This is a genomic window from Pigmentiphaga sp. NML080357 (assembly GCF_002188465.1).
Lineage (GTDB): Bacteria > Pseudomonadota > Gammaproteobacteria > Burkholderiales > Burkholderiaceae_B > Pigmentiphaga.
The window spans coordinates 109,025-204,789 of sequence record NZ_NINW01000008.1; the positions used below are offsets into that span (position 1 = coordinate 109,025).

100 protein-coding genes, 1 other RNA gene and 1 pseudogene (1 of these 102 cut by a window edge) are annotated in these 95,765 nt (G+C 66.3%); 47 read left to right on the forward strand and 55 right to left on the reverse strand.

The genetic code is table 11. The annotated features are described in order from the left end of the window. Positions 1 to 86, reverse strand: partial view of a DMT family protein gene (locus CDO44_RS02470; protein ID WP_087778606.1) — the start only. 259 nt of this gene lie to the left of the window's left edge; 86 of the gene's 345 nt are visible here — the first part of the coding sequence; its start codon is at positions 84 to 86; its stop codon lies beyond the left edge, outside the window. Between the two features lie 144 nt (positions 87 to 230). Here CDO44_RS02470 and CDO44_RS02475 point away from each other — a divergent pair, with 144 nt between their 5' ends. Further along, positions 231 to 899 carry a TetR family transcriptional regulator gene (locus CDO44_RS02475; protein WP_087778607.1) on the forward strand — a complete coding sequence of 223 codons (669 nt, stop codon included), beginning with the start codon at positions 231 to 233 and terminating at the stop codon, positions 897 to 899. A gap of 143 nt (positions 900 to 1,042) precedes the next feature. On the opposite strand, the gene CDO44_RS02480 is transcribed toward CDO44_RS02475, so the two are convergent. Beyond that, entirely contained in the window at positions 1,043 to 1,684 is a 642-nt protein-coding gene (locus tag CDO44_RS02480) for a DUF4136 domain-containing protein (RefSeq protein ID WP_233146009.1), read from the reverse strand. A gap of 190 nt (positions 1,685 to 1,874) precedes the next feature. On the opposite strand from CDO44_RS02480, the gene pepN reads away from it, so the two are divergent. Continuing rightward, positions 1,875 to 4,574, forward strand: coding sequence for an aminopeptidase N (pepN, locus tag CDO44_RS02485; protein WP_087778764.1), 2,700 nt, complete (start codon positions 1,875 to 1,877; stop codon positions 4,572 to 4,574). Next, on the forward strand, positions 4,571 to 5,593 hold the full coding sequence (locus CDO44_RS02490; protein ID WP_087778609.1) for a class 1 fructose-bisphosphatase: 1,023 nt from the start codon (positions 4,571 to 4,573) through the stop codon (positions 5,591 to 5,593). The genes pepN and CDO44_RS02490 overlap by 4 nt, the downstream gene beginning before the upstream one ends. Before the next feature lie 73 nt (positions 5,594 to 5,666). Here CDO44_RS02490 and CDO44_RS02495 read toward each other — a convergent pair whose 3' ends face one another. Further along, a complete protein-coding gene (locus tag CDO44_RS02495; RefSeq protein WP_087778610.1) occupies positions 5,667 to 7,112 on the reverse strand; it encodes a glutamine synthetase family protein in 1,446 nt (481 codons plus the stop codon). Between the two features lie 207 nt (positions 7,113 to 7,319). Continuing rightward, on the reverse strand, positions 7,320 to 8,624 hold the full coding sequence (locus CDO44_RS02500; RefSeq protein ID WP_087778611.1) for an aromatic ring-hydroxylating dioxygenase subunit alpha: 1,305 nt from the start codon (positions 8,622 to 8,624) through the stop codon (positions 7,320 to 7,322). A 363-nt stretch (positions 8,625 to 8,987) separates the two neighbouring features. Here CDO44_RS02500 and CDO44_RS02505 point away from each other — a divergent pair, with 363 nt between their 5' ends. Together CDO44_RS02505 and CDO44_RS02510 are read left to right on the forward strand one after the other, a co-directional pair. Continuing rightward, positions 8,988 to 9,716 carry a GntR family transcriptional regulator gene (locus CDO44_RS02505; RefSeq protein ID WP_087778612.1) on the forward strand — a complete coding sequence of 243 codons (729 nt, stop codon included), beginning with the start codon at positions 8,988 to 8,990 and terminating at the stop codon, positions 9,714 to 9,716. Between the two features lie 82 nt (positions 9,717 to 9,798). Next, complete coding sequence (locus tag CDO44_RS02510; protein WP_087778613.1) at positions 9,799 to 11,013, forward strand: CynX/NimT family MFS transporter; 1,215 nt, start codon at positions 9,799 to 9,801, stop codon at positions 11,011 to 11,013. Positions 11,014 to 11,047: 34 nt separating this feature from the next. Here CDO44_RS02510 and lpxO read toward each other — a convergent pair whose 3' ends face one another. Beyond that, a complete protein-coding gene (gene lpxO / locus CDO44_RS02515) occupies positions 11,048 to 11,947 on the reverse strand; it encodes a lipid A hydroxylase LpxO (RefSeq protein WP_087778614.1) in 900 nt (299 codons plus the stop codon). A gap of 143 nt (positions 11,948 to 12,090) precedes the next feature. Continuing rightward, positions 12,091 to 13,071, reverse strand: coding sequence for a quinone oxidoreductase (locus CDO44_RS02520; protein WP_087778766.1), 981 nt, complete (start codon positions 13,069 to 13,071; stop codon positions 12,091 to 12,093). Between the two features lie 116 nt (positions 13,072 to 13,187). Between CDO44_RS02520 and upp the strand changes: the two genes are divergently transcribed. Next, complete coding sequence (upp, locus tag CDO44_RS02525; protein WP_087778615.1) at positions 13,188 to 13,838, forward strand: uracil phosphoribosyltransferase; 651 nt, start codon at positions 13,188 to 13,190, stop codon at positions 13,836 to 13,838. 16 nt (positions 13,839 to 13,854) lie between these two features. Here the strand turns inward: upp and CDO44_RS02530 are convergent, their stop codons facing one another. Then, positions 13,855 to 14,706, reverse strand: a complete 852-nt coding sequence (locus tag CDO44_RS02530; RefSeq protein ID WP_087778768.1) for an N-acetylmuramoyl-L-alanine amidase — start codon at positions 14,704 to 14,706, stop codon at positions 13,855 to 13,857. Between the two features lie 2 nt (positions 14,707 to 14,708). After that, positions 14,709 to 15,614, reverse strand: a complete 906-nt coding sequence (locus CDO44_RS02535) for a LysR substrate-binding domain-containing protein (protein WP_087778616.1) — start codon at positions 15,612 to 15,614, stop codon at positions 14,709 to 14,711. A gap of 121 nt (positions 15,615 to 15,735) precedes the next feature. Here CDO44_RS02535 and CDO44_RS02540 point away from each other — a divergent pair, with 121 nt between their 5' ends. Beyond that, the gene (locus CDO44_RS02540; protein WP_087778617.1) at positions 15,736 to 16,707 is read left to right on the forward strand and encodes a tripartite tricarboxylate transporter substrate binding protein; all 972 of its coding nucleotides are present in this window, start codon (positions 15,736 to 15,738) and stop codon (positions 16,705 to 16,707) included. A 2-nt stretch (positions 16,708 to 16,709) separates the two neighbouring features. Beyond that, positions 16,710 to 17,573, forward strand: a complete 864-nt coding sequence (locus tag CDO44_RS02545) for an N-formylglutamate amidohydrolase (protein WP_087778618.1) — start codon at positions 16,710 to 16,712, stop codon at positions 17,571 to 17,573. Between the two features lie 25 nt (positions 17,574 to 17,598). Here CDO44_RS02545 and CDO44_RS02550 read toward each other — a convergent pair whose 3' ends face one another. The 5 genes from CDO44_RS02550 to CDO44_RS02570 all read right to left on the reverse strand — a co-directional run bounded on the left by CDO44_RS02550 (position 17,599) and on the right by CDO44_RS02570 (position 24,233). Continuing rightward, positions 17,599 to 19,206, reverse strand: coding sequence for a DHA2 family efflux MFS transporter permease subunit (locus CDO44_RS02550; protein ID WP_087778619.1), 1,608 nt, complete (start codon positions 19,204 to 19,206; stop codon positions 17,599 to 17,601). Positions 19,207 to 19,231: 25 nt separating this feature from the next. After that, the gene (locus CDO44_RS02555) at positions 19,232 to 20,542 is read right to left on the reverse strand and encodes an efflux RND transporter periplasmic adaptor subunit (protein ID WP_087778620.1); all 1,311 of its coding nucleotides are present in this window, start codon (positions 20,540 to 20,542) and stop codon (positions 19,232 to 19,234) included. 52 nt (positions 20,543 to 20,594) lie between these two features. After that, on the reverse strand, positions 20,595 to 22,022 hold the full coding sequence (locus CDO44_RS02560; protein WP_087778621.1) for an efflux transporter outer membrane subunit: 1,428 nt from the start codon (positions 22,020 to 22,022) through the stop codon (positions 20,595 to 20,597). Positions 22,023 to 22,113: 91 nt separating this feature from the next. Further along, positions 22,114 to 22,599 carry a MarR family winged helix-turn-helix transcriptional regulator gene (locus CDO44_RS02565; RefSeq protein ID WP_087778622.1) on the reverse strand — a complete coding sequence of 162 codons (486 nt, stop codon included), beginning with the start codon at positions 22,597 to 22,599 and terminating at the stop codon, positions 22,114 to 22,116. 116 nt (positions 22,600 to 22,715) lie between these two features. Further along, positions 22,716 to 24,233 (reverse strand): helicase HerA-like C-terminal domain-containing protein, encoded by a 1,518-nt coding sequence (locus tag CDO44_RS02570; RefSeq protein WP_087778623.1) that lies wholly within the window; start codon positions 24,231 to 24,233, stop codon positions 22,716 to 22,718. A gap of 211 nt (positions 24,234 to 24,444) precedes the next feature. Here CDO44_RS02570 and CDO44_RS02575 point away from each other — a divergent pair, with 211 nt between their 5' ends. The 9 genes from CDO44_RS02575 (at position 24,445) to CDO44_RS02620 (ending at position 32,276) form a co-directional block, all read left to right on the forward strand. Further along, positions 24,445 to 25,170: a YebC/PmpR family DNA-binding transcriptional regulator gene (locus tag CDO44_RS02575; RefSeq protein ID WP_087778624.1), complete on the forward strand. Its 726-nt coding sequence runs from the start codon at positions 24,445 to 24,447 to the stop codon at positions 25,168 to 25,170. Positions 25,171 to 25,176: 6 nt separating this feature from the next. Further along, a complete protein-coding gene (gene purD, locus CDO44_RS02580; RefSeq protein WP_087778625.1) occupies positions 25,177 to 26,472 on the forward strand; it encodes a phosphoribosylamine--glycine ligase in 1,296 nt (431 codons plus the stop codon). Beyond that, positions 26,469 to 27,377 carry an oxygen-dependent coproporphyrinogen oxidase gene (gene hemF / locus CDO44_RS02585; RefSeq protein WP_087778626.1) on the forward strand — a complete coding sequence of 303 codons (909 nt, stop codon included), beginning with the start codon at positions 26,469 to 26,471 and terminating at the stop codon, positions 27,375 to 27,377. The genes purD and hemF overlap by 4 nt, the downstream gene beginning before the upstream one ends. After that, positions 27,374 to 28,006 (forward strand): nicotinate (nicotinamide) nucleotide adenylyltransferase, encoded by a 633-nt coding sequence (gene nadD, locus CDO44_RS02590; RefSeq protein ID WP_233146010.1) that lies wholly within the window; start codon positions 27,374 to 27,376, stop codon positions 28,004 to 28,006. The genes hemF and nadD overlap by 4 nt, the downstream gene beginning before the upstream one ends. A gap of 2 nt (positions 28,007 to 28,008) precedes the next feature. Then, entirely contained in the window at positions 28,009 to 28,368 is a 360-nt protein-coding gene (gene rsfS / locus CDO44_RS02595) for a ribosome silencing factor (protein ID WP_087778630.1), read from the forward strand. Positions 28,369 to 28,695: 327 nt separating this feature from the next. Beyond that, positions 28,696 to 29,169 (forward strand): 23S rRNA (pseudouridine(1915)-N(3))-methyltransferase RlmH, encoded by a 474-nt coding sequence (gene rlmH / locus CDO44_RS02600; RefSeq protein WP_087778632.1) that lies wholly within the window; start codon positions 28,696 to 28,698, stop codon positions 29,167 to 29,169. 52 nt (positions 29,170 to 29,221) lie between these two features. Continuing rightward, positions 29,222 to 29,818: a nucleoside triphosphate pyrophosphatase gene (locus CDO44_RS02605; protein WP_144389453.1), complete on the forward strand. Its 597-nt coding sequence runs from the start codon at positions 29,222 to 29,224 to the stop codon at positions 29,816 to 29,818. A 91-nt stretch (positions 29,819 to 29,909) separates the two neighbouring features. After that, the gene (rng, locus tag CDO44_RS02610; RefSeq protein WP_087778636.1) at positions 29,910 to 31,376 is read left to right on the forward strand and encodes a ribonuclease G; all 1,467 of its coding nucleotides are present in this window, start codon (positions 29,910 to 29,912) and stop codon (positions 31,374 to 31,376) included. Between the two features lie 690 nt (positions 31,377 to 32,066). Beyond that, complete coding sequence (locus CDO44_RS02620; protein ID WP_087778638.1) at positions 32,067 to 32,276, forward strand: cold-shock protein; 210 nt, start codon at positions 32,067 to 32,069, stop codon at positions 32,274 to 32,276. A 90-nt stretch (positions 32,277 to 32,366) separates the two neighbouring features. Here the strand turns inward: CDO44_RS02620 and CDO44_RS02625 are convergent, their stop codons facing one another. Continuing rightward, the gene (locus tag CDO44_RS02625; RefSeq protein WP_087778640.1) at positions 32,367 to 32,636 is read right to left on the reverse strand and encodes a hypothetical protein; all 270 of its coding nucleotides are present in this window, start codon (positions 32,634 to 32,636) and stop codon (positions 32,367 to 32,369) included. A gap of 178 nt (positions 32,637 to 32,814) precedes the next feature. Between CDO44_RS02625 and CDO44_RS02630 the strand changes: the two genes are divergently transcribed. Both CDO44_RS02630 and CDO44_RS02635 read left to right on the forward strand, forming a co-directional pair. Then, positions 32,815 to 33,297 (forward strand): GNAT family N-acetyltransferase, encoded by a 483-nt coding sequence (locus tag CDO44_RS02630; RefSeq protein ID WP_087778642.1) that lies wholly within the window; start codon positions 32,815 to 32,817, stop codon positions 33,295 to 33,297. Between the two features lie 77 nt (positions 33,298 to 33,374). Further along, positions 33,375 to 33,593: a hypothetical protein gene (locus CDO44_RS02635; RefSeq protein ID WP_087778644.1), complete on the forward strand. Its 219-nt coding sequence runs from the start codon at positions 33,375 to 33,377 to the stop codon at positions 33,591 to 33,593. A gap of 23 nt (positions 33,594 to 33,616) precedes the next feature. Here CDO44_RS02635 and CDO44_RS02640 read toward each other — a convergent pair whose 3' ends face one another. The 3 genes from CDO44_RS02640 to CDO44_RS02645 are packed head-to-tail and all read right to left on the reverse strand — an operon-like array spanning position 33,617 to position 35,251. Continuing rightward, positions 33,617 to 34,141 (reverse strand): hypothetical protein, encoded by a 525-nt coding sequence (locus CDO44_RS02640; protein WP_087778646.1) that lies wholly within the window; start codon positions 34,139 to 34,141, stop codon positions 33,617 to 33,619. Then, positions 34,134 to 34,310, reverse strand: coding sequence for a hypothetical protein (locus CDO44_RS27555; protein WP_158213190.1), 177 nt, complete (start codon positions 34,308 to 34,310; stop codon positions 34,134 to 34,136). Before CDO44_RS27555 ends, CDO44_RS02640 begins: the two co-directional genes overlap by 8 nt. A gap of 41 nt (positions 34,311 to 34,351) precedes the next feature. Then, a complete protein-coding gene (locus CDO44_RS02645; RefSeq protein ID WP_087778648.1) occupies positions 34,352 to 35,251 on the reverse strand; it encodes a LysR family transcriptional regulator in 900 nt (299 codons plus the stop codon). A 100-nt stretch (positions 35,252 to 35,351) separates the two neighbouring features. Here CDO44_RS02645 and CDO44_RS02650 point away from each other — a divergent pair, with 100 nt between their 5' ends. From CDO44_RS02650 to CDO44_RS02665, 4 genes are all read left to right on the forward strand, one after another. Next, positions 35,352 to 35,777: a heme-binding protein gene (locus tag CDO44_RS02650; protein ID WP_087778650.1), complete on the forward strand. Its 426-nt coding sequence runs from the start codon at positions 35,352 to 35,354 to the stop codon at positions 35,775 to 35,777. A 30-nt stretch (positions 35,778 to 35,807) separates the two neighbouring features. Next, complete coding sequence (locus CDO44_RS02655) at positions 35,808 to 36,710, forward strand: VOC family protein (protein ID WP_087778652.1); 903 nt, start codon at positions 35,808 to 35,810, stop codon at positions 36,708 to 36,710. 159 nt (positions 36,711 to 36,869) lie between these two features. Further along, positions 36,870 to 38,420, forward strand: coding sequence for a bifunctional 3-(3-hydroxy-phenyl)propionate/3-hydroxycinnamic acid hydroxylase (locus CDO44_RS02660; protein WP_087778654.1), 1,551 nt, complete (start codon positions 36,870 to 36,872; stop codon positions 38,418 to 38,420). A gap of 24 nt (positions 38,421 to 38,444) precedes the next feature. Next, a complete protein-coding gene (locus tag CDO44_RS02665; protein WP_087778656.1) occupies positions 38,445 to 39,431 on the forward strand; it encodes a tripartite tricarboxylate transporter substrate binding protein in 987 nt (328 codons plus the stop codon). Positions 39,432 to 39,486: 55 nt separating this feature from the next. Here CDO44_RS02665 and CDO44_RS02670 read toward each other — a convergent pair whose 3' ends face one another. From CDO44_RS02670 to rpsP, 8 genes are all read right to left on the reverse strand, one after another. Then, complete coding sequence (locus CDO44_RS02670; RefSeq protein ID WP_087778658.1) at positions 39,487 to 39,873, reverse strand: DUF3597 domain-containing protein; 387 nt, start codon at positions 39,871 to 39,873, stop codon at positions 39,487 to 39,489. 124 nt (positions 39,874 to 39,997) lie between these two features. Next, positions 39,998 to 40,249 (reverse strand): hypothetical protein, encoded by a 252-nt coding sequence (locus tag CDO44_RS27335; protein WP_144389454.1) that lies wholly within the window; start codon positions 40,247 to 40,249, stop codon positions 39,998 to 40,000. 112 nt (positions 40,250 to 40,361) lie between these two features. Beyond that, complete coding sequence (locus CDO44_RS02675; RefSeq protein WP_087778659.1) at positions 40,362 to 41,360, reverse strand: CobD/CbiB family protein; 999 nt, start codon at positions 41,358 to 41,360, stop codon at positions 40,362 to 40,364. Between the two features lie 64 nt (positions 41,361 to 41,424). After that, positions 41,425 to 42,207: a CoA pyrophosphatase gene (locus tag CDO44_RS02680; RefSeq protein ID WP_087778660.1), complete on the reverse strand. Its 783-nt coding sequence runs from the start codon at positions 42,205 to 42,207 to the stop codon at positions 41,425 to 41,427. Positions 42,208 to 42,267: 60 nt separating this feature from the next. Beyond that, entirely contained in the window at positions 42,268 to 42,651 is a 384-nt protein-coding gene (gene rplS, locus CDO44_RS02685) for a 50S ribosomal protein L19 (protein ID WP_087778662.1), read from the reverse strand. Between the two features lie 123 nt (positions 42,652 to 42,774). Then, positions 42,775 to 43,548, reverse strand: coding sequence for a tRNA (guanosine(37)-N1)-methyltransferase TrmD (trmD, locus tag CDO44_RS02690; protein WP_087778772.1), 774 nt, complete (start codon positions 43,546 to 43,548; stop codon positions 42,775 to 42,777). A gap of 22 nt (positions 43,549 to 43,570) precedes the next feature. Then, positions 43,571 to 44,179, reverse strand: a complete 609-nt coding sequence (gene rimM, locus CDO44_RS02695; protein ID WP_087778664.1) for a ribosome maturation factor RimM — start codon at positions 44,177 to 44,179, stop codon at positions 43,571 to 43,573. 6 nt (positions 44,180 to 44,185) lie between these two features. Then, positions 44,186 to 44,446, reverse strand: coding sequence for a 30S ribosomal protein S16 (rpsP, locus tag CDO44_RS02700; RefSeq protein WP_087778666.1), 261 nt, complete (start codon positions 44,444 to 44,446; stop codon positions 44,186 to 44,188). Between the two features lie 111 nt (positions 44,447 to 44,557). Here rpsP and CDO44_RS02705 point away from each other — a divergent pair, with 111 nt between their 5' ends. Continuing rightward, positions 44,558 to 45,013, forward strand: a complete 456-nt coding sequence (locus CDO44_RS02705) for an NINE protein (RefSeq protein WP_087778668.1) — start codon at positions 44,558 to 44,560, stop codon at positions 45,011 to 45,013. A 23-nt stretch (positions 45,014 to 45,036) separates the two neighbouring features. Here CDO44_RS02705 and CDO44_RS02710 read toward each other — a convergent pair whose 3' ends face one another. Continuing rightward, positions 45,037 to 46,173: a PA0069 family radical SAM protein gene (locus CDO44_RS02710; RefSeq protein WP_087778670.1), complete on the reverse strand. Its 1,137-nt coding sequence runs from the start codon at positions 46,171 to 46,173 to the stop codon at positions 45,037 to 45,039. Between the two features lie 118 nt (positions 46,174 to 46,291). On the opposite strand from CDO44_RS02710, the gene CDO44_RS02715 reads away from it, so the two are divergent. Beyond that, positions 46,292 to 47,158 carry an alpha/beta hydrolase gene (locus tag CDO44_RS02715; protein WP_087778672.1) on the forward strand — a complete coding sequence of 289 codons (867 nt, stop codon included), beginning with the start codon at positions 46,292 to 46,294 and terminating at the stop codon, positions 47,156 to 47,158. Positions 47,159 to 47,180: 22 nt separating this feature from the next. Here CDO44_RS02715 and CDO44_RS02720 read toward each other — a convergent pair whose 3' ends face one another. Then, a complete protein-coding gene (locus CDO44_RS02720; RefSeq protein ID WP_087778674.1) occupies positions 47,181 to 47,900 on the reverse strand; it encodes an FCD domain-containing protein in 720 nt (239 codons plus the stop codon). Positions 47,901 to 48,087: 187 nt separating this feature from the next. On the opposite strand from CDO44_RS02720, the pseudogene CDO44_RS02725 reads away from it, so the two are divergent. The 4 genes and pseudogenes from CDO44_RS02725 (at position 48,088) to CDO44_RS02740 (ending at position 52,105) form a co-directional block, all read left to right on the forward strand. Beyond that, positions 48,088 to 48,727, forward strand: a pseudogene (locus CDO44_RS02725) (Bug family tripartite tricarboxylate transporter substrate binding protein). A 37-nt stretch (positions 48,728 to 48,764) separates the two neighbouring features. Further along, positions 48,765 to 49,511, forward strand: a complete 747-nt coding sequence (locus CDO44_RS02730) for an SDR family NAD(P)-dependent oxidoreductase (RefSeq protein WP_087778676.1) — start codon at positions 48,765 to 48,767, stop codon at positions 49,509 to 49,511. 32 nt (positions 49,512 to 49,543) lie between these two features. Continuing rightward, on the forward strand, positions 49,544 to 51,676 hold the full coding sequence (locus CDO44_RS02735) for an ATP-dependent helicase (RefSeq protein WP_087778678.1): 2,133 nt from the start codon (positions 49,544 to 49,546) through the stop codon (positions 51,674 to 51,676). A 36-nt stretch (positions 51,677 to 51,712) separates the two neighbouring features. Then, positions 51,713 to 52,105: a YbaN family protein gene (locus CDO44_RS02740; protein WP_198951276.1), complete on the forward strand. Its 393-nt coding sequence runs from the start codon at positions 51,713 to 51,715 to the stop codon at positions 52,103 to 52,105. A gap of 52 nt (positions 52,106 to 52,157) precedes the next feature. Here CDO44_RS02740 and CDO44_RS02745 read toward each other — a convergent pair whose 3' ends face one another. From CDO44_RS02745 to CDO44_RS02770, 7 genes are all read right to left on the reverse strand, one after another. Beyond that, positions 52,158 to 53,459, reverse strand: coding sequence for a sulfate adenylyltransferase subunit 1 (locus CDO44_RS02745; protein WP_087778681.1), 1,302 nt, complete (start codon positions 53,457 to 53,459; stop codon positions 52,158 to 52,160). Further along, positions 53,459 to 54,373 (reverse strand): sulfate adenylyltransferase subunit CysD, encoded by a 915-nt coding sequence (gene cysD, locus CDO44_RS27955; protein WP_233146011.1) that lies wholly within the window; start codon positions 54,371 to 54,373, stop codon positions 53,459 to 53,461. The genes CDO44_RS02745 and cysD overlap by 1 nt, the downstream gene beginning before the upstream one ends. Positions 54,374 to 54,376: 3 nt before the next feature. Further along, positions 54,377 to 55,114 carry a phosphoadenylyl-sulfate reductase gene (locus CDO44_RS27960; protein ID WP_233146012.1) on the reverse strand — a complete coding sequence of 246 codons (738 nt, stop codon included), beginning with the start codon at positions 55,112 to 55,114 and terminating at the stop codon, positions 54,377 to 54,379. A gap of 121 nt (positions 55,115 to 55,235) precedes the next feature. Beyond that, positions 55,236 to 56,294, reverse strand: coding sequence for a sulfate/molybdate ABC transporter ATP-binding protein (locus CDO44_RS02755; RefSeq protein WP_087778683.1), 1,059 nt, complete (start codon positions 56,292 to 56,294; stop codon positions 55,236 to 55,238). A gap of 21 nt (positions 56,295 to 56,315) precedes the next feature. Further along, positions 56,316 to 57,317, reverse strand: a complete 1,002-nt coding sequence (cysW, locus tag CDO44_RS02760) for a sulfate ABC transporter permease subunit CysW (protein WP_087778685.1) — start codon at positions 57,315 to 57,317, stop codon at positions 56,316 to 56,318. Continuing rightward, positions 57,314 to 58,201: a sulfate ABC transporter permease subunit CysT gene (gene cysT, locus CDO44_RS02765; RefSeq protein ID WP_087778687.1), complete on the reverse strand. Its 888-nt coding sequence runs from the start codon at positions 58,199 to 58,201 to the stop codon at positions 57,314 to 57,316. The genes cysW and cysT overlap by 4 nt, the downstream gene beginning before the upstream one ends. Positions 58,202 to 58,290: 89 nt before the next feature. Then, complete coding sequence (locus CDO44_RS02770; protein WP_087778689.1) at positions 58,291 to 59,316, reverse strand: sulfate ABC transporter substrate-binding protein; 1,026 nt, start codon at positions 59,314 to 59,316, stop codon at positions 58,291 to 58,293. 237 nt (positions 59,317 to 59,553) lie between these two features. Here CDO44_RS02770 and CDO44_RS02775 point away from each other — a divergent pair, with 237 nt between their 5' ends. Then, on the forward strand, positions 59,554 to 60,513 hold the full coding sequence (locus CDO44_RS02775; RefSeq protein WP_087778690.1) for a CysB family HTH-type transcriptional regulator: 960 nt from the start codon (positions 59,554 to 59,556) through the stop codon (positions 60,511 to 60,513). 47 nt (positions 60,514 to 60,560) lie between these two features. Here CDO44_RS02775 and CDO44_RS02780 read toward each other — a convergent pair whose 3' ends face one another. Beyond that, positions 60,561 to 60,968, reverse strand: coding sequence for a DoxX family protein (locus CDO44_RS02780; protein ID WP_087778693.1), 408 nt, complete (start codon positions 60,966 to 60,968; stop codon positions 60,561 to 60,563). Between the two features lie 85 nt (positions 60,969 to 61,053). Continuing rightward, on the reverse strand, positions 61,054 to 61,698 hold the full coding sequence (locus CDO44_RS02785; protein WP_087778695.1) for a peroxiredoxin: 645 nt from the start codon (positions 61,696 to 61,698) through the stop codon (positions 61,054 to 61,056). 216 nt (positions 61,699 to 61,914) lie between these two features. Here CDO44_RS02785 and CDO44_RS02790 point away from each other — a divergent pair, with 216 nt between their 5' ends. Further along, positions 61,915 to 62,535 carry an alpha/beta hydrolase gene (locus CDO44_RS02790; RefSeq protein ID WP_087778697.1) on the forward strand — a complete coding sequence of 207 codons (621 nt, stop codon included), beginning with the start codon at positions 61,915 to 61,917 and terminating at the stop codon, positions 62,533 to 62,535. Between the two features lie 36 nt (positions 62,536 to 62,571). Here the strand turns inward: CDO44_RS02790 and CDO44_RS02795 are convergent, their stop codons facing one another. From CDO44_RS02795 to CDO44_RS02810, 4 genes are all read right to left on the reverse strand, one after another. Then, complete coding sequence (locus tag CDO44_RS02795) at positions 62,572 to 64,368, reverse strand: acyl-CoA dehydrogenase (RefSeq protein WP_087778699.1); 1,797 nt, start codon at positions 64,366 to 64,368, stop codon at positions 62,572 to 62,574. Between the two features lie 107 nt (positions 64,369 to 64,475). Then, positions 64,476 to 65,405: an electron transfer flavoprotein subunit alpha/FixB family protein gene (locus CDO44_RS02800; RefSeq protein WP_087778701.1), complete on the reverse strand. Its 930-nt coding sequence runs from the start codon at positions 65,403 to 65,405 to the stop codon at positions 64,476 to 64,478. A gap of 2 nt (positions 65,406 to 65,407) precedes the next feature. Continuing rightward, positions 65,408 to 66,157 carry an electron transfer flavoprotein subunit beta/FixA family protein gene (locus CDO44_RS02805; protein ID WP_087778703.1) on the reverse strand — a complete coding sequence of 250 codons (750 nt, stop codon included), beginning with the start codon at positions 66,155 to 66,157 and terminating at the stop codon, positions 65,408 to 65,410. Between the two features lie 189 nt (positions 66,158 to 66,346). Then, positions 66,347 to 67,267, reverse strand: a complete 921-nt coding sequence (locus CDO44_RS02810; protein ID WP_087778774.1) for a histone deacetylase family protein — start codon at positions 67,265 to 67,267, stop codon at positions 66,347 to 66,349. A gap of 85 nt (positions 67,268 to 67,352) precedes the next feature. Here CDO44_RS02810 and mltB point away from each other — a divergent pair, with 85 nt between their 5' ends. After that, positions 67,353 to 68,612, forward strand: a complete 1,260-nt coding sequence (gene mltB, locus CDO44_RS02815) for a lytic murein transglycosylase B (RefSeq protein WP_233146013.1) — start codon at positions 67,353 to 67,355, stop codon at positions 68,610 to 68,612. On the opposite strand, the gene cysM is transcribed toward mltB, so the two are convergent. The 9 genes from cysM to cmk all read right to left on the reverse strand — a co-directional run bounded on the left by cysM (position 68,585) and on the right by cmk (position 77,249). Continuing rightward, positions 68,585 to 69,490 carry a cysteine synthase CysM gene (cysM, locus tag CDO44_RS02820; RefSeq protein WP_087778777.1) on the reverse strand — a complete coding sequence of 302 codons (906 nt, stop codon included), beginning with the start codon at positions 69,488 to 69,490 and terminating at the stop codon, positions 68,585 to 68,587. The genes mltB and cysM overlap by 28 nt on opposite strands. Before the next feature lie 28 nt (positions 69,491 to 69,518). After that, complete coding sequence (locus CDO44_RS02825; RefSeq protein WP_087778707.1) at positions 69,519 to 69,914, reverse strand: helix-hairpin-helix domain-containing protein; 396 nt, start codon at positions 69,912 to 69,914, stop codon at positions 69,519 to 69,521. Positions 69,915 to 70,075: 161 nt separating this feature from the next. Continuing rightward, complete coding sequence (gene rfaD, locus CDO44_RS02830; protein ID WP_087778709.1) at positions 70,076 to 71,065, reverse strand: ADP-glyceromanno-heptose 6-epimerase; 990 nt, start codon at positions 71,063 to 71,065, stop codon at positions 70,076 to 70,078. 14 nt (positions 71,066 to 71,079) lie between these two features. Then, positions 71,080 to 72,042 carry a D-glycero-beta-D-manno-heptose-7-phosphate kinase gene (gene rfaE1, locus CDO44_RS02835; protein WP_198951277.1) on the reverse strand — a complete coding sequence of 321 codons (963 nt, stop codon included), beginning with the start codon at positions 72,040 to 72,042 and terminating at the stop codon, positions 71,080 to 71,082. Positions 72,043 to 72,195: 153 nt separating this feature from the next. Beyond that, positions 72,196 to 73,473 carry a lipopolysaccharide assembly protein LapB gene (gene lapB / locus CDO44_RS02840; RefSeq protein ID WP_087778711.1) on the reverse strand — a complete coding sequence of 426 codons (1,278 nt, stop codon included), beginning with the start codon at positions 73,471 to 73,473 and terminating at the stop codon, positions 72,196 to 72,198. A 12-nt stretch (positions 73,474 to 73,485) separates the two neighbouring features. After that, complete coding sequence (locus CDO44_RS02845) at positions 73,486 to 73,809, reverse strand: lipopolysaccharide assembly LapA domain-containing protein (RefSeq protein ID WP_087778713.1); 324 nt, start codon at positions 73,807 to 73,809, stop codon at positions 73,486 to 73,488. A gap of 429 nt (positions 73,810 to 74,238) precedes the next feature. Further along, on the reverse strand, positions 74,239 to 74,541 hold the full coding sequence (locus CDO44_RS02850; RefSeq protein ID WP_087778781.1) for an integration host factor subunit beta: 303 nt from the start codon (positions 74,539 to 74,541) through the stop codon (positions 74,239 to 74,241). Positions 74,542 to 74,736: 195 nt separating this feature from the next. Beyond that, positions 74,737 to 76,446 (reverse strand): 30S ribosomal protein S1, encoded by a 1,710-nt coding sequence (rpsA, locus tag CDO44_RS02855; RefSeq protein WP_087778715.1) that lies wholly within the window; start codon positions 76,444 to 76,446, stop codon positions 74,737 to 74,739. A gap of 122 nt (positions 76,447 to 76,568) precedes the next feature. Further along, entirely contained in the window at positions 76,569 to 77,249 is a 681-nt protein-coding gene (gene cmk, locus CDO44_RS02860; RefSeq protein ID WP_087778716.1) for a (d)CMP kinase, read from the reverse strand. A gap of 101 nt (positions 77,250 to 77,350) precedes the next feature. On the opposite strand from cmk, the gene CDO44_RS02865 reads away from it, so the two are divergent. Next, the gene (locus CDO44_RS02865; protein ID WP_087778718.1) at positions 77,351 to 77,569 is read left to right on the forward strand and encodes a DUF2061 domain-containing protein; all 219 of its coding nucleotides are present in this window, start codon (positions 77,351 to 77,353) and stop codon (positions 77,567 to 77,569) included. Here the strand turns inward: CDO44_RS02865 and aroA are convergent. From aroA to gyrA, 5 genes are read right to left on the reverse strand one after another with little or no spacing between them, the layout of a single operon-like run. After that, positions 77,545 to 78,876: a 3-phosphoshikimate 1-carboxyvinyltransferase gene (gene aroA / locus CDO44_RS02870; protein WP_087778720.1), complete on the reverse strand. Its 1,332-nt coding sequence runs from the start codon at positions 78,874 to 78,876 to the stop codon at positions 77,545 to 77,547. The two genes, CDO44_RS02865 and aroA, sit on opposite strands and share 25 nt — an antisense overlap. A gap of 5 nt (positions 78,877 to 78,881) precedes the next feature. Continuing rightward, entirely contained in the window at positions 78,882 to 79,811 is a 930-nt protein-coding gene (locus CDO44_RS02875; protein WP_087778722.1) for a prephenate dehydrogenase/arogenate dehydrogenase family protein, read from the reverse strand. 14 nt (positions 79,812 to 79,825) lie between these two features. Beyond that, the gene (pheA, locus tag CDO44_RS02880; RefSeq protein ID WP_087778724.1) at positions 79,826 to 80,908 is read right to left on the reverse strand and encodes a prephenate dehydratase; all 1,083 of its coding nucleotides are present in this window, start codon (positions 80,906 to 80,908) and stop codon (positions 79,826 to 79,828) included. Then, positions 80,901 to 82,031, reverse strand: coding sequence for a 3-phosphoserine/phosphohydroxythreonine transaminase (gene serC / locus CDO44_RS02885; RefSeq protein ID WP_087778725.1), 1,131 nt, complete (start codon positions 82,029 to 82,031; stop codon positions 80,901 to 80,903). The genes pheA and serC overlap by 8 nt, the downstream gene beginning before the upstream one ends. Before the next feature lie 10 nt (positions 82,032 to 82,041). Further along, complete coding sequence (gene gyrA / locus CDO44_RS02890; protein WP_087778727.1) at positions 82,042 to 84,675, reverse strand: DNA gyrase subunit A; 2,634 nt, start codon at positions 84,673 to 84,675, stop codon at positions 82,042 to 82,044. A gap of 202 nt (positions 84,676 to 84,877) precedes the next feature. On the opposite strand from gyrA, the gene CDO44_RS02895 reads away from it, so the two are divergent. From CDO44_RS02895 to CDO44_RS02925, 7 genes are all read left to right on the forward strand, one after another. Continuing rightward, entirely contained in the window at positions 84,878 to 86,230 is a 1,353-nt protein-coding gene (locus tag CDO44_RS02895; RefSeq protein ID WP_087778729.1) for a TRZ/ATZ family hydrolase, read from the forward strand. A gap of 98 nt (positions 86,231 to 86,328) precedes the next feature. Further along, entirely contained in the window at positions 86,329 to 86,970 is a 642-nt protein-coding gene (gene ompA / locus CDO44_RS02900) for an outer membrane protein OmpA (RefSeq protein WP_087778730.1), read from the forward strand. 109 nt (positions 86,971 to 87,079) lie between these two features. Next, positions 87,080 to 87,805 carry a bifunctional 2-polyprenyl-6-hydroxyphenol methylase/3-demethylubiquinol 3-O-methyltransferase UbiG gene (gene ubiG, locus CDO44_RS02905; protein WP_087778732.1) on the forward strand — a complete coding sequence of 242 codons (726 nt, stop codon included), beginning with the start codon at positions 87,080 to 87,082 and terminating at the stop codon, positions 87,803 to 87,805. Next, positions 87,802 to 88,467: a phosphoglycolate phosphatase gene (gene gph / locus CDO44_RS02910; RefSeq protein WP_087778734.1), complete on the forward strand. Its 666-nt coding sequence runs from the start codon at positions 87,802 to 87,804 to the stop codon at positions 88,465 to 88,467. The genes ubiG and gph overlap by 4 nt, the downstream gene beginning before the upstream one ends. 100 nt (positions 88,468 to 88,567) lie before the next feature. Further along, positions 88,568 to 88,989, forward strand: a transfer-messenger RNA (tmRNA) gene (ssrA, locus tag CDO44_RS02915). A 440-nt stretch (positions 88,990 to 89,429) separates the two neighbouring features. Then, the gene (locus CDO44_RS02920) at positions 89,430 to 89,708 is read left to right on the forward strand and encodes a DUF1778 domain-containing protein (protein ID WP_029577227.1); all 279 of its coding nucleotides are present in this window, start codon (positions 89,430 to 89,432) and stop codon (positions 89,706 to 89,708) included. Then, a complete protein-coding gene (locus CDO44_RS02925; protein WP_087778736.1) occupies positions 89,705 to 90,208 on the forward strand; it encodes a GNAT family N-acetyltransferase in 504 nt (167 codons plus the stop codon). Before CDO44_RS02920 ends, CDO44_RS02925 begins: the two co-directional genes overlap by 4 nt. A gap of 15 nt (positions 90,209 to 90,223) precedes the next feature. On the opposite strand, the gene CDO44_RS02930 is transcribed toward CDO44_RS02925, so the two are convergent. Beyond that, positions 90,224 to 90,652, reverse strand: coding sequence for a LacI family transcriptional regulator (locus CDO44_RS02930; protein WP_087778783.1), 429 nt, complete (start codon positions 90,650 to 90,652; stop codon positions 90,224 to 90,226). Here CDO44_RS02930 and CDO44_RS02935 point away from each other — a divergent pair. From CDO44_RS02935 to CDO44_RS02965, 7 genes are all read left to right on the forward strand, one after another. Next, a complete protein-coding gene (locus CDO44_RS02935; protein WP_198951280.1) occupies positions 90,647 to 91,420 on the forward strand; it encodes a hypothetical protein in 774 nt (257 codons plus the stop codon). The two genes, CDO44_RS02930 and CDO44_RS02935, sit on opposite strands and share 6 nt — an antisense overlap. A gap of 21 nt (positions 91,421 to 91,441) precedes the next feature. Then, a complete protein-coding gene (locus CDO44_RS02940; RefSeq protein WP_087778739.1) occupies positions 91,442 to 92,584 on the forward strand; it encodes a hypothetical protein in 1,143 nt (380 codons plus the stop codon). Next, the gene (locus CDO44_RS02945) at positions 92,585 to 94,267 is read left to right on the forward strand and encodes a hypothetical protein (RefSeq protein ID WP_087778741.1); all 1,683 of its coding nucleotides are present in this window, start codon (positions 92,585 to 92,587) and stop codon (positions 94,265 to 94,267) included. Next, complete coding sequence (locus tag CDO44_RS02950) at positions 94,264 to 95,067, forward strand: phage BR0599 family protein (RefSeq protein WP_087778743.1); 804 nt, start codon at positions 94,264 to 94,266, stop codon at positions 95,065 to 95,067. Before CDO44_RS02945 ends, CDO44_RS02950 begins: the two co-directional genes overlap by 4 nt. Positions 95,068 to 95,076: 9 nt before the next feature. Next, on the forward strand, positions 95,077 to 95,307 hold the full coding sequence (locus CDO44_RS02955) for a hypothetical protein (RefSeq protein WP_087778745.1): 231 nt from the start codon (positions 95,077 to 95,079) through the stop codon (positions 95,305 to 95,307). Further along, a complete protein-coding gene (locus CDO44_RS02960) occupies positions 95,304 to 95,543 on the forward strand; it encodes a hypothetical protein (RefSeq protein ID WP_087778747.1) in 240 nt (79 codons plus the stop codon). Before CDO44_RS02955 ends, CDO44_RS02960 begins: the two co-directional genes overlap by 4 nt. Further along, the coding region (locus tag CDO44_RS02965) for a hypothetical protein (protein WP_144389456.1) at positions 95,540 to 95,765 on the forward strand (226 nt) is incomplete at its 3' end. The genes CDO44_RS02960 and CDO44_RS02965, both read left to right, overlap by 4 nt.

The following is a 95,765-nucleotide window of genomic DNA, read 5'->3' on the forward strand; positions in this document are numbered from 1 at the left end:
TAGCGCAGGTGACCGTACCAGGCAAACGTCATGAAGGTATTGGACAAAGCCAGGAGCCCTACGAACCCCAATATCTGGGCCGCCATGCGCCCTCCCCGAAAAAATCCCAAGTCCTAAAACGTGGTATGCTTACATACATCCATGCATGTATATAAGCATTGCGCAGTGGCATATCTATTGCGGATCCCACTGATCATTCACACACCTCTGTCCGACAGCAGCCCAGGCTGATGCCGGGCAACCACCGGCTGGGCATGGCCATGGTACGCAAAACGAAAGAGGAAGCGCTCGAAACCCGCACTCGCATTCTCGAAACCGCCGAACAGATCTTCAGCGAACAAGGGGTGTCCCACACCTCGCTGCAGGATATCGCGGCGGCCGCCAATGTAACCCGCGGCGCGATCTATTGGCACTTCAAGAACAAGACCGATCTGCTCGACGCCATGCTCCAGCGGGTCAAGATGCCCATCGAGGACGCGCTCGAACGCAGTTGCGACGTCAGCTCTTCCGATCCGCTCGGTCAATTGCGCCGCAGCGCGGTGGGCGCCCTGCAACTGGTCTCCGAGGGCGCCAGCGCGCAACGCGTCTGTGAGATCCTGCTTTTCAAGTGCGAGTACGTGGCCGAAACCGCCGACATGCGCCGCCGCCACGTCGAAAGCCGCAAGATCGCGCTCGCACGCTACGAAGAAGGCTTTGGCCGGGCCATCGAGCTTGGCCAGCTTCCGCCCCACACCGATCCCAAGATCGCCGCGCTCGGCCTGCATGCCATCATGCACGGGCTCTTCATGGACTGGATGCTCGAACCCGGCGAGTTCGACATCAAGGAGGTGGGCGGCCACGCCATCGACGCCTTCTTCATGGGGCTGAAAACCAGTCGGCCGGGCAACTTGCCGGGCTGAAATCCGGCTGGAACCTACGTCACGCTCGCCTCCCGCCAGGCCTTCGGCAATCGCTGCCGTCACGTTGCGCCTTTTGCGCTTGGGGCGGCCAGAGCAAAAAAAACCGTCGCATGGCGACGGTTTTTTCAGGCTGGCTGCGGAGGCTAGCGGCGCTTCTCGACTTCGTAGCTCACCTCTCTCACTTGTCCGTTGGTGTCGGGGAATCGATCGAAAATCGCGCGCACCAGATACGGCATCACCTCCGGCAACGCATCTCCCGAACCGGTACTCACCGCGGTGGATTCGTAGACCTTCTGGCCGTTCTGCTTCGCATCGCGGATCTCCACCTTCAGCGTGGCCCGCGAGGCATCGACCGTGGTAGACGTCCAGGTGGGCGGATACGGCGGTCCCCAGGCAAAGCCCAGGCCACCGCGGCCGCGGTAGCCGAAGCCGCCCCAGCCGTAGCCCCAGGGCCCCCACGGTCCCCATGGTCCGTAGAAAGGATCGTAGGCCGGCCGCTCGATGCGCACCTGCACGGGTTCGACGCCATAGGAAAAGCTGACGGTGAAACGCGCCGGCTGGCCGGGCTTGGCCTCGACCATGCCGGTGGGGCCGATGCCCGAACGAATCATGTCCGCGTATTGGCGGTACTCCAGGCTATCGCGCTGCGCCGCCTGCGAATCGAACGTCCACGCCGCGCCCACGGCGTCGGCGGGCCACTGCTGGAAGGTCGTGACCCGGGCGGGCACCGTAGTGGCGCACCCCGCGAGCAGGGCCACCGCTGCGACCTTGGCCGTGCGGGCCATCCAGGCCAACCTGTCCCGGCCGAAGAGAAAATTACATTTGGATATCCACATGGCGCTTTCGCATCCGCAGCAAGAATCGTAATTTAACCGTTATGGGTCTTGGACCGGAATGGCGCGCATCGGTTCTGCACCGGCGCGCCGCCTCCCTCCCCGCTACAATCCCAGCCGCCGCTACTCGTATCTGCCTATCATGCGAACCGATACTCCCGTCACGATCAGACGCCAGAATTACCTTCCGTTTCCGTACGACATCGCATCGGTGAAGCTGGAGTTCGACCTGGATCCCGACGATACGCTGGTGCGCTCGCGCCTGGAGGTCCGGCGCAAGGGCGACGGCCCGCTCGTACTGAACGGCGAAGACCTCGAACTGGTGTCGGTGAAAGTGGACGGCCGGCCCTGGGACGCCGGCCGCTACCAGCTCGACGAGCATACGCTCACGCTGGACGGCCTGGGCGCCGAGGCCGTGGTCGAGATCGCCTCGCGCTGCCGTCCCCAGGCCAATTCCGCGCTGATGGGCCTGTACGTCTCCAATGGCGTGTTCTTCACCCAGTGCGAAGCGGAAGGATTCCGGCGCATCACCTGGTTCCCCGACCGGCCGGACGTCATGTCGCGCTATTCGGTCGTGCTGCGCGCTGACAAGAAGCGCTTTCCACAACTGCTTTCCAATGGCAACCTCGTCGCCCAGTCCGACCTGCCCGACGGCCGGCACGAGGCTCGCTGGGAAGATCCCTTCCCCAAGCCCTGCTACCTGTTCGCGCTGGTGGGCGGCGCCCTGACCTGGCGCGAGTCGCGCATGCGGACCCGGTCCGGCCGCGAGGTGCTGCTCCAGGTCTACAGCGATCCCGGCAGCGAAGGCAAGACCCAGTATGCGCTCGAATCGCTGGAACGCGCGGTGCGCTGGGACGAGCAGCGCTTCTCGCTGGAGCTCGACCTGGACCGATTCATGATCGTGGCCGCGCGCGACTTCAACATGGGCGCAATGGAGAACAAGGGCCTGAACATCTTCAATGCCGCCTATGTGCTGGCCGACCCCGAAAGCGCCACCGATGCCAACTACAGCGCGATCGAAGCCGTCATCGGCCACGAGTACTTCCACAACTGGACAGGCAACCGGGTCACCTGCCGCGACTGGTTCCAGCTGAGCCTGAAAGAAGGGCTGACGGTCTTCCGCGACCAGGAATTCACGGCCGACATGATGGCCGAGGGGCTCGATGCCGAGGCCGCCGCGAGCGCCCGCACCGTCAAGCGCATCGACGACGTCGTGACCTTGCGCGCCGCCCAGTTCCCCGAGGACGCGGGCCCCATGGCCCATCCCATCCGCCCGGAAAGCTACCAGGAAATCGGCAACTTCTACACCGCCACCGTCTACGAGAAAGGCGCGGAAGTCATACGGATGCAGCAGACCCTGCTGACGCCGGCCGGCTTCAAGCGCGGATTGGACGAATACTTCCGCCGGCACGACGGCCAGGCGGTCACCTGCGACGATTTCGTGGACGCGATGGAGTCGGTCTATGTGCAGGACCATCCTGGCCGCGACCTGTCCGTTTTCAAGCGCTGGTACAGCCAGGCCGGCACGCCGCGGGTCAAGGTCACCCTCGAACACGATCCCGTCAAGCGGCAATGCACCGTCACGCTGGCGCAGCGCTGCGAACCGGTGGGCGTGGAACGCCTGCCCGGCGCCCCGGCCAAGCTGCCCTTCCATATCCCATTCGCCATTGGCCTGCTCGACGCCGAAGGCCGGGCCCTGCCGCTCAGGCAGCCCGGCGACGCCACGGTGCGCGACACCGCGCTGCTCGAACTGACCACCGAACGCGCCCAGTGGACCTTCGAAAACATCGACGCCAAGCCGGTGCCTTCGCTGCTGCGCGATTTCTCCGCGCCGGTCATCGTCGAATACGACTACGCCGATCGCGAACTGGCGCTGCTGATGAAACACGACGGCAACGCCTTCGCCCGCTGGGAGGCGGGCCAGCAACTGGCCACCCGCGTCATCCTGGCAGCGACGCGCGAGCGGCAGGAAGGCAAGCCTTTCGTGCTGGGGCACGACTTCATCGAGGCCTGGCGCGCCGTCCTCGCCGCCCCCGGGCTCGATGCCGCCTACCGCGCCCGCGCCTTGACCCTGCCTTCGGAAAAAACGCTGGCCGAACATATGGCCAAGGTCGACCCCGTCGCCCTCTCGGCGGTGCGCGACGAAGTCCTGGGAGCGCTCGGCCGCGCGCTGGCGACGCAATGGCAGGCCGCGGTCGAAGCCAACCAGACGCCGGGCGCCTACTCGCCGGACCCGATCAGCGCCGGCAAGCGCGCGCTGAAGAACCTCGCGCTGACCTTCATGATGGCAGGAAACGTGTCCGGCGCGGCGGAACAGGCCTCGCGCCAGTACGCCTCGGCCCGGAACATGACCGACCGGATGGCCGCCCTGTCGGCGCTGGTCAATTTTGGCGCCCCGTCGGCGGCAGCCGATGCGCTGACCGATTTCTACGAGCGCTGGCAGGACGACCCGCTGGTGGTGGACAAGTGGTTCGCCTTGCAGGCGACGGCCCGCGGCACCACTGTCGAAACGGTGGAGGGGTTGATGGTCCATCCCGCCTTCTCGTTGCGCAACCCCAACCGGGCGCGCTCGCTGGTCTTCCAGTTCTGCCTCAATAATCCATACGGTTTCCATCGCGCCGACGGCAGCGGCTACCGCTACTGGGCCAAGCAGGTCCTCGCGCTGGACGCCCTCAATCCCGAAATCGCCGCCCGTCTCGCCCGAGCCCTGGACCGCTGGGTCCGCTACGTACCCGAGCTGAGCGAGCCCATGCGACAAGCCTTGCAACAGGTACGCAACCATCCGGCCCTGTCGCGCAACGTTACCGAAATCGTTTCTAAAGCCTTGGAGATCGCCGCATGAAGCGCAAGACGCTTACGCAATTCCTGATCGAGCAGCAGCGCGGCCCGGCCGCCCTGCCCGCCGAAGTCCGCCTGCTCGTCGAAATCGTCGCCCGCGCCTGCAAGGCCATCGGCCATGCCGTCGGCAAGGGTGCGTTGGGCGGCGTGCTGGGCAGCCTCGAGACCGAGAACGTACAGGGCGAGGTACAGAAGAAGCTGGATGTTCTCTCCAACGAGATCCTGCTCGAAGCCAACGAGTGGGGCGGCCAGCTGGCGGCGATGGCTTCGGAAGAGATGGAAACCGTCCACCTCATTCCCACCCACTATCCCAAGGGCGAATACCTGCTGCTGTTCGATCCGCTGGACGGCTCCAGCAACATCGACGTGAACGTGTCCATCGGCACGATTTTCTCGGTGCTGCGCGCCCCGGACTCGGCCAAGGGCCGCCAGATCACCGAGCAGGACTTCCTGCAGCCGGGCGTCCGGCAGGTGGTGGCCGGCTATGCGGTGTACGGCCCCCAGACCATGCTGGTCCTGACCGTGGGCACCGGCGTCTTCGGCTTCACGCTGGACCGCGAAGTGGGCTCGTGGGTGCTGACGCAGGAGAACATCCGCATTCCCGCCGACACCAAGGAATTCGCCATCAACATGTCGAACATGCGCCACTGGGCGCCGCCGGTGCGACGCTACGTCGAGGAGTGCCTGGCTGGCAAGGCCGGGCCGCGCGGCAAGGATTTCAACATGCGCTGGGTCGCCTCCATGGTGGCGGACGTGCACCGCATCCTGAACCGGGGCGGCATCTTCATGTATCCCTGGGATGCGCGCGAACCGACCAAACCGGGCAAGCTGCGGCTGATGTACGAGGCCAACCCGATGAGCATGATCGTGGAGCAGGCCGGCGGCGCGTCGACCAACGGCTTGCAGCGCATCCTCGATATCGAGCCGGCGGCGCTGCATGAGCGGGTAAGCGTGATACTGGGCTCGAAGAACGAGGTCGACCTGGTGACGCGCTATCACCAGGATGCGGGAAGCCAGGCCTAGGACCGTTCATGCCGCGTTCGGCCGCGACCCCGGCATCGGGGCCGCGGCAAGATGCCGTGCCTGGCGGCCGGCATCAGAACATGTCGAAATACTCGCGCTGCTCCCATTCGCTCACTTCGAGATTGAAGCGGGCGATCTCTGCCTCCTTGATGTGGCAGAAATAATCGACGAATCCCGCGCCCAGTCCCTCGCGCAGGCAGGCGTCGTCGCGCAGGCACCGCAGGGCCTCGGTAAGCGTGTGCGGCAGGCTGGCCGCCTCGGTTTCGTAGGGCACGTCGGCCGACGGGCCGGGATCGAGGCGCCTGTCCATGCCATCCATTCCCGATAGCACCTGTGAGGCGAAGTACAGATAGGGATTGGCCGCCGGCTCGCCCACGCGGTTCTCGATGCGGGTGGCATTGTCGCCCGCGCCGCCCAGCACCCGCAGCATGACGCCCCGGTTGTCGCGCCCCCAGATGGCGCGGTCGGGCGCGAGGGAATAGGGTCGATAACGCTTGTAGCCGTTCAGCGTAGGAGTGGAGAGCGCCGTGGCGCCGCAGGCATGCGCCAGCAGGCCGCCCAGGTAGTGGCGGCCGGTTTCCGACAGATCCATGCCCGCCTCGGCGGGAACGAAGGCATTACTGCCATCGGCAAGCCGGCGCAGCGATTGATGCAAGTGCCAGCCACTCGACACCACATTGGGAATGCGCGGGCGGCACATGAACGTGGCATGGAAGCCGTTGCGGCGGCACACCTGCTTGACCGCGCTGCGGAACAGGATCATGTCGTCCGCCGTCTTCAGCGCGTTGCCGGGCGCGAACGTGAATTCGAACTGGCTGGGACCGAATTCCACTTCGAGCGAGCGCAGCGGCAGCGACAATTGCTGGGCCGTCGTACGTACCAGCTCCATGACCGCGTCCACCGAGTCGTAGCGCAACTCGGTCAGGTATTGGTAGCCGTGCGACATCAGCTCGACATCGGGCGGTACCCCGGGCTGGCCGGGCTGACCCGCGTCTTCCGGACGCATGTGATGCTGCGCCACCTTGAACACGTGGCATTCGACCTCCAGGCCGGTGATGAGGTCGAACCCCGCGCCATTGAGCTTGCCCAGCGTCTTGCGGAACAACTGGCGCGTGTCGAACGGCACGGGAACCCCGCTCTGGAAATAGGTGTCGCACAGCAGCCATCCGGTATTCGGCGCCCAGGGCAGCACCTTGAAGGTGAGCGGATCGGCCACCATCAGCACGTCCGCGGCGCCCTGCATCTCGGGGCGGCTGAAACCGCCGCCCGACGTGAACACCGGAAAGACCGTGCGGTGCGACGTGTCCTTGGCGAACATGGTGGTGGTAATGGTGACGCCGCTCTTGAGCGCGCGCACGGCCTCTTCCGCCACCAGCGTCTTGCCGCGCAATATGCCGTGCTGGTCGGGAAACGAAAACCTGACCACATCGAGCGTGCCGCGCTCGAGGGCTGCGACGACATCGCGTGCGGCATGCTGCTGAGCTTCGGACCACAAACCGAACCGATCCACGAAAGACATGAAAGAACTCCAATGAGGAGGTCACCCCTTCCACGCTTCGCGCGTCCACCTCGCGGGGGCGGCACTGGCGGACCGGCGGCGCCGGATCCGCTGTGCCCCAGGGGGGGTAGTACCAGGCCGGCGGGAAGAACGGCGTTCTTGCCCGCTGTTCGTTTTATTGCGCGACTGCGTCAGCCACGAATGGCATGCAGGCGCGCCAGGGAGGGCTTACGCCGCCCACTTGGAGCTCTTGCGGCGCTTTTCATCCGCGATCCTCCAGTAGTCGCTCCAGGTATCGCCCGGCCCGATGCCGTCGATGGAAGGCGGGCCGGTAAGCGCGCAGGCTTGTGCATCGTCGATCATCATCAAGGCCTTCTCGCCCTTGGCGGCCTGGTCGATGGCCTCGAGCAGCAGGCGGCGGTAGGCGACGATGCCCTTGTCGGTGGACCCCAGGTGCTCGCGCGTGCGGTCCTGGATCTTGCCTTGCGATTCGACGGCCCATTGATCGTGCACGTTGATGTCGTGCCCCATGCCGGTGTAGGTTTGCGTGGCCTGCTCCCTGGCGTTGTAGCCATAGTTGTTGAAGCGGCCGACGCGCGGCATGTAATCGGGCAGTTCGTACAGGGCCAGGCGCTGATCGCGCATCTGCTTCTTGTCGACCGGCTGCCCGAAACTGGTGAAGATGGCATACCAATAGCAGCTCGTATCGTCCACCGGAACATGCCATTGCGCGATGGTCATTTCCGAACTCATCGGAATGATGAAGGCCTGCGGAAACACCAGGTTGGTCACGCGCACGTGGGTCTGCTCGCCGTCGAGCTTGCGCAGCGCGGTCAGGCGCAGGCCGTAGTCGGCCGCGTCGACCTTGATTTCCGGGCGATCGTACTCGCGCAGCACCTTGGTGATGGGCAGGTTGGAGTCGGCGGAAGCGCCGCGGAATTGCTTGCCGTAGCTGGCCTCGGTGTCGCCGTCCTCGAAGAACCGGTGCAGATACGAAGCGTGGGCCGGATCGATGCCGACCTCCAGCGCCTGCAGCCAATTGCAGTCGAGATAGCCCTTGAACGCGAACGTATATTCGTCGGGCGCGACGAAACAATCGAAATGCGGAAACGCCGGCGGCTGGCCTTCGCCGATGTAGGCGAACAGGATGCCGCCTTTCTCCACGACGGGATAGGACTTCTGCTTGATCCGCTGGGGCAGCTTGCTGCCTTCAGGCTCGGCCGGGGTTTCCAGACAGGCGCCGTTCACGTCGAACAACCAGCCGTGGAACAGGCAGCGCAGCCCGCCGTCCTCGAGCCGGCCGAAGGCGAGGTCCGCACCGCGGTGCGGACAGTCGCGATCGAGCATGCCGTAGCGGCCCTGCTCGTCCCGGAACAGTACGAAATCCTGGCCCATCAGCTTTACGGCTCGGATGGGACGCTCGCCCTCGAGCTCATCGACAAGAGCGACAGGCTGCCAATACTGGCGCAGCAGCGTGCCGGCCGGCGTACCCGGCCCGACGCGAGTGATGCGTTCATTCTGTTCGGGGGACATCGTGGACTCCTTGGATGGAATGCGGCACGGGCTACGCCGAAAAAGATAACGACCGCACAGCCCGCGGCGCAACGGTGTATGCAGAATGCTAGTCTATGGATCCAATCATGTAAACCATGCCCTATCAAAAACAGATCCAAGCAGATCTCCAGATTTGCAAATCTCCAATAACCCCCTTTATTTTCAATGAGTTATATCGACATATCGATTTCCCTAGCATTATGACGAACACAAGCCACGTGGCGCTTTTGCACACCAGAAATAGAAAACTGGATCCATTCATGCACATGGATACAATAGCACTGCGATGGGGCAGCACCCGGCTACGGCAGGTGCCGCGGGACATCGCCGAGGAGAACAACATTGGAATCGCAACAGACGCGCGTGCTGGTGCAATTGCGTGACCTGATCCTAAAGGGGGAATTCGCGCCCGGTGAGCGGCTGGCGGAGATCCCGCTCGCCGAAAAGCTGGGCGTATCGCGCACGCCGATCCGGCTCGCCCTGGCCGCGCTCGAGCAGGAAGGATTGATCGAGCCCTCGCCCACCAATGGCTACATGATGCGGCGCTTCACGCCGCGCGAGATCAACGACGCAATCGCGGTACGGGGCCACCTGGAGGGCATGGCGGCGCGCCTGGTGGCCGAGCATGGCGTTTCGCGCCAGCTGTCGCTGGATCTGCGTGCCTGCCTGCGCGATGGCGATCGCGCCGTGAACAAGGCCGAGATGACCTACGACGACTATGCCTTGTACGGAGAAATGAACGACCGCTTCCACAAGCTGATCGTCGACGCCGCCGGCAATTTCGCGTTGGCGCGGGCCATCGAGATGAACAACCGGCTGCCCTTCGCGTCGCCCAGCACCATGCTGCCCATGCAGAACACCGGCGACGAGCGGCAGAAATGGATGGTCTATGCCCACCTGCAACACCATCGCCTGGTCCAGGCCATGGAAAAAGGCGAAGGCGCACGCGCGCAAGCCCTGGCGGAGGAACACGTGGACGTCGCCCAGATGAACCTGGAATACGCGCTCGAGCGCCCCGAGACCGCGGCCCAGCTCCTGCCCGCCATGAAGATCATGTTCGGCAAGAGTTGATCCAGGTCTCGACGCCACCGATTTTCCCCACGCCGCCACAGCATAGGGCACGCGGATCGCGCGCCCCGAGGAACCGCCGTCCATGACATCCGATTCGAAACCGCCCTCTCAGCGGAGCACTACCGACTGGCCCGGCGTCGCCCTTGGCGTGGCATGCGGCATATTGGTGGCGCTATGCGTGGGCAAGATGCCGCCGGCCCTGCCCCTGCTGCAGCAGGATCTGGGATTAAGCCTGCGGGAGGTCGGATGGGTGGTTTCGCTTTTCAGCACCATCGCGACCCTGTGCGCCGCCGCCATGGGTCTGGCGTCGGGGCGCGTGGGCGCATGGCGCTTCACGGTGGCGGGCCTGGGCGCGCTGGTCGGCGGCGGCCTGCTCGGTGCCGTCTCCGACAGCTATGCCATGCTGCTGGCGAGCCGCATCCTCGAGGGAACGGGGCAGATCGCCATTGTCGTCTCGGTACCGGCCTTGCTGGCGGGACGCAGCGCGCCGCACCAGACCCGCCTGGTGCTGGCCCTGTGGTCCGCGTACATGCCGCTGGGCATCAGCCTGGCGCTGCTGACCGCGCCGCTGCTGCTGGAAGGCGGCCATTGGCGCCTCCTGTGGACGTTGATCGCCGCGCTGACGGCGGCGTGCGCCCTCTGGATGATGCTGTGGCGGTCGCGCTATGCGACGCCGGCCCCGGCGGCGCGCGCGCTCGATTGGCGCAAGCTGACCGGCGGACTGCGCCAGATCGTGCCCTGGGTGCTCGCGCTATCGTTCACCTTCTACGCGATCCAGTTCTTCACCGTCATGACGTTCCTGCCCACCTGGGCCATCCAGGAGCGCGGCCTGACACTGCGGACCGCATCGATCCTGACGGCGATCGTCATCTTCTTCAACGCGGGCGGATCGGTGCTGGGAGCGTCGCTGCTCCAGCGCGGCATACGGGGCAGCGTGCTGGTCATGGCGGCTCACGTCGTCGTGGGCGTGTCCGCATGCGCGATCTTTTCGGAATGGCTGCCGGACGTCGCCCGCTTCGCGGCTTGCATCAGCCTCAACCTCATCGGCGGCATCCTGCCTGCCGCGACGCTGTCGGCCGCGGTGCGCCTGGCCAAGACGCCCGACCAGATCGCCAGCCTGCAAGGGCTTTTCCTGCAAGGATCCAACCTCGGCCAGTTCGCCGCCGCGCCGCTGGTGACGTGGGCGGTTACCGTATCGGGCTCGGTACCGGAATGGTCGCACGCCCTGCCCCTGATGGCGGCCTGCGCCGTCATCGGGCTGAGCCTGGGGCTGTTCGCCCGCTCGCGAGGGCTGTGATGTTGCTCGATGCGGGTCGCGCGCGGCGCAAGGCTCAGATGTAGATGATCAGCGCGACGACGCCGACCACGAGCGCGGCCTTCGTCAGGCGATAGACCGTGCGGTTCCAGTTCTTGAGCTTGCGCCGGTACTGGCCGCCCACCCAGACGATGTAGAACAGCTTGTTGATCAGCCCGGTCTTGTCGCCCTCTTCGTTGGGCGAACTGGCCGCGGTCATGACCTTGCGGCCCATCCACTTGTTGAAGGCCTGCGCCCAGCCATAGCGCAGCGGCCGTTCGACGTCGCAGAACAGGATGATGCGGTCCCGATCGGTGCCGTTCTCGGCCCAGTGGATGAACGTCTCGTCGAATACCACGCTCTGTCCGTCGCGCCAGCTGTAGCGCTGCCCGTCCACTTCGATGAAGCAGCGGTCGTCGTTGGGAGTCTCCAGCCCCAGGTGATAGCGCAGCGAACCCGCGAACGGATCGCGGTGGGGATTGAGCTTGGCGCCGGGGGGCAGCTCGGCGAACATGGCCGCCTTGACTTCCGGGATGCCGCGCAGGATCTCGACCGTGCGCGGGCAGTATTCATGCGCGGAAGGATGCTGGGCTTCATACCATTTCAGGTAAAAACGCTTCCATCCCGACTTGAAGAACGAATTGAAGCCCGCGTCGTTATTCTTCTCCGCCGCACGGATGCGCTGGGCATCGCGCAGCCTCACGGCCTCGTCGCGGATGACTTCCCAGTTGTCGTCCAGGGCCTGCAGGCCCGGCAGTTGCTGCACCGGGATGTACGGCACCGCCGGCACCTTGGAAAACAGATACATGAACGCGTTGACGGGCGCCACGATGGAAGAATGGTCGAACAGCTGCCTGAAAAAACGCAGCCGGACCTTCCCCCGGAAGTGCACATAACCGATGGCGCCCAGATACAGCGCAACGATGATCCATTTCATCCCAATTTCCCGTAAACCCAGCAGCAATCAGCCCGTAGCCGGATAGCCCGCCCCCAGGCAATGCCCTCAGGGCACAGCGGATCCGGCTCCGCCGGTCCGGAAGTAGAGCCCCCTGGAGGGCGCGCGTAAACGCGTAGGGGCATCTACCCGCCTAGCGTCAACACCGTCGACCCCGTCGTCTTGCGCGCGGCCAGCGACTCATGCGCCCGGCCGACCTCCTCGAGCGTAAAACGCTGGTCGATGCGCGGCTTGATCTTGCCGGCCACGACCAGTTCGAACAGTTCGGATGCGGCTTCCTGCATTTTCTCGAGCGTATCGACGTGGTGCGCCACCGTGGGCCGCGTCACGAACAGCGATCCCTTTTGCGCCAGGATGCCGAGATTGACGCCGGTAACCGGTCCCGAGGCATTGCCGAAACTCACCATCAGGCCCCGCTGCTGCAGGCAGTCCAGCGAGGTTTCCCAGGTATCCTTGCCCACGCCGTCGTAGACCACCGGCACCTTCTTGCCCTTGGTCAGCTCCAGCACGCGCTCGGCCACGTTCTCCTTCGAGTAATCGATGACTTCCCACGCGCCGTTGGCCTTGGCCAGAGCGGCCTTTTCGGGGGAGGAAGCCGTACCGATCAATTTTACGCCCAAAGCCTTGGCCCACTGGCACGCGATCAGCCCCACCCCGCCGGCCGCCGCATGGAAGAGTATGGTCTCGTGCCCCTGCAGACGATAGGTCTGGCGGAACAGGTATTGCACGGTCAACCCCTTGAGCATGATGGCGGCGGCATCCTCGAAGCTGACGCCGTCGGGAATCCTGACCACCTGGAAAGCGGGCATGTTGCGCAGCTCGGCATAGGCGCCCAGCGGACTCTGGCCGTAGGCGACCCGGTCGCCTACCTTGAGGTGCCTGACCTTGGGGCCGACCGCATCGACCACGCCCGCCGCCTCGAACCCCAGCACCGCGGGCAGGCGCGTCGGATACAGCCCGGTCCGGTAGTAGATGTCGATGAAGTTCAGGCCCACCGCATGCTGCCGGATCCGCACTTCCCCGGGACCGGGCTTGGGCACGTCGACATCCACCAATTTGAGCACTTCGGGACCGCCGTACTGGTCGATGCGAATCGCCTTGGACATCTGGATCTCCTTCATGGGGCAATGTTCATGCCGCATTCTAATCGCGCATACAATCGCGGAAAATATCGGCCGCACCGCACTATGCGGCGCCGTCCGCCCATCCGCAAGGTACGCATGTGAAGACCGATCCGCGCTTTCCCAACCTGTTCATCCTCGACCATCCGCTGATCCAGCACAAGCTGACCCACATGCGCGACAAGAACACGTCCACCCGGACGTTTCGCCAGTTGCTGCGGGAAATCTCCCAGCTCATGGGCTATGAGGTCACGCGCAACCTGCCGCTCGAGCTGCGGCCGATCGACACCCCCATGACGCGCATGGACGCGCCCGTCATCGCCGGCAAGAAACTCACGGTGGTCCCGGTGCTGCGCGCCGGCAGCGGCATGGCCGACGGATTGCTCGACCTGGTGCCGTCGGCACGGGTGGGCCACATCGGCCTCTATCGAGACGACCAGCACCGCCCGGTCGAATACCTGGTGCGACTGCCGGAAACCGAGGGCCGCACCTTCATCCTGTGCGATCCCATGATAGGCACCGGCTATTCGGCGGCGCACGCGGTGGAAGTGCTGAAGAAACGGGGCGTACCCGCCTCCAGCATCATCTTCGTCGCGCTGGTGGCGTCGCCCGAGGGCATGCGCGTCTACTGCGACCACCATCCCGACGTACCGATGTTCCTGGCCGCGCTGGACGACTACCTGGATGACCAGGCCTACATCGTCCCGGGATTGGGCGACGCCGGCGACCGGTTGTTCGGCACCAAGAACTGACGCCGGGAACGCCGCGCTACCAGGCGCCGGCTGCGGCAGCCTCCCCTCCCCCGCCTGTCGCGGCCACCAGCGCGGCCAGTACGCCGGCCGTCTCGGCGTCGAACACGCCGTCATGGCGGCTGGGCCGGTAATGCATCTGGAAGGCCGCCAGCACGGCCTGGGTTTCCCGGTCCGCCACGCCGGTGCGGGGCACGGCATATCCCAGCCTGGCGAGCTGCTGCTGGACCCATGCCGCGTCGGGCAAGCCCTGGGATTCGAAGCGCGCGCGCAGCGCCTGCGCCACGGTCTCGTCGTACCAGCGCCCCAGCCCCGCCCGCGCCAGTTCCCGCCATGGAAACAGCGGCCCGGGATCCTGCTTGCGCAGCGGTGCGACGTCGCTGTGGCCGACGATGTTCTCCGGCGCGATGCCATGGCGGTCGGCAATATCGCGCACCAGCGCCTTGACCACCCGGATCTGCGAGGGCGTATAGGGCTGCCAGCGTGTCGTGCCGTCCGGTGCCGTGCCGACCGGCCCCCGGTTGACGATCTCGATGCCGATGGAACTGCGATTGAGCCAGGTATAGCCCTGCCACTCGCTTTGGCCGGCATGCCAGGCGGCGCGGTCTTCGTCGACCAGCCGGTAGACGCGCGGCGGTTCGTCGTCGGTCACGAGATAATGGCTGCTGACCTCGCCGCGGCTGAGGATATCCAGCGCCCGCGGCGACTCCGAGACCGTGTAGTGCAGCACGATGAAGCGGACCCGGCTTCCCTGGCTGCGCGCGGTGATGGAAGTATCGATATCCAGCCCGCCCGGTGCGGGACCGACGGACGCGCACCCCTGCACCAGCAACAGGGATGCCAGGCTGAACGCGGCAAGGCGGCAAGACATCATCAGGCAGGCTCCTTGGCGGCGGTCTCGAGCAACCAGTCGCGGAACGCGACCAGGGCCGGATGGTCGCGCCGCTGCATGGGCGCGCACAGGACATAGCCGCGCGGCAATGCAACCGGCCTGTCGAAGGGGGCCGCCACCCGCCCGGACTCTACCTCGTCGCGAACCAGGCAGCGCTGCAGCACGGCCAATCCCATGTCGGCCATGACCGCCCGCACCAGGATGGACACCTGGTCGAAGCCATTGGCCAGGCGCGGACTGGCCTCGACCCCCACGGCCTGGAACCAGTACGGCCAGTTGCCGCGGGCGTTGGTATGAAAGAGCAAGGGTTCCTCGAGCAGTTCGGCGGGATCGTTCCAGCGCCCCTCGCCGCGGCGCGCGGCCAGCCTGTCGGGATGGCAGATCACCACGATCTCCTTGCCGATCACGTAATCGCATTGCCATTGCGGCCATTGCTCCGGCGTACCGCTGAGGATGGCGGCATCGGGCGTCGCGCCGGAGAAGTCCTCGTCCCGCCTGTAGGCGGAAAACGTCAGCTCGACATGCGGATGCCGCCGATGGAACTCCGGCAGGCGCGGCACCAGCCAGACGCTCGCCAGCGTGGGAATGACGGCCAGGTTCAACTGGTGGCGGCGGGTGGCGGCCCGCAGTTCCGCGCTGACCGATTCGATCGCCTGCAGCGGGCCGGCGGCGGCTTCGGCCAGGCGGCGGCCGGCTTCGGTAAGCGCCAGGCCGTGCGCGCTGCGCGCCATCAAGGGTTGGCCGAAATGGGTTTCCAGGCGGGCAATGGCGCGGCTGATCGCGCCCTGCGTGACGCACAGCGCCTGGGCGGCCTTGGTGAAGCTTCCCAACTGCGCCGCCGTGACGAATGCGTGCAGTTCGGACATGGACGGAGAATGAAGGCGCATGCGGTACCGGCCTGCATTACCAAAAGTAATGCGACGGTGAAATATAGTCGTTTGTGGCCGGTTCGTAAATTTCTGACACTGCGCAGACTCGTCACATCCACCTTCGCCAACGGAGCCAAGCATGTCACCCCTGCGCCTCGTTCTGACCGCCATCGGCGCCGCCTTGCTGGGCAGTGCCGCCCACGCCGCGGATGCCTATCCCTCGCGTCCGATCCGCCTGATCGTTCCCTTCGCCCCTGGCGGCTCCACCGACATCGTGGCCCGCCTCATCGCCGAGTACACCGGCCGCGAGCTCAGGCAACCGGTCGTGGTGGAAAACAAGGGTGGCGCCGGCGGCGCGCTGGGCATGGAGATGGTGGCCCGCGCACCGGCTGACGGCTACACCATAGGCATGGCCACGGTCAGCACCCATGGCTCGAACCCTGCCATCTATCCCAACCTCAAGTACGACGCCCGCAAGGACTTCGCCCCTATCGCCAACGTGCTGGCCATTCCCAGCGTCTTCGCGGTGCATCCGTCCGTTCCGGCCAGGAACATGAAAGAGTTCATTGCGCTCGCCAAGGCACATCCGCAGAAGTACTCCTTCGCGTCGCCCGGCGTCGGCTCGCTCGGCCACGCCAATATCGAGAACTTCATGATGCTGTCCGGCATCAAGCTGCTGCACGTCCCCTACCGCGGCGCCGGGCCGGCCCTGAACGATGCGCTGGCCGGGCAGGTCGACGCGATCACGGACAACCTGTCGTCCACCCTGCCTCACCTCCAGGGCGGGCGACTGCGGCCGCTGGCCGTCCTGGCCGCCCAGCGTTCGCCGCTCTTGCCCGAGGTGCCGACCTATGCCGAACTGGGCTTTCCCGAAATGGGCACCGGCGGATGGTTCGGCCTGGTGGCGCCCGCGGGAACGCCCGCCGACGTCGTGACGCGCCTGAACCAGGCCGTGCGCAAAGCCATGCAGAACGCGGACTTCCAGAAAAAGGCCGAGGACGTCGGCGGCACGCTCGTACCCACCACGCCCGAGGAATTCGCCAGGCAGATCGACCAGGCGCTCGACCGCTACGCCAAAGTGGCCAAGGCCGCCAACATCCAGGCGCAATAAGCATGGCCGGCTTCACCCCGCAGCCGGTCGTGCGGCGCGATCCATCCGGTCCGGTCCTGCCGCTGGTGTGCGATTCGCCGCACAGCGGCACGCATTATCCGGTCGACTTCGGGGCCGCCCTGCCCCTGGCGCGCCTGCGCCAGGGCGAAGACACGCATGTGGACGCCCTGTGGTCGGCAGCGCCCGATCATGGCGCCACCCTGATCGCGGCCACCTTCCCCCGGGTCTACATCGATCCCAATCGGACCCTGGCGGACCTGGATCCGGAGCTGCTGGCCTCCCCATGGCCCGAACCGCTCGCCCCCAGCGAGAAGACCCGGCTCGGCAAGGGACTGGTCTGGAGCCGCATGGACGCGGCCACGCCGATCTACGACCGCAAGCTGACGGTGCGGGAGGTACAGCGGCGTATCGATACCTGCTATTTGCCGTATCACGCCACACTCGACAGCGCAGTCGAGGAGCGCTATGCACGCTTCGGCGCACTATGGCACCTGAATCTGCACTCCATGCCCAACGACGTCTATGAGCGGCTGGGAATTCGCTGCGATCGCCCGCTGGCCGACTTCGTCCTGGGCGATCGCGACGGCACAACCTGCGAGCCGGATTTCGTCGCGCTCATCGAAGCGGAGCTGCGGGACAAGGGCTATACGGTCGCGCGCAACGACCCCTACAAGGGCGTGCAGCTCATCGCGCGCATGGGACGTCCGGCCGAACGCCGCCATAGTCTTCAGATCGAGATCCGGCGCCCGGTGTACATGGACGAAGCCAGCCGCGAACGCAACGCCCGATTCGATCGCGTGCAGGCCGACCTGACCGCGGTGCTCGCCCGCGTGGCGGCCTACATACGCGACCGGCTGCCGCGCTGAAGGGGGCCGCCTCGAGGCGGCCCCGTCAGTGCGCGCCGCCGGCGTCCACCGGCGCGCCCGCGCCGCGCTTGCCGGGCCGCGCGAACCAGACCATCGCGATCAGCACCAGGAACACGACGGCCGAACCGTAGAAGATGTCGACCGCCGACATCGTCAACGCCTGGCCGGTGATGAGGTTGTTGACCGAGGCCATGGCCTGCTCGGGAGACATGCCCGCGCCCTGCATGCTGGACAGCGCCTGCGAAGCCGCCGAACTGCCTGGAGAAATATGCTCGACCAGGTGGGCGTGGTGCATGGCGGCCCGGTCTTCCCACATCGTCGTGGAAATGGAGGTGCCGAACGCGCCCGCGGTGATGCGCAGGAAGTTCGACAGGCCCGAGGCGCTGGCGATCTTGTCGGGCGGCAGGCCCGCCAGCGTCAGCGATACCAGCGGCACGAAGAAGGCCGCCATTCCCGCGCCCTGCAGCAAGGTGGGCTCGAGCAGCGTCAACATGTCGGCCTGCGGCGTGAAGCCGGCGCGCATGAAGCTGACCGCGGCGAACACGCCGAAGGCCACCGTGACGAGGACGCGCGGATCGGTGCGGCCCAGCATGCGGCCGATGATGGGCGTCAGCACGATCGCCAACAGGCCGATGGGCGCGGTCACCATCCCCGCATCGGTGGCGGTGTAGCCCATCTGCGTCTGCAGCCACAACGGCAACAGCACCACGTTGCCGAAGAAAACCGCATAGGCCACCGACAGCGTCAATGCGCCCACGGTGAAATTGCGTCCGGCGAACAGCCGCAGGTCCACCACCGGATGCTTGTCGGTCAGCTCCCAGATGACGAAGAAGACGAACCCGACCACGGCGATCACCGCCAGCGTGACGATGGTGCCGTTGGCGAACCAATCGAGCTCCTTGCCCTTGTCGAGCATGATCTGCAAGGCGGCGATCCAGACCACGAGCAGTACCAGCCCCACTGTGTCGATCGGCAGCTTGCGGATCGGCGACTCGCGCTTGTGGTAGATCGCCCAGCTCACCCAGGCCGCCGCCAGCCCCACCGGAATGTTGATGTAGAAGATCCAGGGCCAGGAATAGTTGTCCGAAATCCATCCGCCCAACAGCGGGCCGGCCACCGGCGCCACCAGCGTGGTCATGGACCACAGCGCCAGCGCAATACCCGATTTCTCCCGGGGATAGCTGCCCAGCATCAAGGTCTGCGAAAGCGGAATCATGGGTCCGGCCACCAGCCCCTGCAGGACGCGGAACGCAATCAGCGATTCGAGATTGGGCGCCAGGCCGCACAGCCAGGATGCGATGATGAACAGCAGCACCGAGGCGACGAACAGGCGCACCTGGCCGAAACGCAAGGTGAGCCAGCCTGTCAGCGGCAGCGCGATGGCGTTGGCCACGGCGAACGAGGTAATGACCCAGGTTCCCTGGCTGGTGCTGACGCCCAGGTCGCCCGATATCGCCGGCAGCGACACGTTGGCGATCGAAGTGTCGAGCACGTTCATGAACACGGCCGCCGAGAGCGCGATGGTGCCCAGCAGGCGCTGGCCGCCCTGCAGCGGCGGATGCGTCGCCTGGGCGGCCGGCGGCGCGGGCCGCTCGGCCGGCGCGTCGGCGGGGGAAGAAGCGGAAGTCGTCATGAAGATACCCGTTGGGGGGACGGCCTTACAGCGCGCCGGCGCCGTGGCGGGCGACGGTTACCGAGCCGCCCTTGTCGGCGCGCGCGGGCGTGGAAATGTGCAGCGGCGCCGCCTTGGCCACGGCGGGCTTGGCTTCGGCCGCGCGGCCACCGAGGTTCTGGGCGATGGTGGCGGCGACGAGCGCATCGGCATCCTCGCGCGCGTGGTCCATGACCGTGGTGGAATAGGCCGGCGCGGTACGGCTGACCTCGGCCAGCGCAGGACCGTCGGTGGAGGAAACGTCCACCGACACGTTCATCGACAGGCCGACGCGCAGCGGATGGGTTTCGATCTCCTTGGGATCGAGCGCGATGCGCACCGGCACGCGCTGCACCACCTTGATCCAGTTGCCCGTGGCGTTCTGCGCGGGCAGCAGCGCGAACGCGCTTCCCGTGCCCGCGCCCAGGCCGGCCACCTTGCCGTGGTATTCGACCTTGGAGCCATAGACGTCGGCCTCCAGCGTCACCGGCTGGCCGATGCGCATGCGGCCCAGCTGCACTTCCTTGAAGTTCGCATCCACCCATACCTGGTCCAGCGGCACGATGGTCATCAGCGAGGCGCCGGGCGCGACGCGCTGGCCGACCTGGGCGCTGCGCTTGGCCACATAGCCCGTGACGGGCGCGGGCAGCGAGGTGCGGGACAGATTGATATAGGCCTCGCGTACCTTGGCCGCGGCGCCCAGGACGTTGGGATGCTGCTCCACGCTGGTGCCATCGGTGAGCGCGGTGTTGGTGGCGAGCTGTTCGCGCGCGGCCACCAGGGCGGCCTGGGCGGAGGCCAGCGCCGACTTCGCGTTGCTGACGGCGGTCTGCGCATGCAGCATTTCCTCGCCGCTGACCGCGCCCGACTCGGCCAGCTCCTGCCGCCGCTTGGCGTCGCTCTGGGCCTTGGCCAGGTCGGCCCGCGCGCGCTCGACCTCGGCCTGGCGCACGGCGATGTTGGCGCTCAGGGCGCCATTGTTGGCGTAGAGCGTACGGACCTGCCGCACGGTCTGCGCGAGCGCGGCCTGGGCCTGGTCCAGCGCGACCTGCGCGTCGGCCTTGTCCAGCAGCACCAGCGGATCGCCGGCCTTGACGTAATCGGTATCGTCGGCCTGGATGGCGACCACCGTGCTGGCGATCTGGGGCGTGATCTGCACCAGGTTGCCTTGCACGTAAGCGTCATCGGTATGTTCATAGTGGCGGGCCACCAGCGCCCACCACGCGCCGTAGGCCACGGCGATGACGGCGAAGGCGCCGGCTGCGCCCAGCAGCAGTTTCTTGCGGGAATTGTTGGGTGCGGATTGTGCGGTTTCCATATCAGAACCTTGGCGTAAATATCTAGCGATTCGCGTATCGTTTTCTCAAGCGCTACCGGGTGGCCGCGGCCACCGGCTCGCCCGGGCCGGCGGGCAGCTCCGCGCCGCCTCCCAGGGCCTTGGCCAGCGCCACGTCCAGCGTCAGCGCGCGGGCCTTCAGGTCGGTATCGAGCCGTGCCTGCGTCAACACCGCGCTCTGCGCGGTCAGTACGCTCAGGTAGTTGCCCAGGCCGGCGCGATAGCGCTTGACCGCGAGTTCGTAGGCCTGGTCGATGGCTTCCCTGGCCTTGCGCTGCTCGCTGCTCTCGCGGTCGAGCGCGCGTATCGAGGCGAGCGTATCGGCCACCTCGTTGACGGCATGCAGCACGGTCTGGTTGTAAGAGGCCACGGCGAGGTCGGCGTCCGCGGCCCTGCCCTTCAGGTTGGCATTGAGCCGGCCGCCTTCGAAGATGGGTAGAGTGACAGCGGGCCCGACGCCGACGATCTGGCTACCCGACTCGAAAAGCTTGGAAAGCCCTAGCGCCGAGGTGCCGATGAAGCCAGCCAGGTTGATGTTGGGGTAGAACATGGCCTTGGCGGCATCGACGTTGCGCTGTGCGGACTCCACGCGCCAGCGGGCGGCGACGATGTCGGCGCGCCGGCCCAGCAGCGACAGCGGCACGTTGGCCGGCACCGACGTGCCCGGCGGCACCAGCGGCACGGGCTGGATGGCGGCGCCCCGATCCGGGCCCGCCCCCACCAGCGCGGCGATCTCGTTGCGCTGCAGGGCGATGCTCTCGTCCACCTGCGCCAATTGGGTGCGCGCCTCGGCCAGCGCCGACTCGGCCTGCTTGACCTCCACCTGGGTATCGAGGCCGGAGGAATAGCGCTGCCGGGTCAGCGCGGCGACGCCGTCGCGCTGGGCGATGGCGGCCTGCAGCACCTCGCGCTGGGCGAAAAGGCGCTGGAGGTTGAAGTACGCCGTACCGATGGAGCTGGCCAGGATGCCCACCGCGGCCTGGTTCTCGGCCTGCGCCGCACGGCTTTCCGACAACGCGGCTTTCAGCAGGGAACCGTTCTTGTTCCAGAAATCGAGCTCGTAGCTGACGTTCAGCGCCAGCTTGGCGTCGGTACGCACGCCGCCGGCCAGCGGCGCCGGGATGGCGCCGTTCTCGGTATAGCGCTGCCGGGTCGCGTTGAAGGTCGCGTCGACCTCGGGCAGGCGGTTGGCCCGCGCGGTGCCGACGGCAGCCTCGGCCCGCGCCAGGCGCGCCTGGGCAATGACGATGGACGGACTGCCCACGATGGCTTCGTCGATCAGGCCATTCAACTGCGCATCGCCATAGCGGCGCCACCATTGCTGCACCGGCCATTGGACGTCGGCCTGAGCGGCGCCCAGCGTGGACGCCTCGACCAGTTGCGCCCGGGGGGAGGCGTCCTGATCCACACTGGCGCACGCGGCAAGCGCGGCGACCAGGGCCACTAGCAAGAATCTTTTCATGGAAGCTTACGATCTGCTGAATTTAATTGCCTTGCCTGTTACTGCTTAGGCAGTCATATGGGTGAAACAAAGGGCCCGTCCGCTCATGGACTCAGCCCAGACTGGCGCCGTTGGCGATCATGCGGCGCAATAGCGACTTCAACTGCCGGAGCTCCTCGTCGGAAAAACCACGCGTATGCAGGTCGACCGCATGATGCAGCCGCTGTGGAATCTGCTCCGTGGCGCGCACGCCTTCCTCCGTCAGCTCCAGCTTGATGACCCGGCGGTCCTCCGCGCTGCGCACGCGCCGGATCAGGCCCTTGGATTCGAGCCGGTCGAGCATGCGCGTCATGGCGCCGGTGTCCGTACAGGTGCTGCGCGCCAGTTCGGCGGCCGTCTCCCCCCTTCCCATCGCCAGCAGCATTAGTGGGCCCCACTGCATGGCGGTCAGGTCGAGCGCCATCATTTCAGCGTCGACCGCGCGCTGCAGCGACCCATGGGCCAGCTTGATCAGGTAACCCACGCTTTCGCTGGGGTCGTAGCTTCGGATCGCGGCGGAAGGGCTCGGACGAGCGTCGGGGGAAGAAGAATCAGCCATGGCGCCATTATTACTGCATAGGCAATGGTTGTCAATGCAGTAATAGATGGGCTTATTAGCCCTGGGCGGAGCAGGGTTTTATGCCGCCGCCCCAGGCGATGAGGGAAGAAAGCGCGTCAGCGTCGCTTGCCCAGCAGGGATCCCAGCAGGCCGCGGGTCAGGTCCCGCGCGAGCTGTGTACCCATGGAACGGACCGCACTGCGGGCGGCCGACTCCAGCACGCCCTCGCGGCGCCCGCCCCGGGGGCCGGTGGACCCGAACAGCACGTCGCGCAGGCCGCCTATGAGGCCGTCATCCTCGGCCTGGCCTGCCTTGGGGGCCGGTGTTGCGGCCCCGGTCCCGGCGGCCGCTCCACCCGCCGTCCGGGCGGTCAGCATTTCATAGGCCGACTCGCGGTCCACCGCTTTTTCGTAGACTCCCGCCACGATCGAAGACTGGCGCAGGGCCTGCCGTTCGGGCTCGGTGGCCGGGCCGATCCGGCTGCCCGGCGCCACCACGTAGACGCGCTCCGTCATGCCGGGCCGGCCCTTTTCGTCCAGCAGCGATACCAGCGCCTCGCCCACGCCGAGCTCGGTGATCGCCGCGGCCAGGTCCAGGCCGGGATTGGGCCGCATCGTCTCGGCCGCCGATTTCACGGCTTTCTGGTCGCGCGGCGTGAAGGCCCGCAGCGCGTGCTGCACCCTGTTGCCGAGCTGGCCCAGCACGGTCTCCGGGATATCCAGCGGATTCTGGGTGCAGAAATACACGCCTACCGCCTTGGAGCGAATCAGCCTGACCACCTGTTCGATCTTGTCGAGCAGCGCCTTGGGCGCGTCGTTGAACAGCAGGTGGGCTTCGTCGAAGAAGAAGACGAACTTCGGCTTGTCGGTATCGCCCGCTTCGGGCAGGTGCTCGAACAGCGTGGACAGCATCCACAAGAGGAAGGTGGCGTACAGCGTCGGCGATTGCATCAGCTTGTCGGCCGCCAGGATGTTGACCACGCCGTGCCCCCGGGCATCGGTCTGCATGAGATCGTCGATGTTCAGCATGGGTTCGCCGAAGAAGCGGTCGCCCCCCTGCTCCTCCAGCGCCAGCAATCCGCGCTGGATCGCGCCCACGGACGCGGCGGAGACGTTGCCGTAGCGGGTCTTGAACTGGGCGGCATTGTCGCCGACGTACTGCAGCATGGCCCGCAGGTCTTTCAGATCGAGCAGCAACAGGCCGTTGTCGTCGGCGATGCGGAACACCATGGTCAGCACGCCGGCCTGGGTGTCGTTCAGATTCAGCATGCGTCCCAGCAGCAGCGGCCCCATGTCCGACACGGTCGCACGCACGGGATGGCCCTGCTCGCCGAATACGTCCCACAGCGTGACCGGGCAGGCTCCCCACTCCGGCTGGTCCAGGCCCAGCGACTTGAGCCGCGCCTCCAGCTTGGGCGTGGCGGCGCCGGCTTGCGAAATTCCCGTCAGGTCGCCTTTGACGTCGGCCATGAAGACCGGCACGCCCAGCCGGGAGAAGGATTCGGCCATCACCTGCAGCGTGACCGTCTTGCCGGTGCCGGTCGCCCCGGTGATGCAGCCATGCCGGTTGGCCATGGCCGGCAGCAGGAAGAGCTCGGTATTCGCGTTCTTGGCGAGAAGGATGGGAGCGACCATGATGGTTCCGTTATGCAAACTAACCGACAACCCCCGGGAGGGATAGGCGACGATTCTGTGCGCAAGGCGCCGGTCTTGTCAAAACGCCGTCCGCGGGCATCGGATGATGCGCAGGCTGTGGTATTGGCAGCAAGAGGATATTCCAACGGGAGCCTGCACCTGCCGGTCAAGCTAAAATGGACCTCTCACCGTTACGACACAAGCGATTTCCATGGCCGGACATAGCAAATGGGCCAATATCCAGCACCGCAAAGGGCGTCAGGACGCCAAGCGCGGCAAGCTGTGGACCAAACTGATACGTGAAGTCACCGTGGCGGCCCGCGCGGGCGGGCCCGACCCCGACACCAACCCCCGCCTGCGGCTGGCCTGGGACAAGGCGACCGACGCCAACATGCCCAAGGACACCATCCAGCGCGCGATCGCGCGGGGCGCCGGGGGTGCCGACGGCGACAACTACGAGGAAGTCCGCTACGAAGGCTACGGCGTGGGCGGGGCGGCCGTCATCGTCGACTGCATGACCGACAACCGCACGCGCACGGTGGCCGAAGTGCGCCATGCCTTCGCCAAGAACGGCGGCAACCTCGGCCAGGAAGGCTCGGTGGCCTTCATGTTCAAGCATTGCGGCCAGTTCCTGTTCGCCCCCGGCACGCCGGAAGACAAGGTCATGGAGCTCGCCCTCGACGCTGGCGCCGAAGACGTCATCACCGACGACGAAGGCGTGATCGAGGTCATCTGCGCCCCCGCCGACTACGCCGCCGTCAAGCAGGCTTTCGACGGCGCCGGCCTGAAGGCCGAGATGGACGGCATCGTGATGAAGGCGCTCAATGAAACACCCCTCACCGGCGAGGACGCCGAGAAAATGCAGAAACTGCTGGACGCGCTGGAATCCCTGGACGACGTCCAGGAGGTCTACACCACCGCCGTCATGGACGAGTAATCCCCTATGAAACTTCTCGTCATCGGTTCCGGCGGCCGCGAACACGCCCTGGCCTGGCAACTGGCCAAATCGGCCAAGACCCAGAAAGTGTTCGTCGCTCCCGGCAACGGCGGTACCGCGCTCACACCCCACCTGCAGAACGTTCCCATCACCGATCCCGCGCAGCTGGCCGACTTCGTCGAAAAGGAAGGCATCGCGCTGACGGTGGTCGGCCCCGAGGCGCCCCTGGCCGCCGGCGTGGTGGACCTTTTCCGCGCCCGCGGCCTGAAGATCTTCGGTCCCACGAAGGCCGCCGCGCAGCTCGAGAGCTCGAAGGACTTCGCCAAGGCCTTCATGATCCGCCACGGCATTCCCACGGCCAAGTACCAGACCTTCACCGATCCGGCGCAGGCGCATGCCTACATCGACGCCCAGGGCGCGCCGATCGTGATCAAGGCCGACGGCCTGGCCGCCGGCAAGGGGGTGGTGGTCGCCGCCACGCTCGAGGAAGCCCACGCCGCGGTCGACGCCATGCTGGGCGACGGCAAGCTCGGCCAGGCCGGCGCGCGGGTGGTGATCGAGGAATTCCTCGAGGGCGAGGAAGCCAGCTTCATCGTGCTTTGCGACGGCAAGCATGTGCTGCCCCTGGCCACGAGCCAGGACCACAAGCGGCTCAAGGACAACGACGAAGGCCCCAATACCGGCGGCATGGGCGCGTATTCGCCGGCGCCGGTGGTCACGCCCGAGCTGCACGGCCGCATCATGCGCGAGGTGATCTGGCCCACCATCCAGGGCATGTCCAAGGACGGCATCCCGTTCACCGGCTTCCTGTATGCCGGGCTGATGATAGGCCCGAATGGCGTGCGGGTGCTGGAGTTCAACTGCCGCATGGGCGACCCGGAAACGCAGCCCATCATGATGCGGGTCAAGAGCGACCTGCTCGAAGTCTTCGAGCACGCCGTGGCCGGCACGCTCGACCAGGCCAACATCGACTGGGACCGCCGCACCGCGCTGGGCGTGGTCATGGCCGCGCACAACTATCCCGACACGCCGCGCACCGGTGACGTCATCAGCGGCCTGCCGGCCGAAACCGCCGACAGCATGGTCTTCCATGCAGGCACCACCGAAAGCGGCGGCGTGGTCAAGACCAGCGGCGGCCGCGTGCTGTGCGTGACGGCGCTGGGCGATTCGGCCAAGCTCGCCCAGCAGCGCGCCTACGACGTGCTGCAATCCATCCACTTCGACGGCGCGCAATACCGCCGCGACATCGGCTGGCGGGCCATCGGGCGCCGCACCTCCCCGGCCGACCCGGGTACGGCATGAACATCGACACCGCGCTGACCCGCAGCTACTTCACCGGTCTGCAATCGCGCATCGTCGCCAGCCTCGAGGAACTCGAAGGCCAGCCTTTCCGCTCCGATGCCTGGCAACGGGCGGAAGGCGGCGGCGGCCTCTCGCGGCTGGTGGAAGGCGGCAAGGTCTTCGAACGCGGCGGCGTGCTGTTCAGCCACGTCACCGGCGCGACGCTGCCGCCTTCGGCCAGCGCGCACCGGCCCGAGCTGGCCGGCCGCCCCTGGGAAGCCATGGGCGTGTCGCTGGTGCTGCATCCGCGCAATCCCTACGTGCCGACCGTGCACATGAACGTGCGGGTGTTCATTGCCAAATCCATCCACGTCTCCGATGCCGACGACGTATTCTGGTTCGGCGGCGGCATGGACCTGACGCCTTACTATCCGTTCGAGGAAGACGCGGTCCACTTCCATCGCACCTGCAAGGCGGCGCTGGACCCGAGCGGTCCCGACCTCTATCCCCGCTTCAAGAAATGGTGCGACGAGTATTTCTACCTCAAGCACCGCAAGGAAGCCCGCGGACTGGGCGGCATCTTCTTCGACGATTTCAACGAAGGCGGCTTCGACCATGCCTTCGCCGCCGCCCGTTCGGTGGGCGACGGCTTCCTCGAGGCCTACCTGCCCATCGTCCGGCGCCGCCTCTCCCTGCCCTACGGAGAGCGCGAACGCGACTTCCAGGCATACCGGCGCGGACGCTACGTCGAATTCAACCTGGTGTTCGACCGCGGCACGCTGTTCGGACTGCAGTCGGGCGGACGGACGGAATCCATCCTGATGTCGATGCCGCCGCAGGCTCAATGGCGCTACGACTGGCATCCCGACCCCGGTTCGCCCGAGGCTCGCCTCTACGAACTGCTTCCCCCGCGGGACTGGATTTGAATCCGCCTGCCGCCGTCCCGCGCACAGGATTGCTGGGAGGGAGCTTCGATCCCATCCACGAAGCCCACCTGGCCCTGGCCCGCGCCGCCCGCGATCACCTGGACGTGGAATCGGTCCAGTTCATCCCGGCGGCCGCGCCCTGGCAACGCCAGCCCCTGACCGCCACCGCGGAACAACGCGCCGACATGGTGGCGCTGGCCATCGCCGGCGACCCGGGCCTGGTCCTGAACCGCATCGAAATCGAGCGCGGCGGCCCCAGCTACACCATCGATACCCTGCGCTCGCTCACGGGTCGCATGGGCACGCAGCTTGCTGGAACGGTCCAGTACGTCTGGATCCTCGGGGCCGATCAATTGGCGAACTTCTGTACCTGGAAAGACTGGCAGGACATCGTTGCGCTGGTCGATCTCGCGGTGGCCAGCCGACCGGGCACCCGCCCCGAACCTCCCACTGCCTTGCGCGACGCGTTGGCGAAGCTGGGACGCACGCTGCACTGGCTGCCCATGCCAGAAATGGCGATATCCAGCTCCACCATCCGGCAGCGGCTCGCCCGCGGCGAATCGGTCGACGGTCTCGTCCCCCCCGCGGTGCTGCGCTACATCGAACAGCACCGCCTGTATCAGGTCTAAACATGGACATACGCAAACTACAACGTGCCGTCGTCGACGCCCTGGAAGACGTCAAGGCCCAGAACATCACGGTGCTCAATACCACTCACCTGACCAGCCTCTTCGACCGCGTCGTCATCGCCAGCGGCACCTCGAACCGGCAGACCCGCGCGCTGGCCTCCAGCGTGGTCGAAAAGGTCAAGGCCCTGGGCGGTGACGTCGTCGCCACCGAAGGCGAGGAAACCGGCGAATGGGTCCTGGTGGACCTGGGCGACATCGTCGTCCACATCATGCAGCCCGCCATCCGCGAGTATTACAACCTGGAGGAAGTCTGGGGCGGCAAGCCTGTGCGCATGAAGTTGAGTCCCCCCCCTACGCGCTAACGCGCGCCCAGAATGGTGGGCCCCCAGCCGCTACGCGGCAGCCCCAAGGGGGTCGGGACCCGCCTTGGGGCGGCCCGGAGGGGATGCCCACCCCCTACGCCCTTCGGGCGCCCCCTCAAGGGGGCGATGCGGGTGGACCGGCGGAGCCGGATCCATCGCATCCTGGGTCTAGGGCCGTTGTCTTGGGTTGGGGCACGGGTGCTTCGCTGGCTGCCGGCGGCGGCAGCGGTGTGATACCCCTGGGGGCTTCGCTGGGTGCTGGTCGCTGCTTAAATTTTGCCGTCCACCGGAACCACACACAATGAACCGGACAAAGACTCGCCGCTCATGAAACTCGTCATCGTCGCCGTCGGCCACCGCATGCCCGGATGGGTGGACGAGGCTTTCTCGGACTACGCCAAGCGCATGCCGCCCGACTGCCCCATCGAGCTGCGCGAAGTCCGGCCCGAGCCGCGCACCACCGGCAAGACGCCCGCCCAGATGCAGGCCCTCGAAGCCAGGCGCATCGAAGCGGCGCTGCCTCCCGCGGGACGCTGGATCGCGCTGGACGAACGCGGCCGCGACCTCACCACCGTCGACCTGTCCAGACAGATGCAGCAATGGCGCAACGACGGACAGGACGTGGCGCTGATCATAGGCGGCCCGGACGGGCTCGATCCCGACCTCAAGCGCCGCTGCGCCGGCATGCTTCGCCTTTCCAGCCTGACCCTGCCCCACGGCATGGTGCGCGTCCTGCTTGCCGAGCAGCTATATCGAAGCTGGTCCATCCTCGCCAACCATCCCTACCATAGAGGGGGATGATTCCGACAACTCCGCGGGCGCCGCCATGCGCCCGCGCCTCACGGACAACGACATGACGGCCATCTACCTCGCCTCGCGCAGCCCGCGCCGCCGGGAACTGCTCACCCAGCTGGGAGTCGAGCACGAACTGCTGCTCCCGCCGCCCGCGGCCGGCCCCGATGAGCCGCAATTGCCCGGCGAGGCCGCCGCCGACTACGTTCGCCGCACCGCGCGCGAGAAGGCGCTTCTCGGCGCCGAGACCATGCGTCTGCGCCGACTGCCCGAGCGGCCCGTCCTGGCCGCCGACACCACCGTCATCCTCGATGCGGAAGTACTGGGCAAGCCGGTCGACCGCGCCGATGCGATACGCATCCTGCAGCGGCTGTCCGGCTCCGAACACGAGGTCCATACCGCGCTCGCGATGGTGTGCCGCGGCCAATTGCACGAAGACGTCTCCATTACGCGCGTGCGTTTCCGCACCCTGGCCCCGCGCGACATCGAGCGCTACTGCGATACGGGGGAGCCCTACGACAAGGCCGGCGCCTACGGCATACAGGGGCTGGGCGGCGTGTTCGTGCAGCACATCAGCGGCAGCTTCACCGGCGTCATGGGGCTGCCCCTCTACGAAACCGCGCGGATCCTCGCGCTGGCCGGCATCGTGCTGCCCTGACCGGCTCCGCGGCGCCCCGTCGTCGCCTCGCCGGCGATTCCCGACTCGCGGTAAGCTCCCGGATAGTTGCGCAAGCTCACCGGCAGACTCCATGACCGAAGACATCCTCATCAACGTTTCTCCTTATGAAACCCGGGTCGCCGTCGTCCAGCAGGGCGCGGTCCAGGAACTCCACATCGAGCGCACCTCCCAGAAGGGCTACGTCGGCAACATCTATCTCGGACGGGTGGCGCGCGTGCTGCCCGGCATGCAGAGCGCCTTCATCGACATCGGCCTGGGGCGCGCCGCCTTCCTGCACATCGCCGACATCCGCGAAAGCCGCCAGGAGCGTGCCCATGGCGGCCATCCCGTCACGCCCATCGAGAAGCTGCTGTTCGAAGGCCAGACCTTGATGGTCCAGGTCATCAAAGATCCCATCGGCACCAAGGGCGCACGGCTGTCCACCCAGATCAGCGTGGCCGGACGCATGCTGGTCTACCTGCCCTACGATCCGCACATCGGCATCTCGCAGCGCATCGAATCGGAAGCCGAGCGCATCCAGCTGCGCGACCGCGTCCAGCGGCTGGTGCCGCAGGACGAGAAAGGCGGCTACATCGTCCGCACCCAGGCCGAAGACGCCACCGACGAAGAACTCGCGGCCGACATCGCCTACCTGGGCAAGCTCTGGTCCATCATGCAGCAGCAGGCCCGCACCAAGGGCGCGCCATGGCTGCTGCACGAAGACCTGAACCTGGCGCAACGCGTATTGCGCGACGTCGTCAGCACCGAAACGGCCTCCATCCAGATCGACTCGCGCAGCAGCTTCACCCGGCTGCTGGCCTGGGCCAGGGAGTTCACGCCATCGGTCATCGACAAACTAGTGCACTACACGGGCGAGCGTCCGCTCTTCGACCTCTACAACGTCGACGAGGAAATCAATCGCGCGCTGTCGCGGCGCGTGGAGCTCAAGTCCGGCGGCTATCTCATCATCGACCAGACCGAGGCGCTCACCACCATCGACGTCAACACCGGCGGCTTCGTCGGCGGGCGCAATTTCGACGACACCATCTTCAAGACCAACCTGGAAGCGGCCCAGGCCATCGCCCGGCAATTGCGCCTGCGCAATCTCGGCGGCATCGTCATCCTGGACTTCATCGACATGGAGAACCTGGAGCACCGCGAATCGGTGCTGGGCGAGCTGCGCAAGGCGCTGGCGCGCGACCGTACGCGCATCACGCTCAACGGCTTCACGCAGCTCGGCCTGGTCGAGATGACCCGCAAGCGCACCCGCGAATCGCTCAGCCACGTGCTGTGCGAGTCCTGCCCCACCTGCCAGGGCCGCGGCCAGGTCAAGACCGCCCGCACCCTGTGCTACGAGATCCTGCGCGAGATCCTGCGCGAGGCGCGGCAGTTCAATCCCAAGGAATTCCGCATCCTGGCCTCGCAAGCGGTGGTGGATCTCTTCCTGGAGGAAGAAAGCCAGAACCTGGCCTCGCTCGGGGACTTCATCGGTAAACCGATTTCGCTGCAGGTGGAGGGGATATACAGCCAGGAGCAGTACGACATCATCCTGATGTGAGGCTTGTCCCGCACTACGGCGAGCGGAGGCGCTGCGGTCGAGCTGGAATCGCCGCGCTTACGGCGCGCAATGCCGCCGCGCCCGGGTAGTGGAGGCATTGCACAGAGTTTCATTGACTTTCCCGCCCGCAAGGGGGACAATGCCTGATCGGTCCTTGCTGCGAACACTACAACAACTCACATTCGCCGCTACAAGCTTCGATCAGCCTTGCCTGATCCCTCTTGCACCGTCCCCCTCTTAACCGAGTTCATTACCTTTTGCACAGTGCCTTCCCTGGCACGGAAAACTAGAGACTGTTCCCGTCGCTCCGACGCCGAGTGACAGCCTCTTTGGACACCTTTGATAGAAATTTTCCCAGACCAGCTCATTCCTCGCCCCGCGCACCAGATGCTGCATGGCGAGGCCATCGAGGTTGGCGACGTCGTATATCTCCAACCCGTTCACGGCCCGCTCGTCGCCAGTACCGTGATCTTCGCTGCACCGCTATTCGGATGCACGACTTACACCGCTGACGCTTTGGTACCCGCACCGGGCACTACGTCCGCTCAACGTCTACGCCTGCGATTCCGCGGGCGGGACGTCCACCGGGTCCAATCGCAGCGGCGCTCCCCCGCATCGGCTGCCAGAAAGGGCACTCAGTAACACAGGCGCGCCCCAGGCAAGCCTCCATCCAATCAATCAAGGATACACATGGAACAGACAGGAATCGTCAAATGGTTCAACGATGAGAAGGGCTTCGGCTTCATCATGCCGGAAACGGGCGGCAAGGACTTGTTCGCCCACTTCTCCGAGATCCAGGGCGACGGACGCAAGACGCTGATGGAAAACCAGCGCGTCACGTTCGTGGCCGCCAATGGTCTCAAAGGCCCCCAGGCCACGAAGATCCGGGTCGTCGCCTGAACGCGGGCTGATACCCAGACGCAAGACAGCTCCCCGGCATCGCAAGGTGCCGGGGAGTTTTTTTGCCCGGGCCGCCAAGGTGCCCGGGTTTCAGAGGCTCGCGCGTAGCAGGATGCCGTCGAGTTCCGCGCTGGCCGACATGCCGCCTTGCTCGTATCCCAGTGCGGCGCATGCCATGGACAGCGTCTGCCGCCACTCCCGTTCCGCGCTCTTGTGAATGAAGAAGTCCCGCGCGCATTGGTCGCCGCGGATGAGCTCCTTGCGCAGCCACTCCGCCATGCGCGCCTCCTCCCGCCGGTCCAGCACGCGCGACGATACCGAAATCGAAACGAACGCGTACGATCTGATGTTCTTCAGCATCCGCCCGCGTAGCGGCCCCACCGGAAATTCCAATGATTGAGCATCCATGGGTACCTCGCCGAAAACACTATCGTATGGGGCGCGGCCAAGCGCCGGAGACAGCTGTTTGCTATCGTTTATCCTGCTAGAACCCGGGCCTCGCGGGTATCGGCCCGCTCCCGACAGGATCCTCTCGCTCATGCCGACTCCGCGCCCGCTCTCCCCTTCCGACTACAAGCCCGTCATCGCCCGCGTCGACCACTGGTGGGGTGGCCGCCCCATGCAGGCACTGCTGCCGCGGCTCTTCTTCGAGCATTTCCGGCGTACGAGCTTTGCCGTCGGCGCCTCGGACGCGATAGAGGCGTTTCTGATCGGCTTCGTCTCCCAGACCGATTCCCGCATCGCCTACATCCATTTCGTCGGGGTGGATCCCGCTCGCCGAGGCGGCGGCCTCGGGCGCATGCTGTATGAGCACTTCTTCGATGTCGTCCGTGCGCTGGGCTGCGAGGAAGCGCACAGCATCACGTCGCCGGCCAATAGCGGGTCGATCGCTTTCCACCGCAAGATGGGATTCGAGCTGGAGCCGGGTACGGGACAGGTGGACGGAGTGCCGGTCCAACTGCACCATGCGGGCCCGGGCCAACATCGCGTGCGGTTCAGGAAGATGATCGTGGCGGCCTGATCCGGGCGAGGGTTCCGTCCTCCCCGTAGGGGAATGCGGCATGCGACTTGCTGCGTCGGTCGTCTCTGGAGACGACCATGGCAGCCAACTCACCTTCCCGTTCCCCTGGCCAACCGATCGACGACAAGCTCGAGGACACGAACAGTTCGACGCCCACGCCCGCGGCCCCGCGCCGCGAACCGGACATGCACAAGACCGACCGCGACCACACGGACGAGGAATATCATCGGCAACTGGGCCACGGCAGGAAGTCCCGCGCGGAGGACGATCCGAATGCCGGCGGCGGGCAACCCTAGCCGAGCGCGGCGGCACGGCCGCCTCAGACGCGGCGCCCCGTGCGGTGCAGCACAGGACCCGACCGGGCGGTATCGATGGCGGCATCCAGATCCTGGATATCGCTATATCTTCCAAACATGTATTCGTAGCGCCGCACCACGATTGGCGCTCCCCGGCCCCGGCCGTTCTGGCTCCTGAGCCAGCGATAGCGTTCGGCGTCGAGGACCAGCTCGGACACGGCCGCCGCCAGGCGCTTGCTCAACGGCGACCGCCAGGAACGCGGCTCCCAGGTGCCCGACTCGAGCATGGCAACCGCTTGCCCGACCTCCTCCAAGGTCGCGTTACGCGGAGCCAGGCGGACGGCAAGATCCAGCGCTCCGGCGTGGCGCGACAATCCCGAGGAGGCGACGCGCAGCCGCCGCACCAGGTCCCGGCTGGAGGGCCTGGATGCCCATCCGTCGTCCCAGTGCCGGGTCTGCTGTCCCGCGGGTTCCAGAGCGGACAACCCGCCGGCGTATTGCTCGAGGGCATCCGCCGCGTCGAGAAGCAGAGCGCTCAAATCATGCATGATCGACCTCGTGTTTCGCGCAGGGAGGACGTGCAGCAAGAAGCGAGCCGGCAACGCGAATCATTGTCGATATCGTCAAAAACAGGAAATTCTCCTTGAAAAGAAAATCATAATTATCGAACCATTCCCGCCGCCGGACAGCGATGCGGGCGCCGAAAAGTTCGAGCATCCGATCCGCCGGCGATGGGCAGCCGGGCGTGTATCGACGGATCAGGCCCGGAAGAGCTCGTGCACCAGCCCGCGCAGCCACATGTTGCCGGCATCCCTGTGGAAGCGGCGCGGCCAGAACTGGTGGACCTCGATGGTGGGCGCCTTGAGCGGCACGTCCACCATCCTGATGTCGGCATGCTGCACGCACACGTTGGCCATGTCGCGCGGAACGGTGGCGATGAGGTCGGAGCTTTCGATAATGGGCAGCAGGCTCGTGAAGTGGGACGTTTCGAGCAGCACGCGCCGCCTCAAGCCCTTGCGCTGGAGGAACTCTTCGAACAGATGCTCCCGCCCCGGCCGGACGGCGGCATGCGGCAAGGCGAGGTACTGCTTGAGCGTGAGGACGTCCCCCACCTCGGGATGGCCGCTGCGGACGATGCAGACGAAGGTATTGCGAAACAGCAGTTGCTGAAACATGCCCGCCTTGTGCAGGTCGGGAAAATAGCCGATCGCCAGTTCCGCCTCGCCTGACTCCAGCGCTTCGGCGGCCGCATGGCGCGGCATGGCGAGCGTGCGCAGGTTCAGGCCCGGTCCGGCCTGGACGAACCGCGCCAGCAGCTTGGGGACGAAATTGATCTCGCCGATGTCGGGAGTGATCAGCGTGAAGGTGCGCTCGCTGGATGCCGGATCGAATGTGTGCGCCTGGAGGATTTCGCCCTTGATGGTATCCATTACGCGCCGCACCGCAGGCGCGAGCGAGACGGCCCGCGGGGTCGGCTGCATCTGCGAGCCGGTGCGCACGAACAAGGCGTCGCCGAACAGCGTGCGCAGGCGCGCCACGGCCGCGCTCATTGCCGGCTGGCTCAGGCCGATGGCCTCGGCCGCGCGCGACACGCTGCGGTGCTCCAGCATCGCATCGAACACGCGCAACAAGTTGAGGTCGATATGGCGAATATCCATGGGATGGATTTTAACTATTCGCCGAATCGTCTGGATAGATAATCCACCGGCGCTTAGACTGCCTCCGTGGATATTGCTTGACACTCGAACGGAGACACACATGACCGGCCTCACCCTGGAACAGGCGAACGCCATCATCGCCGCGGCGCTGCGCCGCTCCGCCCAGAAAGGCTACAAGCCCATGGCGGTGGTCGTGCTCGACGCGGCCGGGCACTTGAAGGCCGCGCAACGCCAGGACGGCGCCAGCATGTTCCGGGTAGACATCGCCACCGGCAAGGCCTGGGCCGCGGTGGGCATGGATGCCTCGAGCCGGACGCTGGCGCAACGCGCCAAGGACAACCCGAATTTCTTCGTCACGCTGGCCGCCACCGCCCAGGGCCGCTTTCTTCCCCAGACAGGCGCGGTGCTGATCAAGGACGCCGCCGGCGCCGTGCTCGGAGCCGTCGGCGCGAGCGGCGGCACGGGCGACGAGGACGAGGAAATCTGCATCGCCGGCGTGACCGAGACCGGCCTGCAAGCGGGCTGACGGCTGGCGCGGACGACGGAACACGACACTATGGCATCTTCCACCATACAGGGACTTCGCAGCGTGGCCCTGGAGGTTCCCGACCTGGCAAAGGCGGAACATTTCTATACCGAAACCTGGCACCTGGACGTGGCCGCGCGCGAAGGAGACGCGCTCTATTTCCGCGGCACCGGTGCCGATCATCATCTGCTGGCGCTGCATCGCGGGCCGCGCACCGCCATTCGTCATGTGACGCTGCGCGCCCGGAGCGAGGAGGCGCTCCACACCATCGCGCGCGCGTGCATCGACGCGGGCGGGACGGTAGAGATCCCCGTCGGCGCGGTGGCGGACCCCGCCGGCGGACAAGGTCTATTGATACGCGATCGCGACGGGCGGCGGATCCAGGTGGTGGCCGGCGACGCCCGGCATGCCGACGCCCGCGAGGTCGCCGACCGCCCCGTCAGGCTCGCGCACGCCGTGCTCAACAGCGACGACGTCGCCGCCACGCAGCGCTTCTTCGAGCAGGCGCTGGACTTCCGGCTGGCCGACCGCACGCGCATCATGGCCTTCCTGAACTGCAACGCCGACCACCACACGATCGCGCTGGGCGACACGGACAACAATGCGCTGAACCATATCGCCTTCGTCATGCCGGACCTGGAATCCGTCATGCGCGGCGGCGGCCGGATGAAAGACGCGGGCTACGCCATCGAATGGGGGCCCGGCCGGCACGGCCCGGGGGACAACGCCTTCAACTATTTCATCGGCCCCTTCGGCGAGGTGATCGAGTACACGGCGGAAGTGGAACAGATCGACGACAGCTATGTGGCCGGCGCGCCCGAAGACTGGACATGGCCGCCGGGCCGCGTGGACCAGTGGGGCATATCGCCGCCCCCGTCGTCCCGCCTGAAAGCGGCGCAAAGCGACGTGTTCTTCGTGGCCCCGCCGGCCTGATCCGCCTCAACCGGACCACAACCGACCATTCACGCGATCTGCCGATGCCCGCAGGCCGGGCGCGGCCCGTCTCGTCCCGAAAAAACGCTCCCGTAGGCGATGCGTCCATCCCTCGGAGCACCTTATGGAGAATCCTGAACCCATGCGGAGATACTGCGCATGACCTCGGCTACCCATCCCATGGCGTACGACGTCGCCATCGTAGGCTTCGGCCCTGCCGGCGCGGTGGCCGCCGGGCTGCTGGCCAACCAGGGGTTCCGCGTCCACGTCTGCGACCGGCAACGCGATGTCTACGACAAACCGCGCGCAATCGCGGTCGACCACGAAATCATGCGTGTCTTCCAGCAACTGGGGCTGGTGGATCGCATCGCTGAACATGTCGAGCCGTTCACGCCCTCCGAGTACTACGGCGTGGATGGCCGCCTCATCAAGCGGCTGACGATGGTCGAGCCGCCCTACCCGCTCGGCTACGTTCCATCCAATGTCTTCACCCAGCCTCCGGTGGAGCGCATCCTGCGGGCTCATGTGGAGCGATCGCCCAACGCCCGCGTGGAACTGGGCGCGACGGCATGCGCGCTGGAACAGGATGCGGACGGCGTTACGCTGGAACTGGCGCACGATGACGGCCGCCGGGACAGCATCCGTGCCCGCTACGTGATCGGCTGCGACGGCGCCTCCAGCACCGTGCGCGACCTCGTCGGCATCGCGCTGGAGGACCTGGAGTTCGACGAACCGTGGCTGGTGGTGGACGTGCTGGCCAATGAGCGCGGACTCGCCAAACTGCCCCGGACCAGCGTGCAGTACTGTGAGCCGGATCGGCCATGCACGCTGGTCATTGGTCCCGGCAATCATCGCCGGTGGGAGATATCGCTCAAGCCGGGCGAGGACCCTCAGGCCGTCACGCGTCCCGAGGAAACGTGGAAACTGCTGGCGCGCTGGCTCGGTCCGGACGACGGCCAGCTATGGCGCCAGGCCAGCTACCGTTTCCATGCCCTGGTGGCGGACGAATGGCGCAAGGGGCGCGTGTTCATTGCCGGCGACGCTGCCCACCAGCAGCCGCCCTTCCTGGGCCAGGGCATGTGCCAGGGCATACGCGACGTCGCCAACCTGAGCTGGAAACTCGCCGCGGTGCTGCGGCGGACGGTGGCGGGCGACCGGGCCGAGGCGCTGCTCGACAGCTACGGCGTGGAGCGCAAGCAGCACGTCCGCAACCTGACCGGGCGCATCAAGGCCATCGGCGCGGTGATCTGCGAACGCGACGAAGCCCGCGCCCGCGCGCGGGACACGCGCCTGCTCGATGAATGCGGCGGCATCGTGCGCGACGTACCCCGCCAGGAAGTCATCCCCCCCTTGGAGCAAGGACTGTTGTCGCGCCGTCCCGCGCCCGCTCGCGGCACGCTCTTCCCGCAACCGTGGGTGCGGCAGGCCGATGCGGCAGTCCGCCTGGACCACTTCGCCGGCGACGGCTGGTGGCTGGCGCTGGCCCCGGCCTATCCAGGCACCGCGCCGGTCCTTCCTGCGCAATGGGGCGTGGCGACGCTGCACTTCGGCCGCGTCCTGGCCGAGACGGAAGGCGTATGCGCCGCATGGTTCGAGCGCAATGCGTGCGTCGCCGCCCTGGTGCGCCCCGACCGCTATGTCTATGGCGTCGCCGCCGATGCGCGGGAATTGGACGCCTTGCTCGACGAACTGCGCACCGCGCTGCATTGACCACCATACCGAGAGGAGACAACGATGAACCGAAGACACGCCATCCAGACCATCGCGGCCGTGGCAGCCGCCGTTTCCGGCTTCGCGCCCTTGCCCGCGGCGCTGGCGCAGGCCTGGCCGGACAAGCCGGTACGGCTGCTGCTGTCGCAGCCGCCAGGCTCCGGGCCCGACAACATCGCCCGCCTGTTGTCCGAGCGGCTCTACCCGCGCTGGGGCCAGGCAGTGGTGATCGAGAACAAGCCGGGCGGCCAGAATACGGTGGGCGCCCAGGCCGCGGCGCGTTCGCCCGCCGACGGCTACAACTTCTATTTCGCGACCACGGCGGCGCTGGTCACCAATACCTTCCTGTTCAAGCAGCTACCCTACGACCCGGCCAAGGACTTCGTGCCGGTGGCCTTCGTCGCCCGCAGTCCATTCGGCATCCTGGTCAAGGCCGACTCGCCGGTGCGGACCGTGGAGGAACTCATCGCCAAGTCCAAGGCAGCGCCCGGCACGTTCACGCTTGGCAACGAAGGCCCGCGCACTTTCGGCGGCATGATCGCCCGCCTGTTCAACGCCCGATCCGGCGCGCAGGCCAACCTGGTTCCCTACGTGTCGGTCGGCGTATCGGCGCAGAACCTGATGGGCGGGCACGTGGACGCGATCGTGGCCGACGTGGCCTCGACCGCGCAACTGGCCAAGCAGGGCCGCCTGCGGCTGCTGGCGGTGACCTCGGAGAAGCGACTGCCCGACTGGCCGCAGGTGCCCGCGCTCTCGGAACTATTGCGGGACTTCGACATGGTGGGCTGGTTCGCCATCGTCGCGCCCGCCGGAACCCCCGCCGCCGCGATCGACCGGGTCAACCGCGACATCAACGCCTTGCTGGCGGACGAGGAAGTGGCGGGGCGCATCGCGGCCATCGGCCCCATTGCCGCGCCGGGCTACAGCCCGGCGCAGACGGGCGAATTCCTCAAGCGGGAGCATGCCCGCTGGGCGCAGATCACCAAGGAAATAGACATCCTGCCGGAATGAGCCGGCCCGCCGGCGGCCGGCTCACCGCCGTGGGCGGCGAAGCCGGTGCATGGCATTACTTCTTGAGGTCGTCGGGAACCTTGCCGCCATTTTCGGCCAGTTTCTGCATCACCTGCTTGTGCAGCCAGATGTTCATGGCGGCCGAATCGTTGGTGTCGCCGCTGTAGTGCAGTTCGGTAGCCAGCTGCTTGCGGGCCGCGAGGCTGCTGTCCAGGCCCAGCAGCTTCATCAGGTCGACGATCGACGTTTTCCAGTTCAGTTTTTCCGGATGCTTGGCGGCCAGTCCATTAAGGATGGCTTCCACATCCACGGCCGGCATCGCAGCCGGAGCGCCGGCCGGAGCCGGGGCGGCGGTGGGCGTCGCCGCGGGCGGGGCCGCTTCGGCAACCGCGGGATGACTGGACGGAAAAATCTTGTCGAGAATGGCTTTGAAAATACTCATACCTTCCCCCTCTTCGTCACGGTTCCAGGCACATGCCTGGGCCGATTGTAAAGGGGGACCGCCAGCCTGGCAGCCCTCGTGTGTAACGGGATGCGGCGTCTACGTAACCCGCCGCCCCCTGTGGCTACAGCTTGAACCAGCGGTCGTGCTCGATGTCGTCCGCGATGCGGATCTCGGCCTCGTCCAGGCATTCTTCCTCGGAGGCCGCGGCTATCCCGCGCAGCGACAGCGCCGGACCGAGCAGCAGGCGCTTGCCGTCGCTTTGCTCGTAGATCTTGCAATTGGCGTCCCACATGCCAGGACCGCGCTGGCGGGGATCGATTTCCACCTCGAGTACACGGGAAGTGCGATTCGGGCAGTATTGGAAAGAGAACATGGCAGGCCCCCGCTCCGGTCCGTTCGACGGGCCCACTATAGCGCCGGACCGGCCGGGTGACCTCATGCAGTGCAGCAATGCGGCGTGTTCGTTGCGCGCCGCGCACGCCGCCTCAGGATGCCCAGGAAACCAGCGACAACAGCAGCAGCAAGGCCATCCACAGCACCACTGCCCGCCACAGCAGCCCCACCGCCGCATGCAGCGTCGCGGGATCGGGCAATCGGGCCGGCTCGTCGGGGGCCTCGGCGGCGGCGGTGAACTCGCTGGCAGCCGAGGCGGGCTGGACCGGTCCGACCAGCCCGGGGTCCTCGACCGGCACCGCGGGCGGCTGCCATTTGCCGGACACCGGCGCCAGGCGCACGCCCAGCGCGCCGGCCGCGCTTTCGACCACCACGCCGCGTTGCGGATCTTCCCAGCTCGCGGCGCGCTGCCGCCAGCCATACAGGGCATCCTCGAAATTGCCGACGATGGCAAAACCGATGGCGGTCATGCGGGCGGGAATCCAGTCGAGCAGGCGGAACGCGCCGCGGGCCACGTCGCCGAAGGCGTCGGCACGTCCGGCCCACTCCTGCCGGACGATGCCGGCCAGCTTGTACAACGCCGCCCCCGAGGCGCCCGGCAGCACAGCATACCAGAACAGCACCCCATAGACGTTGCGGTGCGAGGCCACCACGCCTTCCTCGATCGCGGTGCGGCAGATTTCCGGCACCGTCATGGTCTCGGCCGCGACATCGCCTTCGGAGACCTGCAGCCAGGCCTGCAGGTGACTGCGCGCCAGAGTGACGTCGCCCCGGGCCAGCGCGAACTGGATCTCGGTGAAATGATGGCTGAACTGGCGAAAGCCGAGCGTGAACCACAGCACCACGACGTGGAACACCAGCGCGAGGACCGGATGCACCGCCCACGCCAGCGAACCGATCAGCCATACGGCCAGGCTGGGAACCAGCACCACGAGCAGCCATCCGAGTACCGCATAGCCCCGGCTGCCCGCATCGAGCGCATGACCTGCCCATCGGCACGCGGCGCGCGCGGCTTCGTGGACGGCATTCGAGCGCGGCAGGGGTCTGACCTGTTCGGCGAGGAAGGCAAGGAGGAGTGCGAAGAAGCTCATGAGCGCATTCTAGAGTGCATAGCCGCGGATGTGCATTATCGGATGGCCACGGAGGGGACAGTCGTCAAGCGCGCAGGAACTGGTAGAGATTGCGCAGCATCCCCGCGGTCGCCCCCCATATGAAAAACTGCTTCCACGGCATCGAATAGTAGGTTCGCACTTCGCCGGACGGCAATGCGGCGCTGTGCAAGCGATGATTGGCCGGATCCATCAGGAACGGCAACGGTACTTCGAATACTTCGGCCACCTCGAACGGATCCGGCCGCGGCGAGAAATCCGGCCGGACCAGCCCGACCAGGGGCACCACGCGAAAGCCGGTGCCCGTGAAATAGTCCGGCAGCTGGCCGATGATCTCCACCAGGTCTCGCGGCAGGCCGGTTTCCTCCTCGGTTTCGCGCAGGGCGGCGTCGGCGACCGACGAATCGCTCGGCTCCACCCGCCCGCCCGGGAAACTCACCTGGCCGGCATGATCGTGCAAGTGCGCGGTGCGCTGCGTCAGCATGACGTGGATGCCGTCGGGCCTCAGCATCATCGGGACCAGCACCGATGCCAACCGCAACGTCAGGTCCGAGGCCCGTGCGGGATTGATGTCCTGCGCGTCGGGCGTCCACGGAGGCGGCGAGGCGAAGCGCCGGCGCAGCGCGGACGGCGTCAGGCGCTCCGCAGGCACGGGCGCCAGCCCGTCGGGGTTGGCGACCCAGGGCTGGGTGACGGGATCGAAGGCGGGCCGCCGCTGGGGCTGGCCAGGACGCGGCGCGAGGGTCTCGGGTTGGATCTCCTCGGGCGTATCGTCGATGTCCCCTGCCGGGGCGACGTTGCGGTTGTCAGGCGGAATGGGCGATGACATCGGGGCTGGGAAAAAAAAGGCGCCCGTACGAGGCGCCTTTGTATTGCAGTACCGCGGGAATCAAGCCTTGGCAGCCGGCGTATTGCGTACGAGCTTTTCCTTGATCCGGGCCGATTTGCCCGAACGGGAACGCAAATAGTACAGCTTGGCGCGGCGAACGTCGCCACGGCGCTTGACTTCGATCGAAGCGATCGTCGGGGCATACAGCTGGAACGTACGCTCCACCCCTTCGCCGGACGAAATCTTGCGAACGATGAACGACGAGTTCAGGCCACGATTGCGCTTGGCGATGACCACGCCTTCGTATGCCTGCACGCGCTTGCGGTTGCCTTCAACCACGTTGACGTTGACCACCACGGTATCGCCGGGAGCGAATTCGGGAATGGTCTTGTTGGCCGTCAAGCGGGCCAGCTCTTCTTGCTCGAGGACTTGGATCAGGTCCATTTCTATCTCCGATAACCATCATGCGTGGCGGTTCTGCTTTTCATGGCACCGCCACCAGAGGATGGGGGTTCCCCGCCGGACTCATGCCCGGCAGGCTTGCTGCAACGCCGGCCGCCGTGGCGGTCAGCGCTTGCCCTCCCTTTGCAGGTCGGACAGAAACTTCTCGTCGTCGCGGCTCAACCAGCCGCGCTCGCGTGCCGCCTCGATCAGGTCGGGGCGCTTTCTGAGCGTCGCTTCCAGCGACTGCCTGCGCCGCCAACGCACGATGTTGGCATGATGCCCGGACAGCAGGACCTCGGGCACAGGCTCGCCCGCATAGACCTCGGGCCGCGTATAGTGCGGGCAATCCAGCAGCCCGGACAACTGTTCGTTGAACGAGTCCTGCACGGCGGACTCGTCGTCGTTCAATACGCCGGGCAGCAACCTGACCGCGGCGTCCATCATCGCCATCGCGGCGATTTCGCCGCCGGACAGGACGAAATCGCCCAGCGACATTTCCTGCGTCACCCAGCGGTCGATGAACCGCTGGTCGATTCCTTCATAGCGGCCGCACACCAGGATGGCACCCGGGCCGCCCGCCAGCGATTGCGCCGCGGCCTGGTCGAAGCGCCGGCCCTGCGGCGACAACAGGATCACCTCGGATTCCGGCAACCCCGCTTGCGCCCGCTGTTCCCGCGCGGCGCAGACCGCCTTCTCGAGCGGCTCGACCCGCATCACCATGCCGGGACCGCCGCCATACGGCCGGTCGTCGACCGTGCGATGCACGTCCATCGTGAAATCCCGCGGATTCCACCGATGCAACTGCCACCGACCCTGCGCATGCGCCCGGCCGGTCACGCCCTGCTCGCTGACGGCGTCGAACATCGGGCCGAACAGCGTCACCACGTCGAACCGCAACATCCCGCTCATGGCGCGATCCTCAAAACCCTTCCGGCCAATCGCTGTCGATGCGCCGGGCGTCCAGGTCCACGCCGCGAATATAGGCCTCGACGAACGGCACCAGGGTTTCGCGCTGCCGGCCCCGGTCATCCATCATGGGCTGCGTGGGCTGGCCGGGAGCGACCGGCACGACGAGGGCCACATGCAGGATGGCATGGGCGCCATTGTCGCTGACCTCGGACACCGAGCCCAGCAGCCGTTCCTCGCCGTGTTCTCCCTTGCCGATCAACTGGCAGCCGATCAGGTCCACCCAGTAGAACTCGCCTTCGGCAAGCCGGGGAAACTGGCTGCGGGGTACCAGCACGACCCACCCCTTCCAGGCCTGGGCCTGGTCGCGGTCGGACACGCCTGACCACGTCGCGGTGACCGAGGCACCATGCCGCCTGGCATTGACGACCTCGACGCGCCGCACTTCCTTGCCCTTGCGCAGCCACCACGTACGGGTGCCGAGCAAGGCTTCGGACTGCGCCGAATACGGCTGGATCTTGAGTCCGCCGCGCACTCCGTAGGCTTCCGTCACGTGCCCGACTTCGATCAGGTCGGCGGGCGCGGCGGGGTCCTCCCGGGGGGCCGTGGACGCAGTCGACACGGGTAATCAGGCAGCCGAAGCGACCTTGCTGCTGTATTCCTTGACGAGGCGGGCCACGGCCGGCGACAGTTGCGCGCCGTTCTTGGTCCAGTGCTCGACGCGGTCCAGCGCGATGCGCAGGCCTTCCTCACCCTCCGAGGCGACCGGGTTGTAGAAACCCACGCGCTCGATGAAGCGGCCATCGCGGCGGTTGCGCGAATCGGCAGCAACGAGGTTGTAGAAGGGGCGCTTCTTCGAACCGCCGCGAGACATACGAATCACCACCATAGGTAATCCTTGGAAAAAGGTTGAACAACAAAAGCCAGAAAGTATAGCCCGCCACGCTGTGCCTAGCAAGCCAGCATGCGGTAAAGTCCTTCAAAATCAAGGCGTTCGACGATGACTTCCCAACACATCCCTACCTCTTCCGATGACCATGCCTCCCCGAACCCCGCCGCCCCGTTCCGGCACAAGGCCCTGGCCGGCCTGCTGGCCTTCCTGCTGGGCTGGGCGGGCGCCCATTGGTGGTACCTGGGGCGCCGCTACGCTTGGGTGCCGCTGCTGTTCTCGCTGCTGATGCTGGGGACGGCGCTGCGCGCCGAGGCCTGGTATTTCCACCCGGCCTTCTTCCTGTTCCTCGTACCGGCCGTGGCGGGATTCATCGAGGCGCTGGTCATCTGCCTGACGCCGGACGCGAAGTTCGACGCCAGGTACAACGCCGGCCATACGCGCCGCTCCCAGACCGGATGGGCGCCCATCCTGGTGGCCATCGCCACGCTGGCGATCGGCACGGCCATCCTGATGCTGGGCATCGTGCTGCTGTTCCAGAGCCTCTTCGAGGGCGTTCCCGCCTAGGCCGTGCCGCGAGCCGTGTTCGGCTAGCCGAACAGCGACATCTGGCGCGCATCGGCAGGCGGCGCCGGACCCCGGCCATCGCGCGCCGGCGGCCGGAACAGGCCGGTCTCGAGATCGATGCGGTTGCCTGACAAGCCGAACCGCCGGGCAGCCCGCTTGAAGCGCTGGTCGATCAGGTCGGCCCAGATGCCCTGCCCCCGCATGCGGTTGCCGAAGCGGGGATCGTTGAGCTTGCCGCCCCGCAGGTCCTCGATGCAATGCAGGACCTTCGCCTTGCGGTCGGGGAAATGGGCCTCCAGCCAGTCCAGGAACACCGCCTTGACCTCCCAGGGCAGCCTGAGCATGGTGTAGAAGGCCACCCGGGCCCCGGCCCCGGCGGCGGCCTCCAGCACGTGCTCGATCTGCTCATCGGTGATGAACGGGATGACAGGCGCCAGCGACACGCCTACCGGCACGCCGGCGGCGGTCAGTTCGCGCACGGCTTCCAGCCGGCGCCATGGCGCCGCCGCCCGGGGTTCCAGCGTGCGGGCCACCTCCCCATCCAACGTGGTGATCGTGACGTACACCGCCACCAGATTCAGCTCGGCCAGCCTGGCAAGAAGGTCGATGTCGCGAGCCACCAGCCCCCCCTTGGTGACCAGCGACACGGGATGCCGGGTTTCCAGCAGCAGTTCCAGCAGCCCCCGCGTCAGCTTCCATTGGCGCTCGATCGGCTGGTAGGCATCGGTGGCCGATCCAATGTTGACGACGTCCACCTTGTAACCCGGCCGGGCGAGTTCGGCGCGCAAGGCCTCGACCGCGTTGGACTTGGCGACGAGCCTGGTCTCGAAATCCAGCCCCGGCGACCATCCCAGATAGGCGTGCGTGGGACGGGCGAAACAATAGACGCAACCGTGCTCGCAGCCCCGATAGGGATTGATGGCGCGGTCGAAGGGAATATCCGGGGAGTCGTTGCGGGACAGGATCTTGCGCGCGCGCTCGACGGCGACCTGGGTCCTGAGCGCAGGAAGGGCCTCTTCAGGAGCGACCCAGCCGTCATCCACCGCGTCGCGCTGGTCGGCCTCGAAGCGATGCTTGACGTTGACGACGGCGCCCCGTCCGCGCCGCGGGACGAGGGGAGCCTGGAGGTAGCCGTTTTCGGGCAGATCATCGTTTTCCACCCTGGATACTGTATATCCATACAGTATTTTTCACAATCTCTTCGCCTTCGTGCTGCAAAAAATATTTTCTTGTAAATATATAATTTCTATAATTAATTAGAAATTTACGAGACATCCAATGGAACATGCCTTGCTGCCCGCACAACCTCCCCTGCCGTTCCCCGCGGCGCAACGCTATGAAGAAACGGTGCTGGAATGGGCTCGCGGCGTGGATCCTGGAAACCTGCAGGCCCGGGACCTGGCCTATGGCCCCGATCCCCAGCACCGCTACGACGTGTTCGCCCCCGATGGCATGCGCGACGCGCCGGTGCTGGTGTTCTGGCATGGCGGAGGCTGGACCAACGGCTACAAGGAATATGCGCATTTCATGGCCGAGGCGGTCATGCGGCGAGGAATGGTGTTCGTCACGCCTACCTACCGGCTGGCGCCCCGCCACCGGCTGCCCGCCGCGTTCGACGATGCGACCCTGCTGCTGGCCGAGTTGCGGCGGAACGTGGGCAAATGGGGCGGCGACGCCCGGAATCTCTATCTGGCCGGACATTCCGCGGGCGGCGGGATCGCCGCGATGGCGGCCTTGCGCCAGTCAGCCCTGGAGAAAGCGGGCGTACCGCCCGGCGACATCCGGGGTTGCCTGCCCATCAGCGGCGTCATGGACCTGCACCACCCCTGCCCCGGGCCCGGGAGCCTGGAAGAACGCGTGTACTCCACCTTGCTGGAACAGCCGGCCGAGGACGCACTGATGAGCGCCATCAGCTGGACCGCCGGCAACCGGGTTCCGATGATGGCGAGCTATGGGGAACGGGACAGCGCACGCGTGATCAGCGGCAATACGCGCATGCACGAACTATTGAAGCGCCAGCCCGCCGAGGCCAGCCTGCGCGCGTGGGAGGATCTCGATCACTTCGATACCCACCTGATGCTGGCCGATCCGGCCCATGAGTGGTACGGACAGCTTGAAGCGCTGGTGGCGCGTACCTGTCGCTAGCGCGCCGAGAGCCGCCTCCGGGCTACTCGGCGAAACGCTCGCCCAGCACCTGCGCGGTCCGCATCAGGTGGCTGCGCAGCAACTCGCAGGCCAGGCCGGCGTTGCGGTCCAGGGCGGCCTCCATCAGTTGCGCATGTTCACTCATCACGTCATCCTCGAGCTGCTGCGTCGAGGCCGTATAGGCGAGCCGGATCCGGCGGTAGCGTTCGGAATGGTCGATCAATTGTTCGTCGATGCGCATCAGCCACTTCGATCGCGCGGCGGCCAGAAGCGCGGCGTGGAACCCCCGGTGGGCCGCTTCCCACAGTTCCACCGCCACCAGGTCGTTCGGATCCTGAGGCAGACGCGCCCGCGTCAGCTTGTAGTAGGCAGCCGTGATGCTTGCCCCCCAGTCGTCGTCGCCATGTTCGATGGCGTCCTGGAGCAGCAGAGTCTCGATGGCGGTGCGGGCATGCATCAGGTCGATCATGTCCTCCTTGGACAAGGGCGAGACGCTGAAGCCGCGCTGGCCGTCGTTGCTGACCAGGCCTTCGCCGGACAACTGCATGAGGGCTTCGCGTATCGGGCTGATACCCAGCTCGTAGCGCTGCTGCAAGGCCTGCAGCCGGAGCTTCTGGCCGGGCGCCAGCGCGCCGGCGATCACGTCGGCGCGCAGGTGTTGGTACGCCCGTTCGGACATGGTCTCCGAAGGCGCCTTGGCGGCAGGCACCCGGACCTTGGCGGGCGTTTCGTCTGATCGCATGGGATATACCGCTCCGGCGACGATTGAATATATACAAAACCTGTTTCTCATAAATTTTAGCGCATGCCCTGTTTCACCGGTGGCGAGCTCAACGGAGAGGGTTTCTCCCTAAATCCGCACGGCGCCAAGTAATTTATATTTTTAATAAGTTCATATAAATTAATTTCAAAGGCTTCCAGGGATGGCCATGATCGATCTCGCCAGACGCACCATGCTCGCCGCTGTCGCCGCGGCAGTCTCCTTCGCCACGCTGTCCGCCGCGGCAACGGCTGCCGGCTATCCCGACAAGCCGGTCAGGATCATCGTCGCCTATCCCGCGGGCGGCGACACCGACGTGCTGGCCCGTTGGATAGGCGAAAAACTCAGCGCCAAATGGGGCCAACCTGTCGTGGTGGAGAACCGCAGCGGCGCGGCCGGTTCGATAGGCAGCGCCTACGTGGCCCGGGCCGCCGCAGATGGCTATACCCTGCTGTTGGCGCCCAACACGCTGGCCATCGTGCCCCACGTACTCAAGCCTGGCACCGGCGCCGACTACAACGCCCAGACCGACTTCACGCCCATCGCCGAAATCGGCACACAGTCGCTGTTCCTGGCCAGTTCCCAACAGGCAAGCCCTGCTCGGGCCGCGCGGGCTGCCGGCCGATGTCGTGCAGAAACTGAATGCGGCAGTGAACGAGATCATCAAGATGCCGGACATCGTGTCCCGCGCCGCCGTGATGGGGCTCACGCCCACGGGCGGCACGCCCGGGGCCCTGGCCCGGCGCATCGCCACCGACGACACACGCTACGCCCGCATCATCAAGGAATTCGGCATCCAGGCGAACTGAGTTTTCTTCGCGGCCGTCACAAACCAGGAAAGAGGACATGCACGATACTCATCCGCCCGGCAAGCAAGTCGCCTACGTCACCGGCGGCGCCTCGGGCATCGGCTACGCGACGGCGCGACGCCTTGCCGTGACGGGATTCCGCGTGGCCATCCTGGACCTCGGCGAGGACCGGGTCCGGGCGGCAGCAAAGGAATTGTCGGCGCTCGGGCTGGACGCGCACGGCTACGTGGTCGACGTGCGCGACCGCAAGACTGTGGCCGGCATCATGGACGGCGAAGGGCGAGTCGACGTGGTCGTCTGCGCGGCGGGCATCTACACTCCGCGCCAGTTCGACGAGATCTCGGACGAGGACTTCCGGCGCACCGTCGACGTCAACCTGCTCGGCGTGTTCGTGCCCGCGCAGGAAGGCGCGCGCCGCATGCAGCCGGGCGGGCGCATCGTGACCGTGTCGTCGCGCGGCGCGCTCGGCGGGTACGGCTTCGCCGACTACGTCGCCTCCAAGGCCGGGGTCATCGGCCTGACCCGCGCCATGGCGCTGGAGCTGCGGGCGCGCCGCATCGCGGTCAACTCGATCGCACCGGGCTTCACCGACACCCCGATGACGCGCACCATGCCACCCGACCAGTACGCCAGGGCCGTCGCGCTGGAGCCCGGCGGCGCACCGGCGACGCCGGACGACATCGCCGTCGCCATCGAGTTCTTCGCCTCGCCCGCGACGAAGTTCATCACCGGCCAGACTTTGTTCGTGGACGGCGGCAAATCGCTGGGTGGCCTGGGCATCTAGGATACCGGGGCCGGCGGTTTACACTTCCGGCCATGAGTTCCCTATTGCTGACCCCGGAACAGCGGCAGATCATTTCGCAGACCGGCAAATTCCTGCTCATCGATGCCGTGGCGGGCTCGGGCAAGACCACGACCCTCGCTCACTGCGTGGCCTACCGAGAACGCCAGGGCACGCCGGCCGACGGAATACTGGCGCTGGTATTCACCGAAGCGGCGAAACAGGTCTTCCACCAACGCCTGGCGCAGGCGGGGGCCTCGCGCTCGGTGCGGGTCGCAACCTATGCCGATTTCGCCGGTGCGCTGCTGGCCGACTGGCAGGCCCAGGGCCTCATCGACGGTGCCGAGGTCTACCTGGCCGATGCCGAGGCGATGCGTCCCTATGTGTTCGAGGCCATCGAGGAAGCGGCCGCCGACCCGCACGCCGATCCGGACTATGCCTACGACCTGAACAATCTGCATGCCGAGATCGTCATCAACCAGTTGTCCCGGCTCAAGGGAACGCTGGCATTCGCCCGCTTCGAGGACGCCTCGGATGCGGAGCTGGCCGACGAGCTGGACCTGCCGCGCGGTCTCGTGTCCATCTGCCGCACCTACGAACGGCTGCGCCGGTTCGATGCCGGGCACTTCGCCTTCCAGTGCGAACACGACCTGGTCACCGACGTGCTCGCGACCTGCGCTCAATTGGCCGACGTCGTCACGCTGCCCTGCCCCGCGCTCGTCGTGGCGGACGAATGGCACGACGCCAACGCCGCGCAGATCGCCCTGCTGCGCAAGCTGACCGGGCCGCATACCCGCATCATCGCCGCCGGCGACAAGGAGCAGGTGGTGCATTCGTGGAACGGTGCCGACCCCCGCTACATGGGCGAAGCCTTCGAACATCTCTTTCCCGGGACCCGGCGCTTGCCGCTGACCAACTCTTTCCGCTGCGGTCCCACGCTGGGTGCGTGCGCGCAGGCCCTGACGGCACAGACGTTCCAATCGGGACGGCAGGACGATACCGAGGTGGAGGTCATCCGCTACGATGCCGGCGCCGACGACTGCTGCATCAAGGTCGTGCACGAGATCGCCCGCCTGGCCGCAGCCGGCACGGAACGCGGCCTGGCGGATTGCGCCGTCGTGCTGCGCGATGCGCACCAGAGCATCGCGCTCGAGAACGCCCTGATCGCGCACGACGTACCCTACGCCACGGACGGATGTCCGAGCTATTTCGACCGCATCGAGATTCTGATGCTGCGCGGCATCCTGCACATCGCCCGCCAGTCGATGGCGCCGGTGCGCGAACGCGGCGAGGTCAAGGCCATCCTGCGGGCCCTGGGCCTGTTCGCCGGCCTGTCGTACACCGAGGGCGAATGGGCCGATGCCGAACGCACGATCGCCGCGGACCCCGACACTATTCGCTATTTCTACAGCGGCAGGCTGAGTCGCACGTCGGAAGCGCAGGAAACCGTGGACGCGGCCACGCGCCGCTGGCGTGCCCGGTTCGCCCAGGTCTGCGATCACCTGATCGCCCAGGCCGCCAGCGTGTCGGCCGGCGAACTGCTGGCCTTTGCCGCCGAGGAGCTGCAACTGGCCGCCACGACCCGGCGGCTGTTCGTGCACAGGCTCGACGCGCAAGCCGTCACACGCTCCATCGAGGGATTCATCGACTATGCCCGGTCCACGGCCCTGGATGCCGCCGGCCTGCTCGAGCGCCTGCATCAGGCGCAACGGCGCAGCGGCGCGCTCAAGAAGAACAAGCATCCATTGACGCTGACCACCGCGCGCGCGGCCAAGGGCAAGGAATGGCGCTACGTGCACATACCTTTCGTGGCCGACGGCGAATTCCCCCAGGCGCAGGCCGATCCCGCCGAAGAACGGCGGTTGTTCTACGTCGCGATGACCCGCACCAGCGACAAGCTGTTCCTCTATGCGCCGGCCGGGCAAGAGAGCCATTTCATTCGCGCGCTGGACCTGCCCGCCGCCCGCCAGACGGCCCACGCAAAGCCGGCCGCGCCGGCCCTGCCGCCACGCATCTACCTGGATGTGCCATACGCCGAAAAAGATGCGGCCAAGCAATTGGGGGCGCAGTGGGACAATGTGCAGAGGAAGTGGTGGATATCGCCGGCGATGCCGAGACGGCTCTTTGCGAAGTGGCTGCCGCCCGATGACGGCGGGGCCCGCTCGTGAAACAATGAACCGGCCTTGCCCTTTTACGCCAGTCCCATGCCGGAACAGCCGCCATCCCCCCACCCCAGCGCCCTCATGCGCGGCCTGGCGCTGCTGGCGGCGCTGCTGTGCCTGGCGCTAGGCATCGTCGGCATTTTCGTGCCGGGGCTGCCGACCACGGTCTTCATCCTGATGGCGGCCTGGTTCGCGGCGCGCGGATCGCCCCGGCTGCTGGCATGGCTCGAAGGCCATCGGGTTTTCGGGACCATGATCCGCCATTGGCGGACGAATCGCTCGATCAGCCGCCGGGCGAAGTGGAGCGCGACGATTACGATGGCCATTTGTGCCGCGGTGCTGTTCCTGGCGCCGGTGCGGTGGTGGGTGGCAGGGCTTGCCGGCGGGATCATGTTGACGGTGGCGATCTGGCTGTGGATGCGGCCGGAGCCCTAAGCCCCCCTGGCGACCAAAGGCCGCCACCGGGGCTTCCCTTGCGTAGGGGTCTCTATTTCACCATCCCCGCGGCAGCCGTCTGGTGAGTGGCCTCGTCGATCAGGATGAACGCGCCGGTGGCGGGAAGGTCTTGGTACCGGTCCAGGGCCAAGGCATCCCGGGTTGCCAGCACCACGCGACCGATGTCGTTCATTGCGAACGGGGCGTCGGTGGCATCCGTTTCTTCCAGTTCATGGATGTCGCGCCGCGACAGCACGCTCTTGATCTTGGCGGTGGTCAATCGGGTTCCCTGCTTCAACAGGTATTTGCGGGCGGGGTTCAGGGCCTGGGTGTCCAGCCAGCACAGCTCGGCCTCGAACTGCCGGGTTACCGACGCGGGCGAGGATTCGTGCACCAGCACGTCGCCGCGCGAAGCGTCCACGTCTTCGTTCAGCACGATGGTGACGGAATCGCCGGCCACGGCTTCTTCCACGTGTCCGCCGTAGACCACCAGCGATTTCACCGTCGCCGCCACGCCCGAGGGCTGGATCTGAACACGGTCGCCGACGCGCACGGAGCCGCTGGCGAGCTGCCCCATGTAGCCGCGGAAATCGTCGGCACGGTCGCCGCCGTGGCGCGCCACCATCTGGATGGGAAAGCGCAACGCCTTGGCGGAGGCGTCGGTGCGCACCTCGAGGTTCTCGAGCAGTTCCAGCAGGGCCGGCCCCTCGTACCATGGCGTGCGCGCGGACTTGCCGACGACGTTGTCGCCGGTGAGCGCCGAGAGCGGCAGGATATGGAAACTGGCGATGCCCACCTTGGCCGCCAGCGCGGCATAGGCGTCGCGGATGCGGTCGAACACCGGCCGACTCCACTCCACGAGGTCCATCTTGTTCACCGCCACCACGATGTGGCGTATGCCGAGCAGATGGGCCAGGGTGCTGTGGCGCTTGGTCTGGGTCAGCAACTGGCCGTCGACGACCCGGGTCGCGTCGATCAGGATGACCGCCACGTCGGCGGTCGAGGCGCCGGTGACCATGTTGCGCGTGTACTGCTCGTGGCCGGGCGCGTCGGCGATGATGAACTTGCGCACCGGCGTGGAGAAATAGCGATAGGCCACGTCGATGGTGATGCCTTGCTCGCGCTCGGCTTCCAGGCCGTCGGTCAGCAGTGACAGGTCGATGGTGTCGCCCACGGTGCGCTTGTACTTGGCGCGCGAGATGGCGTCGAGCTGGTCGGCGAAGATGCCCTTGCTGTCGTAGAGCAGTCGGCCGATCAGGGTGGATTTGCCGTCGTCCACGGAACCCGCCGTGATGAGACGCAGCACGCCCTTGTCGGCGGCGGAAAAGAATGCGGGATCGGTCATGGCGTTCATCAGAAATATCCTTCCTTCTTGCGGCGCTCCATCGATGCCTCCGAGGTCTGGTCGTCCATGCGGGTGGCGCCGCGCTCGGTAATGTCGGTCACCGCCGTCTCGGCGATGATGGCCAGCGGGTCGGCGGCTTCCGAGGCCACCGGGCAGGTGCAGGAAATATCGCCCACGGTGCGGAACCGCACGGTCAGGTTCTCGACCTGGTCGCCTTCCTGCGGCGGCGTCAGCGGCGTCACCGGCACCAGCAGTCCGTTGCGCCGGACCACGTCGCGCTTGTGCGCGTAGTAGATCGACGGCAGCGCGAGATTCTCGCGGGCGATGTACTGCCATACGTCGAGCTCGGTCCAGTTCGAGATCGGGAAGACGCGCATGTTCTCGCCGGCGTGCACGCGCGTGTTGTAGAGATTCCAGAGCTCGGGTCGCTGGGCCTTGGGGTTCCACTGGCCGAATTCGTCGCGGAACGAGAAGATGCGCTCCTTGGCGCGCGCCTTCTCTTCGTCGCGGCGCGCGCCGCCTATGCAGGCGTCGAAGCCGAACTCCTCGATCGCCTCGAGCAGCGTGACTGCCTGCGCGGCGTTGCGCGAATCGGTTTCCTTGCGCAGGACGACCGAGCCGCGCTTGATCGAATCTTCAACGCTGCGCACGATCAGCTCTTCGCCCAGTTCGGCGGCGCGGGCATCGCGGAAGGCGATGACCTCGTCGAAGTTGTGCCCGGTGTCGATGTGCATCAACGGAAACGGGAACTTGCCGGGCCGGAAGGCCTTCTCCGCCAGCCTGAGTAGCACGCAGGAATCCTTGCCGCCGGAAAACAGCAGCACGGGCCGGGCGCATTCGGCCGCGACTTCGCGCATGATGAAGATAGCTTCCGATTCCAGCCAATCGAGATGGCTGCGCGTGGTGTTCAAGATAGCGGGCATGATTCAGCCTGATTGCTTGGTTGTGACGACGGTGACCGGGATGGCCGACAGGTTGCCGGCATGCAGGCCGCACTCCTTGGAGTCGGACGACTCCCACCACCAGCGGCCGGCGCGCAAGTCCTCGCCGGGCCGGATGGCCCGGGTACAGGGCTCGCAGCCGATCGACGGGTAGCCGCGGTCGTGCAGCGGGTTGTAGGGAATGTCCAGGGCGCGGATGGCTGCCCACACCTCGTCCTGGGTCCACAGGGCGAGCGGGTTGTACTTGTGCAGGCCGAAGACGGGATCGTGCTCGTCGAGCGGCAGCTCGCCGCGCGTGACCGCCTGTTCGCGGCGCTGTCCGGTAATCCAGGCGCTGCGTCCCGCCAGTACGCGCCGAAGCGGCTCGACCTTGCGGATCTCGCAGCAGGCCTTGCGCAGTTCGACGCTCTCGTAGAAGGCGTTCAGCCCATGGGTGCCCACGTACTTCTCGACCGCTGCCGGATCCGGCCGCACGACGTGGATGGAGCGGCCATAGCGCTCGGCAATGCGATCGATCATCGCCACGGTCTCGGCGTTGAGCCGTCCGGTATCGAGCGTGAAGATCTCGATCGGCAGGTCCCGTTCGAAGATCGCATGGGTCAGCACCATGTCCTCGGCTGCCAGCGACGAGGCAAGCGCCACGTCCGCATGCGCGCGAGCGATCACGGCCAGGCGATCAGCCAGCTCGGTCCAATTCGGCAAAAACGTAGGGGCGAGTTGCATTTCAGTCATCCATGGCACGAACGTCTCTTGATCCAGGGCACCGCGGATCCGGCTCCGCCGGTCCGCCGGTGCCGCCCCCTTGAGGGGGAGCGGCCGCAGGCCGCCAGGGGGTGGGCCTCCCTCATGTCAGGAAAACCTGTGCATTGCGCGGCTTGACGACGAGCGCCTCGCCGCCTTTCAGGTCGAGCTGGCGGAACACTTCGGCCGGCAATTCGACCTCGATCGGCTGCTCCGACCCCTGGCGCGTCAGCTCCAGGTAGGCGCTCGGTCCCGACAGGTAGGCCCGGTTGAAAGTGGTCACCAGGCCGATGTCGCCGTCGCTGTAGCGCTGCACGTCGAACTCGTGCGGACGGATGTAGGCCGTGGCGTTGGCGTGCTGCGCATCGGCCAGCTCCGGCGTGGGGATGGTCAGGCCGTCCGCATGGAGCACGCCGGCATGGGCCTTGCCATGGAACTGGTTGACGTCGCCCAGGAAGCCATAGACGAACGGCGTGGCGGGCCGCTCCCAGACCTCGGTCGGGGTACCGACCTGCTCGATGCGGCCGGAGTTCATCAGTACGACGCGGTCGGCCACTTCCAGGGCCTCCTCCTGGTCGTGCGTGACGAACACGCTGGCCACGTGCAGCTCGTCGTGCAGGCGCCGCAGCCAGCGGCGCAGCTCCTTGCGCACCTTGGCATCGAGTGCCCCGAAAGGTTCGTCCAGCAGCAGCACGCGCGGCTCGACGGCCAGCGCACGGGCCAGCGCGATGCGCTGGCGCTGGCCGCCGGACAATTGCGACGGATAGCGGTCGGCCAGCCAGTCGAGCTGGACCAGATTCAGCAACTGGTGGACTTTCTCCTTGATCTGCGCCTCGGCGGGCCTCTGGCCGCGCGGCTTGACGCGCAGGCCAAAGGCCACGTTCTCGAACACGGTCATGTGGCGGAACAGCGCATAGTGCTGGAACACGAACCCGACCTGCCGCTCGCGCACGTGCACGTCGGTGGCGTCCTCGCCCGAAAAGTACACGCTGCCTTCGTCGGGCGTCTCCAGCCCGGCGATGATGCGCAGCAAGGTGGTCTTGCCGCAGCCGGACGGTCCGAGCAGCGCGACCAGTTCACCCGATTCGATGTGCAAGGACACATCCTTGAGGGCCTGGAAATTCCCGAAACGCTTGGAAAGATTGCGGACTTCGATACTCATGTTTTTCGTTCCCTGAGGCGGTCAGCCGGCCGCCTTCAAGTGCAGCGGCACGGTGCCTGGAAATTCGGAAGCGGCCTGGCCGTCGACCAGCTTGGCGCTGCGCCATTCGACCACGCTTTTGAGGATCAGGGTCACCAGCGCCAGCAGGGCAAGCACCGAGGCGACGGCAAACGATGCCTGATAGGCGTATTCGTTGTAGAGAATCTCCACATGCAGCGGAATCGTGTTGGTCAGGCCCCGGACATGCCCAGACACTACCGAGACCGCGCCGAACTCGCCCATCGCCCGCGCATTGCAAAGGATGACCCCGTAAAGCAGTCCCCATTTTATGTTGGGCAGCGTCACCCGCCGGAACATCTGCCATCCCGAGGCGCCCAGCGTCAGCGCGGCCTGTTCCTCTTCGCTGCCTTGCGCCTGCATGAGCGGAATCAATTCGCGCGCGACGAAGGGAAAAGTCACGAACAGGGTCGCCAGCACGACGCCAGGCACGGCATAGACGATCTTCAGGTCGTTGGCCTGCAGGAACGGCCCCAGCCATCCATGGGTGCCGAACAGCAGCACGTAGATCAGGCCCGCGACCACCGGCGACACCGAGAACGGCAGGTCGATGAGGGTCACCAGCACCTGCTTGCCGCGGAACTGGAACTTGGTAATGGCCCACGCCGCCGCCACGCCCAGCAGCAGATTCAGCGGCACGGAAATGGCCGCGATCAGCAGCGTCAACCGAATGGCTGCCAGGGCATCCGGTTCCACCAGCGCCTCGGCGTAGAGCTCCCAGCCCTTCTTCAGCGCCTCGACGAACACCGCCGCCAGGGGCAGCAGCAGGAACAGCGCGAGGAATCCGAGCGAGGCCGCGAGCAGCAGCGCGCGCACCCATGCGGGCTCGTTCAGGTGGTTGGCGGCACGGGGAGGCCCTTCGGGCGGCCGGGCGGGCGCGCTAACTGGTGTGCCCTCCTGTCGCTGCGCGACATCCTCCCCGAGGGAGGGAGCGCCCCCTTCGGGCGGCCGGGCGGGCGCGCTCATAGCCCCCTCCCCAGCCCACGCCGGGCCTGCCACCATTGCAGCAGGTTGATGACCAGCAGCAGCACGAAGGCCAGCAGCAGCATGACCAGGGCGATCGCTGCCGCACCGGCGTAGTCGTATTGTTCGAGCTTGGTGATGATCAGCAGCGGCGTGATCTCCGACACCATGGGCATGTTGCCCGCGATGAAGACCACCGAGCCGTATTCGCCCACCGCCCGCGCGAAAGCCAGCGCGAAGCCGGTCAGCAACGCGGGCATGATCGTGGGCAGCAGCACGCGGACGAAGGTTTGCAGGCGGCTCGCCCCGAGGCTCGCGGCGGCCTCTTCCAGCTCGCGCTCGGCATCCTCGAGCACCGGCTGGACGGTGCGGACCACGAACGGCAGGCCGATGAATATCAGCGCCACCACCACGCCCACGGGCGTATAGGCCACCTTGATGCCGAGCGGTTCGAGCCAGCTGCCCATCCAGCCGTTGGACGCGTACAGGGCGGTGAGCGCGATGCCGGCGACGGCAGTGGGCAGCGCGAACGGCAGGTCCACCAGCGCATCGACGACCTTCTTGCCCGGGAAGTCGTAGCGCACCAGGGTCCATGCCACGGCAAGCCCTGCGACCAGGTTCACCAGCGCCGCGAGCAGCGCGGCGCCGAAGGTCAGCCGGTAGGAAGCCAGCACGCGCGGCGCCGTCACGGCAGCCCAGAACGCGTCCCAGGACAGGGTCGCGCTCTTGAAAAGCAGCGTCGACAGCGGGATCAGCACGATCAGACTCAGGTAGAACACCGTAAAGCCCATGCTCAGGCCGAAACCCGGCAACACGCCGAACCGGTGCGCGCGCCGGGGGCGAGGCCGAGGCGGGTTCAAGGTCCCGAGGGTGGTAATGGAAGACATCTGCTGCCGGATCTCTATGAATGCCGAAGACGGTGGCCCGCGCCTGGCGAGCCACCGCCGTCCTGCCGAATCAGTTCCCGAAAATCACATCAACGCTTGCCCGGCTGGTAGAGCTGGTCGAAAGTGCCGCCATCCTCGAAGTGGGTCTTCTGGGCCTTCTGCCAGCCGCCGAAGACCTCGTCGATCGTGATCAGGTTCACCTTGGGGAAGGCCGACGCATACTTGGCCGCCACGGTCGGGTTGCGGGGACGGTAGTAATTCTTGGCGATGATCTCCTGCGCCTCGGGCGTATACAGGTATTCCAGGTAGGCCTGGGCGGCCTGGCGCGTGCCCTTCTTGTCGACGTTCTTGTCGACCACCGCCACCGGCGGCTCGCACAGGATGGACAGCGAGGGCGCGACGATGTCGAACTTGTCCGGGCCCAGTTCCTTCAGCGACAGCAAGGCCTCGTTCTCCCAGGCCAGCAGCACGTCGCCCTGGCCGCGCTCGACGAAGGTCGTGGTGGCCCCGCGCGCGCCGCTGTCCAGCACGGGCACGTGCTTGAAGAGTTCGGCGATGAACTCGCGGGCCTTGGCTTCATTGCCGCCCGGCTGCCTGAGGGCGTAGGCCCAGGCGGCCAGATAGTTCCAGCGCGCCCCGCCGGACGTCTTGGGATTGGGCGTGATGACCGACACGCCCGGCTTGATCAGGTCGCCCCAGTCCTTGATGCCTTTTGGATTGCCCTTGCGGACCAGGAACACGATGGTGGAGGTGTAGGGCGAGCTGTTCTGCGGCAGGCGCTTCTGCCAGTCGGCCGGCAGCAACTGGCCGTGCTCGTGCAGCGCATCGATGTCGTAGGCCAGGGCCAGCGTCACCACGTCGGCGTCCAGGCCGTCGATCACGGAACGCGCCTGCTTGCCGGAGCCGCCGTGCGACTGGCGGATGGTTACGTCGATGCCGGTTTTCTTCTTGTATTCGGTCGCGAAGGCCTTGTCCAAGTCCTTGTAGAGCTCGCGCGTGGGATCGTAGGATACGTTCAGCAGCGTCTGCTTTTGCTGCGCGGCAACAGGCGTGGCGGCCACGGCGGCCAATGCCAGCAAGGCAACGCCCAGTTTTCTTCCCAACAGCCAAGCCATTCGCGACTCCGTCGATCTTTCAAGGAGGTTGAATGGTCGGTCAGAAGCCCCCGGTTTGGGAACGACATCTTGGATGGTTACTTATTCCGCGCCGATATAAACCCCGGCGGATACAGAACAAATACTCCGTTATGAGTGGGCGCTAATAGATCATTTTCAAATCTTCGTTCTAATTTTTTTGTTTGCAACGCAACATGTGCTCCTCGTCGGCGCCCGCGCCGTGGCAGGAGAACCGTCTTGAATTTCCAGCAACTGCGCTCCGTGCGCGAGGCCTTGCGCCGCAATTTCAACCTCACCGAGGTCGCCAACACGCTCTATACGTCGCAACCGGGGGTCAGCCGGCAGATACGCGAACTGGAAGACGAGCTGGGCACGACCATCTTCGAGCGCGCCGGCAAGCGCCTGACCGGCCTGACCGAACCCGGCAAGGAAATCGTCAAGATCATCGACCGGCTGCTGCTGGAGCAGGAGAACCTGAAGCGGGCGGCGCACGAATTCAGCATCCGCGACCAGGGCCGCCTGACCATCGCCACCACCCATACCCAGGCCCGCTATGCATTGCCGGTGGTGGTGCAGGCTTTCCGCCGCCGCTTTCCGCAGGTCCACCTGAATCTGCAGCAGGGGTCGCCGCAGCACATCGCGGAATGGGTCGCCAGCGGCCAGGCGGACATTGGCATCGCCACCGAAGGCCTGTCGCAGGACATCCGGCTGTCGACGTTTGCCGGCTACCGCTGGAGCCACGTGGTCGTCGCGCCCCCAGGGCATCCGCTGCTGGACCGGGCGCAGCCGACGCTGGAAGAGCTCGGACGCTACCCTCTCATCACCTATGACACCGGGCTCACCGGCCGCTCGCACATCGACGAGGCCTTCGCCAATGCCGGCATCGTGCCGGACATCGTGCTGACCGCCATGGACGCCGACGTCATCAAGACCTACGTGGTCGCGGGGCTGGGCGTAGGCATCATCGCCGCCATGGCCTACGACAGCGGCGAGGACGTCAAGCTGCGGTCGCTCGCGGCCGACCACCTGTTCGCGTCCAACATGACCCGGGTTGCGGTCAGGCGCGGCGCCTATCTGCGCAACTTCGCCATTTCGTTCATCGAGATGTTCGCGCCCCACCTGGACCGCCAGACGATCACGGCACAGCAGGAAGAAGGCGACGCCGCGGTTCCCCGGCCCGAGCCTGTGGGGGCGTGAAAAATGTGCCCCCACGCTTGCCGCTACGCGGCGGCGCTGCCCTATGGTCAGTTCAGCGTGCCGCCCTTGCCGCCCGCGCTGAAGCGGCCGGCGCCGATCAACGCGATGACCAGACCGCCGAACAGGTACAGGCCCTGGAGCTCCAGGGCCCAGGCGCCGTTCTTGGTCACGGAGAAGATCTGGTTGCTGTGGGCCAGCGCAATGGCGACGACCATGTTGATGGCCACGATCAGGCCGCCCAGGCGGGTATAGATGCCCACCAGCAGCAGGATCGGGGCGACCACCTCGCCCACGTAGACGAAATATCCGAGAAACGCGGGCAAGCCGTGCGAGGCGAGCAGGCCCTTGACGAAGCCGATGCCGCCTATGACCTTGGGGATGCCATGCATCAGCATGAGCACCCCGATAGTCACGCGCAGCAGGAGCTTACCAAGATCGTCGGCGGTCTGGAGCATAGGTTTCCTATGGGTCGGGAACGAAGGCTCGCATTACAGCACATGTCTGTGACGCAAGCACCTCCACGGCCGGACCGCCGCCCCGTCACTCCTTGTTGGGCTGCGGCGTGATGCGCAGGTAGGGCCGCACCGCCTTGTACCCCTTGGGAAACTTCTGCTTGAGCACTTCCGGATCCTGCAGAGACGGCACGATGATGACGTCTTCGCCGTCCTTCCAGTTCACCGGCGTGGCGACGCTGTAGTTGTCGGTCAGCTGCAGCGAGTCGATCACCCGCAGGATCTCGTCGAAATTGCGGCCGGTGCTGGCCGGATAGGTGATGATGAGCCGCACCTTCTTGGCCGGATCGATGATGAAGACCGAACGCACCGTCGCCGTCGCGCTGGCGTTGGGATGGATCATGTCGTACAGGGTCGCGACCTTGCGGTCGGCATCGGCGAGGATGGGGAAATCCACCGTGGTGCCCTGGGTCTCGTTGATGTCGCCGATCCACTTCTGGTGGGAGTCGACCGGATCGACCGACAGCGCGAGGACTTTCACGTTGCGCTTGGCGAACTCCTGAGCGAGCTTGGAGGTATAGCCCAGCTCGGTCGTGCACACCGGCGTGAAATCGGCCGGGTGCGAAAACAGCACTCCCCAGCTGTCGCCGAGGTAATCATAGAAATGGATACGCCCTTTGGAGGAATCCTGTTCGAAATCGGGAGCGGTGTCGCCCAGACGCAATGCGGCCATGTCGGTCTCCTACGTTCCAAAGAATGCATTCTGGCGTTCCGCCGAGGAGGCGGGAACAAATGTTTGCACATATCTTTATAGCTTTCCACCATAAGACAACGGTGGATACTTATTTTTTCGCATAAGAGAATTCCGTAACTCCGATAAAAGCTCAGGTAATTAACAAAAGCAAAATTATTCGTTCCCAGTAATGAGCGGGACCGCCATCATGCGCTCATGCGACTGCAACCCCTGATCATCCCTGGCTGGAACAACTCCGGGCCGTCTCACTGGCAAAGCCTCTGGGAGGCATGCCTGCCGCGCGCCGTGCGCGTGCAGCAACGCGACTGGGCTGCGCCCGACCTGCACGACTGGACCAGCACGCTGGCGGCCGCCATCGAGGCGGCGCCGCGGCCGCCGCTGCTGATCGCCCATAGCCTGGGCTGCATCACGGTGTGCCATCTGCCGTTGCGCATACGCGAGAAAGTGGCCGGCGCGCTGCTGGTAGCGCCTGCCGATGTGGAGCGGCCGGGCGCCCCGGCGCTGCTGCGCTCGTTCTGCCCGGTGCCGATGCAGACGCTGCCGTTCCAGAGCGTGGTCGTGGCCAGCACCAACGACCCGTACTGTTCGCTGGCCCGCGCCCGCGAATTCGCCGAAGCCTGGGGCAGCCGCTTCGAGCAGATCGAGGATGCGGGCCACATCAATGCCGAATCGGGCTACGGCGAGTGGCCTCAGGGCCTGAAGCTGCTTGCGGCCCTGCGCCGCCGCGCGCACTGGCGTATCCCGGTGGCGCCCTGCCGCACACCGCCGCTTCCGCCGCCGCATTCGGCGGGATCGCATCATCGCCCTGCGCACTGATCCGGTCGGGAACCAGGCAGCGCAGAACCGGCCCCCTCAGAACGCTTCCACCGGCATCGCCAGCGTGCTGGCCCCGCCATGCAGGATCTCGCGCCGCAGCGCTTCCACACGGGGCAGCAGGTGCGCGCAATAGAACTGCGCCGCGGCCAGCTTGGCCGGGTAGAACGCATCGACATCGCCCTTGGCGATCTTGCGCCGGCAGGCCAGCGCCGCCCGGGCCATCTGCCAGCCGCCGTGCGTAAAACCGGCCAGCATCAGATAGGGCACGCTGCCCGCGTACACCTCGCGCACTTCGTCCCGGTAGCGCTCGGCCACGAAGCGCGCCACTTCCTCGTAGGCGTCCACCGCGTCGGCCAGTTGGCTGCGCAGGTCGGCCAGCGTGCCGTCGGCGTCCAGTTCGGCGAGGGTCTCGCGCATGTGGGCAACGATGGCCATCGCCACGGCGCCGCCGTCGCGCGCGGTCTTGCGCCCGACCAGATCGTTGGCCTGGATGGCCGTGGTGCCCTCGTAGATGGAGAGGATGCGTGCATCCCTGTAGTGCTGTGCGGCGCCCGTCTCCTCGATGAAACCCATGCCGCCGTGCACCTGGATGCCCAGCGAGGCGACCTCGACCGCCATCTCGGTCGAAAAACCCTTGACGATGGGAACCATGTATTCGTAGAAGGCCTGGTTGCGGCGGCGCACCTCGGCGTCGGGATGCCGGTGCGCGAAGTCGTGCGCGCCGGCCGCCACATAGGCGACCGCACGCGCGGCCTCGGTCAGGGTACGCATGGTCAGCAGCATGCGCCGCACATCGGGATGGTGGACGATGGCGACCGGTCCGCTGGAACCTTCCACCGCGCGGCTCTGCACCCGGTCCTTGGCGTAGTCCACCGCCTGTCGGCAGGCGCGCCCGGCCACGGCGATGCCCTGGAGCCCCACGGCAAAGCGGGCCGCATTCATCATGATGAACATGGTTTCCAGGCCGCGGTTGGGCTCTCCCACGAGATAGCCCACCGCCCCTTCCCCGACCTCGCCCTTGCCCTCGCCATACAGCAGCACGGCGGTCGGGCTGGCCTTGATGCCCAGCTTGTGCTCGATGGAGGCGCACCACACGTCGTTGCGCTTGCCCAGGGAGCCGTCGTCGTTGACCAGGAACTTCGGCACGATGAACAGCGACAACCCCTTCACGCCCTCGGGCGCGTCGGCGAGCCTGGCCAGCACCATGTGCACGATGTTCTGCGCCATGTCGTGCTCGCCGTAGGTGATGAAGATCTTCTGGCCGTGCAGGCGATAGCTGCCGTCGGCCTGCGGCACGGCGCGCGTGCGCACGAGCGACAGGTCCGAGCCGGCCTGCGGCTCGGTCAGGTTCATGGTTCCGGTCCAGGAACCGTCGATCATGGAAGGAATGAAACGGCGCTTCTGCTCTTCGGTGCCCGCGGTCAGCAACACCTCGATGGCGCCGTCCGTCAGCAGCGGGCACAGCGCGAACGCCAGGCAGGCGGCGTTCAGGTTTTCCATGCACGGCGTGGCAACCAGCTTGGGCAACCCCTGGCCGCCGAAGGCCACCGGATGCTGCAGCCCCTGCCAGCCTCCCTCGACGAAGCTGCGGAAGGCTTCCTTGAAGCCGGGGGACGCGGTTACCGTGCCGTCGCGCCAGGTCGGGGGCTGCAGGTCGCCGCTGCGGTTGAGCGGCGCGACGATCTCTTCGAGCAGTCTGGCGTTTTCGTCCAGGATCGCGTCGACCACTTCCGGGCCGGCCTCCTCGCCGCCGGGCAACTGCTGCACTTTGTCCAGGCCCGCCAACTCGTGGAGCACGAATCGGATGTCCCGCAATGGAGCCACGTAAGCCATGCAAACCTCCGGTCAGTTGGTACCGAGGGGCGGGCCCAGACCCCGCCCGGAGGCTGCCGCGCAGCGGCCGGGAGCCCGCCATTCGGGCGCGCGCGAGCGCGCAGGGGTCAGAGCGCCTTGGTCAATTCGGGCACGGCGGTGAACAGGTCAGCCACCAGCCCGTAGTCGGCCACGCCGAAGATCGGCGCCTCGGCGTCCTTGTTGATCGCCACGATCACCTTGGAGTCCTTCATGCCGGCCAGGTGCTGGATCGCGCCGGAGATGCCCACCGCCACGTACAGCTGCGGCGCCACGATCTTGCCGGTCTGCCCCACCTGCCAGTCGTTGGGCGCATAGCCGGCGTCCACCGCCGCCCGCGAGGCGCCCATGGCCGCGCCCAGCTTGTCGGCCAGCGGCTCGAGCAGCTTGAAGTTCTCCGCGCTGCCCATGCCGCGCCCGCCCGACACCACCGCCTTGGCCGCGGTCAGCTCGGGACGGTCGCTCTTGGCCACCTCGCGGCCCACGAACGAGGACTTGCCGCTGTCGGCCACCGCCGGCACGCTTTCCACCGGCGCCGAACCGCCCGTGGCCGCGGCCGCGTCGAAGGCCGTCGTGCGCACCGTGATCACCTTGGTCGCGTCGGCCGACTGCACCGTCGCGATCGCGTTGCCCGCGTAGATCGGCCGCTCGAAGGTATCGGCCGACTCGATCCCGACGATATCGGAGATCTGCGCCACGTCCAGCTTGGCCGCCACGCGCGGCGCCACGTTCTTGCCGTACGCCGTGGCCGGGAAGAGGATGTGGCTGTAGCCCTGGGCCAGCGCCAGCACCTGCGCCGCCACGTTCTCGGCCAACCCCTCGGCCAGCGCGGCACCGTCGGCCGACAGCACCTTGGCCACGCCGGCCACCTGCGCGGCCGCCTGCGCCGCCCCGCCCACGCCGGCGCCCGCCACCAGCACGTGCACCTCGCCACCCAGCCGCTGCGCCGCCGTGATCGTGTTCAGCGTCGCGCCACGCAGATGGGCATTGTCATGTTCCGCTACGACCAGTATCGCCATCTTCACACCACCTTCGCTTCATTCTTGAGTTTGTCGACCAGCTCGGCCACGTCGGCCACCTTCACGCCCGCCTGGCGCGCCGGCGGTTCGCTCACCTTCAGCGTCTTGAGGCGCGGCGTCACATCCACGCCCAGGTCTTCCGGCTTGACGGTCTCCAGCGGCTTCTTCTTGGCCTTCATGATGTTGGGCAGCGTCACGTAGCGCGGCTCGTTCAGCCGCAGGTCGGTCGTGACGATGGCCGGCAGCGTCAGCGACACCGTCTCCAGGCCGCCGTCCACCTCGCGCGTGACCGTCGCCTTGCCGTCGCCAAGCTCGACCTTGCTCGCGAAGGTCGCCTGCGGCCAGTCCAGCAGCGCGGCCAGCATCTGGCCCGTCTGGTTCGCATCGTCGTCGATCGCCTGCTTGCCCAGGATCACCAGCTGCGGCTGCTCCTTGTCGGCCAGCGCCTTGAGCAGCTTGGCCACGGCCAGCGGCTGGAGCTCTTCCTGCGTCTCGACCAGGATCGCCCGGTCCGCGCCGGTGGCCATCGCCGTGCGCAGCGTCTCCTGGCATTGCGCCACGCCGCACGAGACGGCCACGATCTCGGTCGCCACGCCCTTTTCCTTCAGGCGCGTCGCCTCTTCCACCGCGATCTCGTCGAACGGATTCATCGACATCTTCACGTTCGCGATGTCCACGCCCGTCTGGTCCGACTTCACCCGGACCTTCACGTTGTAGTCAACCACTCGTTTGACTGGCACTAACACCTTCATGTATGCAACCTCGTTTAAGTGAACCGGCTACGCCAGAGGGAGCCGCAAGCGGCGGCTCCGCGTGCGGGACAGGCAACCTGTCGATTATAGGTAATCGACACCGGCCCCTCCCCGCCCGAAAATGCGGGTAAATACGGACGCCGCCCGGACCGGCGATCCAGGCCACGCGGGGGAGGCTCCCCGGCATGGTCAGATGCCCGCCAGCGCCCGTATGTGCGCGGTGACGCTGCGCCCCAGCGCGGACAGGTTGTAACCGCCCTCCAGGCAGCTCACCACGCGCGCGCCGTGGCGGCGCGCCAGCTCGCCGAGCCGCTCGGTGATCCATGCGAAATCCGCCTCGACCAGCCCCATGCGCCCGAGGTCGTCCTCGCGATGCGCATCGAACCCGGCCGACACCAGCACCAGTTGCGGCCGGAATTTATCCAGCCTCGGCAGCCATCTGGAGGACACCAGCTCGCGTATGGCCGCGCCCTCGGTATAGGCCGGCACGGGTTCGTTGAGCATGTTGTCGGCCCATGGATGGATGCCGCTGAAGGGATAGAACGGGTGCTGGAAGAAACCGCACATCAGCACGCGCTCGTCGCCCGCCAGCGCGGCTTCCGTGCCGTTGCCGTGGTGCACGTCGAAATCGACCACCGCGATGCGCTCCAGGCCGTGGTGGACCATCGCATGGCGCGCGGCGATCGCCACGTTGCTCAGGAAGCAGAACCCCATCGCCTGGTCGGGGCAGGCATGATGGCCGGGAGGGCGCACGGCGCAGAAGGCGGCCTCGCCCTCGCCCGCCAGCACCGCGTCCACCGCGGCAATCGCCGCGCCCGCGGCGTGCAGCGCAGCGACGTAGGTATGCGGGTTCATCGCGGTATCGGGATCGAGTTGGGCATACCCCTGTGCCGGCGCACGCGCGACCAGCGATTCCAGGTATTCGGGCGTGTGGACCCGCAGCAGCGACTCCTGGGCGGCTTGCGGCGCTTCGCGCTCGAGCAGGTGGGCCGCCACACCCGACGCCAGCAACTGGTCCGAGATCGCATCGAGCCGCTCCGGGCACTCCGGATGCTCCTTGCCCATCTCGTGCAGCCTGCACGCGGGATGCGTGAAGTAAAGCGTAGCCATGGTCTCCATTATGCGCCGACTTGCATCGCGGCCGAACAGTCGGCAGCATCACGCTATCGATATCGCCCTGACGGAAATCTTACGCGTGAAATCGCAACCCTGCTCCCTGACGTCTTGTCGTGCCGGCGCCATCGCCGCAGCGCTTGCCGCGCTCTCCCTATGGGGCTGCGGCTCGGCTCCGCCGCCGGCCGCCGCCACCATGCAGGGCGTGCCGGCGCCCTCCGCCGCGCAAGACGCCCCCGCCATGCAGGGCATGCCGCCGGCAGGCGCGGCGGTCTCCCCGCCCGTCGCCGTCCCGGTTCCTCCTCCGCCGCAGGCTGCCGCGCCGGCGCCTGCGGCAGCGCCGGAACGAGTGCCGGCGCGCGACGCCAAGCGCGATTTCACCGCCGAGATGGCCGGCCGCGGGCTTGATCCATCCGAGGTCGCCCGCCTGCTCGATCAGGCGAGATACTCCGAGACCGTCGCCAGGCTGGTGCTGCCGCCCTCCTCGCCCACGGTACGCAGCTGGCCCCGGTATCGCTCCCGCTTCATCGAAAGCCGCCGCATCAAGGAAGGCCTCGCCTTCCAGGAAGAACACGCGCAAACGCTGGCCCGCGCCGAGGACCGCTACGGCGTGCCGGCCTCCATCATCGTGAGCGTCATCGGCGTCGAAACCTTCTACGGACGCGTCACGGGGAATTTCCGCGTCATCGACGCGCTCTCGACGCTGGCCTTCAACTATCCGCCCCAGGCGCGCAGCGACCGCAGCGCGTTCTTTCGCGAGCAACTGGCGCAATTCCTCGTCTGGTGCAAAGAGACCGGCAGCGATCCGCTGGCGGTAAAGGGATCGTACGCGGGCGCCATGGGCCTGCCGCAATTCATGCCGGGCAGCCTGCGCAAATTCGCGGTGGACGGCGACGGCGACGGCCGCATCGATCTGGCGGGCAGCCCGGCCGACGCCATCCTTTCGGTGGCCCACTTCCTGGTCGAGCATGGCTGGCAACGCGGCCAGCCGGTCTTCCTGCCGATCAACCTGCCGGCCGATCCGGCGGGGCTGGTCGACGGCGGACTCAAGCCCACGCTAAGCTGGGCCCAGCTCCAGGCGGCCGGCGCGCGCGCGCAGAAAGTGGCCGGCATGTCGGAGGAATGGCGAGACTGGCCCCTTGCCGTGATCGATCTCTACGACGGGGCGACCGGCACCACCGAATACCGCGTGGCCGCGCCCAACTTCTTCGCGCTGACCGAATACAACCGCAGCTACTTCTACGCCGCCTCGGTCACCGACCTCGCCGTGGAGCTGGAGCGGAGGAACCGCGTGGCGAGCCGGATCCGGGTCGGTCAGTTGAACACGCCCGTCGACAGATAACGGTCGCCGCGGTCGCAGACGATGAAGACGATGGTGGCGTTCTCGACGGTTTCGGCCACCTTCAGCGCCGCCACCAGCGCGCCGGCCGATGAAATGCCGGCGAAGATGCCTTCCTCGGCTGCCAGCCGCCGCGCCATGCCCTCGGCGTCGGCCTGGGTAACGTATTCGAGGCGGTCCACGGCGCTGGGATCGTAGATCTTGGGCAGGTAGGCTTCGGGCCACTTGCGTATGCCCGGGATCTGCGATCCTTCCGTGGGCTGGGCGCCGACCACCTGGATGGCCGCGTTGCGGCCCTTGAGATAGCGCGACACCCCCACGATGGTCCCGGTGGTTCCCATGGCGCTGACGAAATGGGTGACCTGCCCGTCGGTATCGCGCCAGATCTCGGGGCCGGTGGTCTCGACGTGCGCCAACGGATTGTCGGGATTGGCGAACTGGTCCAGCACCTTGCCCTTGCCCTCGGCCTGCATCTGCAGCGCGAGATCGCGCGCATATTCCATGCCGCCCTGCGATGCCGGCGTGAGGATCAGCTCGGCTCCGTAGGCCGTCATGGCCGCGCGGCGCTCCAGCGAAAGGTTGTCGGGCATGATGAGGATCATGCGGTAGCCGCGTATGGCGGCCACCAGCGCAAGCGCGATGCCCGTGTTGCCGCTGGTGGCTTCGATCAGCGTGTCGCCGGGCTTGATCTCGCCTCGCGCCTCGGCCCGCGCGATCATGGAACGCGCCGGCCGGTCCTTGACCGAACCGGCCGGATTATTGCCTTCCAGCTTCGCGAGGATGACGTTGCCGCGCGCGGCATTGCCTTCCCCCGGGATACGCTGGAGCCGGACCAGGGGCGTGTTGCCTATGGTCTGTTCGATGGTGGGATAGCTTTTCATGCGCCCCATGATAATCCAGCCGGCGGGATCAGTTCCCTTTACCCTTACTTTTCGGGGGCATATTGACCATCACGGCAGGCGCTTCCTTCCCATGGCGGTCGAGGGCCAGCCCGGCCGCGCGCAACTTCTGCAGCCGTTTGGCGCCCAGCCCGCGCACCCGCTCGGCAAGGTCCTCGAACGACAGGAAGGGACCGCCGCGCCGGCGCTCCTGCATGATGGTGGCGGCGGTCTTGGGACCGATGCCGCGCACGGTTTCCAGCTGGCTCTGCGTAGCGGTATTGACATCCACCGCATGGGCGCTGGCGAACGCTCCGAGCCCCAGGCCGGCCATGACGGCGATGCGGCCGGCGTAGCGGCGCGCGCCCCGCAGGCGGAACGGCCGCGGGTCGGGCTCGGCCCGGGTGGGATCGAGGAATGGATTCATGGTTGGACTCCGATGCAAGATTGCAGGCGGCCGGTCGACCGCCCCGTGTCCGGCCTTGCACGCCGGACACTGCAAGCTTGCGCCGCGGCCCCGCCACGGTGCGCGCCCGGGACGCCCGGAATCCGAGCGGGGAAACGCGTAGATCGGCGCCCGCGCCCTGCTCAGGCCGACATGCCTCGCAGTTCGCGGATGTATTCCGAGACGCCCGTCTGCACGTCGCGCATCGGGGCCGTGAAACCCGCCGCGCGCAACTGCGTGGTATCGGCCTGGGTGTAGCTCTGGTAGCGCCCCTTCAGGTCCTCGGGAAATTCCACATACCGGATCAGGCCCTGCGTCACGAGTTCTTCCAGCGGCAACGGGGACTCGCCTCGCTCCTGGCGCAGCGTATTGACCACGGCCATGGCGACGTCGTTGAACGGCTGCGCGCGGCCTGTCCCGCAATTGAACACGCCCGACACCGGACGGCCCAGGAAATGCAGGTTCACCTCCACCACGTCGTGGACCGAGATGAAATCGCGCTGCTGCTCGCCGTCGCCATAACCGTCCCACCCTCCGAACAGGCGCACGTGCCCTTCCTTGAGGAACTGGTTCATGTTGTGGAAAGCCACCGATGCCATCCGGCCCTTGTGCTGTTCGCGCGGGCCGTACACGTTGAAATAGCGCAAGCCGATCACCGGCGCGGCCAGCGAGCCGAGCCGGCGGCGCAGCACCTGGTCGAACAGGAATTTGGAGTAGCCGTAGACGTTCAACGGCTTCTCGTTCGCGGGATCCTCGGCATAGACGGGCCCGGCGCCGTAGACCGCCGCCGAAGACGCGTACAGGAAAGGAATCCCGGTCCGCTGCGCATATTCGAAGAGCTCGAGCGTGACCCGGTAATTATTGTCCATCATGTACTGGCCGTTGCGCTCGGTGGTGTCCGAGCACGCGCCCTGGTGCAGGATGGCCTCGACCTTGGGCAGCGTCCCGTCCGCGACGCGCTTGCGGAAATCGTTCTTGTCGAGATAATCGGCGATCTGGCAATCGACAAGATTCACGAACTTGTCGCCTTCGAGCAAATCGTCGACCGCGATGATGTCGCGCTCGCCGCGGGCATTCAGCCCCTTGACCAGATTGCTGCCGATGAACCCGGCGGCTCCCGTTACGATGATCATGGCAAAACCCTCTTCTAGGCCGTGAGACCGGCACGCAATTCGGCCGGTGTCACGATCGACGTCCCCAGCTTGCCGACGACGATGCCGCCAGCCAGGTTGGCCCACCGCATGGCCGTATGCAGGTCGAGGCCGGCGGCGCGCATGACGGCCAGCGTCGCGATGACGGTGTCGCCCGCGCCCGAGACGTCGAACACCTCTCTTGCCTGCGCTTCCACGTGGTCGCGCCCCTCGGCGGTGTACAGCGTCATGCCGAGCTCCGAACGCGTCACCAGCAGCGCGTCCAGGTCCAGCGCCTCGCGCAGGTGCTGCGCGCGTTCCGTCAACTGCGCCTCGTCGCGCCAGCGGCCGACCGCCTCGCGCATCTCCGACTGATTGGGCGTGACCAGCGTGGCGCCGCGATAGCGGCCATAGTCGTCGCCCTTGGGATCGACCAGCACCACGCAGCCGCGCGCCCGCGCCAGCGCGACAAGGTCCTGGACCTGGTCCAGCACGCCCTTGGCGTAGTCGGACAGCACGATCACGTCGTGGTCGGCGAGGTGCACGGCCACCCGGGCCGCCAATTCCGCCAGCACGCCGCTCGACGGTTGCTGCTCGAAATCCACGCGCAGCAATTGCTGTTGCCGGCCCAGGACGCGCATCTTCATGGTGGTGGGCACGGCCGGATCGACAACGAGGTCGGCCGTAACCCCATCGTCCTCGCACAGGCGCGCGACGGCGCGACCGGAATCGTCGTCGCCCACTACGCCCACCAGCGTCACGCGCGCCCCCAGCGCCGCGGCGTTGCGCGCCACGTTGGCCGCGCCGCCCAGCCGGTCCTCGCTGCGGGACACGCGAACCACCGGCACCGGCGCCTCGGGCGAGATGCGATGCACCTCTCCGAACCAGTACCGGTCCAGCATCACGTCCCCCACCACCAGCACGCGCGCCGCCGCGCGCCGCTCATCCGAGGGGAACGCTCCCAACGCCGACGCGCTCATGCGTTGCTCCTCAACGTGAAACCGGCAGGCAAATAAGAGATGCCACGTACCAGGAAAACATCACTCCAATCCAGGATGCGGTGGATCCGGCTCTGCCGGTCCACTCGCATCGCCCCCTGGGCGGCGCGCGTCAGCGCATAGGGGGGGGCATTTTCATACAGCATCCAGTTCTTCCAATCGTTTAGGCGCGTAGGTTTCCCAGGCATTGCAGCCCGGGCACTGCCAATGAAACCGCTTGGCCTTGAAGCCGCAGGCCTGGCAGGCGTAGCGGTCCAGGCGCTGCGTGTGCTTGTGGATCAGGCTGCGCATCAGCACCGCGTCGTCCGCCGGCGTCCACGGCGAGGCTGCATCGGCCTGCGGGTTGTTCAGCGTCACCACGTTGGCCGCGGCCTGTTGCCCGACCGCGGATTGCGAGGATTTCTCGCCGGCCACCTGGGCCTCCAGCAGCCGATCCAGCCCGAGCAGCGAGGGATTGCGCTGCAGGGCGCCACGCGCGAAATTCCAGGCCTGCGACAAGCCGCGCTGGCGGCGCAGCGCCTGGAAGATGGCGTTGAACAAATCCAGGGAGGGATGGCGGGCGTAGTGGGCCTCGAGCTTTTCCAATCCTTCGTTGGGCGTGCCCCGCGCCTCGTGGTTCGCCAGGAATTGTTCGGCCACCAGGCCGGCATACTCCGGGTGCGCGGCCAGCACCGACTCCAGGTGCAGCCGTTGGGCGCGCAGATCCCCTTCGCGCTTGGCCAGGTCGGCGCGCATCATCGCGACGCGCACATGGGGGACGTCGTCGCGACCGCGCTCGGCGTGGACCGACACATGCGCGGCCGCATCCAGCGCGGCATGGGCAGCCTCGATGTCGCCCGCGGCGAGCGCGGCGGCGGCCTCTTCGCAATGAAAATGGACCGCTTGCGGCACGGGTTCGTCGATCAGGCCCTGCAGGGCCTGCACGGCCTGGATGGCGCGCGGCCAATCACGCTCGGTCTCGTGGATGCGGACCAGCGCGCGCAACGCATCGGGGGCGAAACGGGTGCCTTTCAGTTGATCGAAGGCCGCTTCCGCGCGATCCAGCATACCCGCGCGCAGGTAGTCTTGCGCCAGCGCATGCAAGGCTTGCTCGCGCTGGCTGGCCGGCAGATCCGCGCGCTGCAAGAGGTTCTGGTGGACGCGTATGGCCCGCTCGATCTCGCCCCGCCGGCGGAACAGGCTGCCCAGCGCGAAATGCAGCTCTATGGTTTCCGGATCGAGCTTGGCCACCTCGATGAAGGCATCGATGGCACGGTCGTGCTGTTCGTTCAGCAGGAAATTGAGCCCGCGGAAATAGGAATCGGGAACGCTGCGGTGCTCCGACAGCATCTGCCGGATGTCCACGCGTGCCGCGACCCAGCCCAGGCCGAACAACAGGGGGATGGCGATCAGCCACCAGGGTTCGAAATCCACGTCGTCTATGCCTTACAAGGGAGTCACCGGAAGCACGACGTCCGGCGACGGCGGCGCATCCGCGGCAGCCGGCCCCTGCCCGGCCGCCTTGACCTGCTCGAGCTCGCGCCTGAGCGCGGCCATCTCGCGCCGCCTGCGCATGACGCCGGGCACGGTCAGCAACAGGCCGAAGATGGCGCCCACCACGAAACTGGCCAGCATGACCACGATCAGCGGCACCTCGCTGATGAGGTGGTCGGCGAAGAAATACACGTTCACCCGGTCGGTATTCTTGAGCGCGAACAGCAGGACCACCACGAATACGACCAGCCGCAGCGCCCAGACGAGATATCGCATGTCGAAGCTCCAGGTGAGGAATGAGATATCCCGCGATTGTAAATGACCCCACCGCTTCGGACCGCGCGCGGCACCCATAGAGTAAAAATAGTTCTCATTTTCCAGGCGCCCCATCAGGCCCGGGAAGGAAACCGTGCCCCCGCCCGACCCGTGCCCCGGCAATACACTGAAGGCCTGTACGCCGATCGCCACGGTTGGCTTCAAGGCTCGCTGCGCCCACCGCACCGCTTCCCTACGGAACCCTTCCCAGCCGCGCGGCCAAAGGCGCGCGAGGCAAGGGATTCGAGCTGACGGCATCGGGCGGGGTGCTCCCCGACTGGCTCGACCATAGGTTCCAGGAAGCCTGGAGCGGAGCCATGAAAAAACCCCGCCGACTCCGAAAGCTGGCGGGGTTTGTTCGGGCTTGCCTGCGGCCTGCGATCCGGCCGGTCAGTTTCCGGAGGGCTCTTGCACGGGGGCGTCGACCCGCTCGCGCAACTCCTTGCCGGCCTTGAAGTGCGGCACCCGCTTTTCGGGAACCAGCACCTTTTCACCGGACTTGGGATTGCGCCCGATACGCGGCGGACGCCTGGACAACGAAAAACTGCCGAAACCACGGATCTCGATGCGCTGCCCTTCCGAGAGGGACTGGGCCATCGCATCGAGGATGGTCTTGACGGCGTAGTCGGCGTCCTTGGCGACCAGTTGCGGATACCGGGCGGCCAGTCGTGCAATCAACTCGGATTTCGTCATGGAGTTCATGAGACCTCATGCGAGCTGCCAGTGGCGCAAATTACAAGGGCTCCAACAGCGGAGCCCTCTCGAACGAACGCCGTTCCCCCATCAGCCTGGTAGTACCCCAGGGCACGGCGGACCCGGCTTTGCCGGTCCGCCAGTGCGGCCCCCTTCGAGGGGGAGCGGCCGAAGGCCGCCAGGGGGTGGGCTACCTCAGCCGTTCTCGCGCTGGTCGAGCTTGGCCTTCAGCAGGGCGCCCAGGTTGGTGGTACCCGACGAAGCGCTGGCGTCGGACATGCGCTGGATGGCCTCGGCCGTCTCGGCGTTGTCCTTGGCCTTGATCGAGAGCTGGATCGAACGCGTCTTGCGGTCGATGTTCAGGATCATGGCGTCGATGTTGTCGCCGGCCTTCAGGACCGTGGTGGCGTCTTCGACGCGGCCCGAGGAGATCTCGGAAGCGCGCAGGTAGCCTTCGACATCGACCGACAGGGTCACGACCGCGCCCTTGGCCTCGACCGACTTCACGGTGCCCTGGACGACGGCGCCCTTGTCGTGGGTGGCCACGAAGTTGTTGAACGGATCGCCTTCCAGCTGCTTGATGCCCAGCGAGATGCGTTCCTTCTCGGTGTCGATGCCCAGCACCACGGCCTCGACCTCGTCGCCCTTCTTGAAGTTGCGCACGGCTTCTTCGCCGGACTCGCTCCAGGACAGGTCGGACAGGTGGACCAGGCCATCGATGCCGCCGGGCAGGCCGACGAATACGCCGAAGTCGGTGATCGACTTGATGGCGCCGCGGACCTTGTCGCCACGCTTGTGGTTGATCGAGAACTCTTCCCACGGGTTGGGGCGGCACTGCTTCATGCCCAGCGAGATGCGGCGACGGTCTTCGTCGATCTCGAGCACCATGACCTCGACCTCGTCACCCAGGGTGACGACCTTCTTGGGATCGACGTTCTTGTTGGTCCAGTCCATTTCGGACACGTGGACCAGGCCCTCGATGCCGGCTTCGACCTCGACGAACGCGCCGTAGTCGGTCAGGTTGGTGACCTTGCCGAACAGGCGGGTGCCTTGCGGATAGCGGCGAGCCAGGCCCACCCACGGATCTTCGCCCAGTTGCTTGACGCCCAGCGAGACGCGGTTCTTTTCCTGGTCGAACTTGAGGACCTTGGCCTGGATTTCCTGGCCGACGGACAGGACTTCCGAGGGGTGACGCACACGGCGCCATGCCAGGTCGGTGATGTGCAGCAGGCCGTCGATGCCGCCCAGGTCGACGAACGCACCGTAGTCGGTAATGTTCTTGACGACGCCGTTGACGATCGCGCCTTCGTGCAGGGTCTCGAGCAGCTTCTGGCGCTCTTCGCCCATGTTGGCCTCGAGCACGGCGCGGCGCGACAGCACGACGTTGTTGCGCTTGCGATCGAGCTTGATGACCTTGAATTCGAGGGTCTTGCCTTCGTACGGGGTGGTGTCCTTGACGGGACGCAGGTCGACCAGCGAACCCGGCAGGAAGGCGCGGATCGCGTTGGTCATGACGGTCAGGCCGCCCTTGACCTTGCCGGTGATGGTGCCGGTGACGAGGTCGCCGGATTCGAGGGCCTTCTCGAGCTGCAGCCAGGCCGCCAGGCGCTTGGCGCGGTCGCGCGACAGAACGGTGTCGCCGTAGCCGTTTTCGAGCGCGTCGATGGCGACCGAGACGAAATCGCCTTCGGAAACTTCGAGTTCGCCCTTGTCGTCGAGGAATTCCTCGATGGGGATCAAGGCCTCGGACTTCAGGCCGGCATTGACCACGACGAAGTTATGGTCGATGCGCACCACCTCGGCGGTGATGACTTCGCCGGATTTCATTTCCTGGCGCTTGATGCTTTCTTCGAACAGGGCGGCAAAGCTTTCTTCGCCGGCAGGAGCTTGGGAAACCGAAGACATTGTGATGTGTTACCGGGTTACGCACTTCATGGGGGCGGCCGAGACATTCGGCCTGACACCACACCAATCGGTGGAGTTGCAAAACCTCATTGCTGAGGGCCTGTACTGCTGTTGCGGCGCCTTCAGGCACGCGGCACGGATGCGCGTTCCTGCCACCAGGCCATGACCTGCGCCACCGTCTGCTCAATGGAGAGGTGGGAGGAATCGAGCACCAGGGCGTCGGGGGCGGCGGCCAAAGGCGCGTTCGCCCGTTGCGTATCGCGTGCGTCGCGCGCTTCCAAATCGCGCAAAAGGGTTAAGAGGTTAGCCGAAAAACCCTTTTCGATCAACTGTTTATAGCGGCGCTGGGCGCGCGCCTCGGCACTCGCCACCAGGAATATTTTGAGGTCGGCGTCCGGAAAAACAACCGTCCCCATGTCGCGCCCGTCGGCCACCAGGCCGGGCGCCCGGCGGAAGGCCCGCTGGCGGTCGAGCAGCGCCGCCCGCACCGGAGCCAGCGCCGCGACCTGGGAGGCGAGGTTGCCGACCTCCTCCCGGCGGATGTCGGCGCTCACGTCCCGTCCCGCCATGCTCACGCCATGGGCATCGAAGCGCACGTCCAGCGCAGCGGCGGCCCGCGCGGCGCCCGCTGCGTCGTCGGCCGGGATCCCCTGCTCCAGGCAGGCGAGCGCCGTGAGCCGGTACAAGGCGCCACTGTCGAGCAGATGCCAGCCCAGTTGGCCGGCGACCCTGGCGGCAATGGTGCCCTTGCCCGACGCGGTCGGGCCGTCGATGGCGATCATGGGAGCCGGTTTGCCAGTCATTTATGGAACCTATCGCAGATATTGGATTGATCAACTGGCGCGCTACGGGCACGACGCGCACAATAGATAACGATTCTCATTACGAAAAAAGGAACGCGACGATGGCCAAGACCCTAGCCTTCGGCGGCCTGCACCTCGCGACTTCATTCAGCGTCGCCTACATTATTACCGGCAGCGTGGCCTTGAGCGGTGCCGTGACCTTCGTCGAGCCAGCGGTCAATACGGTCGTCCACTACTTCTTCGACAAGTTCTGGGAACGCCGCAAGACCCTGCGCCCGCGTGGCGCGGCCCCGGCTCAGGCGCCCACCAGCCCGGCATAGACGTCGAAATAGGTCGGGAAGGTCTTGCTGACGCAGCCGGGATCCAGGATGCGCACGCCCACCGGCCCGAACGCGGCCAGAGAGAAGCACATGGCCATGCGGTGGTCATCCCAGGTACCGATCTCGGCAGCTTTCCAGGAAGCCGGTGGAATCACCGTCAGGCTGTCCGGCGTGGCCTGGGCCAGCGCGCCCAGCTTGGAAAGCTCCGTCTGCATGGCGTGGATGCGGTCGGTCTCCTTGACGCGCCAGCTCGCGATGTTGCGCAGCCGGCACGGCCCGTCCGCGTAGAGCGCCAGCACCGCCGCGGTCATGGCCGCATCGGGGATCAGGTTGAAATCGGCGTCGAAGGCCTTCAGGCGCCCGCCTTCGGCCACCTTGGTGCCGCGCGTCTCGATCCAGTCCGGCCCCATCTCCACCTGGGCCCCCATGGCGGCGAGGGTGTCGGCGAAGGCGACGTCTCCCTGGATGCTGTCTCGTCCCACGCCTGTCACCCGCACCGGTCCGCCGCCGATGGCTCCCAGGGCCAGGAAATACGAAGCGGACGAAGCGTCGCCCTCCACCGGCATGTGCCCGGGGGAACGGTAGGCCGAATTGGCGGGCACGGCGAACCGGCGCCACTCGTCGCGCACCGCCGTCACGCCGAAGCGGCGCATCAGGTTCAGCGTCATCTCCACGTAGGGCTTGGAAATGAGCTCCCCTTCGACTTCGATCACGAAGTCGCGGCCCGCCGCCTGGGTGGCCAATGGCGCTGCCAGCAGCAGCGCCGTGAGGAACTGGCTCGACACCGAGCCGTTGACCTTGACGGGCCGCGACAGATCCAGTTCGCCCCAGCCTATCGACAACGGCGGATAGCCTTCCTTGCCCTGGTAGGCCACCCGGGCGCCCAGCATGCGCAGGGCATCGACCAGGTCGCCGATGGGACGCTCGTGCATGCGCGGCACGCCATGAAGCAGGTAGTGCCCGCCCATCATCGCCAGCGCGGCGGTGAGCGGGCGGATCGCGGTACCGGCGTTGCCCATGAAGAGGTCGGCCTGCCCGACGCGGAAGCGGCCGCTTCCCTCGACCAGCACCTCGTCGGGCCGCTCGCCGGCCGTGATGCGCACGCCCAGTGTGCGCAGGGCGGCCAGCATGACCTGCGTGTCATCGGAATCGAGCAGGCCGGAAACGCGCGTCGTGCCTTCGGCCAGCGCCGACAGCAGCAGCACGCGGTTGGAAATGCTCTTGGAGCCGGGCAGGTCCACCGTGCCGCGGGCGCTGCGAACGGGAGCCAGGTCCAGGTGGGGCGCGTTGCGCGGAGCGTCGGTCATGGCACTCATTCCGTCGTATCGGGGGATTCGGGCTGGCCGGCGCGCCACGCCCGCCGCGCCTGCGACACGGTCCGCAGCATGGCGTCGAGGCCCGCGCCGTCGCCGCGGCGCATGGCCGCTTCGAATTGATCCAAAGCGTGCCGCACGGCCGCGGTTTCCTGCATCATGGCGTCGCGATTGGCCAGGAATATGTCCCGCCACATGTCCGGCGAGCCGCCGGCGATGCGGGTGAAGTCGCGAAAACCGCTGCCCGCCAGGTCCAGCCGCAACGCGGCGTCGGGCGCGGCAAGCACCTGCGCCATGTAGGCGAAGGCCAGCAGGTGCGGCACGTGGCTGACCGAGGCCAGCACCGTATCGTGCTCGTCCGCTTCCATCGTCCGCACCAGTGCGCCGCAGCACCGCCAGGCTCGCTCAACCAGGTCGACCGCGGGCGGCGGGTTCTCGGGCAACGGCGTCAGGATCACCGTTCGCCCTTCGTACAGCTCGGGGAATGCGGCCGCGGGGCCGCTACGCTCGCTGCCCGCAATGGGATGGCCGGGCACGAACTGGCCGATGCGGGCGCCGAGCGCGGCGCGGGCGGCGTGCACCACGTCCGTCTTGGTGCTGCCCGCGTCGGTGACCACGGTATGCGGCCCCAGGTGCGACGCCAGCGCCTCCAGCGTGGCGCCCGTCGCGCCCACCGGTACGGCCACCAGGACCAGATCGGCGCGGGCGGCTTCTTCGAGCGTAACGACCCGGTCCACGAGGCCGAGCCGGCGCGCCTCGTCCAGCGATGAAGCCTGGCGGCCGACGCCCCAGACCTGTCCGACCTGCCCCGCCCGCCGCAGCGCGGCGGCGAACGAGCCGCCTATCAAGCCCACGCCCACGACCGCGAGCACGGGTACCAGGGGTTGAATGCGGTGCCCGGCGTTTTCTTCCGGTTCGGCCAACGACATGGGTCCGGCCCCGCTCAAGGCGATACCGGGTACGACCCGAGCACCTTGATGAAGGCTACCCGCGCCTGCAGCGCGGCAAGCGCCTTGGCCACCTTGGGATCCTGCCGGTGGCCCTCGATATCGACGTAGAAATAGTATTCCCACTGGCCCGTACGGGCCGGGCGGGACTCGAAGCGGGTCATGGATACGTCGTTCTCGGCCAGCGGCGCCAGCATCCGGTAGACGGCGCCCGCCTCGTTGGGCACGGCCAGGATCAGGCTGGTCTTGTCGCGGCCCGACGGCGTGGTCTCGAGGTGGCCGATGGCCAGGAAACGGGTGCGGTTGTGCGGATCGTCCTGGATGCCCGCCGCCACGATCTTGAGTCCCCAGCGCTGCGCCGCCTGCTCGCTGGCGATGGCCGCCACGGTCGGGTCTTCGGACGCCAGGCGGGCCGCTTCGGCATTGCTGGCGGCCGAGGCGCGGGCCAGTTCGGGATGGTGGTCGGACAGCCATCCCTGGCACTGCGCCAGCGATTGCGGATGCGAATGGATGACCTTGACGCCATCCAGCGTGCCGCTGCGGGTCATCAGGCATTGCACCACGGGCACCGAGCGCTCGCCCAGGACCTTCACCGGCGAGGACAGCAGCAGGTCCAGCGTGCGGTTGACGGCGCCTTCGTTGGAATTCTCCAGGGGGACGATGCCGAAGTCCGCGCGGCGAGTCTCCACCGAGCGGAAGACCTCGTCTATCGTGCCGCACGAGACGGGATCGACGGCGTGCCCGAAATGCGCCAGCACGGCCTGCTCGGAGTACGTGCCCTGGGGACCCAGATAGGCCACGCGCGCGGGCTGCTCCAGCGCGCGGCAGGCCGACATGATCTCCATCCAGATGGCCGACAGCGCCTGGTCGGGCAACGGACCGCCGTTGAGCTCCTGCAGCCGCCGGATGACCTGGGCCTCGCGCTCGGGCCGGAACACCGCTCCGGCGTGGTGCTCCTTGGCCAATCCCACCGCCTGCGCCGTGCGCGCGCGCTCCGACAGGAGTTCGAGCACCTGCGCGTCGATGGCGTCGATGCGCTCGCGCAGCGGCGCCAGCTTCTTTTGCAGATCGTCATCCATGGCTGCGCTCGAAATCCTTCATGAAGTCGACCAGGGCGCGCACACCCTCGATGGGCATGGCGTTGTAGATGGACGCCCGCATGCCGCCCACGCTCTTGTGCCCCTTGAGCTGCAGCAGGTGCGCCGCTTCCGCCGCCTGCAGGAAAGGCGTGTTCAGTGCATCGTCGCGCAGCATGAACGGCACGTTCATGCGCGAGCGGACGGGCCGGTGTACCGGATTGCGGTAGAAGGCCGTGGTGTCGAGATAGTCGTACAGCAGCCGGGCCTTGGCCACGTTGGCCGCCTCCATCGCCGCCACGCCGCCCTGCTGCTTGAGCCACTTGAACACCAGCCCCGCGATGTAGATCGCATAGGTGGGCGGCGTGTTGAAACGCGAGCGCTCCTGGGCGACGATGGCGTAATCGAACGCCGACGGGCAGATGGGCAGCGCGCTGCCCAGCAGGTCCTTGCGGACGATGACGATGGTCAGGCCGGCCGGCCCGATGTTCTTCTGCGCACCGGCGTAGATCAGCCCCGCCCGGCGCACGTCCATGGGCCGGGACAGAATGTGCGAGGAGGCGTCCACGGTCAGCGCCGCCTCGGGCGCGCCCAGCGCAGCCAGGTCGGGCCAGTCCATGAACTCGACGCCGCCTATGGTCTCGTTGCTGCACAGGTGGACGTAGCTCGCCTGCGGCCGCACCTGCCAGGACGCGGGATCCGGCATGTAGGTCCACGGCCCCTGCTCCGCGCCCTCCAGGACGGCGGGCCGCTCGGCCGTGGCCGCCATGGCCACGTCGCCGTAGCGCTGGGCCTCCTTGAAGGACTTGACCGACCACGAGCCGTTCACCACGTAATCGGCCGCTCGCGCCTGGCGGCGTCCGATCAGGTTCATCGGGACGATGGCGTTCTCGCCCAGGCCGCCGCCCTGCAGGAACAGGACGGCGTAGTCGTCCGGCACCGAGAGCAGTTCGCGCAGGTCGGACTCGGCCTCGTCGCAGATCTGCTCGAACTGCTTGCCGCGATGGCTCATTTCCATCACCGACATGCCGCTGCCGTGCCAATCCAGCATTTCGGCCGCTGCCTGCCGCAACACGGCCTCGGGAAGGACGGCCGGACCGGCGGAGAAATTGTAGGGTCGAGTCATGGCAACCGCCTTATTCGGCCTCGCTGGAAGACGGAGCCTCGGGCTCGGCGTCGGCGCCGCCGCCCTCGGGCTCCTCGGTATCGGATTCGACCACGCGCTGCACGCCGGACAGGTGCGTGCCCTCGTCGACGTTGATCAGCGTGACGCCCTGCGTGGCGCGACCCATCTCGCGGATCTCGCTCACGCGGGTGCGCACCAGCACGCCGCCGGTGGTGATGAGCATGATTTCGTCGCTGGGATCGACCAGCACGGCGCCCACGACCTTGCCGTTGCGCTCGGTGGTTTGGATCGCGATCATGCCCTTGGTACCGCGGCCGTGGCGGGTGTATTCGCCTATCGGCGTGCGCTTGCCGTAGCCGTTCTCGGTGGCCGTCAGCACGCTCTGTGTTTCATTCTCGGCCACCAGCAGGGCGATCACGGTGTGCGAGTCTTCCAGCATCATGCCGCGCACGCCGCGCGCGGTGCGGCCCATCGGGCGCACATCGTTCTCGTCGAAGCGCACCGCCTTGCCGGCGTCGGAGAACAGCATCACGTCATGCTTGCCGTCGGTCAGCGAGGCGCCGATCAGGTAGTCGCCCTCGTCCAGGTCGACCGCGATGATGCCGGCCTTGCGGGGATTGGAGAATTCGGACAGCGGCGTCTTCTTGACCGTGCCCTTGGCCGTGGCCATGAAGACGTAGTGGTCCTCGCTGTACGCCTTGACGGTCAGCACCACGGTAATCTTCTCGCCGTCGGACAGCGGGAACATGTTCACGATGGGCTTGCCGCGCGAATTGCGCGTGCCTTGCGGCACCTCCCAGACCTTCAGCCAGTAGACCCGGCCGCGGTTGCTGAAGCACAGGATGGAATCGTGCGTGTTGGCGATGAAGAGCTGGTCGATCCAGTCGTCTTCCTTCGTGGCCGTGGCCTGCTTGCCGCGACCGCCGCGCTTCTGCGCGCGGTACTCCGACAGCGGCTGGCTCTTGATGTAGCCCGCGTGCGACAGGGTCACGACCATGTCAGTGGGGGTGATCAGGTCCTCGGTGTCGAGCTCCGTGGCGTTCAGCTCGATGTGCGAACGGCGCGTGTCCTTGGCGTCGGTGCCGAACTCCGCCTTGATGGCCGAGAGTTCGTCGCCGATGATGACGGTGACGCGCTCGGGCTTGGCGAGGATGTCGAGCAGGTCGGCGATGTTCGCCATGACGTCCTTGTACTCGCCGACGATCTTGTCCTGCTCCAGCCCGGTCAGGCGCTGCAGGCGCATGTTCAGGATTTCCTGCGCCTGGGTGTCGCTCAGCCGGTACAGCCCGTCGTCCTGCATGCCGTACTCGGCCGGCAGCCCCTCGGGCCGGTAGGCATCGCGTCCGCCCGCCGTCTCGGCCTCGGCGCGCGCGAGCATCTCGCGCACCAGCGAGGAATCCCACGTGCGGGCCATCAATTCCTGCCGGGCGATGGGCGGCGTCGGCGCGGCCTTGATGATGGCGATGAAATCATCGATGTTGGCCAGCGCCACGGCCAGGCCTTCGAGCACGTGGCCGCGTTCGCGGGCCTTGCGCAGCTGGAACACCGTGCGGCGGGTCACGACCTCGCGGCGGTGCGCCAGGAAGTGCTCCACCATCTGCTTCAGGTTGAGCAGGCGCGGCTGGCCATCGACCAGCGCCACCAGGTTCATCCCGAAGGTGTCCTGCAACTGCGTGTTCTTATAGAGGTTGTTGAGCACGACCTCGGGCACTTCGCCGCGCTTGAGCTCGATCACCACGCGCATGCCGTCCTTGTCGGACTCGTCGCGGATGTCGGAAATGCCCTCGATCTTCTTTTCGTTGACGAGTTCGGCGATGCGTTCGAGCAGCGAGCGCTTGTTGACCTGGTACGGGATCTCGTCGACCACGATGGCCTCGCGCCCACCCTTCTCGACGTCCTCGAAATGGGTCTTGGCGCGCATCACGACGCGGCCGCGGCCGGTGCGATAGCCCTCGCGCACGCCGGACATGCCGTAGATGATGCCGCCGGTGGGGAAGTCGGGCGCAGGGATGATCTCGATCAGCTCGTCGACCGTGCAGGCGGGATTGCGCAGGCAGTAGAGGCAGCCGTCCACCACTTCGGCCAGATTGTGCGGCGGAATGTTGGTGGCCATGCCCACGGCGATACCCGAGCTGCCGTTGACCAGCAGGTTGGGCAGGCGCGTCGGCAGCAGCAGCGGCTCTTTCTCGCTGCCGTCGTAGTTGGGACCGAAATCCACGGTCTCCTGGTCGATGTCGGCCAGCAGCTCGTGGGCGATCTTGGCCAGGCGGATTTCGGTATAGCGCATGGCCGCCGCGCCGTCGCCGTCGACCGAGCCGAAGTTGCCCTGGCCGTCGACCAGCATGTAGCGCAGCGAGAACGGCTGGGCCATGCGCACGATGGTGTCGTATACCGCCTGGTCGCCGTGCGGATGGTACTTACCGATGACGTCGCCGACGATACGGGCCGACTTCTTGTAGGCCCGGTTCCAGTCGTTGTTGAGTTCGTGCATCGCGTACAGCACGCGCCGGTGCACGGGCTTGAGACCGTCCCGGACGTCGGGAAGCGCGCGGCCGACGATCACGCTCATGGCGTAATCGAGATAGCTGCGGCGCATCTCTTCTTCGAGAGAGATCGGTAGTGTTTCCTTGGCGAAGGAATCCATGGGCAAGCTGCATCAAGAGGTGTTGTCGCGCCCCGTGCCCGCTGGCATCCGGCCGGCCCGCGAGCCGGCATGACACCGGGCGGCAAGCGCGGATCCCAGGGGGAAACTCCCCCGCGAACGAGCGTCGGACGAAGCTAAAGAGTTTAGCACCCGCCCCGTCCCCATGCTGTAATACGCCCACCCCATTCCCCGAACCCGCCATATGGGATCCGACACGCTGCTGCTGCCCGACTGGGTGATTCCGGTCGAACCTGCCCAGGCCGTGCTGGCCGGCCACGGCGTCGCCCTGCGTGCCGGCAGGATCCTCGAACTCGGACCCCACGCGCAGTTGCGGGCCCGCCATCCCGATGCCGCGGTCCGCGTGCTTCCCGGCTGCGCGCTCTTGCCGGGTTTCGTCAACCTGCACACCCACGCCGCCATGAGCCTGCTGCGCGGCGCCGGCGACGACCTGCCGCTGATGGCCTGGCTCAACGAACGCATCTGGCCGCTCGAAGGCAGGCTGCTGTCCCCCGATTTCGTCTACGACGGCAGCGCGCTCGCCTTCGCCGAGATGCTGGCGGGCGGCACGACCTGCTGCGCCGACATGTATTTCTACCCGGAGGAAGTCGCGCGCGCCGCGCTGTCCATGGGCATGCGCGCCGCGGTGGGCGGGACGGTGTTCGAGCTCCCCGGCGCGCAGTCGGCCGAAAGCCTGCTGGCGCGGGCGCTCGCCGCCCACGAGCAATATCGGGGCGAGACGACGCTGCGCTTCATGCTGGCGCCGCACGCCCCCTACACGGTCGGCGACGACATGCTGCAGCGCATTGCCGCGGTGGCCGAAGAAGCGGACCTCGTCATCGCCATGCACCTGCACGAAACCCGGCAGGAAGTCGAGGACGCCCTCGCGCGGCAAGGCATGCGCCCCACCGAGCGCCTGGCGCGCCTGGGGCTGCTTTCGCCCCGGATGGTGGCCGTGCACGGCGTCCATCTCGACGCCGGCGACATCGCGCTGCTTGCCGCCCACGGCGTCAGCGTGGCGCACTGCCCCGCCTCGAACCTGAAACTCGCAAGCGGCCTGGCGCCGATCGGCCCGCTGGCAGCGGCCGGCGTCAACATCGGCTTGGGCACGGACGGCGCCGCCAGCAACAACCGCCTCGACATGCTGTCGGAACTGCGCCTGGCCGCGCTGCTGGCCAAGGGCGCAAGCGGCGACGCCCGCGCCATGCCGGCGCACCGTGCCCTCCACGCCGCCACGCTGGGCGGCGCCAAGGCCTTGGGATGGGACGGCGAGATCGGCTCGATCGCGGCCGGCAAGTGCGCCGACCTGGTCGCCATCCGGCTCGACACGGCGCGGCTGGCGCCGGTATTCGATCCCGTCTCGCACGTGGTCTATGCGGCCGGACGAGAGGACGTAGAGGAGGTTTGGGTAAATGGCGAGTCAGTTGCAAAAAAACTACAACTAACCAAATCCCCGTCAAAAAGCGATCTCGAAAGGATAATGTCGCGGGTATCGCAGTGGCGCTTGCGTGCATCCAGTGTGATTTCTGGCACAAACACTTACTTATCCCAGGAGTGAGTGGCATGGCAGAACAACCGCAATGCTATACTGGGCATGTATATCCATGTTGCGGCGGGGGTTCGCTGCGAGTTTCATTTCAAGCTAAGAGGAGAAACATGAACAAACGCTCCAAAATTGGAATCTCTCTGGCGCTCGCCTTCGCTGCCGTAACGGCCTCGGGCGTGGCCTCCGCGCAAACCGGCAAAGTCAACGACAACTGGCAATCCGCGTACGGCGTGCAAGTGAAGAACGCCACCGGCCTGTGCTGGCGCAATGGGTTCTGGACCCCCGCCACCGCCGATCCTTCCTGCGATGGCGCGCTGAAGGTTGCCGCTCCTGCTGCTGCCCCGGCGCCCGCCCCCGCTCCCGCCCCGGCGCCGGCCCCCGTGCCCGTCCCGGTCAGCGAAAAGGTCACCTACTCCGCCGACGCCTTCTTCGATTTCGACAAGTCCGTCGTCAAGCCCGAAGCCAAGGCCAAGCTGGATGAACTGGTTGCCCAGATCCGCAACATCAACCTGGAAGTCGTGATCGCCGTCGGCCACACCGACTCCATCGGCACCGATGCCTACAACCAGCGTCTGTCGGTCCGCCGTGCCGAAGCTGTCAAGGCCTACCTGGTCAGCAAGGGCATCGAAGCCAACCGTGTCTACACGGAAGGCAAGGGCGAGAAGCAGCCGATCGCCGATAACAAGACCGCCGCCGGCCGTGCGAAGAACCGCCGCGTGGAAGTCGAAGTCGTCGGTACGCGCAACAAGTAAGCAGCACCCGCCTGGTTTTCCAGCCGGTTTCCAGCGGTATTCTCCGGAATACCGCTGGCTTGAAACCCCGCAGGTAAGTGACTGCGGGGTTTTTCATTTGGAGCCTTTCATGACGACCACCGTCCAGGAGTCCCGGCCCGTCAACGCCGACGCGGCCGAATTGGCCAAATTCAGCGCACTGGCATCGCGCTGGTGGGATCCGGAAAGCGAATTCAAACCACTGCACGCCATTAATCCGTTGCGCCTGGAATGGATCAGCCAGACGGCGCACGGCCTGGGAAACAAAACCGTGCTGGACGTCGGCTGCGGCGGCGGCATATTGGCCGAGAGCATGGCGGCGCGAGGCGCCACCGTAACGGGGATCGACCTGGCTGAAAAATCCCTGAAAGTAGCCAAACTGCACAGCCTGGAAACGGGCGTGAAAGTGGAATACCGCAATATCAGCGTGGAAGAGCTGGCCGCGGAGCGTCCTGCGTCGTTCGATATCGTGACCTGCATGGAATTGCTGGAACACGTACCGGATCCGGAATCCGTCATCCGGGCATGCGCAGCCCTGGCCAAACCGGGCGGCCACGTTTTTTTCTCGACCTTGAACCGCAACATCAAATCGTTTGCATTTGCGATTCTGGGCGCCGAATACATATTGGGCCTGGTCCCGCGCGGCACGCATAGCTACGACCATTTCATACGCCCCAGCGAGCTGCTCGGCGCCGCCCGGCGTGCCGGTCTCGAAGCCGCCGCGATCAAGGGGCTGGAATACAACCCTTTGACCAAGACTTATCGGCTCAGCAACGACAGCAGCGTCAACTACCTGGTGGCAACGATACGTTCATGAAACCGCTGGTCCTTTTCGATTTCGACGGCACCCTGGCCGATACCGCTCCCGATCTCGCCGCGGCGGCCAACCAGCAGCGCCTGCGGCGGGGCCAGCCACCCCTGCCCTACGAGCAGTTGCGTCCGGTCGCTTCCCATGGCGCCCGGGGTCTGCTCCGTGTCGCGCTCGGCATGACGCCCGAATCCCCGGGATACGAGGAGGCCAGGCAGCAATTCCTGGACGACTACGCCGCCAATATCGCGGTCCATACCGTTCTGTTCCCTGGCGTGGAAAAGCTGCTGGCCACGCTGGTCGAGGGCGGCTGGTCGTGGGGCATCGTCACCAACAAGGCCACCCGCTTCACCACTCCGCTGGTGCGCCATCTGGCCCTGGAGCAGCACAGCGCCGTCGTCGTCTGCGGCGACACCACCGCCTATTCCAAGCCGCATCCGGAGCCGCTGCTGCACGCCGCCCGGCTGGCCGGCGTGGCGCCGGCGCACTGCCTCTACGTGGGCGACGACCAGCGGGACATCGTGGCGGGCAAGGCCGCCGGCATGAAAACCGTTGCCACCGCCTACGGTTATTGCGGCGATGGCGTGCCGGTCGAAGCCTGGGAGGCCGATGCGGTCGTCGCATCGGTGCCCGAGCTGCTGCCGGTGATACGCCGACTGCTGCCGGCCTAGGATGAACCCTCTCGTCGCGGGTGCCGCCGGCGCGCGAGATGAAGACATTTCCCCTTGAAAACAGGGGCGATGCCGCCATATGGGATACAATCCTCCTTACGGGGCCGAACCGGATTCGACGGGGGTCGCGAAGCAGCACAGGGCATGTCGAGCACCAGTAAGCTCGTTAAACCACTGGAACGCAAATAAACGCCAACGACGAGCGTTTCGCTCTCGCCGCTTAAACGGTGAGCCGCTGCACCGATCTGTCCTTGGGTCGGGCGGAGGAAGGGCAACTTTCCTAAGGATCCCTGCCTAGGGCCATACTCCCCGAAGCAGCTGCATCCTGAACCGCAGCAGTGTCATTCACAAGGAATCGGTATGGGCTGGGGTCACACGGTCCATGCTTAAACTACGTGAATCGCCGCGTGCCGGCCTGTCGGTTGGCTAAGCTCGCGGTTAAATCCAAATAAATCGACTACACATGTAGAACTGTCTGTAGAGGGCTTCCGGACGCGGGTTCAATTCCCGCCGGCTCCACCAATAATGAAACCCCAACCGTTCTCGGTTGGGGTTTTTTCTTGCCTGATCGCGCCGGTTCCCGCGTGTTCTTGGGGGCTCCTGCGGAAGCCTGCGGACTTCGCCCGCCGCCTGAATTGGCCGTTCCGGGCCACATTCCACTTTCTCCTAGCCATTCCTCGCTCCGACCTCGCTCCCTGAAAGTTGCCCGAAGTCCGCAAGGGCCACAAGTCAGCGCCATACAGATCAAAGGGTTACGCGCGGACGAATCAAGCGGTTGGATTGCAGCATCGGGGGGCGAAGGACACGCTGCGGGTGCGTTTCGTCGGTAGTTATCGAGAACTACCGACATGTCGCAACGCGAAAGTACGTGCTTGGATGGTGGCTAAGATAAGGAACCTCTTGTCAGGACAATGTCCTGACAAGTACAATAAAGGAATCCAATATCAGTCCGGAGGGGCACCATGAGCACCCTGAATCTTTCCAAGACCGAACGCATTGACGTTCGTGCCAGCACGCCGGTCAAGCAGCTGCTTCAAGAAGCCGCACGCGCCTGCCACAAGAACGTCAGCGAGTTCCTGCTCGACGCGGGCGTGACGGCGGCCGCGCAGACGCTGGCGGATCGTCGCCAGTTCGTGCTGGACGACACACAGTGGCAGGCCTTCCAGGAGGCGCTGGACCGCCCGGTGCAAAGCAAGCCGCGTCTGAAGAAGTTGCTGCGTGAACCTGGGGTGCTGGATTGAGCAATGACTACTCGCCCGTTCGCAAGCTGGCTGCAACGGATCAGGTCGATGCGTTCGACTGCGGCCAGGCCGCGCTGAACCAGTTCCTGCAGCGCTACGCGCTCGTCAACCAGAAGGCCAACAGCGCGCAGACCTATGTCTGCTGCCAGGGTGACGTGGTGGTCGGCTTCTACAGCCTAGCCGTTGGTAGCGTCGATCCGGAAGCCACGCCGTCGAGAGTGATGAAGGGGCTGGCGCGCCACCCGGTGCCGGTCATGATCCTGGCCCGGCTCGCCGTGGACAAGGAGCATCAGCATAAAGGTCTGGGCCAGGCCTTGCTCAAGGATGCACTGCTGCGCACCGCACAGGCCGCCGACATTGCGGGTATCCGCTGCCTGTTGGTCCATGCCAAGGACGACGCAGCACGGCAGTGGTACGAATCGTGGGAATTCGAGCCCAGCCCGACTGATCCGTACCATCTGTTCCTGATGCTCAAGGATCTCAAAGGCATGTTGAGCTGAGGTGGTGCCTCCACCTCAGAGTCCGACTCTCTCCCGCTGCTCATCCCACAGCGCTGGCGGATCAACCGCCAGATCAAACAGCGTGACGTGGTTCGGCAATTCGTCGTCCAGGATGGCCGCCACGATGTCGGGTGCCAGCGTGGTCAGGTTGACCATCCGGCTGACGTAGCTGTTGTCGATCCCCTCCCGCGTGGCGATTTCCTTCAAGGACTTCGCTTCCCCCGATTCCAGCATCGCCAGCCAGCGGTGACCCCTGGCCAGCGCCAATTGAATGGAGGTCGGTGCCACGTCCCATGGTCTGACCGGTGCAGTCTCACCGTTCGGGAGAGTGACCAGCTTGCGGCCGCTGCGCCGCTTGATCTGGATCGGCACAGACAGAGTTAGCCGGCCATCACTCGCCTGCGCGGCCCAGGCTCCTCGGCAGGCGATGCGATCTATGTGCAGGTCTGTCTGTTCGCCGACGCGGCTGCACCCGCGTATTCCATCCGGGTTCTCGGCTCGCAATCGTGGCAAAGCGCCGTCTCGATCAGCACCCCGGAAGGCCAACCAGGCAGTCTGCTCTCGGGGGCCGGTTCGCTCGGCATCTTGCCGAGAATGCCGGTGTTCAACAGCGCGATCAGTTACTGGTTCGTCGCCAACGGCCGCCGCTTCATCGTCGTGGCGAAATCCTCGGCCTACTGGGGGGCGCTCTACGCGGGGTTTTTCCTGCCCTACGGCACGCCGTCGCAGTACCCGTATCCGCTCTTCATCGGCGCCAACACCTCGCGCGGCGACAACTATCAAAGTTCGGATCTCGATATCGCGGGCAGCGCGTTCTGGCGCAACGATGGTGAGTACGGCAGCTACAGCGCAGCTATCCTGCAGCCGAGCGGCGGCTGGGTCGGCACCAACCGCTTCGATACGAGCTACACCGGTCGCGCCTGGCCCTGGGCAATGTCGCAGGAGACCAGGAGGAACAGCGTAGGGCGCTACGACATGGGCAACCTCACGCAGTTGCCGAACGGCGCCAGTCCGCTGCTGCCGGCCATCCTCTATGACTGCGGAACCTCCCGTCCCTTCAACGTCTGGGGCGAGCTGCAAGGCGTGTTCGCCGTGCCCGGCTTCGGGGTGGCCGCTGGCGACACCGTGACGGTGGCCGGCAAAGTCCATTTGGTCGTCCAGGCGGCGACTTCCACCAATGCGGCGCGCTTTGCCGCCATTCAACTGAACTGAGAACTTGCTCGAGGCGATTCAATGGCTTACATCACCGGCGCGTCGGCGGACATCAACACGCTGCTGACGGCGATCAAGAATTTTGCGGTCGCCAATGGCTGGACGGCCAACGCTACCGACACCTTTACGCTGACGTTCCCGACCTATGGATCGACCGGTGGCGCGGCCCACGCCGGCACGACGTCGATGATTTCCTCGGTCAGCAGCTCCGATGCGTACCGGAATCAGTCGGAAACCAGCTTGACGGCGAACCGGGCCGTGTTGTCCAAGAACGGCGTGTCCTACCAGCTGTTCGCGGTCAATAAAAAGCTCTACAAGAACGGCGTCAACGGCACCTATGCCTGCCTGGAGGCCTGGGCGTGCGACGGCTTCGTCGCTGGCACCGCCGCCAACCTACAGACCAACAATCGAAAGTTCGTGATGGTCGGCCCGATGGCCACCTCGCTCTACGCCTACCACCTGTTCTCGAGCGGAGACTTCATCCATGTGGTGATTGAGGAGATGCCAGGGCGTTTTCGACACCTGTCGTTCGGTTTCATCAACAAGTACGGCGCTTTTGCCGGAGGGCAGTACCTGACCGCAGGCTGCCCCATCGAGTCGTTCACGACGACGCCCAATGCGTTCAACACTTCAAATCACATGATTCCTTTCGGTGCGAACGGCTTGGGACCGTCGAGGGCATCGCTTGCATCGAACGGTTATCCGGGTAGTTATGTCAGAGCCGACATCGATGGTTGGACGGTCGGTTGGCGGCTGATCTCGACCGGCTCGTACACGACGGAACAGTTGGACGCCTACGGGTGCTCAAGCTACGCCAATGCGACCAACAACCGCGCGGGCTACATCGGGTCCGGGACCCAGAACTCCCTCAACACCCTGGCGCACGATCTGGCTTATCACTGCTCGCCGCAAAGCTACAACGGTCTGGCGCCGATGCTGCCATGCTACGTGGGCGTCAATCGCACGCCCTACGTCGGCACTTGGACGCTGCTCGGCGAATTCCCCGATGTGCGCTTCCTGAACATCTCGAACTTCAACCCAGGCAACGAGCTGACCCTTGGCACCGACGTGTGGAAGATCTTCCCACTGTGGAACAAGGCCTACACGCTCGGGGCGGAACCGATCAGCTACGACTACGGCCTGGCCTACCGCAAGGTGATGTAAATGCCCGACTTCGCCGGAGCCTTCACGTCAAACATCCTGGGCGGCGCAGTGGCCACCGGGATGAACAGCCTGTGGGACGATGGTCGACCTGCGTACTACGCACCGACCACGGTCATCGCGGCCATTGCTGGTGCGGTCGGTGTCATCGACAGCGGCCAGCCGTCGCCCGAGGCACTGATCGCGCGGACTGGCGCACACTGTGGTTCTTTCTCGGACGACTACTACCACCGGATCTACCTGCAGCCGTCCAGGATCGAGTTCGGCAATCTCGTCATTCCCACAACCCGTACCGTCGAAGTCTGGAATGCGTTCCTGGACCCGGTGACGATTTTCCAGCTGGACGGCGACACCGAGGGCTTGTCCCTGGGGTTCTTCCCGCCAACAAGGATGCGGGGGCTGGAGGACATCTTCTACGAGGTCACGGCCACTCTCGATGGCCCAAGCTTCGTCGATACGCTGCTGACGCTGCATTTCTCGGCTGGCGGCACACGGGATCTGGCGATCAGCTATGGCCGCGTGCTGGTCATGGGCCTGCTGCACGATTGGCAAGGCGGCTTCACCGAGCGGCTGGAATGGCTCACCGACGTGCTGACGATGCGCGACGGTGGTGAGCAGCGGGTGCGGCTGCGGACCGATCCCCGGCGCTCGTTCGAGTTCGACGTGCTGGAGTACGGCAACGGCGGGCAGCTTGATCTCTTGATGAACGTCTGGCAGTCGCGCGTCTATGCCGTGCCGGTGTGGACCGACAAGGCTTGGCTTGCGGCCGCCATCCATCCCGGCGACACGGTGCTGGCCGTGAGTACCACGGACCTGGACTATCACGCCGGTGGGCTGGCCATCGTCGGCTCAAGCGCTGGCGCCAGCGAGGCACTGGAAGTCCTGTCCCTGACCGCCGGGACGATCACGCTCAAGCGCCCGGCCTTGGGGAACTGGCCCGCAGGCTCCTGGATCGCCCCTGCCCGGCTAGGACGGTTACCCGCCCAGCAGACCGTGACCCGGCCAACGGCGGCGATCTCCCAGGCCAAATTGCGCTTCGAGCTGGAGGACCTGGCTTCGCCAGTGGCGGCGACGAGTTCACCGATTCAGTACCGAGGCTACGACACGCTGCTGCTGCATCCAAACCGGGTCGAGGACGTCAGCATCGACTATCAGCGACTCGCCGATGTGTTCGACGTTGAGACCGGTACGCCTGCGGTGATCGACAGCCCGAACCGGCCCTTTATCGTGCGCCGCCACCAGTACCTGCTGCCAGACCGCACCCGGCTCACTGCGATGCGAGGCTGGCTCGCGGCCCGTGCAGGTCGTCAGGTGCCTTTCTGGGTGCCGACGTGGGAGCGTGGTCTCGAGGTCGCCCAGCCCTTCGCCCTGGATGCCACGGAAATTCTGGTCCAGGGCCGGGGCTTCGCCACCTACTACCAGGCCATGCCCGGCCGGCGGGACGTGGCCTTCCTGCACAACGACGGCACCTGGTTCTTGCGCAGCATCACCGGGTTCGAGTTCGTGGACGGGGTGGTGGAACGGATGCGGATCGACGCCGCGCTGGGACGGGCCTGCGTGCCGTCCGATTTCCGGATCGTCTGTTTCCTGGAACTGGCCCGACTGGAGAGCGATGCCGTGGAATTTTTCTTCGAAACGGATCGTGTGGTTCGGGTGACTTTGCCTATTCGGAGCATCAACGGATGACCTATCAGAACCAAGAAAACAGCCTCCATGCCGGCCAGCCGGTCGAGTTGTATCGCTTCGCGCTGGGGACCACCATCTGGCGCTACACGTCAGCGCGGGATGCTGTGACCTACAACGGCGAGCAGTACATTCCGGCACCGATCCGGCGCTCGGAGATCGAGCAGACGCAGGAGTTCGGCCGCGCGATGCTCAATCTCGAAGCAGCGCTCGACATTGGCGTGGTGCAGTCCTTCATCGTGACCCCGCCCGATGGCGTGCTGTCACTCACCATCTTTCGCCAGCACCTGTCCGACCCAGGGACGGAATTCATCACTTGGTGGAAAGGGCGCGTCGTGTCGGTGGTGTTCGGCGGCATCACGGCGCAGATGCGCTGCGAACCGATTTTTACGACGCTCAAGCGTTCGGGGCGCCGGGCGAACTACCAGATCAACTGCCGTCATCCGCTCTACCACGGCGGCTGCAAGGTCAATGCGGCCGACTACAAGACCGCCGGCATCGTCGAGAGCGTGGCGGGGCTGGAGGTGACTGCGTCCGTCTTTCTGCCCAAGCCGATTGCCTGGTTCGTCGGTGGTCGGCTGATGGCCGCCGGGGTGCAACGGATGATCGTCGCCAGTTCCGGCGGCGCGGTGACCCTCTCAGCGCCAATTCCAGGACTGAAGGCGGGCGACGCCTTCGAGGCTTATCCGGGCTGCGACCACACGCTCACGACCTGCTCCGCCAAGTTTGGCAACCAGCTGAACTACGGCGGCTTTCCTTACATCCCGGTAAAGAACCCTTTCACCGGGGACGCCATCGTTTGAGGATTTTCCATGTGGCAATACCTGATCGTGTGGGTGATCACGACGGTTCTGTCGTCGCTGCTCGCCCCCAAACCCAAGACCACTACACCTCAACCCGGCGATGTCGATGCACCGGTTGCTGCCGCCGACAGTCCGATCCCGGTGTTGTTCGGTACGCGGACGATCAAGCAGCCGAATTGCGTCTGGTTCGGCGATGTGCGGACAACGCCGATCAAGACCAAAGGAGGCGGCAAGAAATGAGCGAACAGCGCAGCAACCTTCAGATCGCCACTCACCTTGATGCCAAGGCGCTGGGCTATTGCAATGCTGGCCTGCGCCGCTGGTTTCCGCGCGACGGCGTGACTTTCGATGATTTTCGCCAGCAGGGCGTGAGCACCGCCTGGCTGCGGGCTACCGGGGATGCGATGGCGATTCGGCTGGCAGAGCACGTCGAGCAGCAAGCCAAATCTGAAACGAATGAGGGAGTCAAGGCATGAGCGGCGGCGGCAAAGGCAGCAAAAGTGTCACCGTCGGCTACCGCTACTACGCGGGAATGCATCTGGCGCTGTGCCACGGCCCGGTCGATTCGCTCAACAAGATCGTGGTCGGCGAGCGCACGGCGTGGTCGGGATCGATGACGTCCAGCGGCCAGATCACCATCAATCAGCCCGACCTGTTCGGCGGCGACGACCGCGAGGGCGGCATCGTCGGCGCCGTCG

Bases quoted from the DNA above. Each gene is read 5' to 3' on its own strand.
- CDO44_RS02810 (WP_087778774.1), bottom strand. From the start codon at position 67,267: ATGGCTACGCTTTACTTCACGCATCCCGCGTGCAGGCTGCACGAGATG.
- CDO44_RS02655 (WP_087778652.1), top strand. From the start codon at position 35,808: ATGGCATCTTCCACCATACAGGGACTTCGCAGCGTGGCCCTGGAGGTT.
- CDO44_RS02770 (WP_087778689.1), bottom strand. From the start codon at position 59,316: ATGGCTTGGCTGTTGGGAAGAAAACTGGGCGTTGCCTTGCTGGCATTG.
- CDO44_RS27335 (WP_144389454.1), bottom strand. From the start codon at position 40,249: ATGTTCTCTTTCCAATACTGCCCGAATCGCACTTCCCGTGTACTCGAG.
- CDO44_RS27555 (WP_158213190.1), bottom strand. From the start codon at position 34,310: ATGCTCGAACTTTTCGGCGCCCGCATCGCTGTCCGGCGGCGGGAATGG.
- CDO44_RS02545 (WP_087778618.1), top strand. From the start codon at position 16,710: ATGGCCGGCTTCACCCCGCAGCCGGTCGTGCGGCGCGATCCATCCGGT.
- CDO44_RS02530 (WP_087778768.1), bottom strand. From the start codon at position 14,706: ATGTCTTGCCGCCTTGCCGCGTTCAGCCTGGCATCCCTGTTGCTGGTG.
- CDO44_RS02475 (WP_087778607.1), top strand. From the start codon at position 231: ATGCCGGGCAACCACCGGCTGGGCATGGCCATGGTACGCAAAACGAAA.
- cysW (WP_087778685.1), bottom strand. From the start codon at position 57,317: ATGAGCGCGCCCGCCCGGCCGCCCGAAGGGGGCGCTCCCTCCCTCGGG.
- CDO44_RS02665 (WP_087778656.1), top strand. From the start codon at position 38,445: ATGAACCGAAGACACGCCATCCAGACCATCGCGGCCGTGGCAGCCGCC.
- rlmH (WP_087778632.1), top strand. From the start codon at position 28,696: ATGAAACTCGTCATCGTCGCCGTCGGCCACCGCATGCCCGGATGGGTG.
- gyrA (WP_087778727.1), bottom strand. From the start codon at position 84,675: ATGGATTCCTTCGCCAAGGAAACACTACCGATCTCTCTCGAAGAAGAG.
- purD (WP_087778625.1), top strand. From the start codon at position 25,177: ATGAAACTTCTCGTCATCGGTTCCGGCGGCCGCGAACACGCCCTGGCC.
- CDO44_RS02895 (WP_087778729.1), top strand. From the start codon at position 84,878: ATGGGATCCGACACGCTGCTGCTGCCCGACTGGGTGATTCCGGTCGAA.
- CDO44_RS02520 (WP_087778766.1), bottom strand. From the start codon at position 13,071: ATGTCCAAGGCGATTCGCATCGACCAGTACGGCGGTCCCGAAGTGCTC.
- CDO44_RS02875 (WP_087778722.1), bottom strand. From the start codon at position 79,811: ATGTCGTTGGCCGAACCGGAAGAAAACGCCGGGCACCGCATTCAACCC.
- aroA (WP_087778720.1), bottom strand. From the start codon at position 78,876: ATGACCGACGCTCCGCGCAACGCGCCCCACCTGGACCTGGCTCCCGTT.
- ompA (WP_087778730.1), top strand. From the start codon at position 86,329: ATGAACAAACGCTCCAAAATTGGAATCTCTCTGGCGCTCGCCTTCGCT.
- CDO44_RS02960 (WP_087778747.1), top strand. From the start codon at position 95,304: ATGAGCGAACAGCGCAGCAACCTTCAGATCGCCACTCACCTTGATGCC.
- CDO44_RS02850 (WP_087778781.1), bottom strand. From the start codon at position 74,541: ATGACGAAATCCGAGTTGATTGCACGACTGGCCGCCCGGTATCCGCAA.
- CDO44_RS02570 (WP_087778623.1), bottom strand. From the start codon at position 24,233: ATGGTCGCTCCCATCCTTCTCGCCAAGAACGCGAATACCGAGCTCTTC.
- CDO44_RS02535 (WP_087778616.1), bottom strand. From the start codon at position 15,614: ATGCGCCTTCATTCTCCGTCCATGTCCGAACTGCACGCATTCGTCACG.
- serC (WP_087778725.1), bottom strand. From the start codon at position 82,031: ATGACTCGACCCTACAATTTCTCCGCCGGTCCGGCCGTCCTTCCCGAG.
- CDO44_RS02550 (WP_087778619.1), bottom strand. From the start codon at position 19,206: ATGACGACTTCCGCTTCTTCCCCCGCCGACGCGCCGGCCGAGCGGCCC.
- rpsP (WP_087778666.1), bottom strand. From the start codon at position 44,446: ATGGTGGTGATTCGTATGTCTCGCGGCGGTTCGAAGAAGCGCCCCTTC.
- cysD (WP_233146011.1), bottom strand. From the start codon at position 54,373: ATGCCCGCTATCTTGAACACCACGCGCAGCCATCTCGATTGGCTGGAA.
- CDO44_RS02670 (WP_087778658.1), bottom strand. From the start codon at position 39,873: ATGAGTATTTTCAAAGCCATTCTCGACAAGATTTTTCCGTCCAGTCAT.
- CDO44_RS02745 (WP_087778681.1), bottom strand. From the start codon at position 53,459: ATGAACGCCATGACCGATCCCGCATTCTTTTCCGCCGCCGACAAGGGC.
- rplS (WP_087778662.1), bottom strand. From the start codon at position 42,651: ATGGACCTGATCCAAGTCCTCGAGCAAGAAGAGCTGGCCCGCTTGACG.
- CDO44_RS02955 (WP_087778745.1), top strand. From the start codon at position 95,077: ATGTGGCAATACCTGATCGTGTGGGTGATCACGACGGTTCTGTCGTCG.
- lpxO (WP_087778614.1), bottom strand. From the start codon at position 11,947: ATGAAATGGATCATCGTTGCGCTGTATCTGGGCGCCATCGGTTATGTG.
- CDO44_RS02620 (WP_087778638.1), top strand. From the start codon at position 32,067: ATGGAACAGACAGGAATCGTCAAATGGTTCAACGATGAGAAGGGCTTC.
- CDO44_RS02705 (WP_087778668.1), top strand. From the start codon at position 44,558: ATGACTTCCCAACACATCCCTACCTCTTCCGATGACCATGCCTCCCCG.
- CDO44_RS02565 (WP_087778622.1), bottom strand. From the start codon at position 22,599: ATGGCTGATTCTTCTTCCCCCGACGCTCGTCCGAGCCCTTCCGCCGCG.
- CDO44_RS02660 (WP_087778654.1), top strand. From the start codon at position 36,870: ATGACCTCGGCTACCCATCCCATGGCGTACGACGTCGCCATCGTAGGC.
- rfaE1 (WP_198951277.1), bottom strand. From the start codon at position 72,042: ATGAGCGCGTCGGCGTTGGGAGCGTTCCCCTCGGATGAGCGGCGCGCG.
- CDO44_RS02630 (WP_087778642.1), top strand. From the start codon at position 32,815: ATGCCGACTCCGCGCCCGCTCTCCCCTTCCGACTACAAGCCCGTCATC.
- hemF (WP_087778626.1), top strand. From the start codon at position 26,469: ATGAACATCGACACCGCGCTGACCCGCAGCTACTTCACCGGTCTGCAA.
- ubiG (WP_087778732.1), top strand. From the start codon at position 87,080: ATGACGACCACCGTCCAGGAGTCCCGGCCCGTCAACGCCGACGCGGCC.
- CDO44_RS02790 (WP_087778697.1), top strand. From the start codon at position 61,915: ATGCGACTGCAACCCCTGATCATCCCTGGCTGGAACAACTCCGGGCCG.
- CDO44_RS02555 (WP_087778620.1), bottom strand. From the start codon at position 20,542: ATGGAAACCGCACAATCCGCACCCAACAATTCCCGCAAGAAACTGCTG.
- cysT (WP_087778687.1), bottom strand. From the start codon at position 58,201: ATGTCTTCCATTACCACCCTCGGGACCTTGAACCCGCCTCGGCCTCGC.
- CDO44_RS02560 (WP_087778621.1), bottom strand. From the start codon at position 22,022: ATGAAAAGATTCTTGCTAGTGGCCCTGGTCGCCGCGCTTGCCGCGTGC.
- cysM (WP_087778777.1), bottom strand. From the start codon at position 69,490: ATGAAAAGCTATCCCACCATCGAACAGACCATAGGCAACACGCCCCTG.
- CDO44_RS02800 (WP_087778701.1), bottom strand. From the start codon at position 65,405: ATGGCGATACTGGTCGTAGCGGAACATGACAATGCCCATCTGCGTGGC.
- CDO44_RS02650 (WP_087778650.1), top strand. From the start codon at position 35,352: ATGACCGGCCTCACCCTGGAACAGGCGAACGCCATCATCGCCGCGGCG.
- CDO44_RS02720 (WP_087778674.1), bottom strand. From the start codon at position 47,900: ATGCGATCAGACGAAACGCCCGCCAAGGTCCGGGTGCCTGCCGCCAAG.
- CDO44_RS02865 (WP_087778718.1), top strand. From the start codon at position 77,351: ATGGCCAAGACCCTAGCCTTCGGCGGCCTGCACCTCGCGACTTCATTC.
- rsfS (WP_087778630.1), top strand. From the start codon at position 28,009: ATGGACATACGCAAACTACAACGTGCCGTCGTCGACGCCCTGGAAGAC.
- CDO44_RS02490 (WP_087778609.1), top strand. From the start codon at position 4,571: ATGAAGCGCAAGACGCTTACGCAATTCCTGATCGAGCAGCAGCGCGGC.
- CDO44_RS02740 (WP_198951276.1), top strand. From the start codon at position 51,713: ATGCCGGAACAGCCGCCATCCCCCCACCCCAGCGCCCTCATGCGCGGC.
- rfaD (WP_087778709.1), bottom strand. From the start codon at position 71,065: ATGATCATCGTAACGGGAGCCGCCGGGTTCATCGGCAGCAATCTGGTC.
- CDO44_RS02805 (WP_087778703.1), bottom strand. From the start codon at position 66,157: ATGAAGGTGTTAGTGCCAGTCAAACGAGTGGTTGACTACAACGTGAAG.
- CDO44_RS02500 (WP_087778611.1), bottom strand. From the start codon at position 8,624: ATGTCCCCCGAACAGAATGAACGCATCACTCGCGTCGGGCCGGGTACG.
- CDO44_RS02640 (WP_087778646.1), bottom strand. From the start codon at position 34,141: ATGCATGATTTGAGCGCTCTGCTTCTCGACGCGGCGGATGCCCTCGAG.
- CDO44_RS02730 (WP_087778676.1), top strand. From the start codon at position 48,765: ATGCACGATACTCATCCGCCCGGCAAGCAAGTCGCCTACGTCACCGGC.
- CDO44_RS02495 (WP_087778610.1), bottom strand. From the start codon at position 7,112: ATGTCTTTCGTGGATCGGTTCGGTTTGTGGTCCGAAGCTCAGCAGCAT.
- CDO44_RS02715 (WP_087778672.1), top strand. From the start codon at position 46,292: ATGGAACATGCCTTGCTGCCCGCACAACCTCCCCTGCCGTTCCCCGCG.
- pheA (WP_087778724.1), bottom strand. From the start codon at position 80,908: ATGGATGACGATCTGCAAAAGAAGCTGGCGCCGCTGCGCGAGCGCATC.
- CDO44_RS27960 (WP_233146012.1), bottom strand. From the start codon at position 55,114: ATGCAACTCGCCCCTACGTTTTTGCCGAATTGGACCGAGCTGGCTGAT.
- CDO44_RS02645 (WP_087778648.1), bottom strand. From the start codon at position 35,251: ATGGATATTCGCCATATCGACCTCAACTTGTTGCGCGTGTTCGATGCG.
- pepN (WP_087778764.1), top strand. From the start codon at position 1,875: ATGCGAACCGATACTCCCGTCACGATCAGACGCCAGAATTACCTTCCG.
- CDO44_RS02795 (WP_087778699.1), bottom strand. From the start codon at position 64,368: ATGGCTTACGTGGCTCCATTGCGGGACATCCGATTCGTGCTCCACGAG.
- CDO44_RS02675 (WP_087778659.1), bottom strand. From the start codon at position 41,360: ATGAGCTTCTTCGCACTCCTCCTTGCCTTCCTCGCCGAACAGGTCAGA.
- CDO44_RS02825 (WP_087778707.1), bottom strand. From the start codon at position 69,914: ATGAATCCATTCCTCGATCCCACCCGGGCCGAGCCCGACCCGCGGCCG.
- CDO44_RS02635 (WP_087778644.1), top strand. From the start codon at position 33,375: ATGGCAGCCAACTCACCTTCCCGTTCCCCTGGCCAACCGATCGACGAC.
- CDO44_RS02625 (WP_087778640.1), bottom strand. From the start codon at position 32,636: ATGCTGAAGAACATCAGATCGTACGCGTTCGTTTCGATTTCGGTATCG.
- CDO44_RS02510 (WP_087778613.1), top strand. From the start codon at position 9,799: ATGACATCCGATTCGAAACCGCCCTCTCAGCGGAGCACTACCGACTGG.
- cmk (WP_087778716.1), bottom strand. From the start codon at position 77,249: ATGACTGGCAAACCGGCTCCCATGATCGCCATCGACGGCCCGACCGCG.
- CDO44_RS02945 (WP_087778741.1), top strand. From the start codon at position 92,585: ATGCCCGACTTCGCCGGAGCCTTCACGTCAAACATCCTGGGCGGCGCA.
- gph (WP_087778734.1), top strand. From the start codon at position 87,802: ATGAAACCGCTGGTCCTTTTCGATTTCGACGGCACCCTGGCCGATACC.
- CDO44_RS02950 (WP_087778743.1), top strand. From the start codon at position 94,264: ATGACCTATCAGAACCAAGAAAACAGCCTCCATGCCGGCCAGCCGGTC.
- CDO44_RS02755 (WP_087778683.1), bottom strand. From the start codon at position 56,294: ATGAGTATCGAAGTCCGCAATCTTTCCAAGCGTTTCGGGAATTTCCAG.
- rng (WP_087778636.1), top strand. From the start codon at position 29,910: ATGACCGAAGACATCCTCATCAACGTTTCTCCTTATGAAACCCGGGTC.
- CDO44_RS02480 (WP_233146009.1), bottom strand. From the start codon at position 1,684: ATGGCCCGCACGGCCAAGGTCGCAGCGGTGGCCCTGCTCGCGGGGTGC.
- CDO44_RS02785 (WP_087778695.1), bottom strand. From the start codon at position 61,698: ATGGCCGCATTGCGTCTGGGCGACACCGCTCCCGATTTCGAACAGGAT.
- CDO44_RS02845 (WP_087778713.1), bottom strand. From the start codon at position 73,809: ATGCGATATCTCGTCTGGGCGCTGCGGCTGGTCGTATTCGTGGTGGTC.
- CDO44_RS02735 (WP_087778678.1), top strand. From the start codon at position 49,544: ATGAGTTCCCTATTGCTGACCCCGGAACAGCGGCAGATCATTTCGCAG.
- rpsA (WP_087778715.1), bottom strand. From the start codon at position 76,446: ATGTCTTCGGTTTCCCAAGCTCCTGCCGGCGAAGAAAGCTTTGCCGCC.
- CDO44_RS02540 (WP_087778617.1), top strand. From the start codon at position 15,736: ATGTCACCCCTGCGCCTCGTTCTGACCGCCATCGGCGCCGCCTTGCTG.
- CDO44_RS02575 (WP_087778624.1), top strand. From the start codon at position 24,445: ATGGCCGGACATAGCAAATGGGCCAATATCCAGCACCGCAAAGGGCGT.
- CDO44_RS02605 (WP_144389453.1), top strand. From the start codon at position 29,222: ATGACGGCCATCTACCTCGCCTCGCGCAGCCCGCGCCGCCGGGAACTG.
- CDO44_RS02780 (WP_087778693.1), bottom strand. From the start codon at position 60,968: ATGCTCCAGACCGCCGACGATCTTGGTAAGCTCCTGCTGCGCGTGACT.
- CDO44_RS02680 (WP_087778660.1), bottom strand. From the start codon at position 42,207: ATGTCATCGCCCATTCCGCCTGACAACCGCAACGTCGCCCCGGCAGGG.
- CDO44_RS02940 (WP_087778739.1), top strand. From the start codon at position 91,442: ATGGCTTACATCACCGGCGCGTCGGCGGACATCAACACGCTGCTGACG.
- CDO44_RS02920 (WP_029577227.1), top strand. From the start codon at position 89,430: ATGAGCACCCTGAATCTTTCCAAGACCGAACGCATTGACGTTCGTGCC.